The 112,188-nt window shown below is 72.3% G+C and carries 111 protein-coding genes and 2 pseudogenes (1 of these 113 cut by a window edge); 30 read left to right on the plus strand and 83 right to left on the minus strand.

Annotated elements, in window-relative coordinates; all coding sequences use genetic code 11:
* Positions 1-29: 29 nt before the first annotated feature.
* The 34 genes from AB0F58_RS18580 to AB0F58_RS18745 form a co-directional block, all read right to left on the minus strand.
* Positions 30-395 carry a hypothetical protein gene (locus AB0F58_RS18580; protein WP_357143947.1) on the minus strand — a complete coding sequence of 122 codons (366 nt, stop codon included), beginning with the start codon at positions 393-395 and terminating at the stop codon, positions 30-32.
* A gap of 43 nt (positions 396-438) precedes the next feature.
* A complete protein-coding gene (locus AB0F58_RS18585; RefSeq protein ID WP_357143950.1) occupies positions 439-744 on the minus strand; it encodes a hypothetical protein in 306 nt (101 codons plus the stop codon).
* A gap of 4 nt (positions 745-748) precedes the next feature.
* Positions 749-1,759 carry a peptidoglycan-binding protein gene (locus AB0F58_RS18590; RefSeq protein WP_357143952.1) on the minus strand — a complete coding sequence of 337 codons (1,011 nt, stop codon included), beginning with the start codon at positions 1,757-1,759 and terminating at the stop codon, positions 749-751.
* A 65-nt stretch (positions 1,760-1,824) separates the two neighbouring features.
* Complete coding sequence (locus AB0F58_RS18595) at positions 1,825-2,964, minus strand: hypothetical protein (protein WP_357143955.1); 1,140 nt, start codon at positions 2,962-2,964, stop codon at positions 1,825-1,827.
* Positions 2,965-2,975: 11 nt separating this feature from the next.
* A complete protein-coding gene (locus AB0F58_RS18600; protein WP_357143958.1) occupies positions 2,976-3,872 on the minus strand; it encodes a hypothetical protein in 897 nt (298 codons plus the stop codon).
* A 1-nt stretch (position 3,873) separates the two neighbouring features.
* Positions 3,874-5,022, minus strand: a complete 1,149-nt coding sequence (locus tag AB0F58_RS18605; protein ID WP_357143962.1) for a siphovirus ReqiPepy6 Gp37-like family protein — start codon at positions 5,020-5,022, stop codon at positions 3,874-3,876.
* A complete protein-coding gene (locus AB0F58_RS18610) occupies positions 5,019-5,969 on the minus strand; it encodes a hypothetical protein (protein WP_357143966.1) in 951 nt (316 codons plus the stop codon). The genes AB0F58_RS18605 and AB0F58_RS18610 overlap by 4 nt, the downstream gene beginning before the upstream one ends.
* Positions 5,970-8,228: a hypothetical protein gene (locus AB0F58_RS18615; RefSeq protein ID WP_357143969.1), complete on the minus strand. Its 2,259-nt coding sequence runs from the start codon at positions 8,226-8,228 to the stop codon at positions 5,970-5,972.
* Positions 8,225-8,704: a hypothetical protein gene (locus tag AB0F58_RS18620; RefSeq protein ID WP_357143972.1), complete on the minus strand. Its 480-nt coding sequence runs from the start codon at positions 8,702-8,704 to the stop codon at positions 8,225-8,227. The genes AB0F58_RS18615 and AB0F58_RS18620 overlap by 4 nt, the downstream gene beginning before the upstream one ends.
* Positions 8,611-8,886 (minus strand): hypothetical protein, encoded by a 276-nt coding sequence (locus tag AB0F58_RS18625; RefSeq protein WP_357143975.1) that lies wholly within the window; start codon positions 8,884-8,886, stop codon positions 8,611-8,613. Before AB0F58_RS18625 ends, AB0F58_RS18620 begins: the two co-directional genes overlap by 94 nt.
* A 98-nt stretch (positions 8,887-8,984) precedes the next feature.
* Positions 8,985-9,530, minus strand: a complete 546-nt coding sequence (locus tag AB0F58_RS18630; RefSeq protein ID WP_357143979.1) for a hypothetical protein — start codon at positions 9,528-9,530, stop codon at positions 8,985-8,987.
* Between the two features lie 12 nt (positions 9,531-9,542).
* Entirely contained in the window at positions 9,543-9,929 is a 387-nt protein-coding gene (locus AB0F58_RS18635; RefSeq protein WP_357143982.1) for a hypothetical protein, read from the minus strand.
* Positions 9,926-10,225, minus strand: a complete 300-nt coding sequence (locus tag AB0F58_RS18640) for a hypothetical protein (RefSeq protein WP_357143985.1) — start codon at positions 10,223-10,225, stop codon at positions 9,926-9,928. The genes AB0F58_RS18635 and AB0F58_RS18640 overlap by 4 nt, the downstream gene beginning before the upstream one ends.
* A gap of 3 nt (positions 10,226-10,228) precedes the next feature.
* Positions 10,229-10,495 (minus strand): hypothetical protein, encoded by a 267-nt coding sequence (locus tag AB0F58_RS18645; RefSeq protein ID WP_357143988.1) that lies wholly within the window; start codon positions 10,493-10,495, stop codon positions 10,229-10,231.
* A 2-nt stretch (positions 10,496-10,497) separates the two neighbouring features.
* Positions 10,498-10,935 carry a hypothetical protein gene (locus AB0F58_RS18650; protein WP_357143991.1) on the minus strand — a complete coding sequence of 146 codons (438 nt, stop codon included), beginning with the start codon at positions 10,933-10,935 and terminating at the stop codon, positions 10,498-10,500.
* A gap of 15 nt (positions 10,936-10,950) precedes the next feature.
* Entirely contained in the window at positions 10,951-11,871 is a 921-nt protein-coding gene (locus AB0F58_RS18655; protein ID WP_357143994.1) for a P22 phage major capsid protein family protein, read from the minus strand.
* A gap of 23 nt (positions 11,872-11,894) precedes the next feature.
* Positions 11,895-12,422, minus strand: a complete 528-nt coding sequence (locus AB0F58_RS18660) for a hypothetical protein (RefSeq protein WP_357143997.1) — start codon at positions 12,420-12,422, stop codon at positions 11,895-11,897.
* Between the two features lie 180 nt (positions 12,423-12,602).
* A complete protein-coding gene (locus tag AB0F58_RS18665) occupies positions 12,603-12,911 on the minus strand; it encodes a hypothetical protein (RefSeq protein WP_357144000.1) in 309 nt (102 codons plus the stop codon).
* Between the two features lie 84 nt (positions 12,912-12,995).
* The gene (locus AB0F58_RS18670; protein WP_357144003.1) at positions 12,996-15,953 is read right to left on the minus strand and encodes an ADP-ribosyltransferase; all 2,958 of its coding nucleotides are present in this window, start codon (positions 15,951-15,953) and stop codon (positions 12,996-12,998) included.
* Between the two features lie 27 nt (positions 15,954-15,980).
* Entirely contained in the window at positions 15,981-17,375 is a 1,395-nt protein-coding gene (locus AB0F58_RS18675) for a phage portal protein (protein ID WP_357144006.1), read from the minus strand.
* Between the two features lie 31 nt (positions 17,376-17,406).
* Positions 17,407-19,152, minus strand: coding sequence for a terminase (locus AB0F58_RS18680; RefSeq protein WP_357144009.1), 1,746 nt, complete (start codon positions 19,150-19,152; stop codon positions 17,407-17,409).
* Positions 19,149-19,604 (minus strand): hypothetical protein, encoded by a 456-nt coding sequence (locus AB0F58_RS18685; RefSeq protein WP_357144012.1) that lies wholly within the window; start codon positions 19,602-19,604, stop codon positions 19,149-19,151. Before AB0F58_RS18685 ends, AB0F58_RS18680 begins: the two co-directional genes overlap by 4 nt.
* A gap of 856 nt (positions 19,605-20,460) precedes the next feature.
* Positions 20,461-20,739, minus strand: coding sequence for a hypothetical protein (locus AB0F58_RS18690; protein WP_357144015.1), 279 nt, complete (start codon positions 20,737-20,739; stop codon positions 20,461-20,463).
* A complete protein-coding gene (locus AB0F58_RS18695) occupies positions 20,736-20,984 on the minus strand; it encodes a hypothetical protein (RefSeq protein WP_357144018.1) in 249 nt (82 codons plus the stop codon). The genes AB0F58_RS18690 and AB0F58_RS18695 overlap by 4 nt, the downstream gene beginning before the upstream one ends.
* A gap of 12 nt (positions 20,985-20,996) precedes the next feature.
* Positions 20,997-21,272 carry a hypothetical protein gene (locus AB0F58_RS18700; RefSeq protein WP_357144021.1) on the minus strand — a complete coding sequence of 92 codons (276 nt, stop codon included), beginning with the start codon at positions 21,270-21,272 and terminating at the stop codon, positions 20,997-20,999.
* The gene (locus AB0F58_RS18705) at positions 21,269-21,481 is read right to left on the minus strand and encodes a hypothetical protein (protein WP_357144024.1); all 213 of its coding nucleotides are present in this window, start codon (positions 21,479-21,481) and stop codon (positions 21,269-21,271) included. Before AB0F58_RS18705 ends, AB0F58_RS18700 begins: the two co-directional genes overlap by 4 nt.
* Complete coding sequence (locus AB0F58_RS18710) at positions 21,478-21,693, minus strand: hypothetical protein (protein WP_357144027.1); 216 nt, start codon at positions 21,691-21,693, stop codon at positions 21,478-21,480. Before AB0F58_RS18710 ends, AB0F58_RS18705 begins: the two co-directional genes overlap by 4 nt.
* Positions 21,690-22,175: a hypothetical protein gene (locus tag AB0F58_RS18715; protein ID WP_357144030.1), complete on the minus strand. Its 486-nt coding sequence runs from the start codon at positions 22,173-22,175 to the stop codon at positions 21,690-21,692. Before AB0F58_RS18715 ends, AB0F58_RS18710 begins: the two co-directional genes overlap by 4 nt.
* A complete protein-coding gene (locus tag AB0F58_RS18720) occupies positions 22,172-22,540 on the minus strand; it encodes a hypothetical protein (protein ID WP_357144032.1) in 369 nt (122 codons plus the stop codon). Before AB0F58_RS18720 ends, AB0F58_RS18715 begins: the two co-directional genes overlap by 4 nt.
* Entirely contained in the window at positions 22,540-22,860 is a 321-nt protein-coding gene (locus AB0F58_RS18725) for a hypothetical protein (RefSeq protein ID WP_357144035.1), read from the minus strand. The genes AB0F58_RS18720 and AB0F58_RS18725 overlap by 1 nt, the downstream gene beginning before the upstream one ends.
* Positions 22,857-22,988: a hypothetical protein gene (locus AB0F58_RS18730; protein ID WP_357144038.1), complete on the minus strand. Its 132-nt coding sequence runs from the start codon at positions 22,986-22,988 to the stop codon at positions 22,857-22,859. Before AB0F58_RS18730 ends, AB0F58_RS18725 begins: the two co-directional genes overlap by 4 nt.
* Positions 22,985-23,614, minus strand: a complete 630-nt coding sequence (locus AB0F58_RS18735; RefSeq protein ID WP_357144040.1) for a hypothetical protein — start codon at positions 23,612-23,614, stop codon at positions 22,985-22,987. Before AB0F58_RS18735 ends, AB0F58_RS18730 begins: the two co-directional genes overlap by 4 nt.
* Before the next feature lie 320 nt (positions 23,615-23,934).
* A complete protein-coding gene (locus AB0F58_RS18740) occupies positions 23,935-24,189 on the minus strand; it encodes a flavin reductase (RefSeq protein ID WP_357144043.1) in 255 nt (84 codons plus the stop codon).
* On the minus strand, positions 24,164-24,490 hold the full coding sequence (locus tag AB0F58_RS18745) for a hypothetical protein (RefSeq protein ID WP_357144046.1): 327 nt from the start codon (positions 24,488-24,490) through the stop codon (positions 24,164-24,166). Before AB0F58_RS18745 ends, AB0F58_RS18740 begins: the two co-directional genes overlap by 26 nt.
* 450 nt (positions 24,491-24,940) lie before the next feature.
* On the opposite strand from AB0F58_RS18745, the gene AB0F58_RS18750 reads away from it, so the two are divergent.
* A complete protein-coding gene (locus AB0F58_RS18750) occupies positions 24,941-25,708 on the plus strand; it encodes a DUF5753 domain-containing protein (protein WP_357144048.1) in 768 nt (255 codons plus the stop codon).
* A complete protein-coding gene (locus tag AB0F58_RS18755) occupies positions 25,699-25,890 on the plus strand; it encodes a DUF397 domain-containing protein (RefSeq protein ID WP_357144051.1) in 192 nt (63 codons plus the stop codon). The genes AB0F58_RS18750 and AB0F58_RS18755 overlap by 10 nt, the downstream gene beginning before the upstream one ends.
* 24 nt (positions 25,891-25,914) lie before the next feature.
* Here the strand turns inward: AB0F58_RS18755 and AB0F58_RS18760 are convergent, their stop codons facing one another.
* The 3 genes and pseudogenes from AB0F58_RS18760 to AB0F58_RS18770 form a co-directional block, all read right to left on the minus strand.
* A complete protein-coding gene (locus tag AB0F58_RS18760) occupies positions 25,915-26,274 on the minus strand; it encodes a hypothetical protein (protein ID WP_357144054.1) in 360 nt (119 codons plus the stop codon).
* Positions 26,275-26,632: 358 nt separating this feature from the next.
* A complete protein-coding gene (locus tag AB0F58_RS18765) occupies positions 26,633-28,168 on the minus strand; it encodes a recombinase family protein (RefSeq protein WP_357144057.1) in 1,536 nt (511 codons plus the stop codon).
* Between the two features lie 67 nt (positions 28,169-28,235).
* Positions 28,236-28,601 (minus strand): annotated as a pseudogene (locus AB0F58_RS18770) (pirin family protein); the annotation flags it as partial.
* 220 nt (positions 28,602-28,821) lie between these two features.
* Between AB0F58_RS18770 and AB0F58_RS18775 the strand changes: the two are divergent.
* Positions 28,822-30,417, plus strand: a complete 1,596-nt coding sequence (locus tag AB0F58_RS18775; RefSeq protein ID WP_357144060.1) for an FAD-binding oxidoreductase — start codon at positions 28,822-28,824, stop codon at positions 30,415-30,417.
* 141 nt (positions 30,418-30,558) lie between these two features.
* Here AB0F58_RS18775 and AB0F58_RS18780 read toward each other — a convergent pair whose 3' ends face one another.
* Positions 30,559-32,091 carry a multicopper oxidase domain-containing protein gene (locus AB0F58_RS18780; protein WP_357144063.1) on the minus strand — a complete coding sequence of 511 codons (1,533 nt, stop codon included), beginning with the start codon at positions 32,089-32,091 and terminating at the stop codon, positions 30,559-30,561.
* A gap of 380 nt (positions 32,092-32,471) precedes the next feature.
* Between AB0F58_RS18780 and AB0F58_RS18785 the strand changes: the two genes are divergently transcribed.
* The 3 genes from AB0F58_RS18785 to AB0F58_RS18795 all read left to right on the plus strand — a co-directional run bounded on the left by AB0F58_RS18785 (position 32,472) and on the right by AB0F58_RS18795 (position 37,487).
* Complete coding sequence (locus tag AB0F58_RS18785) at positions 32,472-34,655, plus strand: MMPL family transporter (RefSeq protein WP_357144066.1); 2,184 nt, start codon at positions 32,472-32,474, stop codon at positions 34,653-34,655.
* 247 nt (positions 34,656-34,902) lie between these two features.
* The gene (locus AB0F58_RS18790; protein WP_157749059.1) at positions 34,903-35,226 is read left to right on the plus strand and encodes a transposase; all 324 of its coding nucleotides are present in this window, start codon (positions 34,903-34,905) and stop codon (positions 35,224-35,226) included.
* A 1,436-nt stretch (positions 35,227-36,662) separates the two neighbouring features.
* Positions 36,663-37,487: an AfsR/SARP family transcriptional regulator gene (locus AB0F58_RS18795; protein ID WP_357144534.1), complete on the plus strand. Its 825-nt coding sequence runs from the start codon at positions 36,663-36,665 to the stop codon at positions 37,485-37,487.
* A 368-nt stretch (positions 37,488-37,855) separates the two neighbouring features.
* On the opposite strand, the gene AB0F58_RS18800 is transcribed toward AB0F58_RS18795, so the two are convergent.
* The 21 genes from AB0F58_RS18800 to asnB all read right to left on the minus strand — a co-directional run bounded on the left by AB0F58_RS18800 (position 37,856) and on the right by asnB (position 63,891).
* The gene (locus AB0F58_RS18800) at positions 37,856-47,128 is read right to left on the minus strand and encodes a type I polyketide synthase (protein WP_357144070.1); all 9,273 of its coding nucleotides are present in this window, start codon (positions 47,126-47,128) and stop codon (positions 37,856-37,858) included.
* A gap of 182 nt (positions 47,129-47,310) precedes the next feature.
* Complete coding sequence (locus AB0F58_RS18805; protein WP_357144073.1) at positions 47,311-48,939, minus strand: FAD-dependent monooxygenase; 1,629 nt, start codon at positions 48,937-48,939, stop codon at positions 47,311-47,313.
* A 179-nt stretch (positions 48,940-49,118) separates the two neighbouring features.
* Positions 49,119-49,331, minus strand: coding sequence for a DUF5957 family protein (locus AB0F58_RS18810; protein ID WP_357144076.1), 213 nt, complete (start codon positions 49,329-49,331; stop codon positions 49,119-49,121).
* A gap of 85 nt (positions 49,332-49,416) precedes the next feature.
* Complete coding sequence (locus AB0F58_RS18815; RefSeq protein WP_357144079.1) at positions 49,417-49,665, minus strand: DUF5988 family protein; 249 nt, start codon at positions 49,663-49,665, stop codon at positions 49,417-49,419.
* Between the two features lie 13 nt (positions 49,666-49,678).
* Positions 49,679-51,205, minus strand: coding sequence for an oligopeptide:H+ symporter (locus AB0F58_RS18820; RefSeq protein WP_357144082.1), 1,527 nt, complete (start codon positions 51,203-51,205; stop codon positions 49,679-49,681).
* A 7-nt stretch (positions 51,206-51,212) separates the two neighbouring features.
* Positions 51,213-52,289, minus strand: a complete 1,077-nt coding sequence (locus tag AB0F58_RS18825) for a ketoacyl-ACP synthase III family protein (RefSeq protein WP_357144085.1) — start codon at positions 52,287-52,289, stop codon at positions 51,213-51,215.
* Positions 52,286-52,438, minus strand: a complete 153-nt coding sequence (locus AB0F58_RS18830) for a hypothetical protein (RefSeq protein WP_357144088.1) — start codon at positions 52,436-52,438, stop codon at positions 52,286-52,288. The genes AB0F58_RS18825 and AB0F58_RS18830 overlap by 4 nt, the downstream gene beginning before the upstream one ends.
* Before the next feature lie 204 nt (positions 52,439-52,642).
* Positions 52,643-52,957 carry an antibiotic biosynthesis monooxygenase family protein gene (locus AB0F58_RS18835; protein ID WP_357144091.1) on the minus strand — a complete coding sequence of 105 codons (315 nt, stop codon included), beginning with the start codon at positions 52,955-52,957 and terminating at the stop codon, positions 52,643-52,645.
* Complete coding sequence (locus tag AB0F58_RS18840) at positions 52,954-53,286, minus strand: antibiotic biosynthesis monooxygenase family protein (protein WP_357144094.1); 333 nt, start codon at positions 53,284-53,286, stop codon at positions 52,954-52,956. The genes AB0F58_RS18835 and AB0F58_RS18840 overlap by 4 nt, the downstream gene beginning before the upstream one ends.
* A gap of 2 nt (positions 53,287-53,288) precedes the next feature.
* Positions 53,289-54,038 (minus strand): SDR family NAD(P)-dependent oxidoreductase, encoded by a 750-nt coding sequence (locus AB0F58_RS18845; protein ID WP_357144097.1) that lies wholly within the window; start codon positions 54,036-54,038, stop codon positions 53,289-53,291.
* 29 nt (positions 54,039-54,067) lie between these two features.
* On the minus strand, positions 54,068-54,526 hold the full coding sequence (locus tag AB0F58_RS18850) for an SRPBCC family protein (protein WP_357144537.1): 459 nt from the start codon (positions 54,524-54,526) through the stop codon (positions 54,068-54,070).
* Positions 54,527-54,528: 2 nt separating this feature from the next.
* Entirely contained in the window at positions 54,529-54,786 is a 258-nt protein-coding gene (locus AB0F58_RS18855) for an acyl carrier protein (RefSeq protein WP_145833359.1), read from the minus strand.
* A gap of 35 nt (positions 54,787-54,821) precedes the next feature.
* Positions 54,822-56,039: a ketosynthase chain-length factor gene (locus AB0F58_RS18860; RefSeq protein WP_357144100.1), complete on the minus strand. Its 1,218-nt coding sequence runs from the start codon at positions 56,037-56,039 to the stop codon at positions 54,822-54,824.
* Positions 56,036-57,307 (minus strand): beta-ketoacyl-[acyl-carrier-protein] synthase family protein, encoded by a 1,272-nt coding sequence (locus AB0F58_RS18865; protein WP_357144103.1) that lies wholly within the window; start codon positions 57,305-57,307, stop codon positions 56,036-56,038. The genes AB0F58_RS18860 and AB0F58_RS18865 overlap by 4 nt, the downstream gene beginning before the upstream one ends.
* A complete protein-coding gene (locus AB0F58_RS18870; protein ID WP_357144105.1) occupies positions 57,304-57,735 on the minus strand; it encodes a cupin domain-containing protein in 432 nt (143 codons plus the stop codon). Before AB0F58_RS18870 ends, AB0F58_RS18865 begins: the two co-directional genes overlap by 4 nt.
* A 41-nt stretch (positions 57,736-57,776) precedes the next feature.
* A complete protein-coding gene (locus tag AB0F58_RS18875; protein WP_275028338.1) occupies positions 57,777-58,100 on the minus strand; it encodes a TcmI family type II polyketide cyclase in 324 nt (107 codons plus the stop codon).
* 160 nt (positions 58,101-58,260) lie between these two features.
* A complete protein-coding gene (locus AB0F58_RS18880) occupies positions 58,261-59,136 on the minus strand; it encodes an NAD(P)-dependent oxidoreductase (RefSeq protein WP_357144108.1) in 876 nt (291 codons plus the stop codon).
* A complete protein-coding gene (locus tag AB0F58_RS18885; RefSeq protein WP_357144111.1) occupies positions 59,136-59,873 on the minus strand; it encodes an SDR family oxidoreductase in 738 nt (245 codons plus the stop codon). The genes AB0F58_RS18880 and AB0F58_RS18885 overlap by 1 nt, the downstream gene beginning before the upstream one ends.
* Positions 59,874-59,948: 75 nt before the next feature.
* The gene (locus AB0F58_RS18890; RefSeq protein ID WP_357144114.1) at positions 59,949-60,869 is read right to left on the minus strand and encodes a hypothetical protein; all 921 of its coding nucleotides are present in this window, start codon (positions 60,867-60,869) and stop codon (positions 59,949-59,951) included.
* 42 nt (positions 60,870-60,911) lie between these two features.
* Complete coding sequence (locus AB0F58_RS18895) at positions 60,912-61,916, minus strand: methyltransferase (protein ID WP_357144117.1); 1,005 nt, start codon at positions 61,914-61,916, stop codon at positions 60,912-60,914.
* 112 nt (positions 61,917-62,028) lie between these two features.
* A complete protein-coding gene (asnB, locus tag AB0F58_RS18900; RefSeq protein WP_357144119.1) occupies positions 62,029-63,891 on the minus strand; it encodes an asparagine synthase (glutamine-hydrolyzing) in 1,863 nt (620 codons plus the stop codon).
* A gap of 279 nt (positions 63,892-64,170) precedes the next feature.
* Here asnB and AB0F58_RS18905 point away from each other — a divergent pair, with 279 nt between their 5' ends.
* Both AB0F58_RS18905 and AB0F58_RS18910 read left to right on the plus strand, forming a co-directional pair.
* On the plus strand, positions 64,171-64,638 hold the full coding sequence (locus AB0F58_RS18905; protein WP_357144122.1) for a DUF1772 domain-containing protein: 468 nt from the start codon (positions 64,171-64,173) through the stop codon (positions 64,636-64,638).
* Positions 64,635-66,170 carry an MFS transporter gene (locus tag AB0F58_RS18910; RefSeq protein ID WP_357144125.1) on the plus strand — a complete coding sequence of 512 codons (1,536 nt, stop codon included), beginning with the start codon at positions 64,635-64,637 and terminating at the stop codon, positions 66,168-66,170. Before AB0F58_RS18905 ends, AB0F58_RS18910 begins: the two co-directional genes overlap by 4 nt.
* Positions 66,171-66,937: 767 nt before the next feature.
* On the opposite strand, the gene AB0F58_RS18915 is transcribed toward AB0F58_RS18910, so the two are convergent.
* Positions 66,938-67,876 carry a DUF6410 domain-containing protein gene (locus tag AB0F58_RS18915; RefSeq protein WP_357144128.1) on the minus strand — a complete coding sequence of 313 codons (939 nt, stop codon included), beginning with the start codon at positions 67,874-67,876 and terminating at the stop codon, positions 66,938-66,940.
* Between the two features lie 214 nt (positions 67,877-68,090).
* Positions 68,091-68,558, minus strand: coding sequence for a DUF1772 domain-containing protein (locus AB0F58_RS18920; protein WP_357144131.1), 468 nt, complete (start codon positions 68,556-68,558; stop codon positions 68,091-68,093).
* Positions 68,559-68,849: 291 nt separating this feature from the next.
* On the opposite strand from AB0F58_RS18920, the gene AB0F58_RS18925 reads away from it, so the two are divergent.
* From AB0F58_RS18925 to AB0F58_RS18945, 5 genes are all read left to right on the plus strand, one after another.
* Entirely contained in the window at positions 68,850-70,733 is a 1,884-nt protein-coding gene (locus tag AB0F58_RS18925; RefSeq protein ID WP_357144134.1) for an acyltransferase domain-containing protein, read from the plus strand.
* A 39-nt stretch (positions 70,734-70,772) separates the two neighbouring features.
* Positions 70,773-72,848 carry a multicopper oxidase family protein gene (locus tag AB0F58_RS18930; RefSeq protein WP_357144136.1) on the plus strand — a complete coding sequence of 692 codons (2,076 nt, stop codon included), beginning with the start codon at positions 70,773-70,775 and terminating at the stop codon, positions 72,846-72,848.
* A gap of 190 nt (positions 72,849-73,038) precedes the next feature.
* Positions 73,039-73,497 (plus strand): DUF2975 domain-containing protein, encoded by a 459-nt coding sequence (locus tag AB0F58_RS18935; RefSeq protein ID WP_357144139.1) that lies wholly within the window; start codon positions 73,039-73,041, stop codon positions 73,495-73,497.
* On the plus strand, positions 73,497-73,703 hold the full coding sequence (locus tag AB0F58_RS18940; RefSeq protein ID WP_101365704.1) for a helix-turn-helix transcriptional regulator: 207 nt from the start codon (positions 73,497-73,499) through the stop codon (positions 73,701-73,703). The genes AB0F58_RS18935 and AB0F58_RS18940 overlap by 1 nt, the downstream gene beginning before the upstream one ends.
* Positions 73,704-73,743: 40 nt before the next feature.
* Positions 73,744-73,908: a hypothetical protein gene (locus AB0F58_RS18945; protein WP_357144143.1), complete on the plus strand. Its 165-nt coding sequence runs from the start codon at positions 73,744-73,746 to the stop codon at positions 73,906-73,908.
* A 64-nt stretch (positions 73,909-73,972) separates the two neighbouring features.
* Here the strand turns inward: AB0F58_RS18945 and AB0F58_RS18950 are convergent, their stop codons facing one another.
* The 5 genes from AB0F58_RS18950 to AB0F58_RS18970 form a co-directional block, all read right to left on the minus strand.
* Positions 73,973-75,169 carry a Xaa-Pro peptidase family protein gene (locus tag AB0F58_RS18950; RefSeq protein WP_357144146.1) on the minus strand — a complete coding sequence of 399 codons (1,197 nt, stop codon included), beginning with the start codon at positions 75,167-75,169 and terminating at the stop codon, positions 73,973-73,975.
* Positions 75,170-75,179: 10 nt separating this feature from the next.
* Positions 75,180-76,229: a cysteine synthase family protein gene (locus AB0F58_RS18955; RefSeq protein WP_357144149.1), complete on the minus strand. Its 1,050-nt coding sequence runs from the start codon at positions 76,227-76,229 to the stop codon at positions 75,180-75,182.
* Between the two features lie 93 nt (positions 76,230-76,322).
* On the minus strand, positions 76,323-78,158 hold the full coding sequence (locus AB0F58_RS18960; protein WP_357144152.1) for an asparagine synthase-related protein: 1,836 nt from the start codon (positions 78,156-78,158) through the stop codon (positions 76,323-76,325).
* 88 nt (positions 78,159-78,246) lie between these two features.
* Entirely contained in the window at positions 78,247-78,648 is a 402-nt protein-coding gene (locus AB0F58_RS18965) for a SchA/CurD-like domain-containing protein (protein ID WP_357144155.1), read from the minus strand.
* Positions 78,649-78,901: 253 nt separating this feature from the next.
* Positions 78,902-80,485 carry a multicopper oxidase family protein gene (locus tag AB0F58_RS18970; RefSeq protein WP_357144158.1) on the minus strand — a complete coding sequence of 528 codons (1,584 nt, stop codon included), beginning with the start codon at positions 80,483-80,485 and terminating at the stop codon, positions 78,902-78,904.
* A 160-nt stretch (positions 80,486-80,645) separates the two neighbouring features.
* Between AB0F58_RS18970 and AB0F58_RS18975 the strand changes: the two genes are divergently transcribed.
* Both AB0F58_RS18975 and AB0F58_RS18980 read left to right on the plus strand, forming a co-directional pair.
* Positions 80,646-81,380, plus strand: coding sequence for a hypothetical protein (locus tag AB0F58_RS18975; RefSeq protein ID WP_357144160.1), 735 nt, complete (start codon positions 80,646-80,648; stop codon positions 81,378-81,380).
* Positions 81,381-81,506: 126 nt separating this feature from the next.
* Positions 81,507-82,607, plus strand: a complete 1,101-nt coding sequence (locus AB0F58_RS18980; protein ID WP_357144163.1) for a pyridoxal-phosphate dependent enzyme — start codon at positions 81,507-81,509, stop codon at positions 82,605-82,607.
* Between the two features lie 106 nt (positions 82,608-82,713).
* Here AB0F58_RS18980 and AB0F58_RS18985 read toward each other — a convergent pair whose 3' ends face one another.
* Positions 82,714-83,064: a DUF6059 family protein gene (locus AB0F58_RS18985; protein WP_357144166.1), complete on the minus strand. Its 351-nt coding sequence runs from the start codon at positions 83,062-83,064 to the stop codon at positions 82,714-82,716.
* A 235-nt stretch (positions 83,065-83,299) separates the two neighbouring features.
* On the opposite strand from AB0F58_RS18985, the gene AB0F58_RS18990 reads away from it, so the two are divergent.
* Positions 83,300-83,638 (plus strand): PadR family transcriptional regulator, encoded by a 339-nt coding sequence (locus AB0F58_RS18990; RefSeq protein WP_357144169.1) that lies wholly within the window; start codon positions 83,300-83,302, stop codon positions 83,636-83,638.
* A 153-nt stretch (positions 83,639-83,791) separates the two neighbouring features.
* On the opposite strand, the gene AB0F58_RS18995 is transcribed toward AB0F58_RS18990, so the two are convergent.
* Complete coding sequence (locus tag AB0F58_RS18995) at positions 83,792-84,454, minus strand: permease prefix domain 1-containing protein (protein ID WP_357144172.1); 663 nt, start codon at positions 84,452-84,454, stop codon at positions 83,792-83,794.
* Positions 84,455-84,664: 210 nt separating this feature from the next.
* Here AB0F58_RS18995 and AB0F58_RS19000 point away from each other — a divergent pair, with 210 nt between their 5' ends.
* Positions 84,665-85,195, plus strand: coding sequence for a GNAT family protein (locus AB0F58_RS19000; protein WP_357144175.1), 531 nt, complete (start codon positions 84,665-84,667; stop codon positions 85,193-85,195).
* Positions 85,196-85,259: 64 nt separating this feature from the next.
* Here the strand turns inward: AB0F58_RS19000 and AB0F58_RS19005 are convergent, their stop codons facing one another.
* Positions 85,260-85,844: a general stress protein gene (locus tag AB0F58_RS19005; protein WP_357144178.1), complete on the minus strand. Its 585-nt coding sequence runs from the start codon at positions 85,842-85,844 to the stop codon at positions 85,260-85,262.
* A gap of 149 nt (positions 85,845-85,993) precedes the next feature.
* On the opposite strand from AB0F58_RS19005, the gene AB0F58_RS19010 reads away from it, so the two are divergent.
* Both AB0F58_RS19010 and AB0F58_RS19015 read left to right on the plus strand, forming a co-directional pair.
* Positions 85,994-87,832, plus strand: coding sequence for a glycoside hydrolase family 15 protein (locus AB0F58_RS19010; RefSeq protein ID WP_357144181.1), 1,839 nt, complete (start codon positions 85,994-85,996; stop codon positions 87,830-87,832).
* Positions 87,829-88,608 carry a glucose 1-dehydrogenase gene (locus AB0F58_RS19015; RefSeq protein WP_357144184.1) on the plus strand — a complete coding sequence of 260 codons (780 nt, stop codon included), beginning with the start codon at positions 87,829-87,831 and terminating at the stop codon, positions 88,606-88,608. Before AB0F58_RS19010 ends, AB0F58_RS19015 begins: the two co-directional genes overlap by 4 nt.
* A 54-nt stretch (positions 88,609-88,662) precedes the next feature.
* Here the strand turns inward: AB0F58_RS19015 and AB0F58_RS19020 are convergent, their stop codons facing one another.
* Positions 88,663-90,057, minus strand: coding sequence for a glycoside hydrolase family 6 protein (locus AB0F58_RS19020; protein WP_357144187.1), 1,395 nt, complete (start codon positions 90,055-90,057; stop codon positions 88,663-88,665).
* 289 nt (positions 90,058-90,346) lie between these two features.
* Here AB0F58_RS19020 and AB0F58_RS19025 point away from each other — a divergent pair, with 289 nt between their 5' ends.
* On the plus strand, positions 90,347-90,856 hold the full coding sequence (locus AB0F58_RS19025) for a YfcE family phosphodiesterase (RefSeq protein WP_357144190.1): 510 nt from the start codon (positions 90,347-90,349) through the stop codon (positions 90,854-90,856).
* On the opposite strand, the gene AB0F58_RS19030 is transcribed toward AB0F58_RS19025, so the two are convergent.
* A complete protein-coding gene (locus tag AB0F58_RS19030; protein WP_357144193.1) occupies positions 90,850-91,068 on the minus strand; it encodes a DUF3072 domain-containing protein in 219 nt (72 codons plus the stop codon). The two genes, AB0F58_RS19025 and AB0F58_RS19030, sit on opposite strands and share 7 nt — an antisense overlap.
* Before the next feature lie 106 nt (positions 91,069-91,174).
* Between AB0F58_RS19030 and AB0F58_RS19035 the strand changes: the two genes are divergently transcribed.
* A complete protein-coding gene (locus AB0F58_RS19035) occupies positions 91,175-92,134 on the plus strand; it encodes an FAD-dependent oxidoreductase (RefSeq protein ID WP_357144196.1) in 960 nt (319 codons plus the stop codon).
* A 22-nt stretch (positions 92,135-92,156) separates the two neighbouring features.
* On the opposite strand, the gene AB0F58_RS19040 is transcribed toward AB0F58_RS19035, so the two are convergent.
* The 3 genes from AB0F58_RS19040 to AB0F58_RS19050 form a co-directional block, all read right to left on the minus strand.
* Positions 92,157-93,428, minus strand: a complete 1,272-nt coding sequence (locus AB0F58_RS19040) for a cation:proton antiporter (RefSeq protein ID WP_357144199.1) — start codon at positions 93,426-93,428, stop codon at positions 92,157-92,159.
* Positions 93,429-93,498: 70 nt separating this feature from the next.
* Positions 93,499-94,212: an HAD family hydrolase gene (locus AB0F58_RS19045; RefSeq protein WP_357144202.1), complete on the minus strand. Its 714-nt coding sequence runs from the start codon at positions 94,210-94,212 to the stop codon at positions 93,499-93,501.
* A gap of 41 nt (positions 94,213-94,253) precedes the next feature.
* On the minus strand, positions 94,254-96,377 hold the full coding sequence (locus AB0F58_RS19050; protein WP_357144204.1) for a SpoIIE family protein phosphatase: 2,124 nt from the start codon (positions 96,375-96,377) through the stop codon (positions 94,254-94,256).
* Positions 96,378-96,563: 186 nt separating this feature from the next.
* Here AB0F58_RS19050 and AB0F58_RS19055 point away from each other — a divergent pair, with 186 nt between their 5' ends.
* Positions 96,564-97,427, plus strand: coding sequence for a hypothetical protein (locus AB0F58_RS19055; protein WP_357144207.1), 864 nt, complete (start codon positions 96,564-96,566; stop codon positions 97,425-97,427).
* 81 nt (positions 97,428-97,508) lie between these two features.
* Here AB0F58_RS19055 and AB0F58_RS19060 read toward each other — a convergent pair whose 3' ends face one another.
* Positions 97,509-97,868: a DUF6401 family natural product biosynthesis protein gene (locus tag AB0F58_RS19060; protein WP_357144210.1), complete on the minus strand. Its 360-nt coding sequence runs from the start codon at positions 97,866-97,868 to the stop codon at positions 97,509-97,511.
* Positions 97,869-98,020: 152 nt separating this feature from the next.
* On the opposite strand from AB0F58_RS19060, the gene AB0F58_RS19065 reads away from it, so the two are divergent.
* Positions 98,021-98,470 carry a hypothetical protein gene (locus tag AB0F58_RS19065; protein WP_357144213.1) on the plus strand — a complete coding sequence of 150 codons (450 nt, stop codon included), beginning with the start codon at positions 98,021-98,023 and terminating at the stop codon, positions 98,468-98,470.
* 1 nt (position 98,471) lies between these two features.
* Here the strand turns inward: AB0F58_RS19065 and AB0F58_RS19070 are convergent, their stop codons facing one another.
* Positions 98,472-98,690: a hypothetical protein gene (locus tag AB0F58_RS19070; protein ID WP_357144216.1), complete on the minus strand. Its 219-nt coding sequence runs from the start codon at positions 98,688-98,690 to the stop codon at positions 98,472-98,474.
* Positions 98,691-98,847: 157 nt separating this feature from the next.
* Between AB0F58_RS19070 and AB0F58_RS19075 the strand changes: the two genes are divergently transcribed.
* Positions 98,848-100,029, plus strand: a complete 1,182-nt coding sequence (locus AB0F58_RS19075; RefSeq protein WP_357144220.1) for an MFS transporter — start codon at positions 98,848-98,850, stop codon at positions 100,027-100,029.
* Between the two features lie 96 nt (positions 100,030-100,125).
* Here the strand turns inward: AB0F58_RS19075 and AB0F58_RS19080 are convergent, their stop codons facing one another.
* From AB0F58_RS19080 to AB0F58_RS19095, 4 genes are all read right to left on the minus strand, one after another.
* On the minus strand, positions 100,126-100,389 hold the full coding sequence (locus tag AB0F58_RS19080; protein WP_357144223.1) for a hypothetical protein: 264 nt from the start codon (positions 100,387-100,389) through the stop codon (positions 100,126-100,128).
* A gap of 108 nt (positions 100,390-100,497) precedes the next feature.
* Positions 100,498-100,959, minus strand: coding sequence for an SRPBCC family protein (locus tag AB0F58_RS19085; protein WP_357144226.1), 462 nt, complete (start codon positions 100,957-100,959; stop codon positions 100,498-100,500).
* Positions 100,960-101,013: 54 nt separating this feature from the next.
* Positions 101,014-101,430: a DUF2795 domain-containing protein gene (locus AB0F58_RS19090; protein ID WP_357144229.1), complete on the minus strand. Its 417-nt coding sequence runs from the start codon at positions 101,428-101,430 to the stop codon at positions 101,014-101,016.
* Between the two features lie 79 nt (positions 101,431-101,509).
* Positions 101,510-102,496 (minus strand): YihY/virulence factor BrkB family protein, encoded by a 987-nt coding sequence (locus tag AB0F58_RS19095; protein WP_357144232.1) that lies wholly within the window; start codon positions 102,494-102,496, stop codon positions 101,510-101,512.
* Positions 102,497-102,680: 184 nt separating this feature from the next.
* Here AB0F58_RS19095 and AB0F58_RS19100 point away from each other — a divergent pair, with 184 nt between their 5' ends.
* Positions 102,681-103,082: a ChaB family protein gene (locus tag AB0F58_RS19100; RefSeq protein ID WP_357144235.1), complete on the plus strand. Its 402-nt coding sequence runs from the start codon at positions 102,681-102,683 to the stop codon at positions 103,080-103,082.
* A gap of 27 nt (positions 103,083-103,109) precedes the next feature.
* On the opposite strand, the gene AB0F58_RS19105 is transcribed toward AB0F58_RS19100, so the two are convergent.
* Positions 103,110-104,543, minus strand: coding sequence for an aldehyde dehydrogenase family protein (locus AB0F58_RS19105; protein WP_357144540.1), 1,434 nt, complete (start codon positions 104,541-104,543; stop codon positions 103,110-103,112).
* An 83-nt stretch (positions 104,544-104,626) separates the two neighbouring features.
* On the opposite strand from AB0F58_RS19105, the gene AB0F58_RS19110 reads away from it, so the two are divergent.
* Positions 104,627-106,252 carry an NAD(P)/FAD-dependent oxidoreductase gene (locus AB0F58_RS19110; protein ID WP_357144238.1) on the plus strand — a complete coding sequence of 542 codons (1,626 nt, stop codon included), beginning with the start codon at positions 104,627-104,629 and terminating at the stop codon, positions 106,250-106,252.
* A 248-nt stretch (positions 106,253-106,500) separates the two neighbouring features.
* On the opposite strand, the pseudogene AB0F58_RS19115 reads toward AB0F58_RS19110, so the two are convergent.
* Together AB0F58_RS19115 and AB0F58_RS19120 are read right to left on the minus strand one after the other, a co-directional pair.
* Positions 106,501-107,259 (minus strand): annotated as a pseudogene (locus AB0F58_RS19115) (polyprenol monophosphomannose synthase); the annotation flags it as partial.
* 262 nt (positions 107,260-107,521) lie between these two features.
* Entirely contained in the window at positions 107,522-107,968 is a 447-nt protein-coding gene (locus tag AB0F58_RS19120) for an SRPBCC family protein (protein WP_357144241.1), read from the minus strand.
* Positions 107,969-108,233: 265 nt separating this feature from the next.
* On the opposite strand from AB0F58_RS19120, the gene AB0F58_RS19125 reads away from it, so the two are divergent.
* The 4 genes in view from AB0F58_RS19125 to AB0F58_RS19140 are tightly spaced (each overlapping or abutting the next) and all read left to right on the plus strand, a layout consistent with a single transcriptional unit that may run on beyond the window.
* The gene (locus AB0F58_RS19125) at positions 108,234-109,904 is read left to right on the plus strand and encodes an HAD-IIIA family hydrolase (RefSeq protein WP_357144243.1); all 1,671 of its coding nucleotides are present in this window, start codon (positions 108,234-108,236) and stop codon (positions 109,902-109,904) included.
* The gene (locus tag AB0F58_RS19130; RefSeq protein WP_357144246.1) at positions 109,901-110,875 is read left to right on the plus strand and encodes a glycosyltransferase; all 975 of its coding nucleotides are present in this window, start codon (positions 109,901-109,903) and stop codon (positions 110,873-110,875) included. The genes AB0F58_RS19125 and AB0F58_RS19130 overlap by 4 nt, the downstream gene beginning before the upstream one ends.
* Positions 110,860-112,077, plus strand: a complete 1,218-nt coding sequence (locus AB0F58_RS19135; protein WP_357144249.1) for a glycosyltransferase — start codon at positions 110,860-110,862, stop codon at positions 112,075-112,077. The genes AB0F58_RS19130 and AB0F58_RS19135 overlap by 16 nt, the downstream gene beginning before the upstream one ends.
* Positions 112,074-112,188, plus strand: the 5' end (the start) of a protein-coding gene (locus AB0F58_RS19140; RefSeq protein WP_357144543.1) for an SIS domain-containing protein. Its footprint extends 593 nt past the window's final position; the window shows 115 of its 708 coding nt (coding positions 1-115); the start codon lies at positions 112,074-112,076; its stop codon lies off the right edge, out of view. Before AB0F58_RS19135 ends, AB0F58_RS19140 begins: the two co-directional genes overlap by 4 nt.

Genomic DNA, 112,188 nt, shown 5'->3' on the forward strand with positions numbered 1-112,188 from the left:
CGGGCGGTACGCCGGGCGCCGGGCGGGCGTTACGGGCGGGCGTGGCGCGGGACGCGGGCGACGCCTCGGGCGGTCGCGGGCGCCTCGCTGGCGGGCTCCTCGCTGGCGGGCGGGGCGTCCGGCGGGCTACCGGCGGGCGCGTCCTCGGCGGTGGCGTCCGGGGAGGCGGGCGTCGGTTCCAAAGGGCGGCCGTCCTCGGCGCGCGGGTCGGCGACGGGCGTCGTGTGCCGGCGTGACCAGTAGGCCACGGCGAGCGGGGCGGCGACGACGGCGAACTCCTCGAAGCGGTCCTTGATTTCGGGCGGTAGCTCGACGCCGAAGTGTGCGAGGACGGCGTAGACGAGGCCCAGCGCCGACACGATCAGGGCGCGGGTAAGGATGGGCTGGCGGGTCACGGGCGGGCCTTCCGGGCGGGGGCGGGCGTGTACGGGCGGGCGTTCATCCGGCGAGGAGCTTCTCGGCGATGGTCACGGCGCCGACGACGAGGGCGCCGACCGTCCCCACGCCCGTCCACATGGCGCGGGGCGTGACGGTCGGGCGTGCCTCGATCGTGCGGAGGCGGGCGTCGTCGGCCTGGCGCTGGCGCTCGGCGGCGTCTACCCGGCGGGTTAGCTCGCTCAGGCGGGCGTCGTGCTGGGCGGCGACGACGTCGAGCTTCCCCTCCAGGCGGGCGAGGATGATCAGCATCGACGCCGTTCCGTCGCTGGGCGTCGGCTCGGGCGTGGCGGTTACGTGGACGGGCACGAGGTCACTTCCGAAGGGCGGTCACGGTCTGCCGGCCGGCGATGCCGTCGACAGCGAGGCGGGCGGAACGCTGATAGGTCCGGACGGCGGCCTGCGTCGCGGGGCCGAAGTCGCCGTCGAGGGCGAGGCGGGCGCCACGGGCGTTGAGGAGCCGCTGAAGCTCCTTGACGTCCGTGCCCCGGTCGCCCCGGCGCATCACCCGTACGCCGAGGTTGGTACGCAGGGCGCCGAGGGTGTCCGGGCCGATGAGGCCGTCGGCCTCCAGCCACCGGGCGCGCTGGAAGTCCTTCGTTGCGGCCTCGGTGGCCGGGCCGAAGTCGCCGTCGGCGGCGATCTTCCGGCCGCGCAGACGAAGCAAGTCCTGAGCGGCCTTGACGTCCGTGCCTCGGTGGCCGCGCTTCAGGACGCGAGAGCCGAGCGTGTAAACGGGCAGGGCCGGCGCGGCCGGGGGCTTCGGCGTCGGGGTCGGCGGGGTGCCGGCGAGGCCGATCATCGCGAGGTACCGGCGGAAGACGGCGGCGAGGTCGCGGCCAGCCTTCACGGCGTCGCGGAAGAACGAAATGTGCGTGTGCCAGAGGTGCGAGGAGTCGCCGGAGGAGCGCTTCCGGAGCCGGTCCCAGCGCTTCACGACCTTACCGTCCGGCGAGTAAATGACCTCGCGGATGTCGGCGCAGTCTGCGGCGCCTCGGGTGCACTCGCCGACGAGCCACACGGAGAAGGTCCGGAGGTTGTGCACGCGGCCGAGGGCGTCGCGGTAGGAGAACTGCCCAATGTCGAGGGCGCTCGCATAGTCGGTCAGGCCCGCGCGGTCGCGCGAGGACTCGACGACGGAGTAATCGCCGGAGACGACGCGGTCGGCGCCGCAGTGATACCCGCCTCGGTGCGCGGAGTCGCCGACGATCCCGACCTCGACCGGGTCCAGGTCGGTCGGGTACGCGGTGGTGTTCTCGTGAATGTCGAGCGCCTCCAGGAGGACGGCGCGGGCTTCCTTGAGGCAGGCCGGAGCGGAGGTCACGGAGAGTCCTTTCGGGCACGCAGAAAGGGCGCCCCCGGTGGCGGGAGCGCCCTTCGCGGTGTCGATCAGCGGTGGTAGGTCAGGTCGTCGAAGGAGATGTCGGCCGGGGCGCCCGTGTTGGAACGCCGGCACACGACGTCGCCCGACGCCATGACTTCGACCGTGGACGCGGCCCCGTTGCTCACGCCGGCCAGGAGCATCCGGTCCTTCGTCGGCCGGTACGCCTCGGGGAGCCGGAACATCACTTCGCCGCTTGCGGTGCTCGCGGAGTAGGTCAGCCGGCCGCGCATCCGAACGACGTCGTTCGTGTCGAAGCGAACGCCGATAGGGTCGATGGTCGCCCCCGTCTTCTGGGCGTATTTCCCGGTCGTGTTGGGGTCGATGGCGGTCGGGTCGGCCCACGCCTGATCGGTCGTGATCGGGCGGCCGTCCCGGTCGAAGCCGCCGACGTCGCGCCGGACGTTGTCGGCGCCGCGCTGCTGAATCTGGAGGGCTCGCCCGGTGCCGTTGTACGCGGCGATGAGGCAGGCCGGCGCGTCGTAGAGGGCGCCCGCGACCTGCTCGCCTCGGTAGTAGCCGCGCTCGTTGAGCCAACTCACGAGGCGCCGCACGCCGGAGTGCGTCACCCAGACCTGCCGCATGTCGCCGTCCGACGCGCCAGGCGTCGAGGTGAACTCGTAGACCTCGCGAGGCTCGGTGAGCGGCCCGGTAGCCGGCGGGCGTCGGGCCAGATACCGCGCGTCGCCCCGCGCGTCGGTGTGGTACTGCGGGTGAGGGTCGGCGGCGGCCTCGTGCCCGGACACGGACGAGGACTGCGCCAACTCGGCTGCGGCTGCGGCGGCGGCTGCGGCAGCGAGCTGGGCGTTTGCGGCGTTGGTCTGGGCCTGGGCGATCATCTCCGGCAGGTCGATGGTCAGCGAGAGCACCCGCTTGCCGGCGGGGTTCCCTGCCTCGCCGAGCCACACGGCCGGCAGGGGCGCCCGGTAGGGCTTGATCTGGCCGACCTCGAAGCCGTCGGTACCGTCCGACGAGGAAATGGTCGTGATCGGGGTGCCGTCCAGGTCGACGAGGTCCGTGAGCTGAGCGCCTCCGGTGCGCTCGTTCCACGCGTCGAGCTGGGCGCCCGGACCCAGGAGGAGGAGGTTTCCCTCTCCGGCGAAGACGACGTACGAGGCGAGGTCGCCGCCGTGTCGGTACTGAGACACTATTGCTCCTATTAGGCCGCAGGCCAGGACGTCTGAATGGAAATGGCGCGGCCGGTAGCGATCGGCGAGTAATACTCGATATTGATGCTTCGGTTTGCCAGAATTCCGAAACGGCAGGTGCCGCCGTAGGTGTTGACCGTTCCGACCGCGAGGACGTTTTCCTCGGGAGGGAACCCGACGGGAAGAGTGGCGACGGCGAACACTCCCGACGAAATGGAAGGTCCGGTCCGGAACAGGTCCAGCGTCAGGTACGAGATCCGGTTAATCCGGCGCACTCGCACCTTTCCGGTCGGGCTCGTTGACCACCCGGAAAGGGGCGACAGGTTCACCCATCCCGTGTCGTCGAGAAGGATGATCCACGACGAGCCGTTGGATTCGTACGAACGGTTCGTGTCGACCTCGCGGATACGCCGGCCGGGGTTGTGCGGGGGCCGGGTGTCGGCCTTGCACAGGATTTGGCCGTCATCGCCGACATACCAGCAACGCCGCCGCAGTGCGCCGAAGGCGCCATTTGCCACGTCGTATTCGGCGATCGGTATCTCGTACCAATCCGTCGGGCCGGTGCCCGTGGCTGGCGCCGGGGCACCCTGGCCGGGCGTGCCCGTGCGGATGGCCGTCTCGACCTTGTAGCCCTGATCGCGGTAGAGGCGCAGGACAACGAGGTCGGTCCGGGCTGCACCCGCGAGGCTGGGCGTGTAAACGGTATCGGCGTCGCCGCTTCCCCAGGGGAAACCGCGAAGGAGGCCGGAAAGGCCCGCGACCACTCGTACCTGTCCGCCGGAGAGGACGACCGGCGGGGCGTCGTTGGGGTGACCGACAATGCCGTCCGGAGTGTGCGGAGCGGCCAGCCTCTCGTATTGCGCTTCGGTGAGGGCACCCGTGGCGCTAAGGGGTGACTCCTGGGCCATATCAGATTGCCTCCAGACGCCCAAGACGACGGGCGAGGTCGCGGAACAGCCGCACCCAATGGGGGTCGGTTGTCACGCTCTGCGTGCCAATGGTGGAAGTGACGACCTCGCCCTCCCGTGGCGTGGCCTTCAAATGCACGGACCGAACGACATCGGTAAGCGCTACGCCGTCGTCCAGCTCGACGGAGACGCGGTCGCCCATCCCGTAATGCGTGCCGAAACGCTGCGTCGGGGTGTCGATGGTGCTCGCCGTAAACTGCGCAGCCTCGGCGCCCTGGGCGAGTGCCTCCATCGCGGCCTGGACGATCTCGTCGGGGTTTTCGGCGTTGCGCTGATCGAGGACGGTTACCATTCGGCCCCAGGTCGACGCGGCCTCGGCGACGAACTCGGAGAAGTTCCGGTCGACGCCCTCGCCGACGTCGCCGACGATTGCGACCGTGCATGTCGGGGCGGCGGGGGTGTAGGTGTAGGCCGTGAGGTTTCCCAGGCCCCGCGAGAAGCGGACCTGTGCGGAGAGGTCGCGCGGCTCGTAGACGCGGAAGATGATCGACGAGCCATCCGCCGACGTGTCGACGCGGAAGCCCAGGCCCCCGCCCGCCAAAGCGACAGACCGAAGTGCGTCGCCGAGGTAGTCGAGCCGGAAGCTTGCCGACACGTCGGAGCCGACGCCGGTCGCGTTCGCGACGAGGAGGCCGGGGATACGCCGGGCCGTGAGTGCTAGCGTGCCGACGTTCTCCCGTACGAGCGTCCGGAGCACCGTTTCGGCGTTGGTCGCGGTGAACGACCTCCGCGCGGCGGTCTGCGCTGTGATCGGGTTGGCCGGGTCCGGGTAGACGACCTCGCCCACGATCGAGGCGAGATCGGAGGCGAAGGCGAGCGTGATCGTGCCGGCCCCGACGTCGCTCCCGGCGGCCGACCAGCTCAGCGCGCCGGGCGACTCGATCGGACCGGCAGTGAAAACCGCCCCATCGCGAATGACGACGAGGCGGTTTCCGGGGGCGAGCTGGGCGACGGAGACGCCGTCGGCCGGGACGGTCACCGTGCCGCTATCCGGCTCGTTCCACCGAAGGGTGATGTCGATATCCGTGTAGCGGGTGATCGGGTCGCCGACGACATTTAGGTTTCGGTCGGTGGTTAGGAGAGTGATCATGCGCTCTCGAATCGCGGCCAGTAGTTAAGCTCAACCGAAGTGCCCGCCTCGCTCCCGGCGGCCGTAAACCTGACGTCGTTTAGGCCCGGCTCAAGCGGCCACAGAACGGAACCGGGCCACGAAAGCGCGTAGGTGAGAGGCTGACCGGACGGCCCCCGCACGGTCGGGGGGTCGGTCGTAATGCGGATGGTCTGCCCAGCCGCAAGCGGGTAGGTGAGCGTGAAGGATTGATTCAGGGTCCGGCTAAGCGCCGTGAAACTGTCCATCGGGCCGGTGAGCACCCATTCCGGCCACGCCTCCGTTTCGCCGGGGTTCGTCGCCATCACGTCGCCCAGCACCCGCCCCGACGAGATCGACGGGAAGGGGTTTAGGAAGAGCCGTGAGGTCGGCGTTCCATACCGAAGGGAGAGCGGCTCGACGGCGCGGAAGTAGGGGTCCTCGCAGAAGAGCGAGACGACCGCGACGTCCTCGGTAAAGCCCATTCCAGGGACGCCCTCAAAGCCCCCTTGGAAATAGACGAGGATCTCGCGCGCCGTGCCGTCCGGGCGGATGATCCGGAGCCGGCCGGGGCCGCGCCGACGCGTCATGGCGAAGGCACGGCCCAGGCTGCGCCACCGGCCCAGGAATTCGAGGTGGGACTCTCCCCAGACGCCGAGCGGCCAGGTGATGACGCGCGATTGCGCCTGGACGTGCCGAACTCGCTCGCCGTAGCGGGGATGGGGGTCGGTGATGAGGTCAACCGGAGCGGCGCCGAGGCCGCTCACGTCGTCGATAGTCGCCCACCCAAGCTCCGGCGCGGAAAGCGGCCATTCGGTGCCGTCCGGCGCGATGTAAACGGCTTGAGGCCGGCGCGTGTCCCATTCCCGCATCGGCTCCGAATAGCTGGGCGGGAGATCGGGCAGAACCGGCGGCGGGGTCGCCGGCCCTGACCGGATGATGATTGGCATTTAGACCGCTCTCCCAACGCGGGCGATGATCGCTTGCTGGACCTGGAGGGCCTGAAGCTGCGCGATGGTCGCCCGCGATTCGTGAAGGTGGTATTCCGTCTTTCCGGGGGCGCTCGCGGACGCGCTGTAGGACGTTGCCGGCCGGGAGGTCGCGGAGTCCGGAATACGAACCATTGCGTTAACGGCCTTCGTGACGCGGTCCTGCCCGCGCTCGACGCCCAGGGCCATTCCTTCGGCCGTCCACCCGCCGATCTCCATAAAGACGCGGCTCGGGGAGTTGATCCCGAGGGCGCCCTTTACGGAGTTGATCGCGCCCGCTGCGAGGCGCCGGCCCTCGGCGAGGACGTCGCCGAAGCGGCTCGCCATGCCTCGGATGAAGCCGCCGACGAGGTCGCTACCGGCACTGACGAGGAGGCCGCCGACGTTGCCCAGAGCGCGCACGATCTGGCCCGGCAGGGACGAGACGAGGGCGAGGAGTGCGGAGAACTGTCGAGCGGCGCCGGAGCGCAGCTCGCCGAAGAACCCGATCACGCGGTCGATACCGCCCTTGATCGAGGCGAGCTTCTGAAGCACTGACGCGACGGCGGCGGTAACTACCGTCTTCACGGCGGTCCAAATCGCGGACACCTTCGCGCGGAAGGCGTCCCACTTCGCGCCCCATTCCTCGATCTTCTTAATCCACTCGCCGACTCGCTGCACCATTCGGAGCATGGCGGGAATCCACTCTTCGACGGCCTTCTTGACGAAGTCGCCGAGCTTGACCATGAATTCCTGGATCTTCGCCTTGTTCTCGGGGTCCGCGAGCCACGCCTTGATATCGGCGAGAATGTTCCGGACACCGCCGAAGAACGAATCTCCGGCCCGCTTCGAGGCGGGGAAAAAGGTGTCGATCAGCTCGCCGATGATGCCGACGACAAGGCCGCCGATGGCCCAGATGTCGCGTAGCACCTGGACGGCGTCCTCGAAGAACGTCGTCAGGGCGCCGGACTGCTCGGCCTTAGCGATCCACGCGGAGAACTTCTCCAGGAGCCCGCCGATCCCTCGGCCCATTGCCTCAAGGAAGGGGACTGCGGCCCGCGCGATCTTTCCGATTGCGCCGATGAAGGGCTCAAGGCCCTTACCGATTTCGTCGATGAACGTACCGAAACCGGCGACGGCGTACCGAATGTTTTCGATGAAATCGGGCTTGCCGAGTGCGTTCATGATGCGCTTCGCGAGCGTGTTAAAGCTGCCGGCGAGGTTGCCGAGCATCGGCTCCAGCACGGGAAGCCACTTCGTTGCGAGCGACTTCAGCGACTTATCGAGCTTGTCGAAAAAGGCGCCCTGTACGTACTTCGACAATTCGCGGAAGGGCTTACGCAGCTTGCCGAAAGCCTGGACGAACTTCGCCGCCTCGGGGTGTAGCTTCTTGAGCGTCTCGCGGGAGAGCTTGCCCTCCTCGGTGATCTCGCGGAATGCGTCGCCGAGGCCCCTGAAGGCCAATGCGAACATTCCGACGGACGCGACGCCGCCGACAAGAATCGTGAAGAGCGAGCCGACGAGGCCGCCGACGAGGGCGACCACCGGGGCCAGGGCGAGGAAGCCGGCGATAACCATTGGAACGGCGGCGGCCACGGCCAGGAGGGCGCCGACGAGGAGATTCAGGCCGCCCGTTGCGACGGTGGTTGCGCCGGTCGTGATGAGGCCGCTTACTGCGGATAGGCCGGTCTGCGCGATGCTGCCAAGCACCTTGTTCGCTTGCTGGCCGAAGTCCTTCAGGCCCTCCATGAGGGCCTCGAATCCTTCCTTTGCGCCTTTGATCAGGCCCCCGGCGACGCCCAGGGCAAGGGACTTCCGCATACGGGCGCCTTGGCCCTGGGCGGTGCTGAAGAAGTCCGAGAAGCCGCGCCGGAACCCGTCGCGGAGCGCCTCGCGTAGGCCACGGCCGACGGCGCGCTCGGTGTGCTCGGCGCCGTCGTCGGCGCCTTCGCGGATGCCGTCGCCGACGCTCTCGCGGACGCGGTCGCCGATCGGCTCGGTGAGCTTCTCGCCGAGGGTCCGCGCGCCGTCCTCGGCGGCCCGGTCGACGCCCTCGGTGATGGCCTGCCGGAGGCCGTCCACGACGGGCGGCCCGACGGCCTTCCCGATGGCGTCGCCGATGGCCTCGCCGGCCTCCTTGGCCCAGGCCAGGAGGGGCGCCTCCGTCTCCTTCTGGAGATGCCGGCGGAAGTTCTTCGCGCTCGGCATGATCTGAAGCGACGCGTAGCCGACGTTGCTCATGCGGCGGCCCCTCCCTCCTGGGCTTGCTGGGCTTCTCGGGCGAGGCGGGCGCGCTGGGCGCGCAGCTTCGCGGCGAGCGCCTCATGCCGGGTCTTCGCGGCCGATGACGTCGCCTCGGTGGTGCGGGGCTTGATGGGGTGCGGCTCGCCGGCAAGCGCGTGGAAGATGTCGGCGAGGAGGAGGTCGGTCGGGGTGAGGCCCTGGGCGACGCCGTGCTCGGCGGCCCAGGTGGCCGACTCGGCCGGGAGGTTGGCGACGTAGGCACTCAGTCGCCGGAGCGAAAGCTCGCCGGCCCAGAGGTCCGCGAGATCGACGCCGTAGAAGCGACGGAGGTCGGCCTCTACGGCGTCGTAGTGATCGCGGAGGAGGGCGACGAGCGTCGTCAGTTTCCCTCGATACCGGCGGCCTTCTGGGCCTCGGTGAAGAGGTCGTTGAGGTCGCCGACGGTGCGAGGCTTCGACCGGAAGGTCTTCCACTGCTCGGCGCCGAGGATGAGGCGCACGGCCGAGGCGATGTGACCCTCCTCGAATGCCTCCAGGGCGTCGAGATCCCAGTCACGCGACGGGGCGACCGTGTAAACGACGCCGTCGTAGGCGAACTCGGTCGGGGTGCCGGCGACCTCGGCGCGGGCGGCGGCGGACTTGCGGGCGGTAGCCATCGGGTTGCTCCTCCAGGAGTCGAGCGCAGAGAGCGCAGAAAGAAGCCCCGAGGCCGCCTCTGCGCGGGACGACCTCGGGGCCTAGTGCGTGTGCCGCCTTACGCGACCGTGCCGGAAAGCTCGGTGAAGAGGGTGCCGTCGGCCTCGGGGTAGAGGACGACCTTGATCGTGTAGACGGTCAGCTCCGTCTCGCTGTCCTTGATCTCCCCGACCTCGTCCACGGTCGCCCGCTTGACGATCCGGCGAACGCGCTTGTCTCCGTCGCGCAGCTCGACGCCGAGGGCGAACTCGCGGTTGGTCGGGACCTTCACAACGGAGGTGGTCACGCCGCCCGCGACGGTGCGGGTGCTGCCGGGGTTGACGAGGAGGAAGGTCACCTCGTTGTCCTCCAGCGCGACGAATTCGACCGTGCGCTTGTGCTTGCTCTTCGTCTTCTTCACGAGGATGCCGCCCCACGCATAGAACTCGTTGGAGTCCTCGTCGCGCTCCCAGTTGAGGCCCTCTTCGCCGTCCAGGAGGCCGGCGACGTCCCAGCCGGAGGCCCACGGGGTTGTGAGGTCGATCGGGCCCTCGGCGCCTACCGTCTCGTTGATGAAGATGTCGGCGCCCTCCCAGATGGACGCCTTAGTCGGGTCGCCCGCCATGCGGTCGCTCCTTTACGGGGTGGGCCGCAGACGCGCTGCGACGGTGAATGAACAGAGGGGAGCCCCTGTGTCGGGATCGCTCGCGGGGACCGGGCCGAAGTCGGCGCCGAAGCTGCGGAGGGCGGCGTTACCGGGGCAGTCCAGGAGAACGCGCGCGAGGCGCCACGCGAGGTCGACGGCCTCGGCCTCGGTGTCGGCGTAGGCCGTGAGGCGCATCGTCGCGACGGCCAGCACCGGCCACCGCAGCGAGGTCGGGCCGGCGCGGACGACCACGTAGGGCAGGGCAGGGGCCTCGCCCTCGGGGTACTCGTCGGGGAACTTCGTGCCGTAGGTCGCCTCGTCGGCGGCCCGATCGCGGAGAGCGGCCAGCGTGACGAGCTGGGCGTCGGGGAAGCTCACTCGGCCTCCTCGCGCGGGTTGACGTCCAGGCCGACCGTGCGGGCGGCGTCGATCAGGGCGCCGTACTTCGCTTCGACGGCCAGGCCGCCCGCGTGCGCGACGGTCACGGTGTGCGCGGCACGGTCGGTGACGTGGGCGCCGTGAATGACGGGCATCTTGTGTCGGCGGATCGATTGGTGAGCCTCGACGGCCGTGGACACGTCGGCGCCCAGCTCGGCCATGACGGCGGCGACCGGGGCCGACTTCAGCATCGCGGCCATACCCTTGCGGTCCAGGCGGATACGGACGCCGGCCACGGGTTACCTCCTCTTGACCTTGACGAGCGTGAGAACGGATCGACTGGGCGACCGGATGACGTCGGGCTCGCCCTGGACGTCGTAGAGGCGGCCTCCGACGCGGAGGCGGTCGCCCTTCTGGACGTCCGCGTCGGGCGGCATGAGGCACTCATCGCCGGTCAGGAAGCCGACGGCGAGGATCTCCTCGGGGGCGGCCCAGGAGGTGCCGGGGTTGCCGTACTCGTCGGCGCCGGCAGGGCGTAGGACGGTGACCTCGTCGGGGTAGCGCACGGCTAAAGCTCCAGGTAGATACCGCTCGGCGAGCGCGTCGGTTCGCTGTAAGCCGAAGGCGTGCGAAGCGTGTAAACGGAGGCCGCGGAATTACCCGACGCGGCCCGGATGAGCCGTAGCTCCTGGGCCGTGAGGTACGCCGACGTCGCGCCCTGGGCGTACTGGTAGGAGTACGGGCCGACCGTCTCGCCCTGGAAGCCGTCCGGGTTGCGGTAGCCGCGCAGGGCCGCCGCGAGGACGACGGTCACGACGGCCGGCGGGGCCGTGATCGTGGCGCCGTCCTCGGCGACCCAGTCGGCGCCCGCCTCCAGGCGGACGAGGGCCGAGACGTCCTCCAGAGCCGCCCCCGCCCGCGCGAGGTCGGCGCCGGAGAGCGACCCCGGCACGAGGCCGAGGCGCTTCTCCATGTCCGCGACGGTGGCGAGCGGGGGCAGACTCACGGGGACCTCCTACGGTCAGGCCGGGGTGGTGGAGGTCAGGACGCGGATGGCCGGGGTGACCATCTCGACGGCCTTCGTGGTCGGGTTCATGCGCGGCAGGTCGATCTTCTGGCAGCCGATGAAGGTCGAGAAGATCGAGCGGTCCGACAGGATGTCCTTGTCGTAATCCTTGATCCACCGCATCGCGAAGCCCGCCTCGGACCGGGTCGAGCCGAAGGCGACGCCGTCCGGCACGCGCGGCGCCCGGATCGCCAGGGTGAAGCTGTCGCGCCCGTAGAAGACGATCTCCCCGTCCGCGAGCCTGTTGCACTCCACGGTGTTGAAGCCCCGGACGTTGCCGACGTTGGCGCTACGGAGCGCCTCGGTGGAGCCGGACTCGCTCGCGTCCGTGATCGCCTTCGCGTCGAGCAGCTCGGCGTACACGCCGGTGCCCACGGCGGCCCACATGCCACGAGCCGGGAGGCCGAGGTCGCGCAACATCTTCCGGGCCTTCGTGAAGGTCGGGACCGGGTTCGCGGCGTCGTAGGGGATGGTCAGCGTCTCCGCGACGCTCTGGAGACGCGCCACGGCGGTGTCTTCGATGTCCTCGACGAGCGCGGTGACCTGGGGCATGGTCACCTGTCGGGTGAAGTCCTCGATCGACAGGGAGAGATCCTCGTCGGTGATGTCGACCGCGCTGTAGATCATGTCGGTCAGGGTCACCGGGACGGTGTTCTCGCTCAGCGAGTCGGTGGTGATCTGGGTACCGGCCTCACTCAGCGCCCGGCGCCGGGCCTTCAGGGTCGCCGGGATACGGACGTTGACGACCGTGCCCTTGCCCCCGCCGAAGTTGTCCTCGAAGTCGCGGTTCATGGTCGCGGCGATCATCAGGTCGTCGCGGAGCAGCGTCAGCGCCGTGCTGAGCACCTGCTCAGGGATGACGAAGTTGTGCGGCATGGGTTAGGGGGTCCTTTCGGAGGTCAGTAGCCGCGAGCGGCCTTGATGACGGCGGCCGGGTCGAAGGCGCCGGAGGTGTCGCCGGGCGCCGCGTGGCCGGGGCGCAGACGCGGCTTCGGACGGCCGGGAAGGGGCTCGGCCTCGGTCTGGGCGAGGCCCAGCTCGTCGGCAAGGGCCTTCGCGCTCGCCGCGATCTCCTCGGCCGTCTCGCCGGTCAGGTGCTTCGCGAGCGACGCCGGCAGCTTGTGGGACTTCGCGGCGTCCTTCTGGCGCTCGGCCTTCAGGTCGGCGGCGAGCTTCTCGGCGCGCTCCTGGGCCTTCTGGAGGTCGCTCTTTTCGGCGTCCTCGCGGGTCTTCAGTCGGCCCTTCACGGCGGCCAGCTCGTCGCGCAGGTTGGCGACGAGGCGCGCGGCCTTGTCCGGGTCGAAGTCGCCTTCCCACTTCGGCGCCTTGTCCGACGGGGCGGGCGGGGTCGTGCTGGGGTCGCCCCCGGTCGCACCGCCGTTGGCGGCGGGGTCGGTCGCGGGCGTGGTGGTCGGGTTCTCCGACATGGGGGGTGTCCTCCTGGGACGAGAGGGCGCGCGGCACCTGTCCGCGCAGGGGTGGCGCCTACCCCCCGTAGGAGGCGCGTGGAGCGCCTTACGCATCGGGGGCAGGTACAGAGAAGGCCCCCAGAGCGTCAGTCGCTCTGAGGGCCTCTCAGGGGGTGTTACGTGGCGGGCGACGCGGGGCTAGTCGCCGCGTAGGCCGTCCAGTCGCGCCGTTACTGGCGCGTCGTGCTTGGTCGAGTCGAGCACCTTCGCGAAGGCATCGACGAGGGGGCGGTCCTCGGCGGCGTACCGGGCGAGGATCTCGTAGACCATGAGGCGAACGGTGTCCGCGTCAGGGGACAGGCCGGGCCTCGGGAGGAAGCCGAGGGCGCTCCAGTCGTCGACCTTGCGGGACAGGAAGCCTACGACCTCGTCGCCGAGGCGGATCGTGTAGATCACGCCCTGGCCGGTGTAGTCATGCGTCGGGTACGCCTTGGGGGCGTACTCCATCCCCATAGGCGACGGTCGGTAGGGCAAGGGCACTCCTTCGCTGGGCTCCCTAGTCTAGTCGGCCGGGGTCCAGTCACGCGCTCGTCAGTGGCCGAAGGGGAGCGAGCCGTACTCGCCGGAGAACGGCGCCGGAGGCACCTTCGGCCCCGGCGCGGGCATCGGGGTCAAGCCCTCGAAGCTCGCCGGGTCCGCGTCGGTCGGCAGGACTTCACACTCGACGATCCACTTCCCGTTGACCGCGTCGCGGTAGACGTCGTGAATGAAGAGGCTCGATTGCCGCTGGACGAGTAGCTCCATCTCGTGCCGGAACTGGGAGTAGGGCTGGACGTAGGCGGCCCGGTGACCGGCGGGAAGCCGAATCACCATCTGGACCTCTCCGGCGTGGTAGAACGCGCCCCGGTGGCCGACGGACGTCGACATGTAGCCGGGCTGCGTCTGTACCGTCCCGATCAGCGTGCGCGGGTCCGGCGGCGGAAGGCTGGCCGTCCGCGTCCCGTCGGGGAGCGCGAACTCGCCGAAGTCCGTCGCCCGGTGAACGATCATGTCCTCGGGGATCGGCGAGAAGCCCTCGTCGGCGTCCTTCGTCCATTGCTCCCACGTCCCCGAGGGGGCGTCGTGGGAATTGTTCGATCGAAGGGTGCTGTTCCACGGCCGGTAGCTATTGCCGGTGTACTCGGTTAGGGCGGCCCGGCGCTTCCCGGTCGGGACCGCGATACGCGGGAGCGCGTACTCGTGACCCTCCTCGAAATTCGCGTGCCGGGCGACGCCGTCGACCATTCCGCGCAGGTCGACCGTTACTCCGTTGACCTCGCGCCATTCGGCGAGATACCGCTTGTAGCGCGTCGTGAGGTTTTTGAACGAGCGGAGAGCCTTCAGGTAATCCGCGTCCGACAGCGCGTTGAGCTTGGCTTCCTCGACGTCGCCGAATAGGTCGGCGGCCTCCTGGTAGAGGTCCCAATCGACGTATTTCTTCGTGTGGAGGGACTCCAGGGCGGTGAGGTCGTGCTCCTCGATAACCCGCTGGACAAGCGGCCAGTTGTGGGAGTCCTCCAGCTTCTTACCGCCGGAGAAGCCCGCGTACCGGGCCTTGACCTTCTCAAGCCACCCGTCAAAGAACCGGGGGCCGTCAACCTGCGGGGGCTGCGGCTCCGTCGGGGGCTGCGGCTTCGGCTTCCCCTTCCACTTCTTCTCCAGCTTCGCGAGCTTCGCGGCCTTCTCGGCGGCCTCCTTCTCGGCGGCCTCCTTGAGGAGGCGCTCCGCGTTGGCTCGCTTGTAGAGGTTGGCGAAGTCGTCGGCGAGGCTGTTCTTTCGCTGGACGAGGGCGTCGAGGAAGGCGTCCACGTCGTTACCCGGCAGGGTGAGCGGCTCCAGGGCGGCCGGCTTCCAGTGCGAGCCCGTGAGGAGCCACCCGCGAGCGGCGGCGGCCTCGGCGTACGGCCGGAAGAGGGCCTTCAGCTCGTTGTCGTCGAAGGCCATTACCGACTGAATGAAGACGGCAAGCTCGCCTTCTGCCGGGTCCTGAAGGGCGACGTTCTTTCCTTCGTAGAAGGCCCGGTAAATCGTGTTGTAGATCGGCTCGTGCTCGTTGGGGAAGAACTCCCAGTCAAGCCGGTCGCGACCGAAGAACTTCAGCGCTTGGCCCTTGTCGATGCCGGCGAGCTGGCCGTCGGCGTCGCGGACGAAGTTGGCCTTGTGCGCGTCGTGGTTGGCGAAAAGCCAATCGAGGACGTGCTCCTTTTGCAGCGCGAGGAGGTCGTCTGCGGAGAGCTTCTCGGGGTCGACCCTCTCCCAGTCCGGACCGGGGAACGCGTCCCCGCCGGGGAGCATCGCCTGAAGGGTGCCGCTCACCTGGCCGTAGCCGCTGCGGTCGGGCAGCGTGAAGGCGTAGGTGTCGGCGGCCGGCTTGCCGAGGAGCTTCGCGAGCTTCGCCGTAGCGGTGTCGATGGCTACGCCGACGTCGACCTGTGACTTAAAGATCCACTTCTGGCCGGTCGTCGTGTCCTCGTAGATCGCGGCGCCGTGCGAGCCCCCGGCCGGCTTGACGTACGTCAGGTTCTCCGGCTTCGGCTTGGGGTGTGTCATCCCCTCGGCCTCGGCCTGGGCGATCCTCTCGGCCTCCTCGGCAGCCTTCGCGGCGGCCCGCGCGGCCCGGTCGGCATCGTGCTCGACGATGGCGGCGTCGCGGAGGGCGATCTCCTCGGCGCGGCCGGCGTTCTTCGCGGCCTCGGCCTTCGCGGCGGCGAGCTGGGCGTCGGCGATCTTCTGGGAGGGGTTCGTCCCCTCGGGGTATTTCTCGTCGTACGCCCGGCGCCACGCGAGGGCCGGCGGGACGCCCTTCTTCTTTCGCTTCTGGACGTCCGCCCAGAGCGCCTCAAGCTCGGGGCCGAGGCCGGGGATCGGGTCGTCGCGCGTGTAAACGGGGACGACGAAGCACCCGCAATTGTCGTGATAGGGGTCGCCGTCGTCGGTCATGCCGGCGGTGGTCGCCGACTTGTAGACGGCGCCCCGCGAGGCGAGCATCGCGCAGAAGTAGCAAGGGCGGCCGTCGCTCACGCGCGCCCAGCCGAGGGCCTTCTTGTCGCGGTGAATGGTGCCCTTGATCGTTCCCCGGCCGGCGTTCGCGGCGTGCCGGTACGCGGCCCCGACGGTCTTTACCTCGGCCGTCGCGAGGGCTTGAGGGAGCGTGGCTCCCATCGTCAGGGCGCGCTTGACCGCGACCGGGCCGGTAACGAGGAGGGACGTCGCGGAGGCGGCCGGGTCGACGGCGCCCGTCCAGGCGATCTCCGGCATTGCGCCCAGCACCCCGGCGGCCTTGCGGTGCGCGAGGTAGAACGCCCCGCCCGCGTCGGCGGCGGCCTTCCGGGCGTCGTTGATGGCGACCGTCGCGGCCTGGGCGTACAGGGGAAACGAGCCGGTCAGGTCGGACGGGTTCAGGAGCGTCTTAAACGCGAGGGCGACCTTGGACGCCGCCTCGCTCGCGATCTTCGCCTGTGCGGTCCGGTAGGACTCGGCCAGGGCGTGCGTAGCGAGGACGGCGGCCACGGTGTGACTCCTTACGCGGTGGGCGCCTTACGCGGCAGGCTGGGCCGGCTCGGCCGGCTGGGCCTGCGCGGGGGCAGGGGTGGATGACTGGCGGGTGAGGGCCTCGGCGAGGGCCTTCAGGCCGTCTCCGCTTGCGGCCATGCCCTTCCAGCGCTCAATGTCCTGATCGGTGACGCCAGGGATGCGCTCCCAGGCCGCCTCGGCCGGGACGCCCAACATCTGCACCATCTTGCCCAGGGCATCGACGGCGGCGGCCATGCTGCGGGCCTCGGTGTCGCGCCAGCGCACCTGTGCCTTCAGGTCACGGGCGCCGACCGGGTCACCTGCCGCGAGCGCGGCGAGCCGGAGTGTCTGCTCGTGCGCCTCGCCGAAGGTCGTCTCGTACTCATTGATCTTGCGCTGTGTGCTCGCCTCGGCGGCGGCCAGGGCGTCGGCCGAGAGGTTGACGAGGTCGCCGAGGAGGACGTGAGGCGAGAGCTGGGCGATAGCGGCCAGCGTGCGAACGCCGGAGCCGTACGTCTCCAGGTGGCCCGTAACGTCGGTCTGCTGAAAGTCGCCGAACTTCGCATCGGGATTGTCGGTCACCCAGAGGCGATCGACGGCGGCCTTGAAAGGCTCGACGGGCTGGCCGTAAAGCGGACTGTCGGGGTCGTCGACAGTCGGAATCGCGAGGCCCGTTGCCCACCTTTGGCGGAAACTCGCATACTGCAATGCGATGAGCAGCGCGAAGACGGCCTCGTTGATGCGATCCTGGAGATTGAGAAGCGGCAGGATGATCCCGCGCGAGCCGTCGAGCCGCTCGCGGTAACGCACGAGCGGGACGTAGCCGAGGTTGTGCTCCAGGGGCACGCCCCGAATCGCCGGCTTCGAGGATTCCTTGCTTACGGCGACGGTGTAGACCATCGTCTCGGTAAGCATCTCGTAAAGCTCGGCGCCGTCGGCCGCCCGGCCCTTGAAACGAAGGCCGAACTGCGCCCACTCGTCGTCCTCGTCCTCATAAAGCGCGACGGCCTTCGTTGCCGAAACCGGCCGAATCGAAGGCGCGTCGGCGCCTGGCAGGACGAGGGTGTAGGCGGTGCCGTACTCCAGGGCGTTCCGGTGAATGATCGTCTGCCGGGCGTCCATCCGGTTTGCCTGCCAGTAATCCCACGCCTTCGCGTTGGTGGTCGACTTCGCCGGCCGGTAGCCGTCCACGAAGAGGCCCTTTACGAAGGTGTCGGAAATGAGAGGCAGCCAATTTGTAATGGACTTCCGCGCGAGCGAGCGGTATTCGGCGCTCGCCCCGCGCGGGGCGTACGGCAAATCATGATCGCCCTTGAGGTATCTCGACACGAGGCCGAAGTCCTCGGTCGGGCTATTGATTCGCTTGTGCTCGGAGATTAGCTCCTCGGCGAGGCCGACGACGGAACCGTCCGTAGGCACGGGGCCTCCTTCCGGGGGCGTGTAAACGGGGTTAGAAGCCGACGAGACGGCCGGACGGCCGGCGTCGCTTCGCGAGGACGTTGTCGGCGAGGACGCGCGTACGCGCCATCCGCGCGAGGAGGAGCGCGGCCAGGGCATCGACCTTCTTCGGGCTCTCGCGCGTCTCCTTGCCGAAGCTCACGCCCCAGCGGTTAGGCCGGCGGCGGGCGTTCAGGACGTGGCGCCGGAGCTTCGCGTCCCCGTTGTGGGGGACCTCCTCGTCGATGTATGCGCGGTGGAGCGCCTCGACGGCCCGAACGGTGTCGCCCTGGTGGGAGCGCATGTCCCACGCCACGGTGTGCCGGGTCGTGGCCTTGATGAGGAGGCGCTCTTGATACTCGTCGCGCCAGCGGTCGACGTCCGTCTCCCAGTGCGCGACGTCGCTCATGAAGCCGACGACGTCCAGGCACGCGAAGGCATGATCGACGGCGCCGCGAACGGCCTCGTGATCGACCTCCCAGCCGAGGCCCTTCGGCCCGTCGGGCTTCTCCCAGAGGCCGAGGAGGAAGGCGGCTCCATCGCTCACTCTCACCGCGACGAGGGCCGAGCTATCGTCGGTCCGCCCGCCGTCGAATCCGAGAGTTACGACGTCGCCCTTGCGCCATTCGCCGGGGTCGGCGAGCTTCAGCGGGGCCAGGTCGGCGCGGTAGTTCGCGTCGTATTCGTGCGGGGCGAGCCACGAATCGGCGGCGGCCACGATTTGATTTAAGTAGAAGCGCCGGGCCTCCTCCGGCGGCGTATTCGGGTCGTAGACCTCCTCGGCGATGCGCTCCAGGTCCACCCAGTGCGAGTCACCGTACGCGGCGGCGAGCGCCTCCATGAGGGCGTCCCGGTCGGCGAGGTCGACGTTTCCGGGCGCCTCGCGCGAGTCGTACAGAATGCCCTTCGACCGCGACCGGCCCTCCTGCCCCGCGAGGTACGCGAGATAGGACATCTCGGCGATGGTGTCCTCGCCGGGCGCGTGCGCGTTGGTCGTCTCGATCGCGCGGGCGGCGCCGTCGCGGCTCTTCGCGAGGTTACGCCGGATCACGCGGGCGAGGGCGGCCCCGCCATTACTCGCGGTCCAATGGTGCGTTTCGTCCATTACCGCGAAGCTCGGCCGGGCGCCCTCCTGGGAGGACGACGAGGCCGTAATGGGCATGAGCTTCCCGCCGGTCGGCGTGAAGATCCGCGTCTTACCGATGTCCAGGCCCATAACGGCGACGAGGTCGGAATCCTCGACCATCGACCGAATAGCGGCCATCGTGTTTTCGGTCTGCGTCTCGCTGACGCCGGCAATTACCACCCAGGGCGCGGGGTGCGCCTTTCCGATGGGGTCGCCGACCTCGAAAGCGAGGCCTCGCGCGACGTCCTCGGTGCCGGCCCAATGGTCGAAACGGACCGGGCCGCACAATTCAGCGAGGCACAGCGCGCCGAGGAATGGGGACTTGCCCCAGCCCTTTGCGCGGCGCAATACGGCGCGGCGGAAGATGAACTTCCCGCGCTCGTCGACCGCGTAGAACCACAGGAGGAAGTTCTTTTGTTCGCGGGTGAGGCGGTAGGGCTCGCCGGCCTCGTCGCCGTCGGGCTGGAGGAGCCACTCCTCAACCCAGACGATGAGGTCCCACCCGAGCGTTTTGATCGAGCCGTCGGTCGGGAAGTCCTCAACGGTGCGCAGGGCGCGGGCCGCGATGGCGGCGCGGGCGGCCTGTAGCGACGCGGCGAGGAGGGCCGACTCTGCGGCCTCCTGGGCGCTCACTCGCCACTCGCCATCTGCCGGCGCAGCTCGGCGCGGGCGTCCGCGAGGCGCAGCACGGGGGCCTTCTCGCCCTCGTCGGCGTCGTCACCCTCGATCGTCATGCGGGCGCGCATCCGGTCAACGACGGTCGCGCCGAGGCGCTCCTCGTTCATCCGGATCTCGGACAACGCGGCGGCGCTGGGCCGCTTGAGGTAGCCCTCGACGGTCGGTGCGAGGAGCGCGAGCCGGCGCCAGTCTGTGCGCTGGAAGACGTGGGCCTGCGGCGAGGCCCTCCAGTCGTCAAACCACAGGTAGACGCCCTCGCTGAAGGCGCGGCCCGGCATCAACTCGTCTAGGGACGGGCCACGGAGGACGCCGTCGTCGGCCGGGAGGATCGTCTCGCCGTGAGTCGGGGCGTTGCGGCGGCGCCTCTGGCCGTCGGGCTTCGGTGAGTGCATGGTGCCGCGAGCCACGGCGGACCTCCTTTCGGGGGCGGGAAGGGCGAGGCGCGCGGGCGTGTAAACGCAGGGCGAGGCGCGCGAGAAGTAGCGGAAGGACCCCCCGCGAACGGCGACAGGGGGTTACGAGCGTCGGCGAAGAGGCCACCGCGGCCATTACGGTGCGTCACACAAGAGCCGGGTCGAGGCTCACTCCGCGACCTCTATGCCCGTACGCAGGGTGGGACGCTATGCCGCTTCGGTGGCCTGCCGGCCGGGGAGGGGGGCACCCCCCCAGGGTGTTACACAGAGAGTGACAGTCACTCGCCGTCACAACATGCCAGGGTGGCGCTCGGGATCACGACGCCGCGATGGTCTGGGCTGCCTCGCTGCGGCACCTTCAGCCGAGGACTTACGGGCGTGGTGCCAACGACAGATGGCGCGGAGGTTGGACGGGTCGTGGTTGTCGCCCGCTTCGATGTGGTCGACCTCGTTCGCCGGCTCACCACACGGCCCCTCCTCGCCGCGCACCTCGCAGCGGTAGCCCGCCGCGCGCAGGATGCGAAGGCGCCGGATGGCCCAGTCGTGCGGCAGTCGTGCCCGCCGGTCGCTTGTGCCCTCCCAGGCCATGACGTCTCTCCCCAGATACGCAGAACGCCCCAGGGGCGCTCGACGCGACCGACCTGCCAGGTATCAGGTATGGGGTCGCGGAGCGCACGCCTGGGGCGTCGAGTCCGTGGCCCCCGGTTGCGTGCCCTCGCAGGGCAGAGGCAGGTCCGGGGGCTTAGCAAGCAAAGAGGCCCCGCACTCCGGCTCGTCCCCAGGGGCTCACGAGTCGCGGTGTGCGGGGCCTAGTGCGGGACGAGGGCGTGTCGACTGCCCTCGCACCTATCTAGTCGGTCTGGGTCACGTCACGCGCTCGGCGCCGACGTTCGCCGGACGCTCGACACGCTTTGCATGTGGACTGGAGGCCGTCCGCTGCGCGGGCGTCCTCGGCGAAGGCAAGGGCGGGAAGGTCGCTGCGGCACGATGAGCACCGCTTGTGCGGCAGGGCTCCTCGGGCCTTGCGGCGGGCGAGTTGCCGGCGGACGCGGGAGGCGAAGTCGGCCGGGTCCAGGTCGTGCGCCTCGGCGAAGGCGGCGGCCTGGGCGGCGAGGTCGTCCTCCGTCACTCGACGCGCTCCCACTCGATCGGCGACCGCTCGGGGTAGCCGGTCACGGTGCGGCTGCCGCGCCAGTAGCGGGCGGCGTCCTTCTGGGCGCGGGTGATCGCGGCGCGAGCGGCGCCAACGGTCCCGTACGGGCCGGCGTAGTGCGTGTGTTCGTGGACGCCGCCCTCGAAGTGGTCGGCCACGTCGCGGGTGGTGATGACCGCGCGGAAGGCGGCCGGGGCGTCGCCGTGCATGAGGCGGGACATGGGGCGGCTCCTTCAGTCGTCGCAGTCAATCTCGAAGAGGTCGTCGTCGACCACGATCGGCACGAGCACCGGGGCGCCGTCGCGGTGCTCGGTGCGGTAGGTGGTCGGCTTGCTGGCCGGGCGCGGGGCCTGGACGCGCGGGGCGGACGGGGCCGGCGCGCGGTAGGCCGGGGCCGCCGGACGCGGAGCCGGGGCCGGCGCGGCGCACGCCTCCTCCTCGGTGCACGCGGCGAGGGCGATCACCACCCCGGCCGTGACGGCGATGGCGGCGGACGCGGTACGGATCACGAGGGCTCCTCGGTGCTGGGCGTGCGGTAGACGCCGTGGGCGTTGGGGGAGAGGCCGACCTCGGCGGGGTCGAGGCACCGCCGGGCGTTGACGGTGCCGGCGCGGTGCCGGTCGAAGGTCGAGACTGCGGAGAAGGTGAGGTGACACCCCGCGCAGTGGGCGAGCGTGAGGCCCGTCCACCGCGCGGAGCACCCGGCGCAGAAGATCACTCGTCGCCCCGCGTCCAGGGGAAGGCGAGCATGACGCGGAGGGCGAACAGGACGAGGGCGATGCTGAAGGCTCCGGAGTAGCCCAGCTCGGGCAGGTTGCGGAGCCATTCCTCCTGGACGACGGCGGCGGTCAGCATGACGACGAGGGCCAGGCCGGCGACGTACACCAGGAGGAGGAGGGAAGCGACGATGCCGGCGGCGATGGTCTTCACTGGGGCGAACCTCCGAGGTCGAAGCGCAGAAGGGGAGAGCGGCCCTCGGCCTCGTCGGCGGCGTCGAGGATGCCGGCGGCGTAGGCGCGGGCCTTCGTGGGGGAGAGGTAGATTTGTCGGTGCTCGCCGTCGCTCTCGACGTTGAGGCCGACGAAGGGCGTCCCGGTGCGACCACCGGAGCGGCCGGCGCGGACGTAGACGGAGTCACCGGGGCTCGCGTCGCACATGACCTTGCGGGCGGGGCCGACGGGGACGGCGTCGTCGGGGTCGATCTCGTCGTCGTCCTCGGCAGACTCGACGGCCTCCTCCTCCGGCTCCTCGTCGGCCCAGCCGTCGGGGTAGTCCAGGAGGAAGGCGGCGATGTGCGCGGCGGCTCGTGCGCGCTCCGGCGCGGTACCGCGCTTCCAGAAGGGCAGACCGGCGGCGGCCTCGTCGACGAGGAGCATGCCGGCGGCGAGGGCCTCGGGGGCGGTCAGGCTCACGCGGCCTCCTTCGTGAGGTAGTCGGCGGTCTGGAGGATGGCCGAGACGCGCTCCTTCAGCGGGGAGACGCCGTCGGCGTAGCCGCGTGCGTTGGTCGCCGGGGCGAGGCGGGTAACCATCTCCTCGGCGAGCTTCAGCGCCTCGGCGCGGTTGGGGCCGCTGGGAACGACGCGCAAGCGGTGGAGGGCCGGGTCGGCGGGGTCCGGCGGGCCGTCGCCGAGGACGGCGGTGATGTGTTCGCGGAGGGCGACGAGGGCGTCTCGGGTCAGGTAGGCCGTCTCGCCTCCCTCGGTGTAGAAGCCGAGGTCGCCGTCGCGGTCGAGACTGGCGCCGACCTTCAGGCCGCCACGGTCGAAGTTGGTCATCAGAACAGGCCCCCGGTCAGGAAGTGCGCGACGAGCCACGCGAGGAAGGCGAGGAGGACGAAGCGGCGGAAGCGCGTCCAGCCGGTCACCGGCCGGGGCTCCTCGCCCGACTTGCGGCGCTCGGTGGCGAACCACGCCCAGACGTGTTCGGAGAGGGTGTCGCCGGCCCTGGAGTTGGCGAGGGCCATCCCTTCGACGACGCCGAAGTAGACGAACCACACGCCCCAGGTAGCGGCCCAGTGGTCGTAGGCGAGGGCCACGCCCCCGACGGCGCCGAGGAAGGCGCCGCCGGGGACGTAGGGGAGGGCGGGGCGCTTCACAGAAGCTCTCCGATCATGGCGACGGTGATCACGCCGAGGCCGACGACGATGAGGAACAGGAGGAGGGAGAAGGCGAGGGCGACGAGCGCCCCCGCGACGTCCCAGAGGCGATCTCCGCGCCGGCTCACGCGGCGGCCTGCGGGGCGGTGTAGTCGCTCAGCTCGCCGAGGAGGAACGCGGCGTAGGCCACGGTCGTCTGAAGCTGGGCCTGACCGAAGACGTTCTTGCCGGCCAGCTCAGCGGCGAGCTTCATCGCGGCGACGCGCCGGGCGTCGAGCGGGAAGGACTCCTTCGTGACGACGTACGCGTCCGGGTCGCCCAGCTCGTGCGCGTCGGCCTGGGTGAGGTTGTCGAAGGGGTGCTCGGGGTCGGTGTCGTCGTACGGCCGGAGGGCGGCGCGGAGGCGGGCGACGGCCTCGCGGGTGAGCAGGACCGTGCGCTCGTCCTCCTCCTCCGTGTCGGCGTTGACCGTGACCGCGACGGGCTCGCCCTGGGCGGTGGCGGGGTCCGTGGCCGTGTAAACGGTCAGGGAGTCGCCGACGCTGTCTTCGTGGTCGAAGATGCCGGCCGGCATGTCGGCGCGGTGGACCTTGTCGGCGCCGATGTATACGGCGCGGCCGGAGTCGGGACCGTCTTCCAGCTCGACGAAGAAGTCTCCGTCGTCGTCGATGCCCTCCAGGATCACGGCGTGGGTGGCGCTGAAGACGTTCGGGTCGAGCTTGACGCGGTCGCCGACGGCAGGGAAGTAAGACACGGGGCGGGGCCTCCAGACGTCTCGGTTGTGGACGTCTGTCGAGTCGGCCGGAGGCGCCGGGGGTGTTCACGGCAAGTTTCGGGGGCCGGCGGGCGGCCTGCCGCAGTGACGGAGTGACGGATCGAGCGTCACTCTCTATAGATGCTCAAGAGGAGGAGGAGTCCTCTTGAGAGAGAACCGGAGGTGACGGTACTTCCGTCACTCCGTCACTTCTGGGCCGCCTACGGGCCTCTCCCGGCGCTCCTCGGCGCACAGAAAGCCCGCCCCGGCTCCTTCCGGTGGGGGCCGGAAGGTGTCCAGGGCGGGCGGTCTGGGGCCGGTCAGGTCTGCGGCCGGCGTGGCGGTCGTGCCCAGCTCACGAAGCGCTCAATGATGTTGGTTCCGTCGTCGGGAAGCTCCGACGCGGCCACGGCCATCACCTCGCCGAGGTACATCGACAGGCCGAGCCGGTTATCGGCGTACAGGCCGAGGAGGTAGAGCTTTGCGGGCTGGCACGGCCAGGGAGCGCCGCAGCGCTTACACCTCCAGCACGGGCGCGCGGCGACGTGGTCACGTCCGGGGAGGGACAGAGGCATCCGGCCACACCTCCCATGCGATCATCTGGGCCTCGTTGCGGCCGAGATTCAGCCACCAGAGGAAGCGGCCGACGAGGGTCGCCGGGGCGATCTCGACTAGTTCCCGCCGGACGCGCCGGGCCTCGGCCGTCATCCGCACGACGGCCGCCGCACGCTGACCGGGAGTGGTCAGGGGAAGCGCCTCGCGGAACGGCTCGCACGGCCACGGCCGGCGGCACTCGCGGCACGTCAACGCCGCCCAGGAGCGGACGTGCACGAGGGTCACCTCGGCCGAGTAGTCCCGCGAGGGGCGCCTCACCATTGACCGCTCCCGTTCCCCCGTTCGTCCTGCGCGCGGGTGGTGAGTCCCGCTGCGTTCGGCCAGATGATCTGTGTCGCGTCGTCCATGCCGACCGGGCGGGCCGGCAGGCTGAAGGGGCCGATTGGGTTCAGCGGCGGCCAGGGGATCGAGGGCGGCTCGGGCTTCGGCTCCGGCTCGGGCTTCGGCTTCGGCTTGTCCTCGGCGCGGTGGCGGGGCGGCATGGCGAGCGGGCCGGGCGGGGTCGGCGAACGGCGGTCCGGACAGCGTCGCCACGACGGGAGGCCGCACGAGCAAGCGAGCCGGAGCCGGCGCAGGACCGGGCGGTGTCGGGGACCAAATGGGACAGGTCGTGATCGTGGCATGTGGTCAGCCTGCCTAGGGTTGCGGAGCACTGACACAGCGTTGTCCAATGTCCTTCGGACACTTAGTTTGTTCCGGGGAGGGACAGGCATGAATCACGCCTTTGTCGCGGCGCTCGCCGAGGCCGGACACACCGCCGAAAGCCTCGCAGGTCACGTCGGGGTTCATCCGAAGACGGCGCAGCGCTGGGCAAACCCTGGACATATTCCACAAGGTCGATACCGCGTCGAGGTGGCAAAACTCCTCGGGCGAGATGTCGACGTGCTGTGGCCGGACGTCGGCCGGAGGCGGGAGCCGGTGTGGTTCCGTCCCTGGGTGGACATCGAGCGTGAGGCGGTCACCTTGCGCGCCTTCGAGTTGGCCTGGGTGCCTGGGCTACTCCAGACAGAGGCGTATGCGCGGGCGACGCTCGCGGGCGGGGTGCTGTGTGTCGACGCGGTAGACGAACTCGTCGCGGCTCGGCTCGGCCGGCAAGCCATCCTCACGCGCGAGCGCGGTCCGTTGCTGGTAGCGGTGCTCGACGAGGGCGTCCTCCGGCGCCGGGTCGGCGGCGACCGGGCGCTCATGGCGGCCCAGCTCGCGCACCTCCTGGAGTGCGCCGACCTGCCGACGGTTCAGCTTCACGTCGTGCCGGCGGACGCGCCCAGCTACCCCGGCTTGGATGGCCCTTTCACGATCGCCGACATGCCGGAAGGCGCACGGGTAGCACACGTCGACAGTCCAGCGCGGGCGCAGATACTAGACCAGCCTTCCGACCTTGTTACCCTGGAGCGACGGTGGGAACGCATCCGGGGCGAGGCGCTCCCGCGAGGACGATCCCTAGACCTCTTGAGAGAAGCGGCAGCAGCATGGACATGACCGGCGCGCAGTGGCGCAAGAGCAGCAAGAGCGGCGGTAACGGCGGTAACTGCGTCGAGGTGGCCGACAACCTAGCCGGCGTCGTCCTCGTCCGCGACACGAAGAACCGTGACGGCGGGACACTGGCCTTCGAGCCGGCCGCGTGGCGCTCGTTCGTGGGGTTCGCGAAGACGCAGCACTGACCGACGACACAGGAAGGCCCTCGGCTACCCGGCCGGGGGCCTTTCGCCGTTCCGGGGCCGGAAGGGGATCACGCGGGCGGCCGGGCGGCCGTGCTCGGCGGCGGCTCGCTCGTCGGCACGGCCCAGCTCGTAAGCCTCCTCGTACGCGGCGGCCGAGATGGGGGCGGGGGCCGGCTTGCGGCGGCGCAGGACGAACCATCCGACCGGCAGGGCGACGGCGCCCATGAGGAAGACGTAGACCGTCCGGCGCTCGGGGGTCGGGTCCGACGGCGGGGCGGCCCGGTTGGGGGTGTAAACGGCCTCGTCGCGGAGCGTCTCGGGGAAGACGACCTCGCCGGCAGGGCCGCGCAGCGCGGGCGCCTCGGTTGGGCGGGACGCAGGCACGGCGGCCGTCGTCGTCCGGGGCGCCGTAGGGCTCGGTAAGGCGTCAGGCGTGAGCAGGGGCGCTGCGGGCGGCGTGCCGGCCTCTGGGGCCGTCGTGGTCGGTGGCGGGGCCGTCGTCGCCGAGGGGGACGGGCTCGGGGACGCGGGGCTCGTGACACCGTCGAGGAGGCCCCGGATGGGGCGGCCGGGGAGGCCGGGCGGCTCGTCGGCGGGCGTGGGGGCAGGGGCGAGGGCGAATGTAAGCGCGACGGCGGCGGCGGCTTTCATCATCTTTTGCAGGTTACTTGACCTGCGGAAAGTCGCAAGATAGAAAACGCCCCCGACCGTAATTGGCCGAGGGCGTTCGCTGAGTGTCCGATCAGTCCGGGTCGTGCTCCCCTTCCCGATAGATCACCGTGAGGCGGGCCGGGTCGAAGCCGCGCCGGCCTCGCTTGCCGGGGCCGATGATGAGGGCCTGGTAAGCGTCGTCGAGCATCTCGCGCCGGCCGTCGAGGTCGGCCGCGTGCCACTCCTCGGCCATCGTGCGGCCGGTGAGCACCTTCACGACCTGGGGCTCGCGCGGGGCTTGGGCGAGGACGTCGCGCTCGGCCTGTAGCTCCTGGAGGCGGGCGAAAGCATCGGCCGTGGCGGCCTGGGCGAGCCGGGCAAGAAGGCCGCTGATCTGCTCTTCGACCTCGGCGAGCTTGCCGTCGTCGGCCATGATCACGCGGCGCTCCACCATCGGCAGTCGGCCGAAGTCGGCGAGGAAGCGCGCTTCTAGGTACTGCTCGAAGGGCTCGGCCGAGACGAGGGCGGGGTGGTCGCACACGCCTCCGTCCGCGCGGCGCTGGCACCTGTACGCGATGAGGTCCGACCGGCCAGCGCGACCGGCGGCGATCTCTTTGGCGGTACGGCTGCCGTTCCGGCGGATGACGTTGAGCAGGCCCCCGCACGAGTGGCACGAGACGAGGCGGGAGGCGAGGCGGGAGGGCTTCCGGCCTCCTCGCTTGCGGGGGTCGCCTGACGGAGAAAGCGCCTTACGCAGCTCGACGACGGTCGGAAGGTCGAGCACCTCGGGGAAGGGTGCAAACGGGCGCCCGTCCTCGTCTCGTTGGAGGACGCCGTCGATGGTGACGCGGCCGAGAATGTGGTCGCCGGTGAGGGCCTGGGCGAGCGTGGTCCGCGACCACTCCGGCGCGCGGCGTGGCTTGATGCCGGCGTAGTTCATCCGGCGGACGGTGCGGCCGAGGGTGTCGCCGTCGAGGATGTGGGAGGCGGCGTCGCGGAGCGCCTCGACCTCCTCCTCGGCCAGGGCGAGGGTTTTTCCCGCGCCGTCGGGGGCGTCGATGATCCGGTAGCCGAAGGGCACCTCGCCACCGGGCCAGCGGCCCATGAGCCGGAGCCGCGTCGCGCGGCCCTTCTGCCGGGCCTTGATGCGCTCGCGCTCCTCGCGGGCGAACTCCGCTTTGAGGAAGAACTGAATCCGGAAGGAGAGGCCGTCGTTACTGTCCAGGCCGTGCCAGTCCATGAGGCGGACGGGCGGGAAGACGACCTGCCCGGTAACGGTGTCCTTCCCTTCGACCACGTCGAGGATGATCGCGGCGACGTTGCCGCCCTCGCGCGTCATCCGGTCGACGTGCCATGCGAGGAGGACGTCGGCGCGGCCCTGCCGGCCGTCGTTGAGCCACGCGAGGAACTCGGGGCGGTTGCGGATGGCGCCGGAGAGGCCGTCGTCGATGTGAAGGGCGACCTCCGCAAAGTCGTGCTTCGCGCACATCTCGCGGAGGTTGGCGATCATGTTTTCCTTGCTCGTGTTCGCCGCGTCGGCCTCCTTTGAGAGGCGGACGTAGAGCGACGCGCGGGGGCGGCGGCGACCCAGGGCGGGGCCGGTGAGGGGAAGAGAAGCCGTACTCATGCGCGTACCGTAGCACGCACGAGGCGCCTTACGCGTGTGGCGTTAGATGTGAGTCTGGACGTATGGCCGTGCCGGCGGTCATCCACTGGGTGTCGCCGTTGGTGATGGTCCCCCCACCGCCGTGCGAGTCCTGGTGGTCGAAGACGCCGTCGATGATGTAGGTGACCGTCTCGAAGCCGCGGTGGGGGTGCCAGGCCGTGCCTTTCGGCTCACCGGGCGCGTACTCCACCTCGCCCATCTGGTCCAGGTGGAGGAAGGGGTCCAACTCGGGCACGGGAACCCCGGCGAAGGCCCGGCGGACCGGGAAACCCTCGCCCTCGAAGCCGCTGGGGGCGGTGATCATGCGACGGACCGGCCGGAACGCGGTCGTCGACTCGTCCAACCGGGGCAGTCGGGGCAGGACGAGCACGTCCTCGACGGAGATGGCGGGCATGGCACCAAATGTAGCCACCGTCGGGGCCGGTCGCCCCTTTCACCGGTGTGAGGTGCGGTTCACCCGGGCGGGGGGTCGGCAGATGGCGATGGCGCCAGGGTTTCGTCGCCTTCTTGTGGTGGATGTCCCCACCTGCTCCAGTGACTCACGATTCCGATCCCTCTCACCTTCTGTCATGATCTGGTGACGCAAGGTGTGGTAGACGACGAGGGAGTGCGCCATGAACCGACGCAGGACCGGCCGGAAGGGGCCGGAGCTCGTCTTCCCCTGCACTCGCTCCCCGCGCTTCGCAGCCGGGCGGCGCCCGGTCTCCCCGGAGGAGGCCGTCCTCCTCGACGGTCAGCTGCCCGCCCCGATCCTCCCGAGGGGCGACTTCCCGCTCCCGCCGGCCGGGTTCGACCTGTTCGACGGCCCGCCGGACGATTGCCCCGGGCCCCGCAGCGCCGAGGCGCTGGCCCGGCGGCTGCACCGCCAGTTCGGCGGCCGGCTCCACCTGCCCGGCGCGATCGGCTACGACGCCGGCCGGCTGGCCTGGCGGCGTGACCTCGACCAGCAGCCGCTCCTGATCGCCGAGGCGGCCGACGCGGCCGACGTGGCGCGGGCCGTTCTCACCGCGCGCGAGTTCGACGTACCGGTCGGGGTGCGCGCGACCGGACACGGCACGGTCCGCCCCACCGACGACGGCGTACTGCTCAACCTCTCCCGGATGGCGTACGTCGACGTCGACCCGGTCCGGGCCACCGCCCGCGTCGGCGGCGGTGCCCGCTGGGGGGACGTGGTCGCCGCCGCGGCCCGGTTCGGGCTGGCCCCCATCTCCGGCACCTCGTCCGCGCTGGGGGTCGCCGGCTACACCCTGGGCGGCGGCGTGGGCTGGCTGTCCCGCCGCCACGGGTTCGCCGCCGACAGCCTGCTCCGTGCCGAGGTGGTGACCGCCGCCGGCACCCGGCTGGTCGCCGGCCCCGACGACGACGCCGACCTGTGGTGGGCGCTGCGCGGTGGCGGCGGGAACTTCGGCGTCGTCACCGAACTCCAGCTCCGCCTCTACCCCGTCCGGGAGGTCTACGGAGGGGTGGCCTACTTCCCGGGTGAACGGGCCGCTGAGATCCTCGCCTGCCACCGGGACCACGCTGCCGACCTGCCCGACGAGCTGACCACCGCGCTGACCCTGCTGCGGCTGCCGGACGCGCCGGGCGTCCCGGAGCCGCTACGCGACCGGACGGTGGTGGCGGTGCGCGTCTGTCACACCGGGCCGGTGGAGTGGGGGCGGCGCGCCCTCGCCCCCCTGCTGGCCGTGGCCGGTCCCCCCCTGTTCGGCGGGTACGCCCCGATGACCTGGCCGGAGACCGCTGCCCTGGAGGACCCCCAGCCCGGCCCGCAGATCGTCCGGGAGCACACCGACCTGTTCCGGGGGCTCAGCGACGAGCTGATCGACGTGCTGCTCGCCGAGATCGGCAATTCCGGGACGACCCGCTCCCCGATCTCGGTGATCGAGCTGCGGCACGTGGGCGGGGCCTTGGGCCGGCCGCTGGCCGACGGTGGGCCGTCCGGGCACCGGGACGCGGCGTACGCCCTGATCGCGGTGGCTCCGCACCTGCACGCCGCCCAACTTCCGGTCGCGCGGGGACACGTGGCGGCCTTCGCCCGGCGGCTGCGCCCCTACGCCACCGGCGGGGTGCTGCTCAACTTCCTCAGCGACCCGAGCCGGACCATGGCGGCCTACCGCCCGGCGGACCTGGGTCGGCTGGCCGCCCTCAAGCGGATCTACGACCCGGAGAACATCTTCCACCGCAACCACAACATCCCGCCGGGTCCCTGACGAGGATCCACGCCGACGCCGCAGGCGGCGGCCGGGCCGGCAGCCGGCCCGCTGTCCCGGCGGCCGGTCCCCACGACGGCCGGCCCCGGCCCTCCGACGGGGGAGGGCCGGCATCCGGTCCGCGGGCCGGCGGTCGGTCGGTCAGCCGCCGTGGCCGCCACCGTGCCCGCCGTCGTGTCCGCCGCCCGGCGGTGTGCCGGCCTTCTGCCCCGGCTCGACCACCACGAACTGTCCCATCATCCCCTCGTCCTCGTGGAACAGGATGTGGCAGTGGTACATGTACGGCATGTCCGGGTCGGCGTGGTCGGCGAACCGGGCGATGATCCGGTACGTGGTGTTCGGGTGCAGGAAGATCGTGTCCTTCCAACCGCTGAGGTGCGGTGGTGGCGCCGCTCCGCCCACGTCGAGCACCTGGAACTGGACGTCGTGGATGTGGAAGTTGTGCTGGAGGGCCTCCCGGCTGGTCACCTCCCACACCTCGGTCGTGCCCTTGGTGACCGTGACGTCGATCCGGTCCATGTCCATGGCGTCGCCGTTGATCCGGGTGCCGCTGAGGGTGAACTGTCGGGTCTCGGCCGCCTCCCGGGGGTCGAGCCGGGGCGTGTCGACCAGCTGGGACGGCAGCTCGGGGCGCTCCTCGAGCCGGTCGGCCGCGCGGAGCTGGAGGACGTCGAAGGTGTCCTCGCCGCCGTTGAACCGCTCGCTCCAGGTGTCCGCCCCGAGGTCCGGTGGGAAGCTGCGCAGGACCGTCCGCTCGCCCGGACGGACGTCGACCACGATCTCGGCCCGCTCGCCCGGGGAGAGCATGATCCGCTTCATCCGGTACGGCTTGTCGAGCAGGCCGCCGTCCGTGCCGACCAGGGTGAAGTCGCGGTCGTCGGGGAAGCCGAAGTCGAAGACCCGGGCGTTGGAGGCGTTGAGCACCCGCAGCCGGACCCGTTCGGTGGTGACGTCCAGGTACGGCGCGGTCGCACCGTTGACCACGATCGTGTCGCCGAGCAGGCCGACGCCGCTGAACAACGGCGTGTTCTCGTTCAGGTTCCCGTTCCGGGAGAACCGCTTGTCCTGCACGATGACCGGTACGTCGTCCACGCCGTACCGGTCGGGCAGCCCGGCGACCGAACTCGTCGGGTCGTCGACGATGAACATGCCGGCCAGTCCCCGGTAGACGTGTCGCGCCGTCTCGCCGTGCGGGTGCGGGTGGTACCAGAGGGTGGCCGCCGGCTGGTCCACCGTCCAGGTGGGGTGCCAGCTCGTGCCGGCCGGCACCATCTGGTGCGGACCGCCGTCCATCCGGGCCGGCAGGTGCATGCCGTGCCAGTGCACGGTGGTCTCCTCGTCCAACTCGTTGTGCACGTTCACCAGGACCCGCTCACCCCGGGCGGCCCGCAGGGTCGGGCCCAGGTACGCCCCGTTGAAGCCCCAGGTGTCGGCGGTGCGGTCGCCGAAGTCGTGTCGCCCGGTCCGGGCCCGCAGCTCGAAGACCCGCCGGCCCTCGCCGTCCACGGTGGACGGGGCCAGGGGCGGCACCGGCAGGGCGTGGACGAACTCGATCTGGCCAGCAGTGGAGACGGTCCTGGAGTTGAACGTCCAGACCACTCCCGCCACGCCGGCCGCGCAGAGGAGCACGACGGCGACAGTGGCGGCGATCAGCACTCGCCGGAGCGGGCGCATGGGCAATCACCTCGGGATCTCAAGGGGTCGGTACATCCGTAGCCTGGCTGCGCATTCGTGGGGGCGTCCACCGGTCCCCGGCAACTCCAGGGGAAACGCAGGGTTCACCCTGAGCCGGGGCGGGGAGCGTCGGGCGCGTCAGGTCGGGGCCGGTTGCCGGAACGGGGGAATCAGCCCAGGTCAACGGCGGGAGACGGCGACCCTGAGGGCGGTTCGATTCCTGTTCCCGGTCGCCCCGGGTTCCTGGCCTGGAATGGCGGGAACACGGGCCCTGTACGACCGCAGCTGTAGTACGGCTACCGATCCCCCTGTTAAGGTGGCGTAACTACAAGTAGACAACCTATCTATCTGAGCCGTGCGTCTCAGGAGGTCGAGCACTGATGACCAGATCAACCGCCGAAGCCCCGCCGACGCGGCGCCCGAGTGTCTTCGAACGGCTGGGTGGCTGGGCGTACCGGCGCCGCTGGATCGCGGTCGTGCTCTGGGTGCTCGTGCTGGCCGGCGTCACCGTCGCCGCGCAGGCCGTGGGCGACGACTACCGCAACGACTTCTCGCTGCCGGGCACCGAGAGCCAGAAGTCCCTGGACCTGCTCGAGGAGCGGGCGCCGGTGCAGTCCGGGGAGTCGATCCAGATCGTCCTGGAGCGCGAGGGCGGTCTGCGCGACCCCGCCACCCAGGGCCGGGTCGAGTCGATGCTCGCCAAGGTCAAGGAGCTGCCGCACGTCGCCGGCGTGCAGAGCCCGTACGAGGGCTTCGGCATCTCGGAGCGGGGCACCATCGGCTACGCGACCGTCGCGCTGGACGGCCAGTCCGCCGACGTGCCGGCGGACGACGTCCGCAAGATCATGGACACCGCCGACGCGGCCGAGGGCGAGGGGCTCCGGGTGGAGCTCGGTGGCGCGCCGATCCGCGCGGCCCAGGAGGGCGGAGGCGGCGGCGCCGAGTTCGCCGGCATGCTCGCCGCGCTGGTCATCATGGTGATCCTGTTCGGCTCGATCGTGGCGGCCAGCCTGCCGCTGCTGATCGCCATCTTCGCCGTGGGCTCGGCGATCGGCCTGATCGGGTTGGCCTCGCACGTCGCGACCATCGCCGACTTCACGGCCCCGCTGATGATGCTGGTCGGGCTCGGCGTCGGCATCGACTACGCCCTGCTGATCTTCTCCCGGTACCGCTCCGAGCTGATCAGGGGAGTGGAGCGGCGGCAGGCCGCGATCAACGCGCAGGACACTGCCGGCCGGACCGTCTTCTTCGCCGGTTGCACGGTCATCCTGGCCCTGATCGGCCTGGTCGTGCTGGGTCTCGGCTCGTTGCAGGGAGTCGCGGTCGCCGTCGCGATGACCGTCCTGGTCACCATGCTCTCCTCGCTCACCCTGCTTCCCGCGCTGCTGTCCCTCGTGGGTGGCCGGATCGAGAAGGGCGTGCAGAAGCGGCTGGCCAAGGGGAAGGCCGCCGAGGGGGCACAGTGGCGGCGCTGGGCGACCTGGGTGCAGAAGCACCGCTGGGTGAACGCGCTGGTGCCGCTGGCCGTGCTGGTCGCGCTCGCGGTTCCGGTGATCAACATGAACCTCGGTTTCGCCGACGCCGGCAACGACCCGGAGTCCACCCACAGCCGCCAGGCGTACGACCTGCTGGCCGAGGGCTTCGGCCCGGGTTTCAACGGTCCGCTGATCGTCCTCGCCGACGGCAGCCCGGAGGACGCGACCCGCGCCCAGGCCGCCATCGCGGCCACCGAGGGCGTGGCCACCGCCGTGCCGCCGAACACGATCGGCGAGAACCTCTCCCTGATCATCGTGCTGCCCGAGTCGAAGCCGCAGGACCAGGAGACCATGGACCTGGTCGACCGGCTGCGGGAGAACGTGCTGCCGCCGGTGGCGGAGGAGACCGGCGCCCGCTACCTGATCGGCGGCAGCACCGCCGCCACGGTCGACTTCTCCGAGGCGGTCGCCGCGAAGATGCCGATCTTCGTCCTCGTCGTGGTCGGTCTCTCCACGCTCCTGCTCATCCTGGTCTTCCGGTCGCTGCTGATCCCGCTCTTCGCCGCGCTGCTCAACGTGCTGAGCGTGGGCGTGGCGCTGGGCATCATGACCCTGGTCTTCCAGGACGGGCGGCTCGGCGTCGAGCCGGGACCGATCGAGGCGTACGTGCCGGTCATGATCTTCGCGGTGGCCTTCGGTCTGTCCATGGACTACCAGGTCTTCCTCCTCTCCCGGATGCACGAGGAGTGGGAGCGGAGCAAGGACCCGACGGAGGCGGTCCGCGAGGGCATCGCGACGACCGGGAAGGTGGTGACCGCGGCCGGCGCCATCATGGTGGTGGTCTTCGCCGCCTTCATGCTCAGCCCCACCCGCATGCTCCAGCAGTTCGGGCTCGGACTCGCGGTCGCCATCCTCGCCGACGCCCTGCTCATCGGCTGCCTGATCCTGCCCGCCGTGATGCAGATCTTCGGCCGGAAGGCCTGGTGGCTGCCCCGGTTCCTGCAGCGCGCGCTGCCCCGGGTCGCCCTCGAGCACAGCGGTGCCGACCAGGACGCCCGCGACCGGGAGCGGGAACCCGTCAAGGTGTGACGACGACCGCCGTGGGCCCCGACCGGGGCCCACGGCGGGAGCCGGCGGTCGGTCGCCGCCGGACCGGCCGTGACCTCCGGGTCACGGCCGGAGAACCCGTTGACAGCACATGGTCGGTCAGGTGTACGCGGTTCACCCCGATGATCCGCGTCGCAGGCGGTCCAGCCGGATGCCGGTTGGACCGCTCACGGGGTCTGCAGTCGGGCGCGGCGCCCAGCCGCGGGAAGTACGAGAGGGAGGGATGCTCATGGCGCCGCCCAAGAAGTATCCGGACGAGCTGCGGATCCGCGCGGTGGAGCAGTGGCGGGGATCCGATCCACGGCCCCCGATCGTGCAGCTCGCCCGGGACCTCGACGTTCACCCGGAGGCGCTGCGGACCTGGATCAGGCAGGACGAGATCGAGCGTGGCGAGCGACCCGACCCCCGCGCCGAGCGACTCTCGGAGACCGAGGCGGAGGAGTTGCATCGACTCCGGGCCGAGAACGCCGAACTCCGCCGGGTGAACGAGATACTGACGGCGGCCAGTGCCTTCTTCGCCTCACAACTGGACCAGCAGCGTCGGCTCCTGTGATCACCGACCGGTCGAACATCATCGCGACCATCCCGTTAGCACCATCCTATTTAGATGATGGTCCGGTGAGCGCCGACCGGTGGAGATCGCCGTTCGGCTGCTGGGGTCCGTCGGGCCGATCCACGGTGGACGGCTGGTGTGGAGCCGGCCGTCCCGCCCTTTTCCCGGCCGTCGGTACGCATCCGTGTTTGGCTGCTGACGTTCCGCTCATGGGCGTGCGCTCAGCAAAAATCCAGATGTCATCCAGGAATGCCCATTCATGGGTCGTGTGCTTACACATGCCTGGGCCCCATTCAGGACGGGTGGGGGTGCCCCGGTCGGCGGAGCCGGGCCGGTGCCGACGGTGTGTCACTTCGACCCGGTGGGTTTCCGGTGTCACCCGTCCGGCGGGGTGACGCCGCGAGCGGAAGCGGGGAGGCTGGGGGCGCGGTCCGGAGCGGCCCCGCCTCCTCCGCCTTGTATGTAGTTCGATGTACTTTTTGGACCTTCAGATCCTGCTATCGCCAGGTGCTCCCCGGTTTCCGGATGGCCGCCGGTGAGGCTACCGAACGGTACGCCGCGCGGTGCGGTGGGCACCCCGGTGGGTGGGGAACGCTCCAGTGTCAGCCAACCGACACCTTTACCTTCCCGATACATGGCTTGCGAGCCCTGACCGTCAGGATCGAACACTACCGATCGTATGCGCCCAGGATCGGACCAGTTGCACCTCGTCAGTGGAGCCGCCAGCCCGATCCGGGCTGTCGCGCGCCTCCGGTGCAACTCCCGGCCCGCCCTCATGATCAGCGGAAACACCCCTCGGTGACTGATTTCTGACGGCCGCGCCGCCCCGCCGACAGGTGTAATTGAGGTTGCTCCGCCCCTGGACTGCCGCGCACAATTTCACTACATCCTGTGAAGCCTGACCCAACAATGCACGGGTGCCTCGAAGCCGGCTCGAAAGCTTCTTGGTTTCTGTGCATGCTTGTGCGGCAACCTGCAATGGGGCATAGTGATGAACAGAGGCATGCATCGATTGGTTGATCAGGGCGTCCGGTGTAGTCGTACCGGGAAATATTTGATTCGACAATCGATGATTCAGTCAATGGTTGACCGTCGGAGCTGGGGGGCTGCTTAGTGTCACCTTGAGTTACCTCCATGTCTCACTGAGTAACGATGGCAAGACGCGGCAGCTGGGGGGCGCCCCGTCGCTGCGAATTCCACTGTGCGTATCGGAGCCCAGCGTTACGTGTGGTAGCGCACGTCTCACGTACTGTTGCGCTCATGAATCCGTCAGGCGGGTTGTCAATTGGGGATTGCCTGGCGATGAAATGATCCTGAATGTGTTCAGGAATTGCGCTGCAATATTTGGGTCGGGGCCCAAGGGCGTAGAGAAGGATGTGACAGCATTGCAGATCAACGTGCTCGGTCCCTTGTCGGTTCATGTCGGTCAAATAGATATGACGCCAACGGCGCCAAAACCGCGTCGGGTGCTTGCGCTTCTCGCTATTTGTGCCAATCGCGTGGTCCGTAACGAACAAATCATCGAAGAGCTGTGGGAGAACAGTCCACCCACCAGCGTCACGACCACCCTGCAGACCTACGTCTACCAACTCCGCAAGCATCTGCAACGGGCCCTCGCCCCGCAGCCGGCCGGCACCGCAGCGGTTTCCGCGTCGGAGTTGCGGACGTTCGCCGGCGGCTACATGCTCTCGCTCGCCCCTGAGGCGCTCGACTCGCTGCGCTTCGAGCAACTCGTCGCCCAGGGCCGTGCGGCGCTGGAGTCCGGCCGGACCGAGGCCGCGGCCCGGATCCTGCGGGAGGCACTGGCCCTCTGGCGGGGGCCGGCACTGGTCGACGTCGCGCCGGGGCCGATCCTCCAGGTGGAGGTGCTACGGCTCGAGGAGATGAGCAAGAGCGCCCTGGAGCTGCGCATCGAGGCGGACCTGCTGCTGGGGCGTCACCACGAACTCCTCAGCGAGTTGGTGGGACTCTCCGCGCGGCAGCCCACCCACGAGGGATTCCAGGCCAAGCTGATGCTCGCGCTCTACCGGGCCGGGCGCCGCTCCGAGGCGCTCGGGGTCTACCAGGGGGCACGCAAGGCCCTGGTGGCCGAGCTGGGGGTGGACCCCTCCGGCGACCTGCAACGGTTGCACCGGGCCATCCTCGAGGGCGATCCGAGCCTCAGCGAGGCCGGTCCGCCGCCGATCGGGCTGGAGTCCCTGGCCATGTCCATCCCCCGGCAGCGACGCCTGGAGCACCGTCAGGTCGGCGCGGTGCAGTAGTGCAGTAGTGCGGTAGGACCTGTCGGCAGTGACCGCGCCCCGATCCGGGGCCGGTCGTGCCGGTACCGGCCGGTGGGCGGTGGCCCATCCCGGGACCGGCGGCCGACACCGGGCCCTCGGGCCCGGACCGCGACGTCGGACCGTCCGAGTGACCGGTGCCGCGCCCAGCGCGGCCGACCGGCACCCGGACGGTCTCTTCGTGTTCCCGGTGCGTCGCGGCCGGACATCCGCCGTCGGGGCGGGACATCCGCCGTCGGGGCCGGACACCCGCCGTCGGGGTCGCCGTCGGGTCCTCGGATCGCCGCCGGGGCGGGGCCGGCCGGCCGGACGTCACCGTCCCGGCCGGCGACCCGCCCCGGCGGCCCGGCTCACGCCCTCCCCGCCCCCAGCACCTGGTCGAGCAGGACCTCCGCCAGCTCGCCCACCCGCGGGTACTCGAAGACCACCCCGGCGGGCAGCCGGAGACCGGTGGCGGTGCGGAGCCGGTTGCGCAGCTCCACCGAGGCGAGCGAGTCGAAGCCGAGGTCGCGGAACGTCTGCCCGTGGTCGATCCCGCCGGTCTTGCCCAGCACCGAGGCGACCTCGGTGCTCAGCAGCCGGACCAGGGCGTCGTGCCGGCGCTCCTCGGGCAACCGGGCGAGCTGGTCGGCCCAGGAGGAGGAGGACGACCCGGCACTCCGGTTCACCCGCTCCACGACCCGCCGGCCGGGCGGCGGGACCAGGTCCCGGAACATCCCGGGTACGGTGTCCCGCTCCGCGTGACCGCGCAGCGCGGTCCGGTCGAGTCGGACCGGCACCAGGTGGGCCTGGTCGCGCGCCACCGCCAGGTCGAACAGGGCGAGGCCCTCCTCGTTGGACAGTCCGGCCACCCCGGCCCGGCTCATCCGGGCCAGGTCGGCCTCGGCGAGGTGCCCGGTCATCCCGCTCGACTCGGCCCACAGGCCCCAGGCCAGCGAGGTGGCGGTGCGACCGGTGGACCGGCGCAGGGCGGCCAGGCCGTCGAGGAACGCGTTCGCGGCGGCGTAGTTGCCCTGACCGGCCAGCCCGATCGTCCCGGCGACGGAGGAGAAGAGGACGAAGGCGTCCAGCGGCCGGTCCCGGGTCAGGTCGTGCAGGTTCCAGGCACCGTCCACCTTGGGCCGCAGGACCCGCGCCATCTGCTCCGGGGTGAGCGCCTCGACCGTGGCGTCGTCGAGCAGCCCGGCGGTGTGCACGACCGCGGTGAGCGGACGGACCGTCGGCACCTCGTCGAGCACCCGTGCCAGGGCGTCCCGGTCGGCCACGTCGCAGGCCGCCACGGTCACCTCCGCGCCCAGCTCGGCGAGTTCCTTCTCCAGTTCGGCCACCCCGTCCGCGTCCCGTCCGCGCCGACCGGTCAGCAGCAGGTGCCGGACGGAGTGCCGGGTGACCAGGTGCCGGGCCAGCAGCCGGCCCAGCGTGCCGGTGCCGCCCGTGATCAGGACGGTCCCCTCCGGGTCGATACCGCCGGGCAGGGTCAGGACGAGCTTGCCGACGTGCCGGGCCTGCTGGAGGTGGCGGAAGGCCGCCGGGGCCCGGTCGATCGGCCAGGTGGTGATCGGACTCGGCTCCAGCACACCGGAGTCGAAGAGGTCCATCAGGGCGGCGAACATCGCCCGGACCCGGTCCGGCTCCACGGTCAGCAGGTCGAAGAACCGGTACGTCACCCCCGGGTGGTCGGCGGCGACCCGCTCGGCCGGGCGGATGTCGGTCTTGCCCATCTCGACGAACCGCCCACCCCGGGGCAGCAGCCGCAGCGAGGCGTCGGTGAACTCGCCGGCCAGCGAGTTGAGCACCACGTCCACGCCCTCCTGCCGGGTGGCGTCGGCGAACCACTGCTCGAAGTCCAGGGTGCGGGAGTTGGCGATGTGCGCGTCGTCGAAGCCGGCCTCCACCAGGGTGTCCCACTTCGCCGGGCTGGCCGTGGCGAAGACCTCGGCGCCCAGGTGCCGGGCGACCTGCACGGCCGCCATCCCGACACCGCCGGTGGCGGCGTGGATCAGCACCCGCTCGCCGGCCCGCAGATCCGCCAGGTCGACCAGCCCGTACCAGGCGGTGAGGAAGACCGTCGGCACGCTGGCGGCGAGCGCGAAGGTCCAGCCCGCCGGGATGCGGGTGAGCAGCCGGTGGTCGGCCACCGCGACCGGCCCGAAGGCCCCCTCGGGGAAGAGTCCCATCACCCGGTCGCCGGCGGCCAGGTCGGTCACGCCCGCGCCCACCTCGACGACCACCCCGGCCGCCTCGCAGCCCATCGTGGCCGCGCCGGGATACATGTCGAGGGAGATCAGCACGTCCCGGAAGTTGAGGCCGGCGGCCCGGACGGCGACCCGGACCTCTCCGTCGGCCAGCGGCCGGTCCGTCCCGGCCGGGCCGACCAGGGCCAGGTTGTCGATGGTGCCGCGGGGCTCGGCCACCAGCCGCCAGTCCGGCGTCGGCGGCAGCACCAGGTTCTGCTCGGTGCCGGTCCGGGCCAACCGGGGTACGCGCAGCGCGTCACCCCGGACCGCCACCTGCGGCGCGCCGGTGGCGATCGCGGCGGGTACCCGCAGATGCGACGGGGTGTCCAGATCGACCAGGACGAACCGGCCGGGGTGCTCGGTCTGCGCGGTGCGGACGAGCCCCCACACCGCGGTGGTCACCGGATCCCGGACCGGCTCGCCCGGGTCGGCGGCGACCGCGCGGAACGTGGTCAGCACCAGGCGGGAGGCGTCCAGCCGGTCACTGGCCAGCCACCGCTGGAGCAGGTCCAGCGTGGCGGTGACCGCCGAGTGGGTGGCCGGGACCATCTCCGGCTCGGGCGCCCCGGCGGTGGCCACCACGACGTCCGGCACCCGCGCTCCGGCCGCCACCGCGTCGAGCAGCGCGGCGAGGTCCGGGTAGCCGGTCGCGCCGACCGCGTCCAGGTCGCTCTCGCCGAGCACCGCCAGTCTGGTGGAACCGGCCCCCGGCACGGCGGTCACCTCGGTCCAGGCCAGTTCCAGCAGCGAGTCGTGGTGCGCCGGGACGGTGACGAGCTGGCCCGGGGCGGCGGGTTGCAGGGTCAGTGACTCCACCTCGACCACCGGCGAACCGGACTCGTCGGTCAGGGTCAGTGCCGCGCTCCGTGCTCCGGTGCGCCGGACGTGCACCCGCAGCGCGGTCGCCTCCACGGCGTGCACCCGCACCCCGCTCCAGGCGAACGGCAGGGCGATCCCGGCCCGGGTGTCCCCGTCGAGCAGGCTCAACACGAGCGGGTGCAGCGCGGCGTCGAGCAGCGCCGGGTGCAGGTGGAAGCCGGTGACCGGCTGCTCGTCGGCGAGCCGCACCTCGGCGTAGAGGTCGTCACCGTCCCGCCAGGCCCGGTGCAGGCCCCGGAACGTCGGCCCGTACCGGTAGCCGGCGTCGGCCAGCCGCCGGTAGGCGTCGGTCAGGTCCCACGGGGTGACCCGTGCCGGCGGCCACTCGTCCAGGCGCGGCCCGTCGCCCGGACCCGTCTCGGCCAGGGTGCCGGTGGCGTGTCGGACCCAGCTCCGGTCGGCCCCGGCGTCACCGGCGTCGGGACGGGAGTGGATGCTCACCGTCCGCCGCTCCGGGTCGTCGCCGGGGGAGACGCTCACCTGGATCTCCAGTCCGCCGGTCGCCGGCAGCACCAGGGGTGCCGCCAGGACCAGGTCCTCGACCACGTCGCAGCCGGCCCGGTCGGCGGCGTAGGAGGCCAGGTCGACCAGGGCGGTGCCGGGAAGCAGCACGGTGTCGCGTACCGCGTGGTCGGCCAGCCACGGATGCGTCCGCCGGGACAGCCGGCCGGAGAGCAGCACCCCGGCGTCGCCGGCCAGGTCGATCTCGGCGTCCAGGAACCGGTGCCCGGCACCCCGGGCCGGGGCCGTCCCGCTCGGCACGGCGAGCCAGTGCCGGTGCGGCTGGAACGGGTACGTGGGCAGGTCGACCGTGCCGCGTGGTGCGGACGTCGGATCGGCCACCAACCGGGGCCGGTGCCCGGTGTGGGTGTGCACGTGGGCCAGCGAGAGCAGCAGTCGGGCGGCGGTGCCCTCACCGCGCTTCAACGTCCCGGTGGTGGTACCCGGACGGTCGGCGGCGTCCAGGGTGTCCTGGATGCCGATGGTGAGCACCGGGTGCGGGCTGGCCTCGACGAAGTGGGTGTGCCCGGCGGCGGCGAGCGCCCGGACCGTCTCGGCGAACCGGACGGTGTTGCGCAGGTTCTGGAACCAGTACCCGGTGCCCAGCTCGGTGGTGTCGAGCAGGCCACCGGTGTACGTGGACCAGAACGGGATCCGCGCGGGGCGGGGCCGGATCTCCCCGAGCAGCTCGTGCACCTGCTCGCGGATCGGCTCCACGAACGGGGTGTGCGAGGCGTAGTCGACGTCGATCCGGCGGGCGTTGACGTCCCGGCCCTGGAAGCACGTGACCAGCTCGTCGAGGGCGGCGGCCTCGCCGGCCACCACGGTGGAGTGCGGTCCGTTGATCGCCGCGACGTGGATCCGCCCGTCCCACGGGGACAGGTCGACCCGCTCCACCGGCAGCGGTACGGAGACCATGCCGCCGGTGCCGGCCAGCGCGGTGATCGCCTGGGACCGGCGGGCGACGACCCGGGCCGAGTCGTCGAGGGTGAGTGCTCCGGCGACGTACGCGGCGGCGATCTCGCCCTGGCTGTGGCCGATCACCGCGTCCGGCTCGACGCCGTGCGCCCGCCACGTCTCGGCCAGCGAGATCATCATGGCCCAGAGGACGGGCTGGATGACGTCCACCCGGTCCAGCGGCGGGGTGCCCGGTTCGCCGCGCAGCACGTCGACCAGGTTCCAGTCGGTGTACGGGGCGAGTGCCTCGGCGCAGCGGTGCAGCTGGGTGGTGAAGACGGGATGGGTGTCGAGCAGGCCGAGCGCCATCCCGACCCACTGCGACCCCTGCCCGGGGAAGACGAAGACCGTCCGCCCCTCGGCCGGGGTGCCGGTGACCAGGTTCGGCGCGGACCGGCCCTCGGCGAGGGCGGTGAGCGCCTCGCGGGCGGCGCCCGGGTCGTCGGCCACCACCACCGCGCGGTGGTCGAACCGGGCCCGGGTGGTGGCCAGGGTGTGCGCGACCACGGCCGGGTCGAGGTCGGGGTGGGCGTCGAGGTGCCGGGCCAGGTTCGCGGCCTGCCCGCGTAGGGCGGCCGGACCGCGCGCCGACAGTGGCAGGGCCACCACCGGGGCGGCCGTGCCGTCGTCACCGGGGCGGTCGTCGCCCGTCGGGTCGGCCTCGACGTCGGCCGGGGCCTCCTCCAGGATCACGTGCGCGTTGGTGCCGCTGATGCCGAACGAGGAGACCGCGCCCCGGCGGGGCCGTTCGCCGCGTGGCCACGGGACCGGCTCGGTGAGCAGGCTGACCGCGCCGGACGACCAGTCCACGTGCGGCGACGGCTCGGCCGCGTGCAGGGTGGGCGGCAGCAGGTCGTGCCGGAGTGCCTCGATCATCTTGATCACGCCGCCCACGCCGGCCGCCGCCTGGCTGTGCCCGATGTTCGACTTCAGCGAGCCCAACCGGACCGGCCGGTCCGCCGGCCGGTCCTGCCCGTACGTGGCGAGCAGCGCGCCGGCCTCGATCGGGTCGCCGAGCTGGGTGCCGGTGCCGTGCGCCTCGACGGCGTCGACGTCGGCGGGGGAGAGGCCGGCGTCGGCCAGCGCGTCCCGGATCAGCCGTTCCTGGGACGGGCCGTTCGGGGCGGTGAGCCCGTTGCTGGCTCCGTCCTGGTTGATCGCGCTGCCCCGGATCACCGCGAGCACCCGGTGACCGTTGCGGCGGGCGTCGGAGAGCCGTTCGAGCAGCAGCACCCCGGCGCCCTCGGCCCAGCCGGTGCCGTCCGCCCCGGCCCCGAACGCCTTGCAGCGACCGTCCGGCGCGAGACCGCGCTGCCGGCTGAACTCGACGAAGATGCCCGGCGAGGACATCACGCACGCCCCGCCGGCCACCGCCAGGGTGCTCTCGCCCCGGCGCAGCGACTGCACCGCGAGGTGGATCGCCACCAGCGACGACGAACAGGCGGTGTCCACCGTGAACGCCGGCCCCTCGAAGCCGAAGACGTACGAGATCCGTCCGGAGGCGACGCTGGTGGTGCTGCCGGTGAGCCGGTACCCGTCGGAGCCGGCGGACGTCTCGTACAGCCGGGGCCCGTACTCCTGGGACATCAGCCCCATGAACACGCCGGTGCGGCTGCCGCGCAGCGCGGTCGGGTCGATGCCGGCCCGCTCGAACGCCTCCCACGCGGTCTCCAGCAGCAACCGCTGCTGCGGGTCCATCGCGGCGGCCTCGCGCGGGCTGATGCCGAAGAACTCCTCGTCGAACTCGTCGGCCCGGTGCAGGAAGCCGCCGTGCCGGGCGTACGACTTCCCGGGCGCGCCGGGCTCCGGGTCGAAGAGCCCGGCCAGGTCCCAGCCCCGGTTGACGGGGAACTCGCCGATCGCGTCGACGCCTCCGGCGACCAGCCGCCACAGGTCCTCCGACGAGCGGACGTCGCCGGGGTAGCGGCAGCCGACGGCCACCACCGCGATCGGTTCCTCCGGGTCCGCGCCGGCCCGGCCGGCCGTCGGGTCGTCGCCCGCGCCGACCAGTTCGTCGCGCAGGTACCCGGCGAGGGCGGTCGGGGTCGGGTGGTTGAACAGCAGCCCGGAGGCGAGCCGCAGGCCGGTGGCCGCGGCGAGCCGGTTGCGCAGCTCCAGCGAGAGCACCGAGTCGAAGCCGAGGTCCCGGAAGGTCACGTCGACCCCGACCGCGGCGTCGGAGGCGTGCCCGAGCACCGCGGCGGCGTTCTTGCGGACCAGGTCGAGCGCCAGCCGGGACTGCTCCGGGGCGGGCAGCAGGGTGAGCCGTTCGGCCAGCGTGCCGGTCAGGCCGGGCCGCGTGTCCCGGACCGGCGCCGCGTCCCGCACCGGGTGCGTCGCACCGCCGGGCCACGCCGGTACCGGTCCGGCGGCGATCCAGTACGACTGGCGCTGGAACGGGTACGTGGGCAGGTCGACCGTGCCGTCCGGGACGTGCTGCGGGTCGGTGGCGAGGATCGGCGTCCGTCCGGTGCGGGTGTGCACGGTGGCCAGGGAGAGCAGCAGCCGGCGTGGCCCCCCGTCGCCGCGCCTGAGGGTGCCGGTGGTGGTGCCGGCGACGTCGCTCGAGTCCAGACTGTCCTGGATGCCGACGGTCAGCACCGGGTGCGGGCTGGGTTCGACGAAGTGGGTGTGCCCGGCCGCCGCCAGCGCCCGGACGGTCTCGTCGAGGCGTACCGGGTTGCGCAGGTTCCCGTACCAGTAGTCGGCGGTCAGGGCGGTGCCGTCGACCGGCCCGGCGGTCACCGTGGACCAGAACGGCACCCGCGCCGGGGTCGGCCGCAGCTCGCCGAGCATCTCGTGCCACCGCTCGCGCAGCGGCTCCACGTGATGAGTGTGCGAGGCGTAGTCGATGTTGACCCGGCGGCAGGTGATCCCCCGCTCGGCGTGTGCGGCGACGATCTCGTCGAGGGCGTCCAGGTCGCCGGAGACCACCGTGGCGTACGGACCGTTCAGCGCGCCGACGTGCAGCCGCCCCGCCCACGGGGTCAGGTCCACCTGGTCGGACGGGAGCGGGATGGAGACCATGCCGCCGGTGCCGGCGATCGCGGTGATCGCCTGGGCGCGACGGGCGACGAGCCGCGCCGAGTCGTCGAGGGTGAGTGCTCCGGCGACGTACGCGGCGGCGATCTCGCCCTGGCTGTGGCCGATCACCGCGTCCGGCTCGACGCCGTGCGCCCGCCAGGTCTCCGCCAGCGAGATGATCATCGCCCAGAGCGCCGGTTGGAGCACGTCCACCCGGTCCAGGGGTGGGGTGCCCGGTTCGCCGCGCAGCACGTCGACCAGGTTCCAGTCGGTGTACGGGGCGAGTGCCTCGGCGCAGCGGTGCAGCTGGGTGGTGAAGACGGGATGGGTGTCGAGCAGGCCGAGCGCCATCCCGACCCACTGCGACCCCTGGCCGGGGAACGCGAAGACCACCTTTCCGGGCGTCAGGGTGCCGGTGACCAGCCCGTTGTCGGGCCGTCCCTCGGCCAGCGCGGTCAGCGTGGTCCGCGCCTCGGCGACGTCCCCGGCGACCACCACGGCACGGTGGTCGAACCGGGTCCGCGTACTGGCCAGGCTGTGTGCCACCACGGCCGGGTCGAGGCCGGGGTGGGCGTCGAGGTGCCGGGCCAGGCCGGCGGCCTGCTCGCGCAGGGCGTCCTCGCCGCGTGCGGACAGCGGCCAGGCGGTCACCTCGGCCACCGGTCCGGCCGTCCGCTCCGCGCCGGCCGCCGCTGTCGGCTCCGCGCCGACCGGCTGCTCCGGGGCGGCGGCGAGCACCAGGTGACAGTTGGTGCCGCCGATGCCGAACGAGGAGACTCCGGCGAGCAGGGGCACGTCCGGCCGGGGCCAGTCGCCCGCGCGCTGCTGCACCCGAAGCCGCAGTTCCTCCAACGGGATCGCCGGGTTGGCCGTGGTGAAGTTCAGGCTGGCCGGCAGGCGCCGGTGACGCAGGGCGAGTACCGCCTTGAGCAGGCCGACGATGCCGGCCGCCCCCTCCAGGTGACCGACGTTGGTCTTGGCCGAGCCGACCAGCAGCGGCGCGTCCGCCGGACGGCCGGCACCGAGCACCCGGCCCAGTGCGCCCGCCTCGACCGGGTCACCGACCCGGGTGCCGGTGCCGTGCAGCTCGACGTACTGCACGTCGTGCGGGTCGACGCCGGCGTCGGCGTACGCCAGCCGCAGCACCTCCTCCTGCGCCGCCTGGCTGGGGACGGTCAACCCCTCGGCCACCCCGTCGTTGTTGACCGCGCCGCCGAGGATGACCGCGTGCACCCGGTCGCCGTCGGCCAACGCTCGGGCCAGGGGCTTGAGCAGTACGGCCCCGCCGCCCTCGCCCCGGACGTAGCCGTTGGCGCGGGCGTCGAAGGTGTGGCAGCGGCCGTCCGGCGAGAGCGCCCCGGCCCGCGCCATCCCGGTGGTGCTCTCCGGGGCCATGATCAGGTTCACGCCCGCCGCGATGGCCAGGGTCGACTCGCCCCGACGCAGGCTCTCGCAGGCCAACTGCACCGACACCAGCGACGAGGACTGTCCGGTGTCGACCGTCATGCTCGGCCCGGTGAGGCCGAGGTGGTGGGAGACCCGGTTGGCGAGGATGCTGCGGTGCAGCCCGGTGACGGTGTGCGGGGAGACCGCCCCCGGGCCGCCCCGGTAGGACAGCGTCGCGTAGTCGTCCCAGATCGCGCCGACGAAGACCCCGGTGCGGCTCTCCCGCACCGACGCGGGGACGATCCGGGCCTCCTCCAGCACCTCCCAGCTCAGCTCCAGCATCAGCCGCTGCTGCGGGTCCATCGCTGCGGCCTCGCGCGGACTGACCCCGAAGAAGGCCGCGTCGAAGGTGTCGACCCGGTCCAGGAAACCGGCCCGGCGCACCTCCACCGGCGGCTCGCCGACGTCCCGCCACCGGTCCGCCGGCGGCTCGCCGACCGCCTCCACCCCGTCGCGCAGCAACGTCCAGAAGGCACCCGGGTCGGGTGCCTTCGGGAGCCGGCAGGCGAGTCCGATGATCGCTATGGGTTCGGTACGCCCCACGGGTGCCTGACCCACGGTGGTCTGCGGTTCGCTCACGGTTCCCTCCCGGGCGCGGTGGTTCTGACAGGCGCGCCGGCGTCGTCTGGGCGGTGCTCGGCGCGCGGACACGCGACGGGCGCCGACGCTGCGCACGCCCGACGGCCGCTTCGAGAAGCGGTAACAGGGGATCCCAGCCACCCGACCACCCACGCCGCCTCAGGCTGCCCGGGTGGGGCGGGTCAGCGGTGCAGGAGTGTGCTCAGCACCCGTTCGACGGTGGACTCGGTGGCCTCGGCGTCGGCCGGGGAACGCCAGCAGACGAAGCCGTCCGGCCGGACCAGTACCGCCTGCTGCGGGGTGACGCCGTACGCGTCGTGCCAGGGCCGGTCGTCCTCGACGAGGTCCGCGCCGATCCGGTGGACGTCGAGGTCGACGCCGAGGCGCTTCGCGGCGGCCGTCGCGGCGGTGCGCCACGCTTCGCCGGCCGAGCCGAGCAGCAGCACCGGCCGCCGGCCGAAGAGGTCCAGGGTGGAGATCCGATCCCCGTCCTGGCGCAGCCAGACGTGCGGCGCGCGGGTGCCGGGCCGGCCGCCGAGCTCGCGTGGGTCGACCAGCGCGGCGGTGCGCACCCCGCCCGGCCCGGCCGGCGCGGCGGGAACGGTGTCGCCCGGTTCGGCGAGGACGGCGGACGAGTCGTAGACGTAGCCGAAGGTCACCATCAGGGTGTCCCGGACGGCGGCCTTCTGCTCGGGGGTGGCGAACCCGCCCCGGGTGGCCAGCCGGAGTCCGGCCTGGGTCATCACGGTGACCCCGACCGGGTGGCGCTCGGTGTCGTAGCTGGCCAGCAGCGCGGGGGAGGCCAGTCCGGTCAGTACCGCGTGCAGCTTCCAGGCCAGGTTGTGCGCGTCGTGGATGCCGGTGTTCGCGCCGTACCCGCCGACCGGCGGCACCACGTGCGCGGCGTCGCCGACGAGGAAGACCCGCCCGTCGGTGAACCGCTCGGCGACCAGCGCGCCCATCTCCCACGGCATGACGCTGCGCAGCCCGACCTCGAGGTCCGGTACGCCCACCGCGGCCCGGACCAGCTCGACGCAGCGCTCGTCGGTGAAGTCCTCCGGGCTCTCGCCCTTCTCCGGGTGGTAGGTGACGATGAGGGTGCCCTGACCCAGCGAGTCGTCGTGCCCCAGGATCCCCTCCACCCGGTCGTTCTCCACCTGGCAGATGGCGAACCGGCGGCCGGCGAGCGGCCCGCTCAGGTCGGCGCGGAACAGGATGCTCATCTGGTGGCGGACCACGCCCCGGCCGTGCCGTCGGATGCCGAGCCGTTCCCGGATCGGGCTGTGCGTGCCGTCCGCGGCGACCAGGTACGCCGCCCGGATGGTCCGGCGCGTCCCGGTCTTCCGGTCCTGGACGGTCGCGGTGACGCCCTCGTCGTCCCGGGCGAGGTCGACCAGCTCCACGCCGAAGCGGATGTCCGCGCCGAGTTCGTGGGCGCGGTCCAGGACCAGCGGCTCGATCCGGTCCTGCGGAAGGGAGACCAGCCGCTCGATCGGGCTGATGTCGCTGACGTCCTCCTCGTCGGGGATCCGGGACATGTGGATCTCCCGGCCGGTCAGCGACTCGACCTTGCCGTTGAGGACGTGGCCGGCGAAGCCGGCGCTCTCGGCGTAGATCGCGTCGGTGAGCCCGACGGAGCGGTACAGCTCCAGGGTGCGCGGGTACCAGCCCCAGGCGCGGGGGTGGATGGCGGTGCCCGGGTGGCGTTCGACGAGGACCGACCGGACGCCGTGCGCGGACAGGAACAGGGAGGTGGAGAGCCCCACCACCCCACCCCCGACGATCAGTACTGGTGTTGTCTCGTCGTACACGAGTGACTCCTCCCGGATCGTGGCTGGCCCAGCCTGGCAGTCCCGCTTGGAGGACGGCTCGAAGCGCGCTTGGAGATCAACGGGGGTCGGCTCCGGTACGACGACGGGCGCCCGCCGGTACGACGACGGGCGCCTCCCGTCGGTGACGGGAGGCGCCCGGGGAGGGTGTGCCGACGGGTTCAGCGGCGGGGCGGAGCGCTCCGCCGCTGCCGCTGCCGGTCGACGACGACCGCGGCGATCGCGCCGAGGGCGGCCAGGACGACCGGCAGGAACCGGAAGCCGCCCGGGTCGCCGGAGGTGAGCAGGCCGATGACGCCGACGATCTGGTCGACCACCAGGCCGGTGAAGAACCCGGCGACGAGGCCGATCAACACTGCCACCAGCGTCCTCATGAGGTGCCTCCCACCTGTCGGTTCGTCGGAATCCATAGCGATTCTACCTATCGGCCCCCACCCGGACCGGGCGAACCGGGTCGCCTCACTCCGCCACGTAGGTGCGGTGGCTCCAGGTGAACACCCGCAGGCTGCGGCCCTGTCCGTCGAGGACCGGGTCGGGCTCGACCCGGAAGTGGTCGTAGCAGTTGCCGTTGCGGACCTTCAGCGTCGAGGCCGCCTCGTCGGTGCGGCAGTACCGGTCGGCGACCTCGTCGGCGCGGCCCGGTCCACCACGTAGCAGGGTGTTCGGTTGGTTCCCGTGCACGGTGCTGGTCGGTTGATCCGTCGGCATGGCGGCACTCCGTTCAGCTCAGGGACTTCACGCCCTCGGCCGGCGACTGCGCCGTCGCCGGTTGGTCCGGTACGGGCTCGTCGGCGAGGCGTCGCGTCAGCGAGCGGACGGAGACCGCCAGGGCCGCCGCCACCACGAGCCCGACGCCGCCGAGCACCAGGTAGAAGGTGGCGTCGGAGACCACCGCGGTGATCCCGGCGAGCTGCCCACCGGTGGCCGCGCCGACCGCCGCGAAGAGCCAGAACAGGCCGATCATCTGGCTGGAGAAGCCCGGTGGGGCCACCTGGGCGGCCAGGCTGAGCCCGACCGGCGCCACCACCAGCTCGCCGCAGACGATGATCAGGTAGACGGTGAGCAGCCAGAGCGGCGACACCGGGCCGCTCTCGGCCAGCGAGGCGGCGAACGCCATGATCACGAACGAGACGCCGCCGAGGAGCATGCCGACGACGAACTTCGGTGGCACCGCCACCCGGGAGCCCAACCGCACCCAGAGGGTGGCGAAGGCCGGGGCGAGCAGCAGCAGGAACAGGGGCTGTGCCGACTGGAACCAGCTCGCCGGCACCTCGAAGCCGAGCACGTCCCGGTCGACCGAGTCCTTGGCGAAGATGTTCATCAGGGCCGGCCCCTGGGCGTAGAGCATCCAGAAGAACGCCGAGGCGATCAACATCCACAGGAACGCCCGCAGCCGTACCCGGTAGGGGGCGATCTCCGGCCGGCGGTTCAGCCGGATCCAGTAGACCACCGGCACGCCGAGCACCATCAGGCCGAGGACCATCAGCACCTGCTGGAGGGCGACCGCCCCGGTGGCCACGCCCAGTACGGCGAGCAGCGCCGGGATCCCACCGAAGATCGCCGAGCGCCGCCAGACGCGGGCCCGCACCTCGGGGGGCGCGGGGTTCGACGGACGGGAGCCGACGTCGCCGAGGCTGCGCATCCCGATCACGTACTGGATCAGGCCGACGACCATGCCGAACGCGGCGATGCCGAAGCCCAGGTGCCAGTTGATCTTCTCGGCGGCGAAGCCGGTGATCAGCGGGGCGAGCAGCGCGCTGACCTGCACGCTCATGTAGAACAGCGAGAACGCCGCCTCCCGCCGTTCGGGCTGGCCCTGGTACATGTCGCCGACCATCGCCGCCATGCTCGGCTTGACCAGGCCGGTACCGACGATGATGCAGCCCAGCCCCAGGTAGAGGGTGGGCTTCGCGGGCACGGAGAGGAAGACGTGTCCGGCGGTGATGAAGATGCCGCCCCAGAGGGTGGCGCGCCGGGCCCCGAGGACCCGGTCGGCGAGCCAGCCGCCCGGTAGGGCGGCCATGAACACCAGGGACATGTACATGCCGAAGAGCGCGGCGGCGTCCACCTCGGACATGCCGAGGCCGCCGTCCTCGGGGGAGGCGACCAGGAACAGCGCCAGGATGGCGAGCATCCCGTAGAAGCTGAACCGCTCCCACATGTCGACGACGAAGAGGGTGCCGAACCAGCGGGGCTGGCCCAGGAAGGTCTTCTCGGTGGGCGGGATCGGTGTGGCGGTGGAGGTCATGGGCCTCTCAACCCCTTCTCGCGGTGCGGGTGAGACCGGCCGTCGTGGCCGGGCGGCTGGCGGTGGGCGGTCGGCGGAGCATCTCGACCACGGCGCACGACCAGGTGAACCCCGCTCCCACACCGGCGAGGAGGCACCGCTGGCCGGGTTGCAGGACGCCGGAGTCGACGAGCTGCCCCAGCCCGGCGATCTGGTCGCCGGCGCCGAGGTGCCCGACCTGGCGTCCCCAGGACCAGGTGGTCCGGTCGGGGTCGATGGCGAACTTGTTCAGGAAGTGGGCGTTGAGCCGGCCGCGCCCCAGGTTCGGCAGGACGAACCAGTCGATGTCCTCCAGCTTCACCTCGGCGTCGGCCAGTGCCCGTTCGATCGCCTCGGACTGGCCCCGGTCGATCCGGTCGAGGATGCCGTCGAGCCCACTGGACCGGACGAAGTCCTGCCGCACCTTCTCCACGTCCACGGTGGCCCGGGTGCTGAACGGGACCGGGCCGAACGGGTCGACCCCGCGCTGCATCTGCTCTAGGCCGGCGTCGGCCACGGTGACGATGCTGCGCAGCCGGGCGAAGCCGGGCCGGCGGGAGACGACGACGGCGGTGCCCGCGTCGCCGAAGACGGTGCCCGGGTCGCTTCGCCACCGGTCGAACCCGGGAGCGCAGAACCGGTCCCCGGTGGTGACCAGCGCGCTGGTCCGCGTCGGGTCGCCGAGCAGGTAGCCGACCGCCAGTTCCAGCGCGCAGAGGCCCCCGTTGGACATCTGCCGCACCTCGATGGCCGGGCAGGAGTTCCCCAGCACCTCACGCTGCACGTACGAGGCCGGGGCCCACATGTCGTGCCCCTGGTACCAGGTGTTCGCGTGCAGGACCAGGTCGATCTCCGCCGGCCGGGCGCCGGCCTGCCGGAGCGCGGTCCGCGCCGCGTGCGCGGCCATCTCCGGGCCGGACTCGCCCTCGCTCACGCAGACCGACTGCACCTCGGTACGCCACACCAGCCGGCGCTCGCAGAGTCCGGCCCGTTCCGCCTCCTCCAGGGTCATCGCCGGGGGCAGGCGACGCCCGGTGCCGACGACGTAGAGGTTCTCGACCCTCATGCCGACCGCTCCGGGCCGCCACCCGCGTGCCGCAGCCGCCGGTGGCGCTCGGTCCTGAGCTGCCCGTGGCCGCGGGACGCGCGGGGGGCGCCGGCGAGCCGGTCGTCGGTGCTCGGGGCGGCACCCACCTGGAGCGGGGTGTCGGTCATGGCACGGCCTCCAAAGTCCGTCGCTGCCCATCCCTGGGCCTGTCGTGCGCTCCCCGGTCGCGGGAGCCGGAAGCGGGCGGGGGCCGGAGGACGATCCGGTCAGGGTCGTCCTCCGGCCGCCGGTGGATCGCCGGGCGTTGCGCCCGGTCGTCGTCCGGCCCTCGTCGCGGGCGGCCCGCCGGCCGCCCGACGGTCCGCCGGCGTTCAGAACGCCGCCGACACCTCGAAGACCTCGAAGAAGTTCTCCTGCTCGCGGTCCTGGTACTGGCGCAGCGGAGAGGTGGACGGGCGGTGCGAGACGCCCTCCTCCCAGACCCGGAAGGCCGCCAGGCTCTCCCACTCGCTGAGCACCACCATCCGGTGCGGGTCCGTGGTGGACCGGAGCAGTTCGTTGCCGATCAGCCCCGGAGTGCCCTCCAGGTGCCGGCTGATCTGGTCGTACGCCTTGGCCACCGCGTCGACGTCGTCGGCCGGCGCGCGGTGCCACACCATCACCCGGGCGCGACCGGCGCTGCTCACCGCAGGGCCTTCGCGGCCTCGCCGGCCGGCAGCGCGAAGACGACGTTCATGGTGAACATCGCCCCGCCGTGCCGGTACGGGTGCAGCTTCTTGCGGTGCTCCACGTGCTCGTCGCTGTGCTCGAACTCCCGGAACCGCGGCTCGTCCACCCAGTCGCTGATGACGTAGTAGGTCGAGTCCTGCGTGGAGTCCTTCATCAGCCACTGCCCGAGGTTGGCCGGGTGGTCGGTGATGACGCTGCCGATGGAGAGCCAGGTCTGCTCGAAGTCGGCCTCCATCCCCGGGTTGATGTCGAACCGCAGCATGACCCGGAACGTCGGGTTGCTCATGATCAGATACCTCCGTCGACGGGAATTTGCGCGCCACTGACGTAGCGGGACTTGTCACTGGCGAGGAAGAGCACGACCTCGGCGACCTCGTCCACGTGGCCGAGCCGGCCGAGCGAGGTGAGCTGCGCGTAGCGGGCCTCCATGGCGGCCCGCTGCTCCGGGGTGAGGCGCGCCATCTCCTCGGTCGCGATCACGCCCGGCTCGACCAGGTTCACCCGGATGCCCCGGCGGCCCAGCTCCTTGCAGAGCGAGCGGGTCAGACCCACCAGGCCGGCCTTGGCGGCGGTGTAGTGCGCCCGCATCGGGATGCCCACCTTGGCCACCCGGGAGCCGATGTTGACCACCGACGCGCCCTCGCCCATCAGCGGCAGGGCCTTCTGGATGACCAGGAAGGTGCCGGTCAGGTTGGTGTCGACGACGGCGTGCCAGTCGTCCAGCGACAGGTCGTCGTAGCCGATGTGGCTGATCACGCCGGCGTTGTTGACCACCACGTCCAGGCCGCCGAGACGGACCTTGCACTCGGCCAGCAGGTTCTCGATCTGCTCCGCGTCACCGACGTCGGCGCGGACCAGGTGGTGCTGACCCGGGGTGTCCTTCAGCTCCCGGGCCAGGCTCTCCACGGCCTCGCCCTCGGAGCGGTAGCAGGTCACCACGTTCGCGCCGGCCTTCGCCAGGTTCAGCACGATCGCCCGGCCGATCCCGCGCGTACCGCCGGTGACCAGGGCGTTCTTGCCGGCAAGTAGCTGTTCCATCAGTCCTCCAGGTAAGGGGTGACGCCGGCTCAGGAGCGGGCGACGGCGGCCTTCTCGATCCGTTCCTTGATGGCCGCCATCTGGATGGCCGAGTTCTTGAGCAGGTGCGCCGCCATGGCGTCGTCGTCGAAGGGCATCTCGTCCTTGACGTGGAACTCCTGCTCCCAGCGCATCTCCACGCCGCCGTCGACCTCGCGGTACGCCCAGAAGATGTTCATGAAGTCGAACGGGCCGGTCTCGATCCGGTGCGCCCGTACGGTCCGGGTGGCCGCGTCGGAGGTCCGCTCGGAGACCCAGGTGTTGACCCGGCCGTTCTCGTCGGGGTGCATGGTCAGCCGGAACCGGATGGTGTCCCCGTCCCGCTCCAGCACCTCCGCCGAGGCGTACTCGGTGAAGAGGTCCGGCCAGTTCGGGACGTCGTTGGTCATCTCCCAGACCAGGTCCATCGGCGCGTCGATGACGACGGCGCACTCGGTCTTCTTGGCCATCGTCACGCCGCCGCGGTGAGCTGGGCGTTGACGAACTCGATCAGCTCGCGCGGGGTGCGCAGGTCGCTGATCTTCTCCTCGGGGACCGAGGCCGGGAACTCCTTCTCCAGCCGGCTGACCACCTCGAGCAGGGCCAGCGAGTCGTAGCCGAGGTCGGTGAAGAGGGTGTCGCGGATGTCGGCGGTCAGGTCGACCGAGTCGTCCACGCCCACCGTCGCGCGGATCACGCGCGTCAGGTCGTCCAGGGTCATCTCACGCATGGCAGGAGCCTCCAGTCGGGTTGTGGCGGTTCGTGTTACGAGGTGGCACGGACGACGACGGCGGAGTTGAACCCGCCGTGCCCGCGGCCGAGCACCAGCGCGGTCCGCACCGGCGCGGTTCGGGGACGCTCCCGGACGAGGTCGATGTCGCAGCCGGGGGCGAGGTTGTCGACGTTGATCGTCGGCGGGATCACGCCGTCGCGGATGGACAGCAGCGCGCTGACCGTGTCGAGGGCACCGGCACCGGCGTAGATCCGGCCGGTCATCGTCTTCGGCGCGGTCACCGGTACGCGGTTCGGACCGAAGATCGCGCTGATCGCCGCCGCCTCGACCCGGTCCAGCTCCGGCACGCCGTACGCGTCGGCGAAGACCACGTCCACGTCGGCGGGCTCGACGCCCGCGTCGGCGAGCGCCAGCCGGGCCGCCTGCTCCAGGGTCGGCTTGCGGTCGCCCCCCGGGCGGGGGTCGAAGGTGGCCGCGTACCCGGCGATCTCCCCGTAGACGCGGGGCGCACCGCGCCGACGGGCCGTCTCGGCGTCCTCGATCACCAGGATGGCGCCGCCCTCGCCCGGGACGTAGCCGCCCGCCCGCACGTCGAACGGGAGGAAGGCGGCGTCCGGGTTGTCGCTGTGGCTCAGGTTGCCGGTGGGCATCTGGGCCACCACGCCGGCCGGCGACATCGCCGACTCGGTGCCGCCGACCAGGACCAGCTGGTGGTTCTGCCGCAGCACCCGGCGGCCGTGGCCGATCGCGTCCAGGCCGCCGGCCTGCTCGGAGACCACCACCCCGCAGTGTCCGCGCAGCTTGTGCCGGATGGAGAGCTGCCCGGTGGTGGCCGCGTAGAACCAGGCGATCGACATGTACGCGCTGACGTGTTCCGGGCCCTGCGTCCAGAGCTTCTCCAGCTCCCGCTGGCCGACCTCGACGCCGCCGGTGGCGTTCGCCGTGATCACGCCGATCTCGTACTCGGGCAGCTGGGTCAGGTCGACCTCGGCGTCCTTGATCGCCATCTCGGCGGCCACGAACGCCAGGTGGCTCATGGCCGAGGTCTCCACCAGCAGGCGGCTCGGCACGTGCTCGCTCGGGTCGAAGGTGGCCAGCTCACCGGCGAGCTTCACCGGGTAGCGCGGGGCGTCGAACCGCTGGATGCGGTTGATGCCGCTCTTGCCGTCCAGGATGGACGACCAGTAGGTTTCGGTGTCCATGCCGTTGGGCGCCATGACGCCCAGGCCGGTCACCACCGCTGTCTTCATGCCGGCACCGCCTCGGGGTCGACGACCAGGATCGCGCTCTGGAAGCCGCCGAACCCGCTGCCCACGGAGAGCGCGGCGTCGGTGCGGTGCTCACGCGCGATCATCGGTACGTAGTCCAGGTCGCACTCCGGGTCCCTGGTGGTCAGGTTGGCCGTGGGGGGCACCACGTTGTGCTTGACGGCCAGCGCGCAGGCGGCCACCTCGATCGAGCCGATCGCGCCCAGCGAGTGACCCACCATCGACTTGATGGAGCTCATCGGGGTGGCGTAGGCGTGCTGACCGAGGCTGGCCTTGACCGCCGCCGTCTCGTGCCGGTCGTTCTGCTTGGTGCCCGACCCGTGCGCGTTGACGTAGTGGATGTCCTCGGGGTTCAGCCTCGCCTGGTCCATGCTCAGCCGGATCGCCTCGGCCATCTCCCGCCCGTCCGGCTTGAGGCCGGTCATGTGGAAGCCGTTGGCCCGGGTGGCGTACCCGGCGATCTCGCAGTAGATCGGCGCGCCCCGGCGGCGGGCCGACTCGGTGCTCTCCAGCACGAACATCGCCGCGCCCTCGCCGAGGATCAGCCCACGTCGGTTGCCGTCGAACGGGCGGCAGGCCGACTCCGGGGTGTCGTTGAAGGTCGACGTCGCCCGGATGGCGTCGAAGCAGGCCACCGTGATCGGCGAGATCGGCGCGTCGGTCGACCCGGCGATCACGATGTCCGCCGCGCCCTCGCGGATCAGGTTGGCCGCGTAGCCCAGCGCGTCGATGCCGGAGGTGCAGCCGGAGGAGACCACCGAGGCGGGCCCCTCGGCCCCGGTCGCCCAGGCCACCTCGCGCGCCAGCGAACTGGGCGCGAAGTAGTCGTACATCTCGGGGACCGCGTAGTCGTGGTCGACGACCCACTTGCGACCGCCGTCACTGACCACCGTGTACTCGGTCTCCAGCCCCATCGTGCAGCCGACCGCGTTGCCGACGGTCACCGCCGTACGGGTCGGGTTCAGCTCGTCCAGGGTCAGCCCGCTGTCCTGCACCGCCTCCCGGGTGGCCAGGACGGCCAGCTGGGCCGCCCGGTCCATCCGGCGGACCTCCTGCGGGGTCAGGCCCATCTTCGCCGGGTCGAAGTCGATCTCCGCGGCGACCTGGCAGCGGAAGTTCGACGGGTCGAAGAAGGTGATACGTCGGGTGGCGGTCCGGCCGGCGGTCATCATGTCCCAGAAGGCCTGACGACCCACCCCGCCCGGCGCCATCACGCCGATGCCGGTGACCGCGACGCGCGGTGCGCTCACTGGTGCCCTCCGACCTGGGGCGCCGGCTCGTTCTCCCGGCCGGGCAGGAACTCGGTGTCGATGTGACCCAGTTCCGGGCGGGGCGCGAGCGGGCAGAGGTGGAAGATCACCTGGGCCGGCTCCTGGCCGCGGTTCTCCACCCGGTGCTTGACGTTGATCGGCACCAGGCACGCCTCACCCGGGCCGAGGTCCACGTACTCGGTGTCGATCCGCATGGTGATCTGACCGCTCACCACGTAAATGGACTCCTCGGAATACGGGTGGATGTGCTCGCACACGAATTCGCCCGGCTCCAGGGTGAGCATTCCGCCGAACCCGGTCGTCGACTTCACCGTCTTCGGGCTGAGCATGATTCGGACATCACCGCCGCGCCGACGGTTCGGCTGTACGTCGCTCCACGAAACCTTCGTGGCGCTCGTGGTGGTCACGGTTTTCTCCTCTCGGCCTGCGGTGCCGGTTCCGGTGACGGTCATTTGTCCGGCGTCCAGGTGTAGAAGGGCTCGGCCATGGCGTCCTTCGGCTCCGCCCACGCCGGGTCGTACGGGCTGATGAACTGGGCGAGCTTGTCGTGGATGTCCTGGTAGAGCGGGTGGCTGCGAGCCTTGTAGAGGTCGCGGTTGATGGACTGGTCCGCCTCCACGAGGTGGAAGTAGAGGTCGTGGAAACGGAACAGCGTCCGCCGGTCCACCCCGATCATGTGGGGCAGTTCGGTGGCGTCCGATTCGGCGAAAATGTTGGCGACCGACGCGGCATCCGCCGGGTTCATACGGGCCACAATGAGCGTCCGGTGCACAGTCCTCTCCTTTCGGCTGATGCAGGGTTGATCGCCAGGAGTGCCGATCAGGGTCGGCCAGGCATCCCGGTCTCTACTGCGAAATGATTTCCTCGGCGCCTCGAAGGCGCCTGAAGCCCGGATGGAGCATTCGCGAATCCACCGGGACGCCGAACCGCCGTCAGGCGTCGTGCCGGCTGAGCATCTCGTGCACCGCGGCGGCGTCCTGGTCGCCGTAGCCCGCGTCGATCGCCTCGGTGAAGGTGACCGCGGACCGCTCGATGACCGGCATGTCCACGCCCACCTTGGCCGCCTCGGCGAGGGCCAGGCGGAGGTCCTTGTTCATCAGCCGGGTGCGGAAGGCCGCCGGCTCGTACCTGCGCTCGCGCATCAGCGCGGCCCGGAACGACATCACCTTCGAGCTGAAGCCGCTGCGCTCCACCGCCATCAGCAGCATGTCCCGGTCCAGGCCGGAGCGCTCGCCGTAGGCGACCGCCTCGGCCATCGAGGCGACCTGCGCGCCGAGCATGGCGTTGAAGACCAGCTTCATGGTGGCGGCCATCCCGGGCGGACCCAGGTAGACCACCTGCGGGCCGAGCAGGGCCAGCACGTCCTGCACCTCGGCCAGGTCGGCCTGGGTGCCGGCGGTCAGGACCCGCAGCTCCCCGTTGCGTGCCTGGTGCGGGTTGCCGACCACGCACGCCTCGATCCGCTTCACCCCCGCCCGCGCCGCCCGCTCGCCCGCCTCGCGGGCGTACGTGGGGGAGACCGTGGAGGTGTCGATGATCGGTGTGCCCGGCCGGGCCGCCGGGCACACCGCGCCGAAGAGGACCTCCTCCACGGCCTCGGAGTCGGAGAGGCTGACCAGGACCACGTCGGCGTCCCGGACCGCCTCGGCCGGCGAGTCCGCCTGCCGGGCCCCGGCCGCCACCAGACCCGCGGCCTTCGCCGCCGTCCGGTTCCAGACGGTCAGCTCGACGCCGCTGTCCAGCAGCCGGTGCGCCATGCCGCCGCCCATGCCGCCCAGTCCGAGGACGGCCACCTTCCGGGCGGCCATCAGATGCCGCCGTCGACGTGCAGGGTCGCGCCGGTGACGTACGCCGACAGTGGGCTGGCCAGCAGGAGCACCGCGTTCGCGACGTCCTCGGAGGTGCCGAGGCGGCGCAGCGCGGCGTTGGACTTGATCCGCTCGTACATCTCCGGCGGCAGGCCGGCGCCCGGCTCGGTCTCGATGATGCCGGGGGAGACCTCGTTGATCCGGATGCCGCGCGGGCCGACCTCCTTGCACACCGACCGCATCCAGCCGTTGATGGCGGCCTTGCTGGCGGTGTAGTGGGCCTTGCCGGCCAGGCCCCGGGTGCTCACCGAGGCACCGACGTTGACGATCGACGCACCCGCGCCGAGCAGCGGCAGCGCGGCGTGGGTGACCAGGTGGAAGGCGGTCAGGTTGGTGTCCAACACCCGCCGCCACTCCTCGAGGGTCACCTCGGCGGCCGGCGCGTGGCTGTCCACCCCGGCGCTGTTGACCACGATGTCCAGCCCACCCAGCTCGGTCCGCGCGACCTCGACGAGACGCGTCACGTCCGCCGGGTCGCGCAGGTCGGCCTGGAGCACCTGGTGGTTGCCGTCGGTCGCCTTCAGGTCCCGGGTGAGGCTCTCCGCCGCCTCGTGGTCGTGGCGGTAGCAGGTGACGACCGAGGCGCCGGCCCCGGCCAGGGCGGTGACGATCGCCCGTCCGATGCCGCGGGTGCCACCCGTGACCAGGGCGCGCTTGCCGGCCAGTTGAAGATCCACGATTCCTCCGATTTCGGGCGGCGCCGCCGGCAGGGCCGACGGCGCCGCGTACTCGTTGGTTCTCTCAGAACTCGGTCAGGTGAGGGTGACCAGGCGGAACGAGCCCTCCCAGGCGCGCGGGTAGCCGGTGGCCGCGTTGACCGCGTACGTGTAGAGGACGTACGCGCCGGGGGTCATCTCGGTACGCACGACGGCCTGCTTGCCGGCCGAGAGCGGGGCGAGCCCGACCGGCATGGTGGCCATCGGGTTGCTGCTCGGCCACCGGCCGGCCTTGCACTCCTCGAAGTAGAACTCCACGTCCGCCGCGGTCGCCCCGTCCACGAGCTTCGACAGGACGGCCTCGTTGTTGTGCCGGGTGGTGTTCACCACGAGGTGGGAGCCGGCCGCCCGGAGCTTCCGGGTCGGCAGCAGGAACGAGACGGCCCCGTTGCGCTCCCGGTGCATGACGTAGTCGTCCACGTCCGGGAACCGGGGAGCGCCCAGCCCGCTCACCGTCAACGGCTTCACCACCGGTACCGCCGTTGAGCTGGTGTAGTCGAAGTTGACCAGGTGGTAGGTGCCCGGCAGCAGGAACTGGGTGAACGTCACCCGTGCCCCCGCCGTGACCACCGCGCCGCCGAGGTTCTCGGCGCAGGTCACCAGGTCCCGCTCGGCGGCGGCCCGCTCGGCCGGGTCGTAGGCCGAGGTGGCGGCCAACGCGGTGAGGTACCGGTCCAGCGACACCCCCGACCGCAGCTTGATGAGCAGCAGCGCGAGGCCACCGGCGACCGGGGTGCTGACCCGGAAGGTGACCGAGCCACCCCGCACCTGGCTCGGGGCGGTGAAGCTACCGGAGTTCAGGACGATGTCGATCGGGGCCGGGCCGCCGGCCGGGGCGACGGCGGCCTGGGCCGGCGCGGCCACGGACAGGCCGGCCAGCGTGGCGCCGGCCGCCGTGCCCAGGAGCAGGCGACGACGGGAGATCATGGCCCTCCCGGTGTCGGGATTGGTAGTCACTGGTTGTGCTCCTTACTGGATGGATCGGATGGTCCCGACCGGTCAGGCGGTCTTGCGCCCGATCACGGCCGAGTCGGCGTCGGTCAACGGCAGGACCGAGGTTTCGGTGAAGCCGGCCTCGCGCATCCAACCCTGGCAGTCGGCCCCGGTGTACTCGCCACCGCCCGGGGTGACCAGCTGCATGTTGAGGCTGAGCAGCAGATTCGCCGGCTCGCGCCGGTCGTCGTCGATCAGGGCGTCGTACACCATGACCCGGCCGCCGACCGGCAGCGCCTCGTACGCCTTGCGCAGCAGGGCGATCCGCTGCTCGTCGTTCCAGTCGTGCAGCACGTGCCCGAAGATCAGGACGTCGGCGGCGGGGAGGCTGTCGTTGAAGAAGTCACCGGCGTGGAACGTGACCCGGCCGGTCATGCCCAGCCGGTCCATGTGCTCGTCGAAGAAGGGCTGCACCGGCGGCAGGTCGAAGGTGCCGGCGTCCAGCTGCGGGTGGGCCTTGGCGATGACGGCGGCGATGTTGCCCCGCGCCCCGCCGACGTCCACGAAGGACGACACCTCGGTCCAGTCGAACTTCTCCGCCAGGGCCGGGCCGACCGCCGAGTTGGCACCGTCCATCGCGGACATGAAGTTCCGCACCGACTCCGGCCGCGAGTAGAACTTGTTGAAGTCGCGGTCGGTGTGCGCCTGCATGTCACCGGTCTTGAGCAGGTCGGTCAGCTTGCCCCAGACGCCGTACTGCCAGGCGTGCATCCTCAGGAAGCCGCCCTGGTACGACGGGTGCTTCGGGTCGAGCTGGTTGGCGGCGGCGGCGCTGATCGCGTAACGCCCCTCGGCGTCGCGGTCGAGCACCCGCAGCGCGACCAGCGAGTCGAGGAAGTCGCGGCTGGCCCGGGGGTGCAGCCCGAGCGTCTCGCGGATCTCCGGCTCGGTCCGGCCGCCCTCGGCCAGCACGCCGAACAGGCCCAGCTCGACCGCGCTGAGAAAGGTCTTGGCCGACCAGTAGCCCGCCGCGAGGTCGAGGATCGACAGGTCAGACTTCTTGGTTCCCATTACGAAGGCTCCTTCGGAGTGTGGTGCGGGGGGCCGTGGTGGTCGCCACGATGCTCGAAACGCTGGCAGCCGCTCCTCGACGAGGGATCGAAGACGACTGGGACGGTGCCGGTCAGAGGTCGACCCGCACCCGGTACTGGTCGAGCCACATGTTGAGCTGGAACAGCATCTCCACGTGGGTGCGCGCCACCCAGGCGCGCGGACCGGAGATCAGGCTCTCCGGGTCGGCGGCGAACGCCTTGGCGGCGGTCACGTCCACCAGCCCGGCGATCGGGGCGTTGCGGTCGCTGGTCAGCGACAGGAGCTGGTCGCAGAGCGCCTTGGCGTACGCGGCGTCCTGGGTCACCGGGTACGGCGACTTCTTCCGGTCGACGATGGCTGGCGGCAGCACGTCCTTCACCGCGGCGCGCAGCAGGCTCTTCTCCCGGCCGTCGAAGCTCTTCTGCGACCACGGCGCGGAGTAGACGTACTGCACGAGGCGGTGGTCGCAGTACGGCAGGCGCAGCGCCAGCCCGACCGAGCCGGCGATCGACTCCGAGTGCGGGATCAGCGTCTCCAGCCAGTTGGTGACGTTGAGGTACCACATCTCGCGCATGCGCTTCTCCTGGCCGGTCTCGCCCGGCAGCAGCGGCACCCGGTCCATCGCCTCCCGGTACCGGCCGCTGGTGTAGCCCCGCATGTCGAGCCGCTCCAGCAGGCCCGCGTCGACCAGGTCGGTGCCCATGCCGTGCTTGCCGCCACCCCAGTGCGCCATCGCGATCCACGGGAAGGTCTGCGCCTCGATCAGCGGCGGCATGGACATCCACATGGTGCCACCGAAGACGCCGTCGGCGGCGTCGCCGAGCAGGGCCAGTGGGGTGTGCTGCTGCACCGCCCGGCAGAGCACGTAGAGCGAGGTGTTCATGTTGCCCAGCGGGCTCGGCACGTCCTTGGCCCGCAGCGCGTTCGCCGCGACGATCGGGTCGAGCAGGTCGGCGGTGTCGAGCACGATGTCGGTGTGCTCGGCGCCGATCGCGTCGACCAGCTCCTTCACGTACGGCGCGTCGGAGCTGCCCCAGACCTCGTCCGGGGTGAACTCCTCGGCCGAGCCGAACGAGACGGTGAAGGTGTGCAGCGGCCCCTCACCGCGTTCCCTGAGCGTCCGGGCGGCCAGCGCGGTCACCCCGGAGGAGTCCAGGCCGCCGGAGAGCATCATGCCCAGCGGCACGTCCGCGGTGAGCTGCCCGCCGACCGACTGTTCCAGCAGCTCCCGAACGGTGGCCACGGTGGTGTCCAGGTCGTCGGTGTGCGGCTGCGCCTCCAGCGCCCAGTACCGCTCCTCCCGGTGCCCGGAGCGGGTGACCCGCACGACGTGCCCGGCGCGCACCTGGTGCATGCCCCTGAACACGCCGTGGCCGGGGGTGCCGGCGTAGGAGAGGATCTCCCGCAGGCCGTCGGCGTCCAGCACGGCCTCGGCCTGCGGATGGTCCAGGATCGCCTTGCGCTCGGAGGCGAAGAGCATCCCGTGCGGGGTGGGGTAGTAGAACATCGGCTTGTTGCCGAGCCGGTCCCGGACCAGCAGCAGCTCGTCACGGCGGACGTCCCACACCGCGAAGGCGTAGCCACCCTCCAGCTTCTCGGCCAGCCCGGCCCCCCACTGCAGGTACGCGTACGCCACCACCTCGGCGTCACCCCGGCTGCGGAACCGGTGCCCGTGCGACTCCAGCTCGGCGCGGAGCGCGGGCGCGTTGTAGACGTCGCCGTCGACGGCGACCACGGCGAGCACCTGGCCGTCCGCCTCGACGACGTACGGCTGCCGGCCGCCGTCCAGCTCGACCAGCGCGAGCCGGCGGTGACCGATGGCGGCGTTCGGCGACGTCCAGATGCCCTCCGCGTCCGGTCCCCGGTTGGCCATCGTGGCGCTCATGGCACGGACGGTCGCCTGCGCGCGGGACAGGTCCCGCTCGTAGTCAACCCAGCCAGCGATACCCGACATGGCTCGTCTCCTCACGTTCGCGTCGTTAGGCGTGCAGCGCGGCCCCGGACCGGGGCGATCCGTCACGCCGCCCGGTCGCCTGCTCGCGGTCGATGCTCAGCGGCCCGTCTCGGGTCTGCCTCGGGGCTCGGTCGAAGGTCACGCACGCCGGTGTCGTCGCTCGCCGTCGACACGGCAGGGCTCGGGACGCGTCGAGCTTTCCTCCACGTCGGCTTGAGGCGACGCCGTGAGCATCGCTGGCGGAGTTCGTGGCCGGACGCGACGGAAGATGGCGAGCCGATGAGAGAGACAATTGCCCAGGCGCTGGCGGTGGTCGCCGTCGGCGGCAGCGGGATCGTGGCCGGGGTGTTCTTCGCCGTGGCGGTGAGCGTGCTGCCGACCCTCTACACCATGCCCGCGGGCAGTTACATCACCCTGCACCGCAAGCTCGGCCAGGGTTACCACCCGTCGATGCCGCTGATCGTCAACTCGACGATGTTCGCCGACATCGCGCTGATCTTCCTGGTCGAGGACGCGCTGACCCGGTGGCTGTTCATCCTGGCCTCGGTACTGGCGCTCGGCGTGCAGGGGGTGTCCCACCTCGGCAACGTCCCGATCAACAAGCGGGTGCTGCGGGTCGACCCGGAGGCCGTACCCGACGACTGGGACGACCCCCGACCCCAGTGGCGGCGCCTGCACCAGCTACGGACCGCACTGGCCCTGGCGGCCCTGACGGTGACCGCGGCGGGCGTGGTGGTGCTGCCGTGACCGCGACCACCCCCGGCCCCGCGCCCGACGTGGCGACCCCGTCCCCGGCCGGTACCGTCTCGTCGGCCGCCCCGGTTCCGCCGGCCGGTACCGCGGCGCCGGAGGGCGGCCCGCCGCCGCCCGCGCGGCGGCTCGGTGTCGCGCTCACCGTGGTCCTGCTGGCCACCTTCATGACCAGCTTCGACACCACCGGCGTCAACATCGCCGTGCCGTCGATCCAGGACGGTCTGGGGGCGAGCTACGGCTCGATGCAGTGGGTCCTCGCCGGTTACACCCTCCCGTTCGCCCTCCTGCTGGTCACCGGGGGCCGGATCGGCGACGCCTTCGGCCGCAAGCGGGCCTTCCTGCTCGGGCTCGCCGGCTTCACCCTCGCCTCCGTGCTCGCCGGAACGGCCGGTGACGTCGGTTCGCTCGTCGCCGCCCGGGTGGTGCAGGGCGTCGCCGCCGCGATCATGGGTCCGCAGGTCCTCGCGGTCTTCCAGGTCCTGGTGCCGCCCGCCCGCCGGGCTCCGCTGCTCGCCGTCTACGGCCTGGTCATCGGCCTGGCCACCGTCTCCGGTCCGATGCTCGGCGGCATCCTGATGGGCGCCGACCTGTTCGGCTGGGGCTGGCGGACCATCTTCCTGATCAACCTGCCGATCGGCCTGGTCGCCCTCGTCGGCGGGCTCGTCTGGCTGCCCGAGTCCCGCGACGAACGGGGCCGTGGCTTCGACCTGGGCGGGGTCTTCCTGGCCGCCGCCGCCCTGCTCCTGCTCCTGCACCCCCTCATGTACGGCCGCGAGCTGGGCTGGCCGTGGTGGTCCTGGCTCTGCCTGGCCGCCGCCGGTCCGGCGTTCGCGCTGCTCGTCCGGTTCGAGCGGCGCAAGGAAGAGGCCGGCGAGTCACCGCTGGTGGCGCTGCACCTGTTCGGGCAGCGGACGTTCACCGCAGGGGTGCTGGCGAACATCATCGTCGCGGCGCTGATGTCCGGCTTCTTCCTGACCTTCGTGGTGTTCCTCCAGAACGGCCTGGGCTTCACCGCCGAACGTACCGGCTGGACGGTCGCCCCCTGGGCGATCGGCACCGCACTCGCCTCGATGGTGGCTATCCCGCTGGCCCGGACCGCCGGGCGGACCGCCCTGGTGGTCGGCGCGATCCTGATGACGCTCGGCATGGCGGGGCTGAACGCCATCGTGGTGACCCGGGGCGACGCGTTGACCTCGCTGCCCATCGTGGTCAGCCTGTTCGTCGTCGGGGTGGGCATGGGCCTGGTCAGTGCCCCGATCCTCAACGTCACCCTGGCCGGTATCCCGCACGTCGACGCGGGTTCCGCGGCCGGCATCTTCTCCACCGGCAAGCAGACCGGCGGGGTGTTCGGGGTGGCGGTGACCGGTGCGGTCTTCTTCGGCCTCCTCGCCGACCAGGACACCGCCAGTCGGGCCCGCTTCGTCGACGCGATGGGCTGGACCCTCGGCGTGCAGGTGGTGCTCTGCCTCCTGGTCGTGGCGTTGGTCTTCATCCTGCCGCGCCGGGTCGACGCCGCCGCGCGCTGAGCCGCGGTGCGACCGGGCGGACCCGCTCGCCGGTACCGCTCGGTGTCCTTCCGGTGGGCCGGTGGCCCTGTCGGGCACCGACCCGGCGCGCGGCGCAGGACCCGGCGATCCGCACCCAGCTGGCGCCCTGCCGAACCGGGGCGACCGTCGTGCTCTCCGCACCCGTTCCGGCCGACCCCGGCCGAGCAGCTGCGCGGCGGCCTGGCCCGGCCCGGGAGCGAGCCCCGCACCCCGGGCCGGCGGGCCAGCGCCAGGCACCCGTGGTCACGCTGCGTGCCGGCGATCGGGGTGGTGGCGAACTGTTACGGAGGGTGACACCTCGCCGGTGGCCCCGTCTCCCGGTCTCTCCTTTGCTCTGCACCCGGATCTGCGATACCAGGGCTGAGCAGCTGAAACGGTGTGTCGACGGGCGCCGGTGCGGGAGTCGTTGCTCACCGGGAGTGCCTGGTGCGTGGAGGGGTGCAGAGCAAAGGGCGCGCGGGGATAGGGGGCCTGCCGGCCCGTAGTCACTCCGGGTGAACCCCCGACCGTGCCGGCAACGAGATCCGCGCGACACGGTCCGGCCGAGGCACGTCGGCGAGGGGCGGGCCGGCGACAGCGCGGGACGCGTCGGTGAGGGGCGGGCCGGCGACAGCGAGGGACGCGTCGGTGAGGGGCAGGTCGGCGCGGAGCGCGACAGCGGGGGGGGGGCAGGTCGGCGAGGGGCGCGACGGCGAACGGCCGGGCGCCCTGGGGAGGACGCCCGGCCGAGGTGACGCGGGGGCGGATCAGTGCGACGGGGCGACCTCCGGCTCGCGGCGGCCGGTGCCGGCGGACCGGCGGAACGGCAGCCGGACCAGGGTGACCAGGCCGACGAGGAGGCCGACGAACATGATGATGCCCCAGAGCGAGTCCGGCACCTGACGGCTGCCGAGCATCGGCATGAGCAGCAGCAGGGTCAGCGCGGCCAGCCCCGGCCAGCGCTGGTCGAACGGCACCGACCGCCACCGGTCCCGCTCCCGCGCGGCGAGGACGGCGAACCAGGCCGCCGGGACCACCAGCAGCAGCGCCCAGTAGCCGGGCAGCCGGATGCCCTCGCCGAGCAGGTCCTTCGCCGGCGGGATGCTCAGCGTCAGACCCACCCACCAGTACTCGACGACCACGAAGGCGGTCAGCGCGAGCGCGATGGCCCAAGCGACGCCCCGCGACCGCTCCCGACGGAACGCCTGCTCGACGATGTCGATCGCGTTGAACGGGCTGAACAGTCGGGAGCGCCGCCGCAGCACCAGCATCGGCAGGGCGGCGACCTCGAGGCCGCCGTACCGCGTCACACCGCAGAGCAGCACGCCGATCGTGGTGTAGACGGCCAGCGCCTGGTGCATCGGCGCCGATCCGATGCCCATCGGGTAGAGCATCATCGGGAGTTGGAGCAGCGCCGACGGGATCCACGGGTTGATCCCCTGGAGCCGCCCGATCCGGCCGAAGAACCAGATGACCGCGGTGTAGACGGCGGCCACCACCACGAACCAGACCGCCATCATGGCCAGGCCGGAGGCGTCGAGGGCCTTGTCGATCCGGTACCAGAGACTGGCGACCGCGATCAGCCCGTACAGGATGCGGAACCAGCTCGCGACCGTGCCGACGTCGCGGCCGATCACGAAGCGCGGTTCCCCGGGCGTGTCCGCGCGGTCCACCGCGGCGGCGGTGGCGCGTGTGTCATGGGTCATCAACAGATTCCTTCCGTGGATGCCCCGGTCGTCAGGCCGGGGGAGGAAACGGACCTCTTGCGGGGCGGGGCAAGGGCAGCCGGTCCGTTGCCTGGACGGGGCGGACGGCAGCGAGGCAGGACAGCGGGCGAGGGTCCGCTCGACGACCGGGAGCTGTGGGTGGCGTCGAGGAGGCGCGGACGGGCCAGGAGAAGGCGGACCGGCGGGACGAGGGCTAGAGCAGCGGGCCGACGGCGATCGCGCTGAGCGCCAGGGCGGCGACGACGAGCACCGTCCGGACCGAGTTCCACCTGCCCCAGCGGACCCGTGGATTGATCTGTTCGAAGTTCTCCGGCAACCGGTCCGGGTCGAGGGTCTTGAGCCACCGGTTGATCGGGACGTTCTTGGTCAGCGAGATGACCATCGCGCCGAGGAGCAGGACGGCGGACACCCCGAAGCCGATCCGGGACACCGGCTCGTCCACCACGACGGCCAGGATCAGGTCGACGACCAGTGACGCGATCATGCAGATGGGCATGAACGGGTCGAAGCGGGTCACCAGGAACTGGTGGATCGGGACGTACTGGTCGGTGGGTAGCCGGAGCAGCAGCGGCACCCCGCCGAGCACAGTGATCATCAGCCCGCCGGCCGCCATCCCGGTACCCGTCAGGGTGATCGGGACCAGGAGCTGGGTCCAGGTCATCTCGTTCTCGCTTCCAACCCGAGGGTGGCTCGACCGCGACGGTCGATCTGGCTTCGGGACATCCTCGGACGGGCGTCTCGACGCCAACTCCGGAATCGCTGGAGAAACCGGCGGCCGGAGATCGCCGCCGTAACCGGGCGGCCCGGGTCCTTCCAGGTGCCTTCGAACCGTTTTCGAGATCCACCCGCCAGTGTCGGTGCGGACCTGAACGACATCGGCGCGACCCGCTCGGACAGTCCTGCATGGGTCGCCGGCGGTGGTCGGGCCCGGAGCGGGAGAGAGGTGACCGCGATGGCAGCGACTGACGCCGCGATCGTGAGGTGGGCGGTCGGCCCGACGGGGGACGACCCGGGGACCACCGGCCGTGCGGCGACCGTCGCGACCGTGTTCGACCGGCTCGGCCCCACGGTACGGCGGGGCCGGCGTACCTCGCTCGTGCTGACCGGCACGAACCCCCCGGCCGGATACGAGGGCGGGACCACCTCGGCCTGCGTGCCGCCGGGTGCCGCCGGGGCGACGGTGTTCGTACCCCGGCTCTGCGCGGCGCTGCACCACGCGACGACCCGGCTGGCCCGGGCCGAGGCCGACCTCGTCCTGGTCGCCGCCGAGCTGGCGGACGAACCGGACCGCTGGCTGGTGGTGGCGCTGCGCCGGCTCGCCGAGTCCTGGTCGCCCGACGAGCCGCCCCTGGTCGTCGTCCGGATCACCGACGCGCTCACCGCGGCGGACCGCTCCCGTTCCGGCGTGCTCCGCCCCGACGACCTGCGTCGCGTGCTCACCGACGGCTGCCGCCACCCGAACCCGGTCGCCGACCACCGGGCTCCGACCCCGGTCGCCCTGCCGGAGACCTCCCGGCGGGGCCACTCGGTCGTCCTGCTGCCGCCACCCGCGCCGGTCCGTCCGCCCGGTGACCCGCTGGTGATCCGCTGGTCGGCTGTGGACGAGGCGGCCGACCAGCGACGGCGGCAGGCGATGGGACGGCTCGCCCGTTTCGAGGGCGGCCTGTTCGGCGACGACCGGCGGCGGGTCGAGACGCTGGCCCGCCAGGCCGCCCACCGGGCCACCTCCGGCGGGGTGCGCGGTGCCCTCGTCGCGGCCGACACCGCCGAGGCGGCCGGAGCGCTGGAACGGCACCGGGCCACCGCGCCGAAGGGCCGCCCGGTCGCGTTGCTCTTCCCCGGCCAGGGCGCGCAGTACCCGCGCATGGGTGCCGGGCTGTACGGCCACGACCCGGTCTTCACCACCGCGATGGACACCTTCTTCACCCTCTGGGGTGACGGCGGGGACCGGCTGCGCGAGGAGTGGCTCTCCGACGACCCGACCGTCCCCTTCGACGACGGCTCCCGCGCCCAGCCCCTGCTGTTCGGCGTGGGCTACGCGCTCGGCGCGATGGTCCGCTCCTGGGGGGTCCGTCCGGTCGCCCTGCTCGGGCACAGTGCCGGGGAGATGGTCGCCGCCACCCTGGCCGGGGCGTTCAGCCTGCCCGCCGCCGTCCGGCTGATGCGGGCCCGGGTCGCCGAGGTCCTGCGCACCCCGCCCGGCGGCATGCTCGCGGTGGCGGCCACCGCGGACGAACTCCAGCCGTACCTGACCCTGGACCCGACCGGGCAGGTCGCCGTCGCCGCCGTCAACGCGCCCCGGCAGACCATGCTGGCCGGTCCGGACGAGGCGCTGGCCGTGGTCCAGGACAAGCTGCGCGAGCAGGGCTACATCTGCCGGTTGGCCAAGGCGCGGCAGGCGTTCCACAGCCCGGCGGTGCTCGACGCCTCGCTGGCCACCCGGCCCGCCGTCGAGGCGGCCCGGCCCGGTCCGCCGGTCGACACGGTCTACTCCGCGTACGTCGGCCGGAAGCTCGACGCCGCCACCGCCGACGACCCGATGTTCTGGACCACCCAGATCGCCGACCCGGTGCTGTTCTGGCCGGCGCTCGACGCGCTGCTCGCCACCGGCGACCTGTTGGTCGTGGAGGCCGGCGCCGGTCAGGGGTTGACCAACGTGGCCCGCCAGCACCGTGCGGTGCGGTCGAAGGCCAGTGACGTGGTGGCGCTGCTGCCGGCCTCGCCCGGTGCGCCGGTCGCCGACCGCCGGAGCGTGCTCGCCGCCGCCGCGCGGATCTGGGCCGAGGGCCACGAACTCCGGTGGGAGGCGGTGGACGGCACGTCCGCCCGACCCTGACCGACCACCCCGACCACTGCCTGATCACGGAGGTTGCCCGTGTTGTTCGAAAGTTATCTCAACTACGACATCGAGGCTGCGCTCTTCCTCACGCTGCTGTGGGGTACGAGCGCGGTCCTGGTGGCGCGGAGGCCACGTCACCGCTCCGACCGGAGGGGCCGGCGTCGGGCCACCTTCATGCTGGTGCTGGTCGCCCTCGGCTGGCTCGGGGTCGCCGGTCGCGTCGTCACCACCGTGCTGATGGGCAGCTACGGCTACCTCTTCGTGGCCGACCGGGTCGCCGTGGCGCTGCCCCTGGTGATCCTGCCCGCCCTGGCCGTGCTGGTGCTGGCGGTTCCCCGGTGGCGCGCCCACCGGCGCAATCCGTCGGCCGAGACCCGGTTGGCGACCTTCGCCCCGCAGGCGGTGGTGCCGTTCCAGGCCACCGCGCTGGGCGCGCTGGCCGGTTTCGTCACCGCGATCATGGTCACCATGGGCCCGCCGCAGCTCATTCCGATCCTCACCGTCTACGTCAGCTTCCTGACCGTCCTGGTCGGACTCTGGCTCTGGCAGCAGTACCGGTACCGGTTGGCCGAGAACGGCGGTCCGGTCCCGCGTTCCCGGCCGGTCCGGGCGCTGCGCGCGGTCGCCGTCGCCACGGCGTTCGTCCTGCTCCTCGTGGGTGGGCTGGGCTGGGCGGCCAACGAGACCGTCCTGCCGGGACGGATGAACATGACCGACCACGCGCACGGTGGCGTCTCCGCGGCCGGCGCGCACGGCCACTCCGCCGGCCGTACGGTCAGCGTGGCCGACCTGACCGGGCCGCGCAGCGAGCCGCCGGACCGCACGTTCACCCTGGTCGCCGAGGCGAAGAAGCTGCGGTTGGCCTCCGGCAGGGAGATCGACGCGTGGGTGTTCAACGGGCAGAGCCCGGGGCCGGAGCTGCGGGTCAAGCGCGGTGAGCTGATCGAGGTCACCGTGCTCAACAAGGTGCCGGACACCAACGTGTCGGTGCACTGGCACGGCGTGGACGTGCCCAACGCCGAGGACGGCGTCGCCGGGGTCACCCAGGACGCGATCCAGCCCGGCGGCACGCACGTCTACCGGTTCCGGCCGGACGAGGTCGGCACCCACTGGTACCACTCCCACCAGCAGTCCTCGGTCCAGGTCAAGAAGGGCCTGTTCGGTCCGCTGATCATCGAGCCGGAGCAGTCGGACCTGGCCCCCGGTTCCCAGGACCTGATCATCTCCACGCACACCTGGTACTCCGACGAGCTGCCGCTGGAGCCGCCCGCCATCGGCACCGTCGACCAGCTCGACCGGCGCCGGATGGCCCCGGGCACCCCGGTCCGGCTCCGCCTGATCAACACCGACGGCGCCACCCACCGCTACTCGGTGACCGGCACCCCGTTCCGGGTGGTCGCGATCGACGGCAACCCGGTCAACGCACCGACCGAGGTCACCGGCGAGCAGATCGTCATCGGCGGTGGCGGCCGGTACGACCTCGAGTTCACCATGCCCGCGCAGCCGGTACGCCTCACCGAGCTGCGGCGCTTCGGCAAGGAACTGCGGGTCGTCGACGGCGGTCTGCTGCTCAGCGCCGACGGCACCGGTGACGTGCAGCCCGACAAGCCGACGGAGGCGTTCGACCCGACCACGTACGGCTCCCCGCTGCCCACCCCGTTCGGCCGGGACAGCACGTTCACCAAGACGCACTCGCTGGTCTTCGACAACGAGCTGTGGTTCTACGACGGCAAGTTCACCGTCGTCTGGGCCAGCAACGGCATGGCCTTCCCCAAGGCCCCGTCGCTGACCGTCCGGGAGGGCGACCTGGTGAAGGTCCGCTTCGCCAACCGGAGTCACTTCGACCACCCGATGCACCTGCACGGTCACCACGTGCTGGTGCTCAGCCGCAACGGCAAGCCGGCCACCGGCAGCCCGCTCTGGCTGGACACGGTCAACGTCGAGGTGGGGGAGATCTGGGAGGTCGCCTTCAAGGCCGACAACCCGGGCCTCTGGATGGACCACTGCCACAACCTCGACCACGCCGCGGCCGGCATGATGTCGCACGTCATCTACGAGGGCGTGACCACGCCGTACGAGGTCGGCCACGACACCCCGAACGAGCTGGAGTAGCAGACCCGCAGGTACCGACGGCGGCCCCTGGCGCGAGTGCCGGGGGCCGCCGCGTTGGTCGGGAGCCACGAACGCGGTTCCACACCTGGGGTGCGACATCGTCTGCGACGGTACCGTCGACATCGCCGAACCGATTGACTTTCGATAGGTTGCGAGCGATAGTCGATGTATGTTGGCTGAGCATCGAGCGGTGGCCCCGCTCAGAGTCTTCCTCGTGGTGCTGTTCGGGATCCTGGTCATGTTGCAGACCTTCTCGCTGCCCGGACAGTTCGCGCACATGGCCGAGGAGTCCCCGGACTTCGCCTACCTCCGGTGGCCGGCGACGGCCGTCGCGGTCTTCTGGGTGCTCTGCGTCCAGGTGGTGATCGTGGCCACCTGGAAGTTGCTCACCCTGGTCAAGCACGACCGCATCTTCAGTGACGTCGCGCTGCGCTGGGTGGACGCGATCGTCTGGGCGATCACCGCGGCCTGGGCGGTGCTGGTGGGGGTCTTCCTCTACGTCGGCTTCAACGCGGGCGACCCCGGACTGCCGCTCCTGCTGTTCCTGATGGTGGTCGGCGTCGCCGCGCTGGGGCTGCTGATGGTGGTGATGCGGGCCCTGCTGCGGCAGGCCACCACCCTGCGGACCGACATGGAGGCGGTGATCTGATGCCCATCGTCGTCCGCATCGACGTCGAGCTGGCCAAACGCAAGATGAGCGTCGGCGAGTTCGCCGAACGGGTCGGTCTCACGCCCGCGAACGTGGCCGTACTGAAGAACGGGCGGGCCAAGGCGGTCCGGTTCAGCACCCTGGAGGCCATGTGCCGGGTGCTCGGCTGCCAGCCCGGTGACCTGCTTGAGTGGGTCGACGAATGAACCACCCCGGCCCGTGCCGGGCCCTGTGGAGGGAGACCTCATGAAGTACGTCCTCGCCGTCGTCGTCCTCCTCGGTGTCGCGCTCGGCGTCGCCGGTGTCGTGCTCGGGGAGGCCGACGACTCGCCGGGCCTCCAGCTCCTCGGCGCCCTCGTCGTCATCGGCGCGATCGGCTACGCCGTGCGGCTCGCCCGACGCGGCGCTTAGCGGTACGGAAACGGCGGTGCGCCGGAGCCCGCGAAGGACTCCGGCGCACCGCCGACCACGCCGGTCAGTCCAGGACGATCAGGTCCCGGTCCAGGCTGGTGAGCATGGTGTTGCCGTCGGCGGTCATCAGGAACGGGTCCTCGACCTGCACCGCCCCGAGGCCGAACTCGTAGTAGGGCGTCTCGATGTTGACGATGACCCCCTCCTCGAGGACGTCCTCGTTGTCCGGCGTGACGTTGACCCGGTCGTACAACTCGACGCCGATGCCGTGCCCGACGTGGTTGCGGCGGTAGTGCGGCACCCCGGCCTCGTGCACCGCCTCGACCACCAGCCGGAACAGCTCGCCGCCGGTCATCCCCGGCTTGGCCTCCTCGAACGCCCGGTCGCAGCCGGCCTTCATCGCGGCGTAGTAGCGGCGCAGCTTCTCCGGCGGCTCGCCGAGGTTGACCACCCGGGCGATGTCCGCCCAGTAGCCGTCCACGACACAGCCGACGTCGAACCAGATCGCGTCGCCCCGGCTCAGCGCCACGTCGCTGGGACGGGTCTGGCCCCACACCCCGGCCCGACCGATCTTGATGTGGCTGAACTTGGCCCGGCCGCCCGCGCCGGCCACCGCCCGCTCGAACTCGCGGACCAGTTCCCGTTCGGTCACCCCGGGCGCGGCCAAGGCATTGACCGCCTGGATGCCGATCTCGGCCACGTGCGCGGCGGCGGTGACGCTGCGCACCTCCCGCTCGGTCTTGACCTTGCGGGCCCAGCGCAGCGAGGTCGACGCCATCCGCACGTCGAGCCGGGGCAGCTTCTGCCGCAGCGCGTCGACGTAGCCGTGCGCCACGCCGTCCTCGTCGAGGCCGATCCGCGCCTCGGCGAGCCCGGCCCGGCGCAGCGTCTCCACCAGGGCGTCCATCGCCGTCGGCAGCACCGGAGCGGCCACCGACGTCGCGACCAGCTTCTTCTCCCGGTCGGTCAGCGCGACGCCGTCGGGCAGCTCGCGGAAGAAGACGCCGTACCCGATCGCGCCGGCGATCTCGACGGACGCGTCAAGGGCCTGGTCGATGTCGCACCGGGAGGCGACGAAGTGCGGCCGGTCCAGGGCGTCCCGGGTGACGACCGCGTAGGCCTGGCCGGTGTGCGGGAAGATCTCCAGGCCGACCGCGGCGACGCCGGTCAGGTAGTAGACGTTCTCGATCGTGGTGGCGACGAGCCCGTCCAGGCCCTGCTCGTCCATGAACCGGGCCAGCCGGTCGAGGTTGGCGAACACGTGTCTCTCCTCAGCCACTCGTGACCAGACGGGACACCTGCTCCAGCGTCATCGACGGCCAGGCCGGCTCCTGCGCGGCGGCGACCAGCAGCTCCGTGGTGGCGAGCGCGGCCACCGCGTCGCCCAGGCCGTGCGCCCGCAGCCACTCGTCGTCGTACGACTCGCCGAGGTAGTTGCCGCCGTCGTCCGGGGCCACCGCCACGATCCGGGAGCCGGGGTTGTGGTGCGCGAAGTGCAGCGCCCCGAAGACCGCCGCCCCGGCCGACTCGCCGACCAGCAGGCCCTCCCGACGGGCCAGCAGCCGACTGGTGGCGATCCCCTCGTGGTCGGCGACCAGGTGCACCCGGTCGACCAGCTCGGTCTGGAGGTTCTCCGGCTTCCAGGCGATGCCCAGGCCGCGCATCAGCCACGTCTCGTACGGGAAACCGAACGCCCGCGACCCCTTCGCGTCGACCCCCACCGTGACCATCTCGGGGAGCTTCTTCTTCAGGGTCTCGGCGAGCCCGCTGATGTGGCCACCGGTGCCGACCGCCGCGACCAGCGCGTCGAACTGGCCGACGTCGTCGAGGATCTCGTACGCGGTCTGGTCCGCGTGGATCTTCGGGTTGGCCGGGTTGTCGTACTGGTTCGGCCAGAACGCGCCGGGCGTGGCGGCCAGCAGCTCCCGCACCCGGTTGAGCCGGGGCCGCTGGTATCCGGTCTCGTCCGGCTCCTTGACGATCTCCAGCTCGGCGCCGAAGGCGGAGACGTACTCCACCATGGACGACGGGGCCTTCGGGTCGGTGACCAGGATGACCCGGTACCCGCGGGCCGCGCCGATCAGCGCGAGTCCCTTGCCGGTGTTGCCGGAGGAGGACTCGATGATGGTGCCGCCGGGCTTGAGCCGCCCGTCGCGCTCCGCCTCCAGGACCATGGAGAGCGCGGTACGGTCCTTGACGCTGCCCGCCGGGTTGCGGGACTCGAGCTTGAGCAGGATCTCCGAGCCGTTGTCGACCCGGAGTCGGTTGAGCCGGACCACCGGGGTACGGCCGATTGTGTCCAGAACACTGTCATTGATCATGTCGTACCCCTACGCCGTGAAGTCGCCGATGCGAGCGGATTGGTGACGGTCGTGCGGGGAGCGGTCGACGCGTGTGCCGCTCAGGAGGCGGCGTTACAGCGCCAGCCGTACCCGGTAGTGCTGGAGCCAGAGGTTGAGCTGGAGGGTCAGCTCGGCCGCCGCGCGGGCGAGCCGGTCCTTGGCCAGTCGCGGCGCGTCGTCGGCGAGCGCCTTCGACGCCGCCAGGTCGATCAGCGGCCGGACCGGGGCGTCCGGGTCGGCGAGGATCGCCCGGAACTCGTCCTGGAGCCGTTGCGCGTAGCTCGGGTGGTTGCTGACCGGCGTCGCGCTCTGCCGGCGCTTGAGCACCTGCTCGGGCAGGAGGTCGGCGACCGCCGCGCGGAGCAGGCTCTTCTCGATGCCGCCGTGGTGCTGGAACGGCGCCGGGATGTTGTAGGCGTACTCGACGAGCTTGTAGTAGTTGATCGGGGCGCGGGTCTGGAGTCCGGCGGCGGCGAACACCGACGAGTCCAGCGGGCCCCGGGTCAGCACCAGGTACGAGACGCGGCGCATGTTGCGCTGCCACTCGTCCTCGCCCGGCAGGTACTCGATCTCGCCGATCGCCTTGTGGTACTCGTCGGCGTAGTAGTTCCGCAGGTCGAGCGCGGCGAGCGTGTCGGCGTTGAGCAGCGCGGTGCCGAAGCCGTTCGTCGCGCCGAAGCGCTGGGCCAGCGCGATCCACGGGAACGTCCCGGACTCCACGAGGCCCTGGTCGGTGGACCAGCGGGCGCCCTGGAAGAGCTGGTCACCCGCACCGCCGGTAAGGACGATCTTGCCGCCCTGTGCCCCCGCGTGCTGGATGAACAGGTACTGCGACGTCTCCATGTCGTAGATCCGGGTAGGGGCGTCCTTGGCCCGCAGCATGCCCTGCCGGATGATCGGGTGCAGGATGTCGGTCGACTCCAGCTCGACCAGGTTGTGCACCGAGTCGATCATGTCCGCGACCGCCTGCGCGTACGGCGAGTCACGGGTGTCCCGCATGACGTCCGCCTCGAACTCGCTGGACTTGAAGTCCACCGTGTACGTCCGCAGCTTGTCGCCGCCCCGGCGGCGCAGCTCGGCGGCGGCCAGCGCCGCCACCGAGGACGAGTCGATGCCGCCGGAGAGGGTGGCCACCAGCCGGGACGTGTCGGCGGGCAGCGTCTCCCGGATGCTGTCCTCCAGCATCCGGCGGACGGTGGCGGTGGTGCTCGCCATGTCCTCCTCGTGCGGGCGGGAGGAGAGCTTCCAGTAGGTCCGCTTGTTCCAGCCGGCCCGGCCGAACCGGGCGATCTCGGCGCCCTTGACCGACTCCAGGCCCTGGAAGAGCGGGCCGGGCGGCAGCGCGTGGGAGATCGCCTCGCGCAGCCCGGAGGCGTCCAGGACCGCGTCGACCTCCGGGTGCGCCAGCAGGGCCTTGCGCTCGGTGGCGAAGATCAGACCGGTGGAGGTGTGGGTGTAGTACAGCGGCTGCTGGGCGAGCTGGTCGCGGGCCAGCACCAGTTCCTCGGTCCGCGCGTCCCAGATGACGATCGCGAACGGGCCGGCCAGCCAGGGGATGAACTCCACGCCCCACTGCTGGTACGCGGCGGAGATCAGCTCGACGGCCGGGGTCTCCGGGGCGAAGCCGCGCCCGGCCGACCGCAGCCGCTGCCGCAGGTCGTCGAGGTGCAGCGGCGCGCCGGTCACGGCGGCGACCACCGGGGCGCCGTCGACCTCGGTGACGAACGGCTGCCGGCCGCCCGCGCCGTCCGCGTCGAGGGTGCGGTAGCCCAGCGCGGCGCGCGGCGAGACCCACACCGCCTCGCCGTCCGGGCCCCGCTGGGCCAGGGTCGCCGTGAGCATCGTGACGACGGGTCGGTCCAGGACCAGGTCCCGGGTGAAGTCGATCCAGCCAAAAACGCCAGACATGGAGCTACCTTTCCGCGCTGATCGGGGTGGGGGAGAGGGCGGTTGCCGGTGGCCGACGCCACCGGCAACCGGATTCGCCGAGGAGCGGTCAGCCCTGCTGCGCGCCGGCCGGCACCGGGCCGGGGTAGTTGTCCTTGGTGAGCTGCGCGATGCAGCGCATGTTGGCGTTGCGGAAGTACTCGGCGAACTTCTCCGGGCTGCTGGTGTCCCGCTGGGTCTTCAGGTACTTGGCGAGCTTGCCCTCGAGGTCGTGCACGCCGGACTGCTGGCCCATGTGGCGGCCGATGGCCCGGAAGTCGCCCTCGTAGTGGATGACCCGGACGACGATCTCGTCACTGATGAAGACCGCGCTGCCGAGCAGCTGGCCGACCTCCTCGCCCTGCTCGTTCTTCAGGACCGGGGTGCTGACCCGGCGGAAGCTGGCGAAGATCTCGGCGATCTCGTCCTCGTGTCCGGGAATGACGTCGTACCTGATCGCGGCGTACGGCATGCTCGCGGTCCTTTCGCGTGTCATCGGTTGCGGCGGGTGGCCTGACGGGGCGGCCTGGTGATCGCCAACTCCGCCGAGGCGCACGTTTCCATCGCCGGCTCGAAGGCGGATTGGGAAGGGCTCAAGCCAGGTGGGCGGCGGTGCCGCCCGCGCCCGCTGGTCACCGCGCTGCCCCGCGTCCGGGCACGCGAACGGCGACCGGCGCGCACCCCTCTCGGGTACACGCCGGTCGCCGCTGTGGTCGTACGGGGGATCAGACCACTTCGAGGTTGCTCATCATCACCATGTCCTCGTGTTCGAGGTTGTGGCAGTGGAAGACGTACTTGCCTTTGTAGCCGGTGAACTTGGCCAGCACCTCGACCACCTGGCCGGGCAGGACGTCGACGGTGTCCTTCCAACCGGCGTCCCGGGCCGACGGCGGCCGGCCCTGGCGGCTGAGCACCTGGAAGTGGGCCAGGTGCAGGTGCACCGGGTGGTGCACGTCGGTGACCAGCTTCCAGATCTCCACCGAGCCGAGCTTGGGCTGGGCGTCGATCCGCTTCGGGTCGAACGGCTTGCCGTTGACCGCCCAGACCTGCTTGCCGCCGGAGACCCCCTGGCCGAACAGGAACTGCCGGGTCTGCACGGCCATCGAGCGGTCGAGCTGCTCGAAGTCGGCCAGCCGGCTCGGCACGGTGCTGTCGTCCGAGGCGCTGCGGGCGACGTGGAACTGCATGATGGCGCCCAGCTTGCCGTTGTCCAGCTCGTTGCGGAGGGTGACCTTGGTGCCGACCTTGAACTTCGAGAAGTCGATGACCAGGTCGTACCGCTCGGCCGGGGCAATCTCGATCTTGTCGTGTCCGATCGGCGCGCCGAGCAGCCCGGAGTCGCTGCCGATCTGGACGAACGAACTGCCGTCGCTCGGCTTCGGGTCGAGGCTCAGGCCGTACCGCCGGGCGTTGGAGCCGTTGAGGACCCGGAACCGGTACCGGGTGTTGGTGACATCCATGATCGGCCACGGCGCGCCGTTGACCAGGATGACGTCACCGAGCACCCCGTTGGAGAACTGCCCGGTCACCCCCGGGTCGTGCAGGTTGTGGTCGGCGGAGGGGTAGCGGAACGAGCCGTTCTCGGAGAAGGCCCGGTCGCAGATGAACAGCGGCACCTCCCGCTCCCCCTTGGGCAGCGGCAGCGCGTCCTCCTCGTCGTCACGGACGATGTGGAAGCCGGCGAGCCCCCGGTAGACCTGCGGGCCGGTGAAGTCCATCCGGTGGTCGTGGTACCAGAGGGTGGCGGCGGGCTGGTCGAGCGGGTAGATGTAGTCCTTAGTGCCCTGGCTGGTGTTGCCGGGGGCCATGTCGTGCCCGGACATGCTGTTGCCCGGCTTCCAACCGCCGTTGGGCAGGATGTAGTCGATCGGGTAGCCGTCGTGCTCGGGTGGCGTCTTCCCGCCGTGCAGGTGGACCACCACCGGCACGGCGAGTTCGTTGCGGTGCCGGACCACGGTGCGTCGGCCGGCACGCGACTCGATGGTCGGCCCGGGGAACGTCCCGTTGTAACCCCAGATCTCGGTCTGGTGACCGGGGATGATCTCCACTTTGGCTGATCGCTGGGTGAGTTCGTAGAAGTCGGTGGTCCCGTCGGAGTTGCTCGGTTTGAGCACCTGCGGCCGGGGGAGGGGGACCTGGAAGGGCTCCGGGACGTCGAGTTCACTCTCCATCTTGGCGCCGGTGCTGGAGCCGGAACGGGTGCCGAGGTTGTCGCCGAGCTTGTCGCCCAGATCCGAGCACCCGACGAGTGGGACGGCAGCGGCTGTGCCGCCCGCCAGTTGGATCAGACGTCGACGGCTCAGGTTCATGACAGCTCCTCACGAGGGAGACCGGCGGTTGGACAACCGGTCATGTCCTAGTACGCTACACGTAGCCACCCTACCTAAGCCGAACGGTGGCCGGCGGGGTCGTCCACCCGGGGCGACCGGACTCGTCCGGCGCTCGAGCGGATCTCGCTACCGTCCGATCATGGCGGAGACCACGATCCACCGCGATCCCCAGTGGACCCACCGACTCGGTTTCCTGGTGCCGAGTGTGAACACGGTCATCGAGCGGGACCTGCGACTGAGCCTGCCCGCGGCGGTCAGCGCGCACGTGTCCCGGATGTCCATCATCCGGGACACCCCCGAACAACTCGCCGCCCTCGCGGACAGCGTGCCGGAGGCGGCCCGGATGCTCTCCCATGCCGCCGTCGACTCGATCGTCTTCGCCTGCACCAGCGGAAGTCTCTACCACGGCCTCGGCTACGACGCCGAGATCACCGAGCGGATCACCGCCGCGTCCGGCCGGCCGGCCTCCACCACGTCCACCGCAGTGGTGGCGGCGCTGCGCTCGCTCGGCCTGACCCGGGTGGTGCTGGTCACGCCGTACGAACCCTGGCTCGACGACCTGGTGGCGACCTTCCTGGGCGCGCACGGTATCGAGGTGACCGCCACCGCCGGTCCCGCCCTGCCGGATCCGCTGGACACCGCCTCCGTCGCGCCGGAGGAGATCGCCGCCGCGGTGGTCGACCCCGGGGCGGCCGGCGGCGTCTTCATCAGCTGTACCGCCTTCCGGGGGCTGGAGGCCGCCCGGATCCTGCGCGAGCGGTTCGGCCTGCCGGTCGTCTCGAGCAACGAGGCGACCTGCTGGGAGGGGCTGCGGCTGGCCGGCCGGGCCCCGGACACCTTCCCCCTGGCCGGGTACGCCGACCTGTGTCGCTGAGCCCGTGGCCCAGACGGGTCGGTCCGGTGAACGGTCCGGTGCGCTCCGCCTAAACTGGACGCTTCCGCGGGCGTGCCGGCCGGTTCCACCCGACCGTCGTCCGTCCATCCTGGTCCGGGAGAGGCATTGCCGACGATTCAGAACCCGCGCCTGACGGGGCTCGCCTGTATCCGCTGCGACCGCCGGTACGAGGTGGCCGACCACTCCACCGGCTGCCCGGTCTGTCTGGCCGAGGGCCGGCCGATGAACCTGGAGTGCGTCTACACCCCGGGGGACTCCACCGGCGTCGACCAGCCCTACCTGCGGCCGGTCACCCTCGGCGAGGGGCGTACCCCGCTGCTGACCGACGTCACCGGGGTCGTGCCCGGTCTGGACGTCGCCCTCAAGTGGGAGGGCGCCAACCCGACCGGCTCGCACAAGGACCGGTTCAGCGCGGTGGTGGTGAGCCGGGCGCTGCACGCCGGCTACGAGGGGATCGTGGCCGCCTCCTCCGGCAACGCCGGGGTGTCGCTGGCCACCTACGGCGGTCGGGCGGGGCTGCGCTGCGAGATCGCGGTCACCGACGACACCCCGGCCCGGGTGGTGGAGCTGATGCGCGACCTCGGCGCGGAGGTGGTCTCCTTCCCCCGCAGCGAACAGCGCTGGGAGCACGTCGCCGCCTACCGCGACTCCCGGACCATGCTGCCGGTCACCAACTTCGTCGTCCCCCCGGTCGGCAGCAGCCCGTTCGGCATCGAGGGGTACAAGCTGGTCGCCGAGGAGATCCTCGCCGACCGGGACGCCCGGGCGCCGGAGTGGGTGGTGGTGCCGGCCTCCCGTGGTGACCTCGCATGGGGCATCCACCTGGGGTTCCGGGAGCTGCTCGGGGCCGACGCGGTGCCCCGGATCTGCCTGGTCGAGCCGTTCCCCCGGGTCGCCGCGGTGCTCGCCGGCGCGGACGAGTACGCGACGTTCCCCGGCAGCACCCGCGCGATGCCGTCGCTGGGCGGCAACCAGCTCGCCATCCAGGCCGTCGAGGCGGTCCGGCGGTCCCGGGGACACGCCGTCGCGGTGGACGACGAGAGTGTCCTCGCCGAGACGCGTCGGCTCTGGCGGGCCGGGCTCCCGCTGGAGCCGAGTAGCGCGGCCGGGTTGGTCGCCGTCTCCCGGGCCCTGGCCGACGGCACGATGACCCCGGAGTCCGACGTCGTCGTCGTGGCCACCGCGCACGGTTTCAAGGGGATGTGAGGCCACCGTCGCCCACCCGTCCGGCGGCACCCGTGCGGCCCGGGGCGCGGGCGCCGGCCACCCCCGGGCCACGGGCGGCCCGAGGTGCGCCGACGGTCGGCCCGGTTCAGCGCAGCTGCGACCAGAGCCGGCGTTCCACCGGGGTCGGGGGAACGTGCGGGATCAACCGCTCGGGGTGCCCGGCCGGTGGGGTCCCCGGCTCCGCCCCGAACCACCGGAGGTCGGGTTCCGCGCGTGGCCGCTCCGGCTCGCCGGGTTCCGCCCGGCCGGTGCTGTCGGTGACCGTCCGGTCGGTCGGGGCGGCCCCGCCCGCCGGTGGCGTGGCCGGCGGAAAGGCCGCGGGCGGCAGTGGTGCGCCGATGAGCGCCGCGCCGAACGCCTGGAGCCCCGTGAACATCTCCCGGGCGAAGCCGGCGACCAGTCGACCGCACCTGCGCAGAAACCTGTACGCGTCCATCCCGCCGTCCTCGTCCGCACGTCGTGTCGCGGTGACGGGGGCCGTCGGCTGTCGGCGCGGTCCCGCCGTCGCCCGGCGTGGCACCAGGATGGGGGGCGGAACTCGACGCCTGGTCGAGGGGCGGTGGCGGTGGTCGTGCCGGGGGCGGATCGGCGGGGGCAACAGCCCTGATCATCCCAAATAGGGTATCTACCTGTAGCTAGGCTACCGAAGTGGCTTCGTGTAGATTGGCTACATGAGGCCAAACGCGTTGCGGGGGCACCTCGACGCCCTGATTCTCTCCGTGCTGGAGCGGGAGTCGCTGCACGGTTACGCGATCATGGAAGCTCTCCAGGCCCGTAGCGGCGGCGCGCTCGACCTGCCGACCGGCACCCTCTACCCGGCCCTGCGTCGGCTGGAGCGGGCGGACTACGTGCAGAGCGAGTGGAGCACGGTCAGTGGCCGAAAGCGCCGGACGTACCAGCTCACCGCCTCCGGGCGGCGGGCCCTGGCCGACGAGCGCTCCGAGTGGCGGGACTTCGCCGCGGTGGTCGAGGGCGTGCTGCGCCCGGGCACGGCGGCGGGCTTCGCCTGAGTCGGATCCGGTGCCGTCCGGGGACGGGCGGCACCGACCGGCGGTCGACGCGACCGCCCCGGCGCGGTGGTGTCCCCGTGCCGACCGGTGCGGTCGACCGGCCGGGTCCCCGGCGCGCGGCTGCCCGGCCGTCGAGACGCGGCGGTTCGGCTGTCAGGCGGCGCTCAGGCAGTTCCGGCCGGCGACGCCGATCCCGGCCAGCGGGATCCCGAGGAACACCAGTGCGCTCGGCAGTCCGGCCATACTCGTCAACGCGTTCGGCGTGAGTACCGTGAGTAGCACTCCGAGCACGGAGAAGACCAGGCAGACCGCGAAGGCGAAGACACCCGTGGCCCGGACGAGCCGGCGGCGGGCACCCAGGTAGCGCACGCCGTAGCCGGCGGCGGTGGCGACCATGATCGCGGCGAACAGGGTCGCGGTGCCCATCCAGCTGACCGTCTCGTCGACCAGCCGGTAGCCGGGGCTGTCGTACCCCACGCCGCCGGCCAGGTGCCGGGTCAGCCGCCACAGCACCGGCTGCGCGGCCAGCACGAAGAAGATCAACAGCGCGGTCCGGCGGCCCTGAGCGAGCCCCAACTCGGTCTGGTAGTCGGGAGCGATCTCGGGAACCGCCCCGAACTCGGCGACCGCCCGTCGCTCGGCGTCGCGCCGGTCGAGACCGGCGTCCTCGTAGGCGTCGGCCGCGTCCAGCAGACCGTCCCGCGCCTCCGCGAGGAGATCGGCCTTGGACGCCCGGGGGCCACGGAGGGCCTTGTCCAGCTCGGCGACGTATGCCTCGATCATGTCCATCCGGAGCAGCTCCCTCGCCGGGACCATCGCATGGACGAGTATAGGCAAGTTGCGCCTCGTGTTTCCCTCAGGGAACGCCCCGAGTTGACCCCTAGCTTCCCCCTCCGGGGCGACTCCGGTGCCTCCTGGTTCCACGTTTCCGCCGCTCAACACCATCGATGGGCCAGTGGTGGGCTGGAATGTCGACGATGAAAATCCCGCCTATGGGACCGGCGTGGCGTGCAAGACTCCCGCCTCGTGGAACACGTCGAGCTGCATACCCCTGAGCTGCTGCTGCGTCCCTGGCGGGAGGAGGACGCGGCGGACGTGCTCGCCGCGTTGGGTGATCCGGAGACGGCGCAGTGGAACCCCTCTGCCCCCGGCCTGGACCTGGCCGGAGCACGGGCCTGGACCCGGGCCCGCGCCGACTGGTCGGCCGGCACCCAGGCCTCGTTCGCCGTCACCGATCCGGCGACCGGGGCCCTGACCGGTTCGGTCTCGTTGCACCGCATCCACGGTGACGAGGCCTCGATCGGGTACTGGACGGTGCCGGCGGCCCGGGGACGGGGCCTCGCCACCGCTGCGGTCCGGCTGGTCACCGGCTGGGCGTTCCGATCGCTGGGCCTGCACCGGATCGAACTCTGTCACGCCGTCGCCAACCCCGCCTCCTGCCGGGTCGCCGATCGTGCCGGTTATCCGCTGGAGGGGACGCTGCGGCAGTCCCACCGGTACGGCGACGGCCGCCGCCACGACGAGCACCTGCACGCCCGGCTCGCCACCGACGAGTGAACGACGGCGGCCGGTGGGGGCGGTGTGCCCCACCGGCCGCCGCGTACGCCGGCCCCGGGCCCCGTCAGTCACCGATACGGCGGGCCGGCGTCAGCTGCATCCGGCCGAGCAACTCCTGCGCCTGGTCGGCCAGCTGGGCGTCGACGGTGACCGCGTACTGGCCGGCCCGCAGCGAACTGGCCGAGGTGAAGTCGCGGCGGCCCCCGGTCATGGCGTGGGCGATCGCCCCGAAGACGGCACCCCAGACCGCGCCGACCACCAGGCCGACCAGGATGACCCCGACCCAGCTGCCGACGGCGAAGATGCCGAACAGCAGGCCGATGAAGAGACCGAACCAGGCCCCGGTGCCGGCGCCGACCAGCGCCGACCGGCCGGTGGTCATCCGACCGAGCACGGTCTCCACCAGGGTCAGGTTGGTGCCCACGATGGCGGTGTGCTCCACCGGGAACCGGTTGTCCGCCAGGTTGTCCACCAGTCGCTGGGCGGACGGGTAGTCCGGATACGACCCGATGGTCACGGTCGGCCGCCCACCCTGTGGGCCCCGGCCGTCGTCGAACGGGATCGGCTGGCCGGCGGGACCGGACGGCATCGTGCCAGCGCCTGCTGTTCCGGGCTGCCCGGCAGCGGTCGGAGTCAAGGATCTGGTCATGAGGTGCCTCCTTCGGTCGACCATCCGGGTTCCCAGCCGTCGCGAGCGGTAACCCGGGCCGGGCGGTGCCCGCCGTGCCGGCCGGGCCGGATCCGATGCCGGCGGGGCGGATCGTGAATGCCCGACGGGCCGGCCGGGTAGGCCGTCACGTGGACAACGCACGGATCAGCGAGCACGGCTTCCTCGCCGACGGGTGCACCGCCGCGCTGGTGGACCGGTGGGGCACGGTGGACTGGTGGTGTCCGGCCCGCTTCGACGCGCCCTCGGTGTTCGGGCGGCTCCTCGACGAGGATGCCGGCCACTGGTCGGTCCGTCCGGACGGCCGGTACGAGTGCGAGCGCGCGTACCTGGACGACACCCTCGTGCTGCGGACCGTCTTCACCACCCGGCACGGGGCGGTGGCCGTCACCGACGCCCTGGCCACCGAGCCCGGCGCGCGGGGACACGAGATCGGCCGCCGTCCGCCCCGCATGCTGGCCCGCGTCGTGCGCGGCCTCTCCGGCACCGTCGGGATGCGCCTGGACTACCGGCCCCGATTCGAGTACGGCCGGGTGACGGCCTACCTGACCGACCGGGACGGACTGGTCGGGGCGTCCGCGGGTACCGCCACCCTGCGGCTGCGCAGCGACGTGCCGCTGACGTTCGGGGCGGGGGAGGCGGCGGCCCGGTTCGACGTCCGGGCCGGTGAGACCTACGGTTTCACGCTCGCCTGGACACCCGCCCGCGAGGGGACCGAGTCGCCGGTGCCGGCGGCCGACGAGGTGGTGGCGGAGGCGGCGGCCGGCTGGCGCTCCTGGGCCGCCCTGCACGACTACCGGGGCCGCTACCGCGCCGAGGTACGCCGCAGCGCGATGGTCGTGCAGGGGATGACCTACCAGCCCAGCGGGGCGGTGGTGGCCGCGGCGACCACCTCGCTGCCCGAGGAACCGGGCGGGGACCGCAACTACGACTACCGCTTCGTCTGGGTCCGCGACTTCAGCCTCACCCTGAAGGCCCTCTGGCGGGCGGCCTGCCCGGACGAGGCGAACCGGCAGTTCGCCTGGGTCGCGCGGGCGATGGGGCGGCTCGACGGTCGACCCGCCCCGATCATGTACGGCGTCGAGGGCGAGCGGGACCTGACCGAGCACCGCCTCGACCACCTGCGCGGGTACGCCGACAGCCGGCCGGTGCTCGTCGGCAACGACGCGTGGCGGCAGCGGCAGTCCGACGTCCTCGGCGAGGTGCTCGACGCGGCCTGGCTGATGCGGCACTACCTGGATCCGATGACGCCCGAGGTGCGTACCCTGCTGCGGGCGCTCGCCGACCAGGCGGTCACCGACTGGCGGAAGCCGGACTCCGGCATGTGGGAGGCCCGGGACGCCGAGCGGCACTACGTCTCGTCGAAGGTGCAGTGCTGGACCGCGCTGGACCGGGCGGTGAGCTTCGGTTCCCGGCTCGGCGACGAGGCGGACCTGGCCCGCTGGGCGGCGGCCCGGGAGGAGGTCCGCCGGGCGGTGCTCACCCGGGGGTGGAACGCGCGGATCGGCGCGTACACCGGGGCCTTCGGCTCCGACGAACTGGACGCCTCGGTACTGATCATGCCGTTGGTCGGTTTCCTGCCCGCGGACGACGCCCGGATGCGCGCCACCGTGGCGCTCGTCGAGCGGCGGCTGGGCCATGACGGGCTGCTGCGGCGCTGGGACGGCGACCCGGCCGGCTTCCTCATCTGCTCGTTCTGGTTGGTGGGCTGCCTGGCCCTGGCCGGCGAGCGGGACCGGGCCGAGCGGCTGTTCGTCCGGCTCGTCGGGCGGGTCAACGACCTGGGGTTGTTCGCCGAACAGATGGACCCGGTGACCGGGGAACAGCTCGGCAACTTCCCGCAGGCGTTCTCCCACATCGGACTGATCAACGCGGCCGGCCAGCTCACCGAGGCCGCCGAGCAGGCTCGGACAGGAGCGCAGCAGCCCGTGCCGACCGGCACGGGCACGAGGGAGGGGGCAGGATCGTGACCGGACGACTGGCGGGGAAGACGGCCCTGATCACCGGCTCGGACTCGGGCATCGGGCAGGCGACGGCGATCGAGTTCGGCCGGGAGGGCGCCGACGTGGTGGTGCACTACCTGCACGACCGGGACGGGGCGGAGCGGACCCGGGGCGAGGTCGAGGCGTGCGGCCAACGGGCCGTCGTGGTGCAGGGTGACATCAGCGACGAGCGGCGGGTCGAGTCGATGTTCGACGAGGCGCTGGCCGAGTTCGGCACGCTGGACGTGCTGATGAACAACGCCGGGGTGGACGCCTCCGGCACCCCGGTGGCGGACCTGGACACCGAGACCTGGGACCGGGCGATCCGTACCAACGTGTACGGGGCGTTCTTCTGTTCCCGCCGGTTCGTCCGGCACCGTCGGGAGTCCGGCGGCGGCGGGCGGATCATCAACACCACCTCCATCCATCAGGAGGTGGCGCGCGCCGGTGGCGCGGACTACGACACCAGCAAGGGTGCGTTGCTGGAGTTCGCGAAGACCCTGGCGCTGGAGGGCGCGCCGATGAAGATGAACGTCAACAACATCGCGCCGGGCATGGTGCTCACCCCGTTCAACCAGCGGGCCATCGACGACCCGGAGTACCTCGAGGAGCAGGTGCAGAGCATCCCGTGGAAGCGGGCCGCCCAGCCGCACGAGATCGGCCGGCTGGCGGTCTTCCTGGCCAGCGACGAGGCCGACTACGTGACCGGATCCACCTACGTGATGGACGGTGGGCTGATGCAGAACCAGGGCCAGGGCGCCTGACCGGCGCGGGCGTCCGGTGGGCCCCCGGCCGGTGCGGCCGGGGGCCCGGACGGGTCAGCTGGTGCAGGCGGTGCCGTTGAGGGTGACCTCCCCGAAGGCGGGCAGGGCGGTGCCGGTGAAGGTGCCCTGGAAACCGACGGTGAGCGTCCCGCCGGCGGGCACACTGCCGTTCCAGGAGACGTTGCGGGCGGTGAGCCGGTTGCCGGACTGGCTCCACTCGCCGTTCCAGCCGTTGGTCAGCCGGACGCCGTCGGCGACGGTGACGGTGAGCGTCCACCCGGTGAGCGCCGCACCGCCGTTGGTCACCCGGACCTCGGCGGTGAAACCGCCCGTCCAGCTGTTCGACACGACCGTGGCGGTACAGCCACCTCCGACCGGCGGGGTCGTCGGCGGCGGCGTGGTGGCCGGGGGAGTGGTGGGGGGCGGCGTGGTGGCCGGGGGCGTGGTCGGCGGTGCGGTGGTCGCCGGGGGCGTGGTCGGGCCGGCCGCGATGGCCAGCTCGTACGCCCGCTGCGGGACGAACTGCCCGGCCCCGGCGATGCAGCCGTCCGCCTCGCCGGGCAGCTTCACCCAGAGGAACGCGTCGATCGCCGGATCGCCGGTGGCGGTGGTGCTGGGCGTCCCGATGGCGCGTCCGGGCGGGTCGCACCACTGCGAGCCGGAGGGCCCGTTGCCGTTGCGGCTGGTGTCGACGACGGCCCGGAGCCCGCTGACCCCGGTGGCGGCCATCACCTGCTTGGCGTACGGGACGGCCTCGGCCGTGGTGCGGTAGTTCGACACGTTGACCGAGATGCCGTCCGCGCTGGTCGCGATCTCCGCGCCGACCAGGCGGGCGGCGATGTCGGCGGGCGAGAGCCAGGCGGAGTGCCCGGCGTCGAAGTACACCCGGGCCTGCGCCGAGGCGGCCTTGAGCCGCTTGCCGGCGTACGCCATCGACGCCTTCGTCTCGGCCTGCTGGCCGGCGTTCTGGCAGGTCGTCATCAACGGCAGGACGTCCGGTTCCAGGACGATGGTGGCCGGGCGGCCGGCCAGCCCGGCGGCGACCTGGTCGACCCACTGCCGGTAGGCGGTGTGGTTGGGTGCTCCACCGCCGCTGGCTCCGCTGCAGTCGCGGTTGGGGATGTTGTAGACCACCAGGATCGGGATCTTCCCGGCCGTGGCGGCGGCACCGACCAGGGCGTCCACCTCCGCGCGGACGGTCGCGGTGTTGGTGGTGGTGAACCAGCGGGCCTGCGGGACGCGGGCGATCCGGTCGCGGATCACCGCCGCCCGCGAGTCGCCCGGGTTGGCGGCGACCCAGGCGGCGGCGGAGGTCTGCGGGTCGACGTAGAACGCGGATTCGGCCGCGGTGGCGGCCGGCGGCCGGAGCGCGCCGACCGCGATCGTCGTCGCGGCGGCGAAGGCGGCCGTGGCGGCGGTCGCCGCGACGAGCCGGGGATGGATCCTCAATTCCCTCTCCTATCGGACATGCCCAATGGAAGCGCTCCCACGCTCCTCCACCGTACGGCCCGTCCTCCCCGAAGTGAAGACCCCCGGCTCCGGCTCCTCGCTGCCGCGCCCCCCGGGCTCCCGCCCTCTCTCCTCGGCGCGCTTCCCGGCCCGCCCGCCCCCGGTCCGTCCGCCCCCGGCCCGTCCGCCCCCGGCCCCTGCGCGCCGCGGCTGCCGGCAACCTCATGGTCGCCGCGACAGGTCGGGACCGGTGGGGGATGCTGGACGGGACAGGGGGCGGGAGGATCGTGTGCAGGTGGTGATCACGGCGGACACGCACGTGCCCAAGCGGGCCCGGGACCTGCCCGAACCGCTCTGGGCGGCGATCGACGCCGCGGACGTGGTCCTGCACGCCGGTGACTGGGTGGACGAGGCGCTGCTGGACGCCGTCGAGTCCCGGTCCCGCCGGCTGGTCGCCGTGTACGGCAACAACGACGGCCCGCCGCTGCGCGCCCGGCTGCCCGAGGTGGCCCGGGTCGAGCTGGCCGGACTCCGGGTGGCCGTGGTGCACGAGACCGGCCCGCGTGCCGGTCGGGAGGCCCGGTGCGCCGCCACCTTCGGCGACTGCGATCTCCTCGTCTTCGGGCACTCGCACATCCCGTGGGACACCGTCGCGCCGACCGGTCTGCGGCTGCTCAACCCCGGGTCACCCACGGACCGGCGGGCTCAGCCGTACGCCACGTACCTGACCGCCCGGGTGACGGCGGGGCGGCTCGACCGGGTCGAGCTGCACCGCCTGCCCCGTCGGTCGGGTCACTGACCCCGACCGGTCTCCTCCTGCAACGCGTCGATCCGCCGGGCCGCCTCCGCCTTGGTCAACCCGTCCGGCACCTCCGTGCCGGCCTCCCGGGAGAGCGTCGCCAGGTACGACTCCTGGGCCGCCGTCGGCGGCTCGTCGCCGGTCACCCACTCGTCCGGGTCCTTGATCGCCCCACGGGGGTTGGCGTGGGCACTGCTGTCGCGGTCGGTCATCGTCTCCACCTTTCCTCGAACAGGTGTGCCAGTACCCTCCGTCGGGTTGCTTCATGCCCCCGGCGTGCCGGCCCGGCAGCCCTCCGCCGGCACATACGATCACGCGATGACTGGGGAACGGGCGCGGGTGATCGTGGTCGGAGCCGGCATTGCCGGTGTGGCGTGCGCGCGGGAGTTGGTGGCGGCCGGCGTGCCGGTGCAGATCCGGGAACGGGCCCGGGTCGTCGGCGGCCGGATGGCCAGCAAGCGCTTCGACGGGCGCCCCGCCGACATCGGCGCCGCCTACTTCACCGTCAGCGATCCGGACTTCGCCCGCGTCGTCGAGGGCTGGCGGGCGGCCGGACTGGCCCGGGAGTGGACCGACACCTTCGTCGCCCACGGGGCGGACGGCCGGCGCGCGGCACCCGGACCGATGCGGTGGGCGGCCCCCGGCGGCCTGCGGTCCCTGGTGACCGACCTGGCGGCCGGACTCCCGGTGGTGGTCGACCGGCTGGTGCTCGCGGTGGAGCCGGGACCGAGCGTCGACGGCACCCCGTGCGAGGCCGTGGTGCTCGCCATGCCGGGTCCGCAGGCGGCGCTGCTGCTCGACCCCACGCTGGCCGACGCGACCCGGGCGGTGCAGGCTCAGCAGTGGACGTCCACGCTCACCACGGTGCTGCGTTTCCCGCACCGCCGGTGGCCCGACTTCGCCGGGGCGTTCGTCAACGACCACCCCGTGCTGACCGTGCTCTGCGACGACGGCGATCGGCGCGGGGACGGCGCACCGGTGCTGGTCGCCCACACCACCGCCGAGTTCGCCGGGCGGTACCTGCTCCAGCCGACCGCCGCCGCGGCGGGCGTCGAGGAGGCCGTGCGGGACCTGCTCGCCCTTCCCGAACCGGCCGACCACGTGCACGTGCACCGCTGGACGTACGCGAAGCCGGCGGTCGGGCTGTCCGGGACGTACCACCTGGACGACGACGGTGTGGGGCTGGCCGGTGACGCCTTCGGCAAGCCCCGGGTGCAGAGCGCCTGGCTCTCCGGTCGCGACCTGGGCCGGGCCCTGGCCCGCAGGCTCACCACCTGACCCGCCGAGGACCGGGGCCGGCTCAGGGGAGGGCCGGCTCGGGGCGTGCCGGGCTCGGGGTGCGTTCGCCGGCCCGGTCGAGCACCTGCATCACCGGCGTGGCCGCCACCCCGTGCACCACCACCGAGACGATCACCACCAGGCCGGCGGTGGCCCAGACCAGGTCGGCCTGCGGGAAGTCCGCCTTCGTGGTGGCGTACGCCAGGTAGTAGAACGAGCCCACCCCCCGGATACCGAACGAGGCGATCACCCAGTGCTCGGCCGGCCGGCCGGGCGCGCCGCGCAGCGACAGCCAACCCACGAGCGGTCGGACCACGAAGATCAGAGCCAGCCCGACCAGGGCCGCCGGCCAGGTCAGCGGGGCCAGGAGGCCGCCCACCACGGCGCCGCCGAAGAGCAGGAGCAGCAGGACGGTCAGCAGCCGCTCCACCTGCTCGGCGAAGTCGTTCAGGACGGTGTGGAACTCGTGGGTCCGCTCCGCCGACCGGATCGCCCGTGCGGCCACGAAGACGGCGAGGAAGCCGTACCCGCCGATCAGCTCGACCAGCCCGTACGCCAGGAACGTCGCGGCCAGCGCGAGGAACCCCTCGGCGTGCCGGGCCAGCCGCAGCTCGCTCGGCGCGCGGAAGAAGAGCTTGCCGAGCAGCCAGCCGACCAGCAGTCCGCCGGCCACCCCGGCGCCGACCTTCCAGAGCAGGTCGACGGTGAACCAGTGGGCCAGCCAGTCCGCCGGGGCGAGGCTGGTGGAGGCGATGGCGATGGCCGCGTAGACGAAGGGGAAGGCCAGACCGTCGTTCAGGCCCGCCTCGGAGGTGAGGGCGAAACGGACCTCGTCCTCGGAGTCCTCCACGTCGTTCGGCTCGCCCACCTGCACGTCGGCGGCGAGGACCGGGTCGGTCGGGGCGAGCGCCGCCCCGAGCAGCAGCGCGGCCGCCGGCACGAGCCCGGCCCACCACCAGCCGAGCAGCGCCACGGCCGCGATGCACAGCGGCATCGCGATGGCGAGCAGCCGCCAGGTGGAGGACCAGCGTCGCCAGCCGAACGAACGGTCGATCTTGAGGCCGGCGCCCATCAGGGCGACGATCACACCGATCTCGGTGAGGTGGGTGGCGACGGCCGGGTGGGCCAGGGGGTCCGGGACGGGCAGCCCGGTGGGCAGCAGGAAGATCAGCATGCCGAGGCCGAGGAAGGCGATCGGCATGGAGAGGGGACGCTGTTCCAGCATCCGGGGCAGGATCCCGGCCAGCAACGCGCCGATCCCGAGTACCGCGAAAGCGACGTCCACCGGTTCCACGACTCCACCCTTCGTCTGACCCGTGGTGCCCGGGCAGGCGGAGAGCAACTGTGCCCCGTGGACGGCGTGGCTATGCCTTCATGTTCAGATCGGCGTCGATGTCGTCATGTCGCCGGTGCAGGACGGAGGAGTCCGTCAGGTTGGCCAGCAGCGCACCCGGGTCGTCGTAGACCTCGACCGCGCCGGCCCCGGCCAGCTCGGCGCGACCGGTTCCGCCGCAGGTCAGGCCGATGCAGGGGATGCCGAGGCGGCCGGCGGCGGCCACGTCCCAGACCGAGTCACCGACGAAGACCACCCGCCCGGCGGCCAGACCGGACTGCTCCAGCGCGGCGACCAGGATGTCCGGCGCGGGCTTGCTCCGGCGCGCGTCCGCCGACGAGGTGACGGTGTCGACGACGTCGTCGGCGTCGAGCGCGGCGCGCAGCGCCCGGACCTCCTGCTCGGCCGCAGAGGTCGCGAGCACCACCCGCAGCCCTCGTTCGGCGCAGGCCCGCAGCAGGTCGGCGGCGTGGGGGAGCGGCGTCAGCCGCTCCGCGTACCCGAGGAAGAGACTGTCGTGGACGTCCCGGACCCGGTCGTCCTCGGTCCGGTCGCGTTCCGGCCCGAGCAGGTGGTCGAGGAGACGGTCCGAGCCCATCCCGATCGAGCGGTGGATCAGCGCCATCGGTACCGGGTGGCCGCACCGGCGCAGCGCCTCCCACCAGGCCACCGTGTGCAGGTACGTGGTGTCGACCAGGGTGCCGTCGACGTCGAACAGGACACCCTCGGGGCGCGCGGCGGCCATCGCCTTCCCTTCTGTCGGGGCGGACGCGCCGCCCGGCGACCTCACCCCGGCGGAATGAGGATCTCGAACCAGACCGTAGAGCCGCGTACCGTCGGATCCGTCCCCCACGCGTCGCTGAGCTGCTCGATCAGTCCCAGTCCGCGGCCCCGGCTGCTCAACGTGTCGGTCTGCGCCTTCGTCACGGTCCCCCGGGTTCCGGAGTCCGCGACGGACACCAGCAGCCGCTCGGGGCTGAGGTCGATCTCGACCCGGGCGGCGGTGCCGGCGTGCAGCAGGGCGTTGGTGGTCAGCTCACTGGTGCACAGGACGGCGGCGCCGATGACCGACTCGGGCACCCGCCAGTCGGCGAGCTGCCCGGTCATCCAGTGCCGCACCCGGCTCGGCGCGGTCGGTTCGGCGGGGACCTCCATGCTGGCCGACCGGCTCGGCATCAGCGCGTGTTCCACGGCGAGGACCGCCACGTCGTCCTCGGTCGCGTCGGGCACCGCGGCGGTCGCGACCGCGCAGAGCGCCCGGGGGTCGCCGCTGGCCGCACCGGCCACCGCCTCGGCCAGCCCGGTGAGACCCACCGAGAGGCTCTGCCGCCGCCGCTCGACCACCCCGTCGCTGAACAGCAGCAGGGTGTCGCCCGGCGCGAAGCGCACCGTGGTGGTGTCGGGCCGGCAACCCAGGCCCAGCGGCGCGCCGGTCGGCACGTCCAGGTACTCGGCGGTGGGCTCGGCGTCGGGGGAGGAACAGCGGCGCAGCAGCGGGGCGGGGTGCCCGGCGCTGGCCAGGGTGAGCCGTTCCCGCCCGGCGTCGATCACCCCGAAGACGACGGTCACGAAGAGCTCGTACGTGCCGGCCTCGGCCCCCAGGCTGGCGACCAGCCGGTCCAGCCCGGCCAGTACGGCGTCCGGACGCGGGTCGGTCAGCGCCAGGGCACGCAGCGCCGCCCGTACCTGCCCCATCCGGGCCGCGGCCTGCACGTCGTGGCCGGCGACGTCACCGAGGACGACGCCCAGCCCGCCGTCGGGCAGGACGAAGGCGTCGTAGAAGTCACCTCCGGCCGCGTTGCCGTCCACGCCCGGGTCGTAGCGGGCCGCGATGCGCAGTCGGGGCAGGTCCGGCAGGTGCTCCGGGAGCATGCTGCGTTGCAGCAGCTGGGCGGTGCCGTGCTGGGTCTCGAAGCGGCGGGCCCGCTCGCCGGCCTGGGCGACCAGCTCGGCCGAGGCCGCCAGCAGTGCCCGTTCGGCGGCCGACCACGAGTGCGCGCGTTGGTACCCGACGCTGAGCCCGCCGCGCAGCACCGGCGTCCGCAGCGGCAGCGCGGCCAGGGCCCGGATCTTCTGGTCGTGCCGGTCGGCCGCCGCCGCCGCGAGCGGTTGGCCGTCCGCGGTGAACTGCGGCACCCCGCTGCGGGCGGAGACCACCAGCGGCAGTGGTGAGGTATCCGGTGCGCGCCGCCAGAGCGGGGGCAGCCGTTCGTCGGCCTCGTCGAGCAGTTCGCCCCGGACCCGGCGGACGATGCGCCAGCCGCCGCCGTCGTCGACCCCGAAGGACACCCGGTCGGCGTCGAACGAGTCGAGCGCGTACCGCAGCGCGACCCGGGCCACGTCGTCCAGGGTGAGCGTGCCGGAGAGGGCGGCGGCCAGTTCACTCAGGCTCTGTAGCTGCTCGGTGACCTGGGTGGTCTCGGCCGCCACGGTCAGTACGCCGACCACCCGCCCGCCGCTGTCCCGCACCGGGGAGCAGCCCCGGGTGAAGACCGCCTGCTCGACCCGGCCGGTGCCGTGCCGCACGATCGGCAGGATCGACTCCTTCTCGAGCGTGGAGACGCCCTCGTGGAAGGTGCGTTCGACCAGGTCACCGATGCCGGGAAGGGCCCACACACCGGCGAAGGCCTCGGCCGCCGGGCGGCCGACCGCCGGGTGGGCCGCGCCGACCAGCTCGGCGTACCCGTCGTTGTAGAGCAGCCGGAACTCCGCGCCGAGGGTCAGCGCCATCGGCACCGGCGAGGCGAGAAGCAGGTCGACGACGGCCCGGACCGCCGGGTCCCACCGCTCGATCGGACCGAGTGGTGTGTCGGACCACGGATGGCCGAGCACGAGTGCCGCCGTACCGACGCTGGCGGCCCGCGGGATCGGGGCGGGTGAAGCGGGAACGTGCCCGACCGTGCCTGGCATGTGACGCAGCCTATCCGGCGCCGTCCCGTGGCGTTCCGGTCGCGCCCCCGGCGGTGTCCCGGGGGGTTCCGGCACCACCGTCCCGACCAGGGGCGACATGTCCGGAAACTGGCTGGTGCCGCTGCGGGTTGGTGCTTCTTCGGCCGGGTATGCGGGCGGCGCAGACCAGGCGACAGGAGGGACAACATGCGCAAAACCCTCGCGGTCAGGCAGGTCGACATCGGCGACGCCCTGACCGACATGTGGAGGTCGGTGCTGCTCTTCGTACCGAGGGCCATCGCCTTCATCGCGATCCTCGTGGTGGGCTGGATCATTGCCCGCGCGGTGCTCAAGGTCGTGGACACGGTGCTCGAGCGGGTGGGGTTCGACCGGGCGGTCGAACGGGGTGGCATCAAACGGGCGCTGGAACGCACCCGGTACGACGCCAGTGACATCCTGGCCCGACTGGCGTACTACGCCGTGCTGCTGTTCACCCTGCAGTTCGCGTTCGGGGTGTGGGGGCCTAACGCGATCAGCGACCTGATTTCGGGCGTGGTGGCGTGGCTGCCCCGGGCCTTCGTCGCGATCGTCATCGTGGTGGTGGCCGCGGCGATCGCCAACGCGGTGCGGGATCTCGTCAGCGGGGCGCTCGGTGGGCTCTCGTACGGCAAGGTGCTCGCCGACCTGACGGCGGTGTTCATCCTCGCGCTCGGGGTCATCGCCGCGCTGAACCAGGTGGGTATCGCGACCACGGTGACCACCCCGGTGCTGATCGCGGTGCTCGCCACCGTGGCCGGCATCCTGATCATCGGTGTCGGTGGTGGTCTGGTGAAGCCCATGCAGGCCCGCTGGGACCGTTGGCTGGACCGGGCCGCGGAGGAGTCCCGGGCGGTGCAGATGCAGCGGCAGGCCCAGGCGGCCGGACGCAGCGACACCGAGCGGCAGATGGCCGACCGTGGTGGTGCGCCCCGGATGCCGTCGGGGACGGGCGAGGCGGCCAGCGCCTCGGCGACCCCGTACCGCTCGGGGGCGATGGGGGAGGAGACCCAGCAGTTCCGTCGCGCCGAGTGAGGACCGGGTGCGGCACGACCAGGGGAGGGCGTCCGGTACGGGCGTCCTCCCCGCACGTGGCGCCGAGGGGACCGACCGGGGTCAGGCGGGCGTCGAGATCGGCCGGGCCAGCGCGCAGACCGCCAGCAGCCGGGTCAGCACCCAGTCCGGGGCCGTCCAGTCGGCCGGCCCGCTGGACGGGACCCAGCCGTGCTCCGCGGCTGCCGCGCGGACGCCGTCGGCGTACCCGGCCAGGGCGGCCAGGGTGAGCGGGCGGCGGTCGCCGTCGAGGCTGTCCCGGACGGCGGCGGCGTGCTGGTCGACCTGGGCGAGCAGATCGGGCCGACGGACGGCGGCAGCCAGGCCCGCCGTGCCGACCGACACGGTCAGGGCGGCGATGGAGGCCCGTGCCACGCCCACCGCCGTGCCGGCGGTCGGAGCCCCACTGAACTGCGCGTACATGGGAAACGAGAGTAGTCCCGCCGGGAGCGGCCCGACCTCGTCCGGACGGTGGGGGCCGGCTCGGCCGCCGGGTGGAGTTTGCCCGGACATGCGTGACCTGCTCCACATCCGGGCACTACCCGCGACGACCTGGACCGCGAACGGAGGCACGGATGGCACCACACGGGGACGGACCGGACGAGCGGCACCGCCGACCCGCCGGACTGGACGACGGGACGGTCGCCGCGCTCGGCAAGCTCAGCGAGGCGTTGGAGACCGTCGAACGGGCGCGGGGGCACCTCTACACGCTGCACCAGCTGATCGGCCATGCCGACCTGATGCTCGACGACGCCGTCGAACGGTTCCGCGCCGCCGGACACGACGGGATCGCCGACCGGATCGCCGAGGAACTGCTCGGCCGCAACGTCATCGCCGGCCGGTGGACGTTCCAGATCGTCGAGGACTTCGACGACGGGTACTACGCCCTCTTCCGGGAGCTGGACCGGCAGGCCCGCGACGAGCTGGCGCAGGGCCGGCGGCACCTCTACGAGGCGGAGATGAAGGAGCGGCGGCGGACCAGGGGACGTCCGGGACACGAGGCCCGCCCGGACCGCACCGGCTGAGTCAGCCCCGCTCGCCGCTGCGCACGTCGGCCGGCCGGCGTCGGCCGGCGTCGTCCGCGATGATCACTGTCGCGATCAGCATCGCGACACAGACGCTGAACAGCCACGAGCCGTCGGGGACGAGCCAGGCGGAGACCGGCGCCTGGAGCGCGGCGAGGAGGAAGCCGAGCCATGCCAGGCGGCGCTGACGAACGCTGAGAAAGCTACTGCCCTGTTGCATCCCGACAGTCTTGCGCGTGATGCCCGGATTGCCCTTCGTCCGTTCGGCCGATTCTGGATGACCTGTCCGGATCTCCGGCCGCGTCGCTGCTGCTTCCCGCAGGCGGCGTGGTATTTACCACTGCCAACGCCGGCCGGATCGGGCAGGATGGCCGGTCGTGCCGACCTCCCCGCGAGCCTCGCTGCTCCTGCTCGCCTACCTCGCCTTCGTCAGCCTGGGCCTGCCGGACGGACTGCTCGGGGTCGGCTGGCCCGCGATGCGGTCGGACTTCGGGGTGCCGACCGAGGCGGTCGGCGTGGCGCTCACCGCCGGCACCGCCGGCTACCTGACCTCCAGCCTCCTCGCCGGTTTCGGCATCGCCCGGCTCGGGGTCGGCCGGCTGCTGGCCGGGAGCACCCTGCTGGCCAGCCTGGCGCTCACCGGGTACGCGCTCGCGCCCGGCCTGGCCGTGGTGGTGTGCTGCGCCCTCGTGCTCGGGCTGGGCTCCGGGGCGGTCGACTCCGGGCTCAACGCGTACGCCGCCGGGGCGTTCGGCCCCCGCCACATGAACTGGCTGCACGCCTTCTTCGGCCTCGGGGTGGCCCTCGGTCCGCTGATCATGACCGGGGCGATCGGCGCCGGTCTCTCCTGGCGCTGGGGGTACGGTCTGGTCGCCGCCGGTCAGCTCGCCCTGGCCGTGGCGTTCGCGCTGACCGTCCGGGCCTGGGGGGACCGGGGCCCCGCGGCCGGCCGGACCGCCCGCCCGGCCAGCGTGCCGGTCCGGCAGACGCTGCGGCTGTCGGCGGTCTGGCTGGGCGCCCTCGGCTTCGGCGTCTACGCCGCCATCGAGATCGGCGCCGGGCTCTGGGCCTTCCTGCTGCTCACCGAAGGGCGGGGACTGGGTGCGGCGGCGGCCGGCATCTGCGTCTCGGGGTACTGGACCAGTCTCTTCGTGGGCCGGGTCGTCCAGGGCGTGATCGCCGAGCGGTTCGGCAGCGGACGGGTGCTGTGGGGGAGCCTGGTCGGCCTCGCCGTCGGGGCCGTCCTGGTGGCGCTCCCCGGCCCGGCCTGGCTGGCGGTGGCCGGTCTCGCGGTGATCGGCTTCGCCGCCGCCCCGGTCTTCCCGTTGCTCACCCTGACCACCGCCGACCGGGTGGGCGGGGCACACGCCGACCGGGCCATCGGGGTGCAGATCGCCGTCGCCGGCCTCGGCGGCGCCCTCGGTCCGGCCGCGATCGGGGTGCTGATCGGCCGGACCTCGGTCGAGACGCTCGGCCCGGCGCTCGTCGTGCTCGCCGTCGCGCTGATCGCCCTGCAACTCGCCGCCACCGGCCGGTCGTTCCGGACCCGACCGGTGTGAGCCGTACCGCCCGGCTGAGGTGGTAGCAGGAAACCCCTCCCCGTCGACAACCGGTGGCCGGGGCCCGGGCAACCACCTCAGCGCGCTGCGCCGGGATCAGACGTCGGGGCCGGTGCGGCCGGTCGGTGAGGGCCGGTACGCCCGCTGCTCGTCGGTCGCCTCCCGACCGTGGTCGCCCTCGGCGGTGGTGTGCCCGTCCGCCGGGACCGGCCCGTGCCCGAAGGCGGACTCGTAGCCCGCGTCGTTGCCGGTCACGTCGTCGGCCTGCCCGTCGCCGGGGGACGTCGCCACCACCTTGTCCAGCTCGCTGAGCGGGAGCCGCTGTTCGTCACGCCACACGGCGCCGTCGTTGTCGGTCATGCCATCGCCGTACCCCCGGCCCATCCCGGCAAACCGTCCCGGCGCCCGCCCCGGGCACGGCGACGGCCGCCGGATGCACCGGCGGCCGTCGTGACGCGTACGGATGTCTCAGGGCTGGGGCCGGTCGACCTTGCCCCGCCAGGCACCGGTCTCCTGGCCGCGCCGCTCGATGAACGACTTGAACCGTTCCAGGTCGCCCTTGGCGCGGCGGTCGACGATGCCGAGCTTGTCGCCGGCCTGCTCGACCAGACCGTGCGGCTCGAACTCCAGCTGGAGGGTCACCCGGGTGTGCCCCTCGTCGAGACGGTGGAAGGTCACCACGCCGGCGTGGTCGGCCCCGCCGGTGGAGTTCCAGGCGACCCGCTCGTCGGGGAGCTGCTCGGTGATCTGCGCGTCGAACTCCCGCTTCACCCCGGCGATCTCCACCGTCCAGTGGGTCATCGTGTCGGAGAGCTGCCGGACCTCCTGCACGCCCTCCATGAACTGAGGGAACTCCTCGAACTGCGTCCACTGGTCGTACGCGGTACGGATCGGGACGTCCACGTCGATGTGCTCCATTACGCCACTCATCAGGGCATCCTCCTCATCTGCCAGGTCGGCTCGGGTCGGGGGCGACTCGGCCGCTCACCAGCGCTGCGTCTCGTTCTTGTGGCCCAGTGCCGCCCACACCTCGGACACGGTGCGGTACCGGGTGCCGGCCGGCAGCCGGGCCAGCTCGGCGAGGACGTCGTCGGGCGCCTCGTTCTGCCGGGCGCTGCCGAGCAGCGTCTCCCGGTCGCCGGGCAGGGCCGACAGGCCGATGAACCGGCCGAGTCGGCTGCGCTGCTCGACGTCGGTGGAACTCATTCCCTGCGGCGCTCCGGTGCGTGACTCGCCCGCCGGTACGGTGGTCGTACCCGGCTGGTCCTCACCGGCCGGCTCCGCCTCGCGGAACTCGTCGACCCGGGAGCCACCGACCCCCGGACCCTGCACCAGGCCACTGACCTCCTGGCTCATCTGTTCGTCGAGCCGAGGTCCGTGCTTGTTGCTGCCTCGTTCCATGCTTACTGCGCTACCCGGTCGGGACGGGGATAAACCGCTCCGCCCCGGCCGGCGCCTCCGGACGCGGGGGCCGCTGCGGTCACGGAGCGGCGGCGCGCTTCGGGGTGAGGACCGGCTCCTCCGGTGCGGGGACGCCGGCCTGCATCATCCGGCCGCGTTGGAGTTCGGCGTTGATCTGCACCCCGAACATCAGCGCGCAGTTCGACAGGTACAGCCACACCAGGAACGCGATGACCGCGCCCAGGCTGCCGTAGGTGACGTCGTACGAGCCGAAGTTGGCGACGTACAGGCCGAAGCCGAAGGAGACGAGGGTCCAGGCCAGCAGGGCTACCGCGCCACCGACGGTGAGCCAGCGGAACCGGGGCTGCCGCACGTTCGGGGCGATCCAGAACAGCAGCGACAGCAGCACCATCAGGACCGTGGCGAGCACCGGCCACTTCGCCACGCTCCACGCGATCCGCGGCGCGTCGCCGAGGTCGAGCAGGTTGCCGACGGCCTCGGCCACCGGACCGCTGACGATCAACCCGCTCGCCACCACCGCCAGCAGCACCAGGGAGACCCCGGCCAGACCGATCTGCAACGGACGCAGCCGGTAGAACGGCCGGCCCTCCTCGACGCCGTAGATCGCGTTGGAGGCGCGGGTGAACGCGCCGATGAAGCCCGAGGCCGACCAGAGCGCGCCGAGCAGACCGAAGCTGAGCAGCGCCTTCACCCCGGCCCGCTGGTCCACCACGCCCTCGACGACCCCGACCACGCTCTCGTTGGCCACCACCGACCCGGCCCCCACGTCCCGGGCCAGGTCGAGTAGGGTGTCCACGGTCCGCTCGCCCTCGGAGACCAGCCCGACCAGGGCCACCACCACCACGATCGAGGGGAAGAGGGCGAGCACGCCGTAGTAGGTCAGCGCCGCCGCCCAGTCCGCGCAGTTGTCCTTGACGAAGTTCTGGCCGCTGCGGACCAGCACGCCCCGCCAGGTGGACCAGCTCAGCTGCCGCAACCGTCGGGGCACCCGCAGCTCGCGTCCTCCGCCGGCCGGTGCGGTCGGCTCCGTCGTCGTCGCTGCCATGACCGCTCCCTGCCGTCGCCGCCGCACCCCGGCCGTCCGGCGCGCCCCGGCGGGCTGGTCGGCCCGCGCCGGACCGGAACCCGGCGGTACCCGGGCCGGCGACCCGACAAACGTGGACGCACCGTTTGCCCCTGCCCGGACAGGGAACGGTCAACCCGAAGCACCCGACGCGGAGGAGGACGACATGCCAGGGCGCGAGGTCCTGCCCAGCACCGTCCGGCGCTCTCCTGAGAAGGCGCAACGGACCTGGGCCAAGACGCACGATTCAGCAGTGGAGACGTACGGCGAGGGGGAACGGGCGCACCGCACCGCCTTCGCCGCGCTCAAGCACGAGTTCGAGAAGGTCGGTGACCACTGGGAGCCGAAGGGGCGCAAGGGGCCCAGCGACCGGCAGGCCGCCGGGGGCGGGCCCGCCCGACGGGCACCGACCGCCGGCGGGGTGGACGCGAACGCGACCAAGGAGCATCTGATGCAGGTCGCCCGCAAGCTGGACGTCCGGGGCCGGTCCCGGATGACCAAGCCGGAACTGGTCGACGCGATCCGCCGGGCCAACGACCGGCGGACCCGCAAGGCGCGCGGGGACTGAACCCGGTTCCGGGTGGCGGGCACCGGCTCACCAGTGTCCGCCACCCGGGGCGCCCAGGTGTACCACCTTCGTGGTGGTGAACTCGTCGAGCAGCTCCGGCCCGTACCCGAAGCCCTGGCCGCTGCCGCGACGCGGTTGTGCGGCACCGCCCGGTGCGCCGCCGAAGACCGCGTTGACCTTGACGGTGCCGACCGGCAGCTCGCGCCACGCCCGCTGCGCGTGGCCCATCGAACGGGTGAGCACGGTGGCGGCCAGCCCGTACGGCGAACACGCCGCCCGCCCCAGCGCCTCGGTGAACGAGTCCACCACCAGCACCGGCGCGACCGGACCGAAGGTCTCCTCGCGTACCAGCGTCATCCGGTCCGTGCACTCGGTGACCACGGTCGGCGGATAGAAGGCCCCCGGTCCGGTGGGCACCTTCCCACCGGTGCGGACGCGGGCGCCCTCGGCCACCGCCGCCAGCACCTGTCCGTGCACGTGGTCCCGGTGCCGTCGGTCCACCAGCGGACCGATCTCGGTCTCCCCGTCCTGCCCCGGCCCGACCCGCATCGCCCGGGCCAGGTCGACCAGGGCGGGGAGGAAGTCGCCGGCCACCTCCCGGTGCACGTAGATCCGTTCCACCGCCACGCAGATCTGCCCGGCGTTGGCGAACGCACCCATGGCCGCCTGCCCGGCGGCCCATACCGGGTCCACCCCGGCATCGACGATCAGCGGGTCGCTGCCCCCGTTCTCCAGCAGCGCCCTGGCGCCGGTGCGGGCGCAGGCTGCGGCGATCGCCCGGCCGGCGGTGGAGGAGCCCACGTGCGCCACCACGTCGACCTCCTGCGCGGCCAGCGCGGCGCCGACCCGCGCGTCCCCGGTCAGCAGGGACAGCACGCCGGCCGGCAGTTCCCCGTCGAGCGCCCGGACCAGCAGCCAGCCGGTCGCCGGGGTGCGCTCGCTGGGCTTGAACAGCACCACGTTGCCGGTGACCAGGGCCGCGCCGAGCAACCCGCAGGCCACCGCCACCGGGTCGTTCCACGGGGTGACCACCGCGACCACACCACGCGGCTCGGGGGCCATGAAGTCGACCGCGTCCCGCCCGCCGTGCAGGGTCCGGCCGCCCCGCAGCGGTCCCAGTTCGGCGTACTGGCGCAGGGTGGCGATCCCCGCCGCCACACCGCCCCGGGCGTCGAGCAGCGGCTTGCCCATCTCCGCGGTGGTCGCCTGCGCCAGGTCCTCGGCGACCGCCTCGACCGCGTCGGCCGCCCGGCGCAGGGCCGCCGCCCGGTCCGCCGGGTCGGTCGCCGCCCACGTCGCCGCCACGCCGCGCGCCGCGCCGACCGCCTTGGCCACCTCGTCCTCGGTGGCCACCGGTACGACACTGACGTCGGTGCCGTCCGCCGGATCGGTCACGACGAACTCGCCGCCCGCCCCGCCCGCGCCCCACACTCCGCCGATGAGCTGCTCCACCCGCCACATGGCGCGCTGGATGCCCGGGGTCGGGCCGGACAAACGCGTTTCGCCGGTTGTCCCGGGGGTAGCGCCACCGGATGATGTCCCCCATGCGGCCAAGCGTCCACGCGGAGACCGGGTCCGGCGCGGAGCGCGCGGATGCCGTGGTCGTCGGTGCCGGTCACAACGGACTGGTCGCCGCTAACCTGCTCGCCGATGCCGGGTGGGACGTCCTGGTGCTGGAGGCGACCGGCGCGCCCGGCGGCGCGGTCCGCTCCGCCGAGGTCACCGCCCCCGGCTACCTCAGCGATCTCTACAGCTCGTTCTACCCCCTCGGGTACGCCTCGCCGGTGCTGCGCCGGCTCGCCCTCGACGAGCACGGCCTGGCCTGGCGGCACGCGCCGGACGTGCTGGCGCACCTGCTGCCGGACGGGCGGGCGGCGGTGCTCAACCGCGACCCGGAGCGCACCGCGGCGTCGCTGGCGGCGTTCGCGCCCGGCGACGGGGACCGCTGGCTGGAGTCGTACGCGGACTGGCGGACCATCTCCCGGCCCCTGGTGGACGCGCTGTTCACCCCGTTCCCGCCGGTGCGCAACGGGCTGGAGCTGCTCGCCCGGCTGCGGACGGCCGGCGTCCTGCGGCTGGCCCGGCGGCTGGTCCTGCCGGTCCGTCAGCTCGGCACGGAACTGTTCGACGGCGAGGGCGCCCCCGCGCTGCTGGCCGGCTGCGCCCTGCACACCGACCTGTCCCCCGAGGACGCCGGCTCCGGCATCTACGGCTGGTTGCTGGCCATGCTCGGGCAGCAGGTCGGCTGGCCGGTGCCGGTCGGCGGGGCACAACGGATCACCGACGCGCTGGTCGCCCGGCTGCGCGCCCGGGGCGGAAGGATCAGCTACGACGCGCACGTCGACCGGGTGCTGGTCGCCCGGGGACGGGCGATGGGCGTCCGCACGGTCGACGGCCGGAACTGGCGGGCCCGACGGGCGGTGCTCGCCGACGTGCCCGCGCCGGCGCTCTACCTCGACCTGGTCGGCGCGGCCCGGCTGCCGTCCCGACTCGTGGCGGACCTGGCCCACTTCCGCTGGGACGGCTCCACCGTCAAGGTCGACTGGGCGCTGGACGGCCCGGTGCCGTGGACCAACCCGGAGGTGGCCGGCGCGGGGACGGTGCACCTGGCCACCGACCTCAACGGCCTGACCCGGTACGCGACGGCGCTGGCCTGCGGCGAGGTCCCGCAGGACCCGTTCCTGCTGGCGGGGCAGATGACCACCGCCGACCCGACCCGCTCCCCGGCCGGCACCGAGTCACTGTGGGCGTACACCCACCTGCCGTTCCGGCGTGACTGGCGGGCCGAGGACGTGGCCGGGCACGTGGAACGGATCGAGGCGGTGCTGGAACGGCACGCGCCCGGCTTCCGCGCCCGGATCCGGGGCCGGTACGTGGCCGGCCCGGCGGACCTCGAGGAGCGCAACCCGAGCCTGGTCGGCGGCGCGGTCGGTGGCGGTACGGCCGCCGCGTACCAGCAGCTCTTCCTTCGCCCGGTGCCCGGCCTCGGCCGCCCGGACACCCCGATCGACCGGCTCTACCTGGCCAGCGCGTCGGCGAACCCGGGCGGTGGTGTGCACGGCGCGCCCGGGGCGAACGCGGCGCGGGCGGCGCTGATCCGGGACCGGGCGGTGACCGGTGCCCTCTACGCGCGGGCCCTCGGCGCGGCGAACCGCGCCGTCTACCGCTGAACCGCCTACCGGGTGGCCGCCTGCGATTCGTCGTCCGTGCCGGCCCGGGGCAGGGCGGCCGGCGGCTGGTCGTCGGTGTCGGCCGGCGGCGTGCTGCCGGTCGCCGCCGTCCCCGGCGTACGTTGTGCCACCACCTCGACCGGTGCGGCCTCCGTCTCCCGGACCGGTGCCGCCTCCGTCTGCTGGACCGGTGCGGCCTCCGTCTCCCGGGTCGGTACGGCCTCCAGTTCCTGCGGCGTGGCGCCGCCGATGTCCCGGTGCCGGCTGCGCAGCCGGAACGGCATCAGCGCGCTTTCGATCTTGGTGGCGGTGGTCATCTTCGACACGCCGTCCCGACGCTCCTCGAAGCGGATCGGCACCTCCAGGATGGTGTGCCCCAGCTTCGTCGCCAGGTAGTGCATCTCGACCTGGAAGCTGTACCCGTTGGACTGCACCCGGTCGAGGTCGATGTCGCGCAGCGCCTCCGCCCGCCAGATCTTGAAGCCGGCGGTCAGGTCGCGGATCCGGACCCGCAGCAGGGTGTGCACGTAGAGGTTGGCCCACCCGCTCAGCGCGCGGCGGTAGAGCGGCCACGCCTCGTCCAGTTCGCCGCCGGGGACGTAGCGGGACCCGATCACCACGCCGGATCCGGTGGAGAGCAGCGAGCCGAGCATGCCGGGCAGCGCCTCCGGCGGGTGCGACAGGTCGGCGTCCATCTGGGCGACGTACTCGGCGCCACCGGCCAAGGCCCGGGTCATGCCGTCCACGTACGCGCGGCCGAGCCCCTCCTTGCCGGGGCGGTGCACGACCTCGATCCGGCCGGGGTGTTCGATGGCGAGCTTGTCGGCGACCTCGCCGGTGCCGTCGGGAGAGTTGTCGTCGGCGACGAGTACCCGCAGCCCGGGGAGGGGAAGGGCGAGAAGCCGCTCCACCAGCACCGGGAGGTTCCCCGCCTCGTTGTAGGTCGGCACCACGACCGTCAGGCGCGCGTCCCGCCACGGCGAGGGTAACTGTACGGGTTCGATCATGACGAGCATCCTCAGTTTGCCGGCAAGTGTTCCTGAAAGGGTAGCCATCCGAGCGCGTCCCGCTGTCAGGGCTCCCCGGTGAGTCTTCGGGCGGTTCACCACGCGTGGCCCCGGTCGCCCCGGCTCCGCCCGGTACGGTCGGCTCAGCGCTGGTGGCGGGCCGGCCCGGCCGGGGTGGGCGCGACCGTGTCGCCCCCGGCGGCGGTGACCACCGGGCCCGACGACCGGCCGCGCGAGGACCGGCGGCACCGGACGCTCCGGGTCACCGGCCGGCCTTCTGCCGGGTCGCGATGTCCGCCAGCCGGTTGAGCGTCTCCTTGTTGCGCTGCTTCAGCACGAGGTCGTTGAGCTTGTTGCGGACCCAGCGCAACGGCCCGGCGGCGAAGTCCTCGGCGAGGCGGACGCGGGTGGAGTCCGGACCGGCCGGTTCGAGGGTGAAGACCACGATCGCCTCCCCGGCGGGCCAGAGCCCGGCGCGGATGACGAGCCGGTGCGGGGGTTCGCAGGCGAGCACCGTGGAGGTGTCGGTGAGGGAGAAGGGCCAGGGCCCCGCCCGGTGGTGCAGCCGCGTGCCGACGGCCGGCCAGCCGTCGTCGACGTCCCGCACGTGCACCGTGCCGACCACCCAGTCGCTGTACGTCCACCCGTCGGCGAGAACCTCGAAGACCTGGTGCGGGGGTGCTCCGACCACTCTCTCCACAATTGCCACGCAGGTCCCATACCCCCACCAGGGCGGGTGGTAACCGGTTAGCTTCTCCGGACGTCCGGGTAAGGCCGGTCGGCGAGCCCGGCCGGCGGCGCGCAAGCCGCGCCGGGCACCGACGCGGTCCGCGCGACCCGGCCGCGCCGCCGACGACGCGTACGCCCCGAGCGTGAGGTTTACGCCCCCGACGCTCGGGAACCCGCCGCCCGTGCGAGGCGGCCATGAGGGGTATCAGCGCAGGTCAGCCGGGGGACACCCGGCTGCTGGACCGGTGCCCGACGGGACCGCCCCGGCGCTGTACGACGCCGTCCTGTTCGACCGGGACGGCACCCTGGTCGAGGACGTGCCGTACAACGGCGACCCGGACAAGGTCCGCCCGATGCCGGGGGCGCGGGCCGCGCTGGACCGGCTGCGCTCCGCCGGCCTGCGGCTGGGTGTGGTGACCAACCAGTCGGGGTTGGCCCGTGGCCTGTTCACCGAGGCGGACATGCGCCGGGTGCACGCCCGGGTGGAGGACCTGCTCGGTCCCTTCGACACCTGGCAGGTGTGCCCGCACGACGACGGCGACGACTGCGGCTGCCGGAAGCCCGCGCCCGGACTCGTCCGGGCGGCGGCACGACGGCTGGGCACGTCGCCGCAGCGGTGCGTGCTGGTGGGGGACATCGGCCGGGACATGGCCGCCGCCCTGGCCGCCGGGGCGACCGGGGTGCTGGTGCCGACCCCGGTCACCCGGGCGGAGGAGGTGGCCGCCGCGCCGACGGTGGCCCGCGACCTGCCCGCCGCGGTGACGGAGATCCTGCGCCGGCGGGCCGCGGTGGTGCCCGCCGCGCCCCGGCGGGCCGGCACGGTGCTGGTGGCCCGGACCGATTCGGCCGGCGACGTGCTGCTCACCGGCCCGGCGATCCGGGCGGTCGCGGCGGGCGCGCGTCGGGTGGTGCTGCTCTGCGGCCCCCGGGGGCGGGCCGCCGCCGACCTGCTGCCCGGCGTGGACGACGTCGTGGAGTGGCCGCTGCCGTGGATCGACCCGGCCCCCGGCCCCGTCGACCGGGAACGGATGGCCGCGCTGCTGGCCCGGCTCGCCGGGGTGGACGCGGACGAGGCGGTGGTCTTCACCTCGTTCCACCAGTCGCCGCTGCCGCTGGCCCTGTTGCTGCGGATGGCCGGGCTGCGACGGATCAGCGCGGTCAGCGACGACTACCCGGGCTCGCTGCTGGACGTCCGGCACCGGGTGCCGACCGGGGTGCCGGAGCCGGAACGGGCCCTGTCCCTGGCCGCCGCGGCCGGCTTCGCCCTGCCACCGGGGGACGAACCGGTCCTGCGGCTGCGCCCGGAGGCGCTGCCACCATCACCCGGACCGCCCGGGTACGTGGTGGTGCACCCCGGTGCCTCGGTGCCCGCCCGGGCCTGTCCGGCCCGGGTGCACGCCGACGTGGTCGCCGCGCTGACCGCCGCCGGACACCGGGTGGTGGTCACCGGCGGACCGGAGCAGACCGGGCTGACCGCCCGGGTGGCCGGCGCCGGTGGGGTGGACCTCGGTGGCCGGACCCGTCTGGCCGACCTCGCCGCCGTCATCGCCGCCGCCGGTGCCGTGGTGGTCGGCAACACCGGCCCGGCCCATCTCGCCGCCGCGCTCGGCGTGCCGGTGGTGAGCCTGTTCGCGCCGACCGTGCCGTTCGGGCAGTGGGGCCCCTACCGGGTGCCCACCGTCCGGCTGGGCGACGCCGCCGCGCCCTGCCGGGACAGCCGCGTCGCGCAGTGCCCGGTCCCCGGTCACCCCTGCCTCTCCGGGGTCGACCCGGCCGAGGTGGTCGCCGCGGTCCGGCTGCTCGGCGTCACCGGCACCGACCGTACCGACGTTCCGGTCGCCGACCGTGCCGGCGTCCCCGCCGGCCGCCGCACCGGCGGCGGGTCCGGGGCGGGCTGGCGGGGAGGTGACCGGTGAACGTCCTGCTCTGGCACGTACACGGTTCCTGGACCACCTCCTTCGTCCACGGCAAGCACCGTTACCTGGTACCGGTCACCCCGGACCGGGGTCCGTACGGGCGGGGGCGGGCCCGTACCTACCCCTGGCCGGACAGTGCCGTCGAGGTGGCGCCGACCGCCCTGCGCCGGGCCGAGGTCGACCTGGTCGTGCTCCAGCGGCCCGAGGAGTACGACCTGGCCTGCGAGTGGCTGGGCCGCCGGGTCGGCCGGGACGTCCCCGCCGTCTACGTCGAGCACAACACCCCCAAGGGGGACGTGCCGAACACCCGTCACCCGATGGCCGACCGCGACGACCTGCTGATCGCCCACGTCACCGGGTTCAACCAGCTGTTCTGGGACACCGGTGGCACCCGGACCACCGTCGTCGAGCACGGCATCGTGCCGCCGCGCGCGGCGTACACCGGCGAGCTGGACCGGCTGGCTGTGGTGATCAACGAGCCGGTCCGGCGCTGGCGGGTCACCGGCACCGACCTGCTGCCCCGGTTCGCCGAGATCGCCCCGCTGGACGTCTTCGGCATGGGGGTGGCCGGGCTGGCCGACCGGCTGGGCCTGCCGCCGGAGCGGGTGACCGGTCACGAGGACGTGCCGCAGGACCGGATGCACGCGGAACTGGCGCGGCGGCGGGCCTACCTGCACCTGTGCCGGTGGACCTCGCTCGGACTGAGCCTGATCGAGGCGATGGCGATCGGCATGCCGGTGGTCGCCCTGGCCACCACCGAGGCGGTGGTGGCCGTCCCGCCCGACGCGGGTGTGGTCTCCACCCGGATCGACACCCTGCTGGAGGCCGCCCACCGGTTCGTGGCCGACCCCGCGACCGCCCGCCGGGTGGGCGCCGAGGCCCGCGCGGCGGCCGGGGCCCGGTACGGCCTGGCGCGATTCCTCGCCGACTGGGACCGGTTGCTGGAGGAGGAAGCATGCGCATCGCGATGATCTCGGAGCACGCCAGTCCGCTCGCCGTGCTCGGCGGGGAGGACGCCGGTGGGCAGAACACCCACGTCGCGGAGCTGGCCGCCGCGCTCGTCGCCGCCGGTCACGACGTGCGGGTCTACACCCGCCGGGACTCCGGCACGGTGCCGGAGTCGGTGCGCACCGGGGACGGCTACCGGGTGGTGCACGTCCCCGCCGGCCCGCCCGAGCCGGTCGGCAAGGACACCCTGCTGCCCTACATGGAGTCCTTCGCCGACTGGCTGGTCGAGCGGTGGGGCTCCGGGGACTGGACGCCGGAGGTGGCGCACGCGCACTTCTGGATGAGCGGCCTGGCCGCGTTGAGCGCCGGCCGGCGGACCGGGGTGCCGGTGGTGCAGACCTACCACGCGCTCGGCACGGTCAAGCGACGCCACCAGGGGGCGCAGGACACCAGCCCGGCCGGGCGGGTGGACTACGAACGGATCCTCGGCGTGGCCGTGGACCGGGTCGTGGCGCAGAGCCGCGACGAGGTCCGCGAGCTGGTCGCGATGGGGGTGCCCCGGTTCCGGATGACGGTCGTGCCCTCCGGGGTCAACCTGCGCGCCTTCAGCCCGGTCGGGCCGGTCGCCGACCGGGTCGACGGTCTGGCCCGGGTGCTGACCGTGGGGCGGCTGGTGCAGCGGAAGGGCTTCCACGAGGTGATCCGGGCGATGCGCGCCGTGCCGGACGCCGAGTGCGTGGTGGTGGGCGGCCCGCCGGCCGACGCGATCGACGAGGACCCGCAGGCCCGCCGGCTGCGGGCGCTCGCCGCGACGTACGGGGTCGCGGACCGGGTGCGTCTCGTCGGCGCGGTTCCCCGTGCGGAGATGGGCCGCTGGTACCGCTCGGCCGACGTTCTCGTCGCCGCCCCCTGGTACGAACCGTTCGGCCTCACGCCGCTGGAGGGCATGGCGTGCGGGGTGCCCGTGGTCGGCACCGCCGTCGGCGGGATCGTCGACACCGTCGTCGACGGGATCACCGGCGACCTGGTGCCGCCGCGCGACCCGGACGCGCTCGGCACGGCGGTCCGCCGGCTCCTGGCGGACCGGGACCGGCGCTTCGCGTACGCCACCGCGGCCCTGGACCGGGCCCGGCACCGGTACTCCTGGACCCGTACCGCCGCACACCTCGCCGAGGTCTACGCGGCGGTGACGGCGGCGCGTCGGCCGACCCGGGTGGTCGCCTGATGCCGGCCCCCACGGTCCTGGAGGCGCACCTGGCCGACCTGGCCGTGGCGCTGCGGGCGTACCGGCACTCGGCGGCCCGGCTCGCCGACTGGGGGAACGTCCTCGCGGCGA

Source organism: Micromonospora sp. NPDC023956 (assembly GCF_040639195.1).
GTDB lineage: Bacteria > Actinomycetota > Actinomycetes > Mycobacteriales > Micromonosporaceae > Micromonospora.

What these genes read in the sequence shown, in the direction of transcription:
- AB0F58_RS18755 (WP_357144051.1), top strand. Translation starts at nt 25,699, where the DNA reads ATGGACATGACCGGCGCGCAGTGGCGCAAGAGCAGCAAGAGCGGCGGT.
- AB0F58_RS18920 (WP_357144131.1), bottom strand. Translation starts at nt 68,558, where the DNA reads ATGACCTGGACCCAGCTCCTGGTCCCGATCACCCTGACGGGTACCGGG.
- AB0F58_RS18740 (WP_357144043.1), bottom strand. Translation starts at nt 24,189, where the DNA reads ATGCCTCTGTCCCTCCCCGGACGTGACCACGTCGCCGCGCGCCCGTGC.
- AB0F58_RS19005 (WP_357144178.1), bottom strand. Translation starts at nt 85,844, where the DNA reads ATGACCAGATCCTTGACTCCGACCGCTGCCGGGCAGCCCGGAACAGCA.
- AB0F58_RS18995 (WP_357144172.1), bottom strand. Translation starts at nt 84,454, where the DNA reads ATGGTCCCGGCGAGGGAGCTGCTCCGGATGGACATGATCGAGGCATAC.
- AB0F58_RS19030 (WP_357144193.1), bottom strand. Translation starts at nt 91,068, where the DNA reads ATGACCGACCGCGACAGCAGTGCCCACGCCAACCCCCGTGGGGCGATC.
- AB0F58_RS19110 (WP_357144238.1), top strand. Translation starts at nt 104,627, where the DNA reads ATGCGGCCAAGCGTCCACGCGGAGACCGGGTCCGGCGCGGAGCGCGCG.
- AB0F58_RS18660 (WP_357143997.1), bottom strand. Translation starts at nt 12,422, where the DNA reads ATGTCGGAGAACCCGACCACCACGCCCGCGACCGACCCCGCCGCCAAC.
- AB0F58_RS18610 (WP_357143966.1), bottom strand. Translation starts at nt 5,969, where the DNA reads ATGCCAATCATCATCCGGTCAGGGCCGGCGACCCCGCCGCCGGTTCTG.
- AB0F58_RS18665 (WP_357144000.1), bottom strand. Translation starts at nt 12,911, where the DNA reads ATGGAGTACGCCCCCAAGGCGTACCCGACGCATGACTACACCGGCCAG.
- AB0F58_RS19080 (WP_357144223.1), bottom strand. Translation starts at nt 100,389, where the DNA reads ATGACCGACAACGACGGCGCCGTGTGGCGTGACGAACAGCGGCTCCCG.
- AB0F58_RS18965 (WP_357144155.1), bottom strand. Translation starts at nt 78,648, where the DNA reads ATGCCGTACGCCGCGATCAGGTACGACGTCATTCCCGGACACGAGGAC.
- AB0F58_RS18765 (WP_357144057.1), bottom strand. Translation starts at nt 28,168, where the DNA reads ATGAGTACGGCTTCTCTTCCCCTCACCGGCCCCGCCCTGGGTCGCCGC.
- AB0F58_RS18975 (WP_357144160.1), top strand. Translation starts at nt 80,646, where the DNA reads ATGGCGGAGACCACGATCCACCGCGATCCCCAGTGGACCCACCGACTC.
- AB0F58_RS18895 (WP_357144117.1), bottom strand. Translation starts at nt 61,916, where the DNA reads ATGGGAACCAAGAAGTCTGACCTGTCGATCCTCGACCTCGCGGCGGGC.
- AB0F58_RS19050 (WP_357144204.1), bottom strand. Translation starts at nt 96,377, where the DNA reads ATGCCAGGCACGGTCGGGCACGTTCCCGCTTCACCCGCCCCGATCCCG.
- AB0F58_RS18840 (WP_357144094.1), bottom strand. Translation starts at nt 53,286, where the DNA reads ATGAGCAACCCGACGTTCCGGGTCATGCTGCGGTTCGACATCAACCCG.
- AB0F58_RS18955 (WP_357144149.1), bottom strand. Translation starts at nt 76,229, where the DNA reads ATGATCAATGACAGTGTTCTGGACACAATCGGCCGTACCCCGGTGGTC.
- AB0F58_RS19035 (WP_357144196.1), top strand. Translation starts at nt 91,175, where the DNA reads ATGACTGGGGAACGGGCGCGGGTGATCGTGGTCGGAGCCGGCATTGCC.
- AB0F58_RS18915 (WP_357144128.1), bottom strand. Translation starts at nt 67,876, where the DNA reads ATGACCCATGACACACGCGCCACCGCCGCCGCGGTGGACCGCGCGGAC.
- AB0F58_RS18820 (WP_357144082.1), bottom strand. Translation starts at nt 51,205, where the DNA reads ATGACCTCCACCGCCACACCGATCCCGCCCACCGAGAAGACCTTCCTG.
- AB0F58_RS18830 (WP_357144088.1), bottom strand. Translation starts at nt 52,438, where the DNA reads ATGACCGACACCCCGCTCCAGGTGGGTGCCGCCCCGAGCACCGACGAC.
- AB0F58_RS18625 (WP_357143975.1), bottom strand. Translation starts at nt 8,886, where the DNA reads ATGGCTACCGCCCGCAAGTCCGCCGCCGCCCGCGCCGAGGTCGCCGGC.
- AB0F58_RS18945 (WP_357144143.1), top strand. Translation starts at nt 73,744, where the DNA reads ATGAAGTACGTCCTCGCCGTCGTCGTCCTCCTCGGTGTCGCGCTCGGC.
- AB0F58_RS19100 (WP_357144235.1), top strand. Translation starts at nt 102,681, where the DNA reads ATGCCAGGGCGCGAGGTCCTGCCCAGCACCGTCCGGCGCTCTCCTGAG.
- AB0F58_RS18615 (WP_357143969.1), bottom strand. Translation starts at nt 8,228, where the DNA reads ATGAGCAACGTCGGCTACGCGTCGCTTCAGATCATGCCGAGCGCGAAG.
- AB0F58_RS18780 (WP_357144063.1), bottom strand. Translation starts at nt 32,091, where the DNA reads ATGCGCCCGCTCCGGCGAGTGCTGATCGCCGCCACTGTCGCCGTCGTG.
- AB0F58_RS19045 (WP_357144202.1), bottom strand. Translation starts at nt 94,212, where the DNA reads ATGGCCGCCGCGCGCCCCGAGGGTGTCCTGTTCGACGTCGACGGCACC.
- AB0F58_RS18860 (WP_357144100.1), bottom strand. Translation starts at nt 56,039, where the DNA reads ATGAAGACAGCGGTGGTGACCGGCCTGGGCGTCATGGCGCCCAACGGC.
- AB0F58_RS18960 (WP_357144152.1), bottom strand. Translation starts at nt 78,158, where the DNA reads ATGTCTGGCGTTTTTGGCTGGATCGACTTCACCCGGGACCTGGTCCTG.
- AB0F58_RS18970 (WP_357144158.1), bottom strand. Translation starts at nt 80,485, where the DNA reads ATGAACCTGAGCCGTCGACGTCTGATCCAACTGGCGGGCGGCACAGCC.
- AB0F58_RS19105 (WP_357144540.1), bottom strand. Translation starts at nt 104,543, where the DNA reads ATGTGGCGGGTGGAGCAGCTCATCGGCGGAGTGTGGGGCGCGGGCGGG.
- AB0F58_RS18720 (WP_357144032.1), bottom strand. Translation starts at nt 22,540, where the DNA reads ATGACCAACTTCGACCGTGGCGGCCTGAAGGTCGGCGCCAGTCTCGAC.
- AB0F58_RS18605 (WP_357143962.1), bottom strand. Translation starts at nt 5,022, where the DNA reads ATGATCACTCTCCTAACCACCGACCGAAACCTAAATGTCGTCGGCGAC.
- AB0F58_RS18850 (WP_357144537.1), bottom strand. Translation starts at nt 54,526, where the DNA reads ATGGCCAAGAAGACCGAGTGCGCCGTCGTCATCGACGCGCCGATGGAC.
- AB0F58_RS18785 (WP_357144066.1), top strand. Translation starts at nt 32,472, where the DNA reads ATGACCAGATCAACCGCCGAAGCCCCGCCGACGCGGCGCCCGAGTGTC.
- AB0F58_RS18795 (WP_357144534.1), top strand. Translation starts at nt 36,663, where the DNA reads ATGACGCCAACGGCGCCAAAACCGCGTCGGGTGCTTGCGCTTCTCGCT.
- AB0F58_RS18630 (WP_357143979.1), bottom strand. Translation starts at nt 9,530, where the DNA reads ATGGCGGGCGACCCGACTAAGGCGTCCATCTGGGAGGGCGCCGACATC.
- asnB (WP_357144119.1), bottom strand. Translation starts at nt 63,891, where the DNA reads ATGTCGGGTATCGCTGGCTGGGTTGACTACGAGCGGGACCTGTCCCGC.
- AB0F58_RS18880 (WP_357144108.1), bottom strand. Translation starts at nt 59,136, where the DNA reads ATGGCCGCCCGGAAGGTGGCCGTCCTCGGACTGGGCGGCATGGGCGGC.
- AB0F58_RS18750 (WP_357144048.1), top strand. Translation starts at nt 24,941, where the DNA reads ATGAATCACGCCTTTGTCGCGGCGCTCGCCGAGGCCGGACACACCGCC.
- AB0F58_RS18790 (WP_157749059.1), top strand. Translation starts at nt 34,903, where the DNA reads ATGGCGCCGCCCAAGAAGTATCCGGACGAGCTGCGGATCCGCGCGGTG.
- AB0F58_RS18695 (WP_357144018.1), bottom strand. Translation starts at nt 20,984, where the DNA reads ATGTCCCGCCTCATGCACGGCGACGCCCCGGCCGCCTTCCGCGCGGTC.
- AB0F58_RS18925 (WP_357144134.1), top strand. Translation starts at nt 68,850, where the DNA reads ATGGCAGCGACTGACGCCGCGATCGTGAGGTGGGCGGTCGGCCCGACG.
- AB0F58_RS19090 (WP_357144229.1), bottom strand. Translation starts at nt 101,430, where the DNA reads ATGGAACGAGGCAGCAACAAGCACGGACCTCGGCTCGACGAACAGATG.
- AB0F58_RS18825 (WP_357144085.1), bottom strand. Translation starts at nt 52,289, where the DNA reads ATGAGGGTCGAGAACCTCTACGTCGTCGGCACCGGGCGTCGCCTGCCC.
- AB0F58_RS19070 (WP_357144216.1), bottom strand. Translation starts at nt 98,690, where the DNA reads ATGCAACAGGGCAGTAGCTTTCTCAGCGTTCGTCAGCGCCGCCTGGCA.
- AB0F58_RS19055 (WP_357144207.1), top strand. Translation starts at nt 96,564, where the DNA reads ATGCGCAAAACCCTCGCGGTCAGGCAGGTCGACATCGGCGACGCCCTG.
- AB0F58_RS19085 (WP_357144226.1), bottom strand. Translation starts at nt 100,959, where the DNA reads ATGAGTGGCGTAATGGAGCACATCGACGTGGACGTCCCGATCCGTACC.
- AB0F58_RS18745 (WP_357144046.1), bottom strand. Translation starts at nt 24,490, where the DNA reads ATGGTGAGGCGCCCCTCGCGGGACTACTCGGCCGAGGTGACCCTCGTG.
- AB0F58_RS18600 (WP_357143958.1), bottom strand. Translation starts at nt 3,872, where the DNA reads ATGGCCCAGGAGTCACCCCTTAGCGCCACGGGTGCCCTCACCGAAGCG.
- AB0F58_RS18905 (WP_357144122.1), top strand. Translation starts at nt 64,171, where the DNA reads ATGAGAGAGACAATTGCCCAGGCGCTGGCGGTGGTCGCCGTCGGCGGC.
- AB0F58_RS18655 (WP_357143994.1), bottom strand. Translation starts at nt 11,871, where the DNA reads ATGCCGCACAACTTCGTCATCCCTGAGCAGGTGCTCAGCACGGCGCTG.
- AB0F58_RS18985 (WP_357144166.1), bottom strand. Translation starts at nt 83,064, where the DNA reads ATGGACGCGTACAGGTTTCTGCGCAGGTGCGGTCGACTGGTCGCCGGC.
- AB0F58_RS18855 (WP_145833359.1), bottom strand. Translation starts at nt 54,786, where the DNA reads ATGCGTGAGATGACCCTGGACGACCTGACGCGCGTGATCCGCGCGACG.
- AB0F58_RS19065 (WP_357144213.1), top strand. Translation starts at nt 98,021, where the DNA reads ATGGCACCACACGGGGACGGACCGGACGAGCGGCACCGCCGACCCGCC.
- AB0F58_RS18815 (WP_357144079.1), bottom strand. Translation starts at nt 49,665, where the DNA reads ATGCCGACGGATCAACCGACCAGCACCGTGCACGGGAACCAACCGAAC.
- AB0F58_RS18990 (WP_357144169.1), top strand. Translation starts at nt 83,300, where the DNA reads ATGAGGCCAAACGCGTTGCGGGGGCACCTCGACGCCCTGATTCTCTCC.
- AB0F58_RS19135 (WP_357144249.1), top strand. Translation starts at nt 110,860, where the DNA reads ATGCGCATCGCGATGATCTCGGAGCACGCCAGTCCGCTCGCCGTGCTC.
- AB0F58_RS18845 (WP_357144097.1), bottom strand. Translation starts at nt 54,038, where the DNA reads ATGGAACAGCTACTTGCCGGCAAGAACGCCCTGGTCACCGGCGGTACG.
- AB0F58_RS18775 (WP_357144060.1), top strand. Translation starts at nt 28,822, where the DNA reads ATGAACCGACGCAGGACCGGCCGGAAGGGGCCGGAGCTCGTCTTCCCC.
- AB0F58_RS18810 (WP_357144076.1), bottom strand. Translation starts at nt 49,331, where the DNA reads ATGAGGACGCTGGTGGCAGTGTTGATCGGCCTCGTCGCCGGGTTCTTC.
- AB0F58_RS18940 (WP_101365704.1), top strand. Translation starts at nt 73,497, where the DNA reads ATGCCCATCGTCGTCCGCATCGACGTCGAGCTGGCCAAACGCAAGATG.
- AB0F58_RS19060 (WP_357144210.1), bottom strand. Translation starts at nt 97,868, where the DNA reads ATGTACGCGCAGTTCAGTGGGGCTCCGACCGCCGGCACGGCGGTGGGC.
- AB0F58_RS19095 (WP_357144232.1), bottom strand. Translation starts at nt 102,496, where the DNA reads ATGGCAGCGACGACGACGGAGCCGACCGCACCGGCCGGCGGAGGACGC.